The 114,294-nt window shown below is 74.7% G+C and carries 106 protein-coding genes (2 of these 106 cut by a window edge); 35 read left to right on the forward strand and 71 right to left on the reverse strand.

What is annotated here, in order from left to right; genetic code table 11:
* The 10 genes from FJK98_RS23650 to hisD form a co-directional block, all read right to left on the reverse strand.
* Positions 1 to 355 carry the 5' portion of an organic hydroperoxide resistance protein gene (locus FJK98_RS23650; protein WP_145922955.1) on the reverse strand. 77 nt of this gene lie to the left of the window's left edge, so 355 of the gene's 432 nt are visible here — the first part of the coding sequence; the start codon lies at positions 353 to 355; the stop codon falls past the left edge of the window.
* 5 nt (positions 356 to 360) lie between these two features.
* A complete protein-coding gene (locus FJK98_RS23655; RefSeq protein ID WP_145920962.1) occupies positions 361 to 807 on the reverse strand; it encodes a MarR family winged helix-turn-helix transcriptional regulator in 447 nt (148 codons plus the stop codon).
* A gap of 165 nt (positions 808 to 972) precedes the next feature.
* Positions 973 to 1,389: a RidA family protein gene (locus FJK98_RS23660; protein ID WP_145920963.1), complete on the reverse strand. Its 417-nt coding sequence runs from the start codon at positions 1,387 to 1,389 to the stop codon at positions 973 to 975.
* A complete protein-coding gene (gene priA, locus FJK98_RS23665) occupies positions 1,386 to 2,114 on the reverse strand; it encodes a bifunctional 1-(5-phosphoribosyl)-5-((5-phosphoribosylamino)methylideneamino)imidazole-4-carboxamide isomerase/phosphoribosylanthranilate isomerase PriA (RefSeq protein WP_145920964.1) in 729 nt (242 codons plus the stop codon). Before priA ends, FJK98_RS23660 begins: the two co-directional genes overlap by 4 nt.
* Before the next feature lie 16 nt (positions 2,115 to 2,130).
* Positions 2,131 to 2,454, reverse strand: coding sequence for a hypothetical protein (locus FJK98_RS23670; RefSeq protein WP_145920965.1), 324 nt, complete (start codon positions 2,452 to 2,454; stop codon positions 2,131 to 2,133).
* A gap of 42 nt (positions 2,455 to 2,496) precedes the next feature.
* The gene (gene hisH / locus FJK98_RS23675; RefSeq protein ID WP_145920966.1) at positions 2,497 to 3,144 is read right to left on the reverse strand and encodes an imidazole glycerol phosphate synthase subunit HisH; all 648 of its coding nucleotides are present in this window, start codon (positions 3,142 to 3,144) and stop codon (positions 2,497 to 2,499) included.
* The gene (locus tag FJK98_RS33350; protein ID WP_168222542.1) at positions 3,144 to 3,314 is read right to left on the reverse strand and encodes a hypothetical protein; all 171 of its coding nucleotides are present in this window, start codon (positions 3,312 to 3,314) and stop codon (positions 3,144 to 3,146) included. Before FJK98_RS33350 ends, hisH begins: the two co-directional genes overlap by 1 nt.
* A 31-nt stretch (positions 3,315 to 3,345) precedes the next feature.
* The gene (gene hisB, locus FJK98_RS23680) at positions 3,346 to 3,957 is read right to left on the reverse strand and encodes an imidazoleglycerol-phosphate dehydratase HisB (protein WP_145920967.1); all 612 of its coding nucleotides are present in this window, start codon (positions 3,955 to 3,957) and stop codon (positions 3,346 to 3,348) included.
* Positions 3,954 to 5,027 (reverse strand): histidinol-phosphate transaminase, encoded by a 1,074-nt coding sequence (locus tag FJK98_RS23685; RefSeq protein WP_145920968.1) that lies wholly within the window; start codon positions 5,025 to 5,027, stop codon positions 3,954 to 3,956. The genes hisB and FJK98_RS23685 overlap by 4 nt, the downstream gene beginning before the upstream one ends.
* Positions 5,024 to 6,346: a histidinol dehydrogenase gene (gene hisD / locus FJK98_RS23690; protein ID WP_145920969.1), complete on the reverse strand. Its 1,323-nt coding sequence runs from the start codon at positions 6,344 to 6,346 to the stop codon at positions 5,024 to 5,026. Before hisD ends, FJK98_RS23685 begins: the two co-directional genes overlap by 4 nt.
* A gap of 106 nt (positions 6,347 to 6,452) precedes the next feature.
* Here hisD and FJK98_RS23695 point away from each other — a divergent pair, with 106 nt between their 5' ends.
* Positions 6,453 to 7,151: an LON peptidase substrate-binding domain-containing protein gene (locus tag FJK98_RS23695; protein ID WP_145920970.1), complete on the forward strand. Its 699-nt coding sequence runs from the start codon at positions 6,453 to 6,455 to the stop codon at positions 7,149 to 7,151.
* Here the strand turns inward: FJK98_RS23695 and FJK98_RS23700 are convergent.
* The 24 genes from FJK98_RS23700 to mraZ form a co-directional block, all read right to left on the reverse strand.
* Entirely contained in the window at positions 7,066 to 7,947 is an 882-nt protein-coding gene (locus FJK98_RS23700; RefSeq protein ID WP_145920971.1) for a DUF2567 domain-containing protein, read from the reverse strand. The genes FJK98_RS23695 and FJK98_RS23700 overlap by 86 nt on opposite strands.
* A 56-nt stretch (positions 7,948 to 8,003) precedes the next feature.
* The gene (locus tag FJK98_RS23705) at positions 8,004 to 9,623 is read right to left on the reverse strand and encodes an AAA family ATPase (protein WP_145922956.1); all 1,620 of its coding nucleotides are present in this window, start codon (positions 9,621 to 9,623) and stop codon (positions 8,004 to 8,006) included.
* A 1,253-nt stretch (positions 9,624 to 10,876) separates the two neighbouring features.
* Positions 10,877 to 11,818, reverse strand: a complete 942-nt coding sequence (locus tag FJK98_RS23710; RefSeq protein ID WP_145920972.1) for an RluA family pseudouridine synthase — start codon at positions 11,816 to 11,818, stop codon at positions 10,877 to 10,879.
* Entirely contained in the window at positions 11,815 to 12,468 is a 654-nt protein-coding gene (gene lspA / locus FJK98_RS23715; protein WP_145920973.1) for a signal peptidase II, read from the reverse strand. The genes FJK98_RS23710 and lspA overlap by 4 nt, the downstream gene beginning before the upstream one ends.
* Positions 12,469 to 12,534: 66 nt before the next feature.
* On the reverse strand, positions 12,535 to 12,954 hold the full coding sequence (locus FJK98_RS23720) for a TraR/DksA C4-type zinc finger protein (protein WP_088643050.1): 420 nt from the start codon (positions 12,952 to 12,954) through the stop codon (positions 12,535 to 12,537).
* A gap of 223 nt (positions 12,955 to 13,177) precedes the next feature.
* Entirely contained in the window at positions 13,178 to 14,680 is a 1,503-nt protein-coding gene (locus tag FJK98_RS23725; protein WP_145920974.1) for a potassium/proton antiporter, read from the reverse strand.
* 22 nt (positions 14,681 to 14,702) lie between these two features.
* Positions 14,703 to 15,008, reverse strand: coding sequence for a DUF167 domain-containing protein (locus FJK98_RS23730; RefSeq protein ID WP_145922957.1), 306 nt, complete (start codon positions 15,006 to 15,008; stop codon positions 14,703 to 14,705).
* Between the two features lie 11 nt (positions 15,009 to 15,019).
* Positions 15,020 to 15,853 carry a hypothetical protein gene (locus FJK98_RS23735; RefSeq protein WP_145920975.1) on the reverse strand — a complete coding sequence of 278 codons (834 nt, stop codon included), beginning with the start codon at positions 15,851 to 15,853 and terminating at the stop codon, positions 15,020 to 15,022.
* Between the two features lie 70 nt (positions 15,854 to 15,923).
* On the reverse strand, positions 15,924 to 16,724 hold the full coding sequence (locus FJK98_RS23740; RefSeq protein WP_088643047.1) for a DivIVA domain-containing protein: 801 nt from the start codon (positions 16,722 to 16,724) through the stop codon (positions 15,924 to 15,926).
* A 43-nt stretch (positions 16,725 to 16,767) separates the two neighbouring features.
* Positions 16,768 to 17,073: a YggT family protein gene (locus FJK98_RS23745; RefSeq protein ID WP_088643046.1), complete on the reverse strand. Its 306-nt coding sequence runs from the start codon at positions 17,071 to 17,073 to the stop codon at positions 16,768 to 16,770.
* A gap of 28 nt (positions 17,074 to 17,101) precedes the next feature.
* Positions 17,102 to 17,809: a cell division protein SepF gene (locus tag FJK98_RS23750; protein ID WP_145920976.1), complete on the reverse strand. Its 708-nt coding sequence runs from the start codon at positions 17,807 to 17,809 to the stop codon at positions 17,102 to 17,104.
* Positions 17,810 to 17,999: 190 nt separating this feature from the next.
* Positions 18,000 to 18,746 carry a YggS family pyridoxal phosphate-dependent enzyme gene (locus FJK98_RS23755; RefSeq protein WP_145920977.1) on the reverse strand — a complete coding sequence of 249 codons (747 nt, stop codon included), beginning with the start codon at positions 18,744 to 18,746 and terminating at the stop codon, positions 18,000 to 18,002.
* A 106-nt stretch (positions 18,747 to 18,852) separates the two neighbouring features.
* A complete protein-coding gene (gene ftsZ, locus FJK98_RS23760; protein ID WP_145920978.1) occupies positions 18,853 to 19,968 on the reverse strand; it encodes a cell division protein FtsZ in 1,116 nt (371 codons plus the stop codon).
* Positions 19,969 to 20,208: 240 nt separating this feature from the next.
* Entirely contained in the window at positions 20,209 to 21,033 is an 825-nt protein-coding gene (locus FJK98_RS23765; RefSeq protein WP_145920979.1) for a cell division protein FtsQ/DivIB, read from the reverse strand.
* Positions 21,030 to 22,502: a UDP-N-acetylmuramate--L-alanine ligase gene (gene murC / locus FJK98_RS23770; RefSeq protein WP_145920980.1), complete on the reverse strand. Its 1,473-nt coding sequence runs from the start codon at positions 22,500 to 22,502 to the stop codon at positions 21,030 to 21,032. Before murC ends, FJK98_RS23765 begins: the two co-directional genes overlap by 4 nt.
* Before the next feature lie 31 nt (positions 22,503 to 22,533).
* Positions 22,534 to 23,640 carry an undecaprenyldiphospho-muramoylpentapeptide beta-N-acetylglucosaminyltransferase gene (murG, locus tag FJK98_RS23775; RefSeq protein ID WP_145920981.1) on the reverse strand — a complete coding sequence of 369 codons (1,107 nt, stop codon included), beginning with the start codon at positions 23,638 to 23,640 and terminating at the stop codon, positions 22,534 to 22,536.
* Positions 23,640 to 25,046, reverse strand: a complete 1,407-nt coding sequence (locus tag FJK98_RS23780; protein WP_145922958.1) for an FtsW/RodA/SpoVE family cell cycle protein — start codon at positions 25,044 to 25,046, stop codon at positions 23,640 to 23,642. The genes murG and FJK98_RS23780 overlap by 1 nt, the downstream gene beginning before the upstream one ends.
* Before the next feature lie 242 nt (positions 25,047 to 25,288).
* The gene (gene mraY / locus FJK98_RS23785) at positions 25,289 to 26,425 is read right to left on the reverse strand and encodes a phospho-N-acetylmuramoyl-pentapeptide-transferase (RefSeq protein WP_088643039.1); all 1,137 of its coding nucleotides are present in this window, start codon (positions 26,423 to 26,425) and stop codon (positions 25,289 to 25,291) included.
* Positions 26,422 to 27,834: a UDP-N-acetylmuramoyl-tripeptide--D-alanyl-D-alanine ligase gene (gene murF / locus FJK98_RS23790; RefSeq protein ID WP_145920982.1), complete on the reverse strand. Its 1,413-nt coding sequence runs from the start codon at positions 27,832 to 27,834 to the stop codon at positions 26,422 to 26,424. Before murF ends, mraY begins: the two co-directional genes overlap by 4 nt.
* Entirely contained in the window at positions 27,831 to 29,393 is a 1,563-nt protein-coding gene (locus FJK98_RS23795; protein ID WP_145920983.1) for a UDP-N-acetylmuramoyl-L-alanyl-D-glutamate--2,6-diaminopimelate ligase, read from the reverse strand. The genes murF and FJK98_RS23795 overlap by 4 nt, the downstream gene beginning before the upstream one ends.
* 52 nt (positions 29,394 to 29,445) lie before the next feature.
* On the reverse strand, positions 29,446 to 31,794 hold the full coding sequence (locus FJK98_RS23800; RefSeq protein WP_145920984.1) for a penicillin-binding protein 2: 2,349 nt from the start codon (positions 31,792 to 31,794) through the stop codon (positions 29,446 to 29,448).
* Between the two features lie 5 nt (positions 31,795 to 31,799).
* Positions 31,800 to 32,402 (reverse strand): hypothetical protein, encoded by a 603-nt coding sequence (locus FJK98_RS23805; protein WP_145920985.1) that lies wholly within the window; start codon positions 32,400 to 32,402, stop codon positions 31,800 to 31,802.
* On the reverse strand, positions 32,399 to 33,508 hold the full coding sequence (gene rsmH / locus FJK98_RS23810) for a 16S rRNA (cytosine(1402)-N(4))-methyltransferase RsmH (protein ID WP_145920986.1): 1,110 nt from the start codon (positions 33,506 to 33,508) through the stop codon (positions 32,399 to 32,401). The genes FJK98_RS23805 and rsmH overlap by 4 nt, the downstream gene beginning before the upstream one ends.
* A gap of 208 nt (positions 33,509 to 33,716) precedes the next feature.
* A complete protein-coding gene (gene mraZ / locus FJK98_RS23815) occupies positions 33,717 to 34,148 on the reverse strand; it encodes a division/cell wall cluster transcriptional repressor MraZ (protein ID WP_145920987.1) in 432 nt (143 codons plus the stop codon).
* Between the two features lie 354 nt (positions 34,149 to 34,502).
* Here mraZ and FJK98_RS23820 point away from each other — a divergent pair, with 354 nt between their 5' ends.
* The 3 genes from FJK98_RS23820 to FJK98_RS23830 are packed head-to-tail and all read left to right on the forward strand — an operon-like array spanning position 34,503 to position 37,174.
* On the forward strand, positions 34,503 to 35,750 hold the full coding sequence (locus FJK98_RS23820; RefSeq protein WP_145922959.1) for a MurT ligase domain-containing protein: 1,248 nt from the start codon (positions 34,503 to 34,505) through the stop codon (positions 35,748 to 35,750).
* Positions 35,740 to 36,462 (forward strand): type 1 glutamine amidotransferase, encoded by a 723-nt coding sequence (locus FJK98_RS23825; RefSeq protein ID WP_145920988.1) that lies wholly within the window; start codon positions 35,740 to 35,742, stop codon positions 36,460 to 36,462. Before FJK98_RS23820 ends, FJK98_RS23825 begins: the two co-directional genes overlap by 11 nt.
* 16 nt (positions 36,463 to 36,478) lie before the next feature.
* Entirely contained in the window at positions 36,479 to 37,174 is a 696-nt protein-coding gene (locus FJK98_RS23830; RefSeq protein WP_240762302.1) for a TVP38/TMEM64 family protein, read from the forward strand.
* Between the two features lie 202 nt (positions 37,175 to 37,376).
* Here the strand turns inward: FJK98_RS23830 and leuS are convergent, their stop codons facing one another.
* Positions 37,377 to 40,241: a leucine--tRNA ligase gene (leuS, locus tag FJK98_RS23835; RefSeq protein ID WP_145920989.1), complete on the reverse strand. Its 2,865-nt coding sequence runs from the start codon at positions 40,239 to 40,241 to the stop codon at positions 37,377 to 37,379.
* 486 nt (positions 40,242 to 40,727) lie between these two features.
* Between leuS and FJK98_RS23840 the strand changes: the two genes are divergently transcribed.
* From FJK98_RS23840 to FJK98_RS23850, 3 genes are all read left to right on the forward strand, one after another.
* A complete protein-coding gene (locus FJK98_RS23840; protein ID WP_088643029.1) occupies positions 40,728 to 41,786 on the forward strand; it encodes a MoxR family ATPase in 1,059 nt (352 codons plus the stop codon).
* A 1-nt stretch (position 41,787) separates the two neighbouring features.
* On the forward strand, positions 41,788 to 43,086 hold the full coding sequence (locus FJK98_RS23845; protein ID WP_145920990.1) for a DUF58 domain-containing protein: 1,299 nt from the start codon (positions 41,788 to 41,790) through the stop codon (positions 43,084 to 43,086).
* A gap of 126 nt (positions 43,087 to 43,212) precedes the next feature.
* Positions 43,213 to 45,681: a DUF3488 and transglutaminase-like domain-containing protein gene (locus FJK98_RS23850; protein ID WP_145920991.1), complete on the forward strand. Its 2,469-nt coding sequence runs from the start codon at positions 43,213 to 43,215 to the stop codon at positions 45,679 to 45,681.
* Between the two features lie 222 nt (positions 45,682 to 45,903).
* On the opposite strand, the gene FJK98_RS23855 is transcribed toward FJK98_RS23850, so the two are convergent.
* The 9 genes from FJK98_RS23855 to FJK98_RS23895 form a co-directional block, all read right to left on the reverse strand.
* Positions 45,904 to 46,299 (reverse strand): DUF3040 domain-containing protein, encoded by a 396-nt coding sequence (locus FJK98_RS23855; protein WP_088643026.1) that lies wholly within the window; start codon positions 46,297 to 46,299, stop codon positions 45,904 to 45,906.
* A 115-nt stretch (positions 46,300 to 46,414) separates the two neighbouring features.
* Positions 46,415 to 47,674: a DNA polymerase IV gene (locus tag FJK98_RS23860; RefSeq protein ID WP_145920992.1), complete on the reverse strand. Its 1,260-nt coding sequence runs from the start codon at positions 47,672 to 47,674 to the stop codon at positions 46,415 to 46,417.
* Between the two features lie 61 nt (positions 47,675 to 47,735).
* The gene (locus FJK98_RS23865) at positions 47,736 to 48,944 is read right to left on the reverse strand and encodes an alkaline phosphatase family protein (RefSeq protein ID WP_145920993.1); all 1,209 of its coding nucleotides are present in this window, start codon (positions 48,942 to 48,944) and stop codon (positions 47,736 to 47,738) included.
* Positions 48,941 to 49,711 (reverse strand): methyltransferase domain-containing protein, encoded by a 771-nt coding sequence (locus tag FJK98_RS23870; protein ID WP_145920994.1) that lies wholly within the window; start codon positions 49,709 to 49,711, stop codon positions 48,941 to 48,943. The genes FJK98_RS23865 and FJK98_RS23870 overlap by 4 nt, the downstream gene beginning before the upstream one ends.
* A gap of 40 nt (positions 49,712 to 49,751) precedes the next feature.
* The gene (locus FJK98_RS23875; protein WP_144081605.1) at positions 49,752 to 49,931 is read right to left on the reverse strand and encodes a hypothetical protein; all 180 of its coding nucleotides are present in this window, start codon (positions 49,929 to 49,931) and stop codon (positions 49,752 to 49,754) included.
* A gap of 92 nt (positions 49,932 to 50,023) precedes the next feature.
* A complete protein-coding gene (locus FJK98_RS23880) occupies positions 50,024 to 53,431 on the reverse strand; it encodes an error-prone DNA polymerase (RefSeq protein ID WP_145920995.1) in 3,408 nt (1,135 codons plus the stop codon).
* A gap of 232 nt (positions 53,432 to 53,663) precedes the next feature.
* Positions 53,664 to 55,400: a DNA polymerase Y family protein gene (locus tag FJK98_RS23885; RefSeq protein WP_145920996.1), complete on the reverse strand. Its 1,737-nt coding sequence runs from the start codon at positions 55,398 to 55,400 to the stop codon at positions 53,664 to 53,666.
* The gene (locus FJK98_RS23890) at positions 55,397 to 56,134 is read right to left on the reverse strand and encodes a hypothetical protein (protein WP_145920997.1); all 738 of its coding nucleotides are present in this window, start codon (positions 56,132 to 56,134) and stop codon (positions 55,397 to 55,399) included. The genes FJK98_RS23885 and FJK98_RS23890 overlap by 4 nt, the downstream gene beginning before the upstream one ends.
* Before the next feature lie 101 nt (positions 56,135 to 56,235).
* On the reverse strand, positions 56,236 to 56,685 hold the full coding sequence (locus FJK98_RS23895; RefSeq protein WP_145920998.1) for an SAV_6107 family HEPN domain-containing protein: 450 nt from the start codon (positions 56,683 to 56,685) through the stop codon (positions 56,236 to 56,238).
* Positions 56,686 to 57,187: 502 nt separating this feature from the next.
* On the opposite strand from FJK98_RS23895, the gene FJK98_RS23900 reads away from it, so the two are divergent.
* Genes FJK98_RS23900 through FJK98_RS23940 form a run of 9 tightly spaced genes read left to right on the forward strand, consistent with a single transcriptional unit; the run spans position 57,188 to position 65,268 of the window.
* Positions 57,188 to 58,585 carry a ferric reductase-like transmembrane domain-containing protein gene (locus tag FJK98_RS23900; protein WP_145920999.1) on the forward strand — a complete coding sequence of 466 codons (1,398 nt, stop codon included), beginning with the start codon at positions 57,188 to 57,190 and terminating at the stop codon, positions 58,583 to 58,585.
* A gap of 19 nt (positions 58,586 to 58,604) precedes the next feature.
* Positions 58,605 to 59,117, forward strand: coding sequence for an FMN-binding protein (locus tag FJK98_RS23905; RefSeq protein WP_145921000.1), 513 nt, complete (start codon positions 58,605 to 58,607; stop codon positions 59,115 to 59,117).
* Complete coding sequence (locus FJK98_RS23910) at positions 59,114 to 59,938, forward strand: FAD:protein FMN transferase (protein WP_145921001.1); 825 nt, start codon at positions 59,114 to 59,116, stop codon at positions 59,936 to 59,938. The genes FJK98_RS23905 and FJK98_RS23910 overlap by 4 nt, the downstream gene beginning before the upstream one ends.
* 59 nt (positions 59,939 to 59,997) lie before the next feature.
* On the forward strand, positions 59,998 to 60,486 hold the full coding sequence (locus tag FJK98_RS23915) for a YbaK/EbsC family protein (protein WP_145921002.1): 489 nt from the start codon (positions 59,998 to 60,000) through the stop codon (positions 60,484 to 60,486).
* Complete coding sequence (locus FJK98_RS23920) at positions 60,483 to 61,202, forward strand: monooxygenase (RefSeq protein ID WP_145921003.1); 720 nt, start codon at positions 60,483 to 60,485, stop codon at positions 61,200 to 61,202. The genes FJK98_RS23915 and FJK98_RS23920 overlap by 4 nt, the downstream gene beginning before the upstream one ends.
* A 10-nt stretch (positions 61,203 to 61,212) precedes the next feature.
* Entirely contained in the window at positions 61,213 to 61,782 is a 570-nt protein-coding gene (locus FJK98_RS23925) for a GNAT family N-acetyltransferase (protein WP_145921004.1), read from the forward strand.
* Complete coding sequence (locus FJK98_RS23930; RefSeq protein WP_145921005.1) at positions 61,779 to 62,624, forward strand: carotenoid biosynthesis protein; 846 nt, start codon at positions 61,779 to 61,781, stop codon at positions 62,622 to 62,624. The genes FJK98_RS23925 and FJK98_RS23930 overlap by 4 nt, the downstream gene beginning before the upstream one ends.
* On the forward strand, positions 62,621 to 63,769 hold the full coding sequence (locus tag FJK98_RS23935) for a glycosyltransferase family 2 protein (RefSeq protein WP_145921006.1): 1,149 nt from the start codon (positions 62,621 to 62,623) through the stop codon (positions 63,767 to 63,769). Before FJK98_RS23930 ends, FJK98_RS23935 begins: the two co-directional genes overlap by 4 nt.
* Before the next feature lie 11 nt (positions 63,770 to 63,780).
* Complete coding sequence (locus tag FJK98_RS23940) at positions 63,781 to 65,268, forward strand: NAD(P)/FAD-dependent oxidoreductase (RefSeq protein ID WP_145921007.1); 1,488 nt, start codon at positions 63,781 to 63,783, stop codon at positions 65,266 to 65,268.
* Positions 65,269 to 65,417: 149 nt separating this feature from the next.
* On the opposite strand, the gene FJK98_RS23945 is transcribed toward FJK98_RS23940, so the two are convergent.
* Both FJK98_RS23945 and metF read right to left on the reverse strand, forming a co-directional pair.
* A complete protein-coding gene (locus FJK98_RS23945) occupies positions 65,418 to 66,107 on the reverse strand; it encodes a CDP-alcohol phosphatidyltransferase family protein (protein ID WP_145921008.1) in 690 nt (229 codons plus the stop codon).
* Positions 66,108 to 66,151: 44 nt separating this feature from the next.
* Positions 66,152 to 67,069, reverse strand: a complete 918-nt coding sequence (metF, locus tag FJK98_RS23950) for a methylenetetrahydrofolate reductase [NAD(P)H] (RefSeq protein WP_145921009.1) — start codon at positions 67,067 to 67,069, stop codon at positions 66,152 to 66,154.
* 238 nt (positions 67,070 to 67,307) lie between these two features.
* Here metF and FJK98_RS34330 point away from each other — a divergent pair, with 238 nt between their 5' ends.
* A complete protein-coding gene (locus tag FJK98_RS34330; RefSeq protein WP_228544443.1) occupies positions 67,308 to 67,739 on the forward strand; it encodes a helix-turn-helix domain-containing protein in 432 nt (143 codons plus the stop codon).
* 9 nt (positions 67,740 to 67,748) lie between these two features.
* Positions 67,749 to 68,831 carry a polyprenyl synthetase family protein gene (locus FJK98_RS23960; RefSeq protein WP_145921010.1) on the forward strand — a complete coding sequence of 361 codons (1,083 nt, stop codon included), beginning with the start codon at positions 67,749 to 67,751 and terminating at the stop codon, positions 68,829 to 68,831.
* Positions 68,832 to 68,957: 126 nt separating this feature from the next.
* On the opposite strand, the gene FJK98_RS23965 is transcribed toward FJK98_RS23960, so the two are convergent.
* Positions 68,958 to 69,347 carry an Rv2175c family DNA-binding protein gene (locus tag FJK98_RS23965; RefSeq protein ID WP_145921011.1) on the reverse strand — a complete coding sequence of 130 codons (390 nt, stop codon included), beginning with the start codon at positions 69,345 to 69,347 and terminating at the stop codon, positions 68,958 to 68,960.
* Between the two features lie 144 nt (positions 69,348 to 69,491).
* On the opposite strand from FJK98_RS23965, the gene pknB reads away from it, so the two are divergent.
* Together pknB and FJK98_RS23975 are read left to right on the forward strand one after the other, a co-directional pair.
* Positions 69,492 to 71,477, forward strand: coding sequence for a Stk1 family PASTA domain-containing Ser/Thr kinase (gene pknB, locus FJK98_RS23970; protein ID WP_145921012.1), 1,986 nt, complete (start codon positions 69,492 to 69,494; stop codon positions 71,475 to 71,477).
* On the forward strand, positions 71,474 to 72,334 hold the full coding sequence (locus FJK98_RS23975; RefSeq protein WP_145921013.1) for a deoxyribonuclease IV: 861 nt from the start codon (positions 71,474 to 71,476) through the stop codon (positions 72,332 to 72,334). The genes pknB and FJK98_RS23975 overlap by 4 nt, the downstream gene beginning before the upstream one ends.
* Before the next feature lie 137 nt (positions 72,335 to 72,471).
* Here the strand turns inward: FJK98_RS23975 and FJK98_RS23980 are convergent, their stop codons facing one another.
* From FJK98_RS23980 to FJK98_RS23995, 4 genes are all read right to left on the reverse strand, one after another.
* A complete protein-coding gene (locus FJK98_RS23980; RefSeq protein WP_145922961.1) occupies positions 72,472 to 73,491 on the reverse strand; it encodes a low specificity L-threonine aldolase in 1,020 nt (339 codons plus the stop codon).
* Between the two features lie 22 nt (positions 73,492 to 73,513).
* Positions 73,514 to 74,920, reverse strand: coding sequence for a class II 3-deoxy-7-phosphoheptulonate synthase (locus FJK98_RS23985; protein WP_145921014.1), 1,407 nt, complete (start codon positions 74,918 to 74,920; stop codon positions 73,514 to 73,516).
* 67 nt (positions 74,921 to 74,987) lie between these two features.
* Positions 74,988 to 75,464, reverse strand: a complete 477-nt coding sequence (locus FJK98_RS23990; protein ID WP_145921015.1) for a hypothetical protein — start codon at positions 75,462 to 75,464, stop codon at positions 74,988 to 74,990.
* Between the two features lie 212 nt (positions 75,465 to 75,676).
* On the reverse strand, positions 75,677 to 77,299 hold the full coding sequence (locus FJK98_RS23995) for a glycosyl hydrolase family 18 protein (RefSeq protein WP_145921016.1): 1,623 nt from the start codon (positions 77,297 to 77,299) through the stop codon (positions 75,677 to 75,679).
* Between the two features lie 192 nt (positions 77,300 to 77,491).
* Between FJK98_RS23995 and FJK98_RS24000 the strand changes: the two genes are divergently transcribed.
* A complete protein-coding gene (locus FJK98_RS24000; RefSeq protein ID WP_145921017.1) occupies positions 77,492 to 77,980 on the forward strand; it encodes a glutathione peroxidase in 489 nt (162 codons plus the stop codon).
* A 1,148-nt stretch (positions 77,981 to 79,128) separates the two neighbouring features.
* Here the strand turns inward: FJK98_RS24000 and FJK98_RS24005 are convergent.
* Positions 79,129 to 79,932, reverse strand: a complete 804-nt coding sequence (locus tag FJK98_RS24005) for an SGNH/GDSL hydrolase family protein (protein WP_145921018.1) — start codon at positions 79,930 to 79,932, stop codon at positions 79,129 to 79,131.
* Between the two features lie 226 nt (positions 79,933 to 80,158).
* Between FJK98_RS24005 and FJK98_RS24010 the strand changes: the two genes are divergently transcribed.
* Entirely contained in the window at positions 80,159 to 80,851 is a 693-nt protein-coding gene (locus FJK98_RS24010) for an NADPH-dependent F420 reductase (protein WP_145921019.1), read from the forward strand.
* 75 nt (positions 80,852 to 80,926) lie between these two features.
* Here the strand turns inward: FJK98_RS24010 and FJK98_RS24015 are convergent, their stop codons facing one another.
* Both FJK98_RS24015 and FJK98_RS24020 read right to left on the reverse strand, forming a co-directional pair.
* Positions 80,927 to 81,475 carry a GNAT family N-acetyltransferase gene (locus FJK98_RS24015; protein WP_145921020.1) on the reverse strand — a complete coding sequence of 183 codons (549 nt, stop codon included), beginning with the start codon at positions 81,473 to 81,475 and terminating at the stop codon, positions 80,927 to 80,929.
* A 3-nt stretch (positions 81,476 to 81,478) separates the two neighbouring features.
* Complete coding sequence (locus FJK98_RS24020; protein ID WP_168222543.1) at positions 81,479 to 81,973, reverse strand: GNAT family N-acetyltransferase; 495 nt, start codon at positions 81,971 to 81,973, stop codon at positions 81,479 to 81,481.
* Between the two features lie 147 nt (positions 81,974 to 82,120).
* Here FJK98_RS24020 and FJK98_RS24025 point away from each other — a divergent pair, with 147 nt between their 5' ends.
* Genes FJK98_RS24025 through FJK98_RS24035 form a run of 3 tightly spaced genes read left to right on the forward strand, consistent with a single transcriptional unit; the run spans position 82,121 to position 84,684 of the window.
* Positions 82,121 to 82,984 carry a DUF4397 domain-containing protein gene (locus FJK98_RS24025; protein ID WP_145921021.1) on the forward strand — a complete coding sequence of 288 codons (864 nt, stop codon included), beginning with the start codon at positions 82,121 to 82,123 and terminating at the stop codon, positions 82,982 to 82,984.
* Positions 82,981 to 83,688 (forward strand): class F sortase, encoded by a 708-nt coding sequence (locus FJK98_RS24030; protein ID WP_240762304.1) that lies wholly within the window; start codon positions 82,981 to 82,983, stop codon positions 83,686 to 83,688. Before FJK98_RS24025 ends, FJK98_RS24030 begins: the two co-directional genes overlap by 4 nt.
* Positions 83,689 to 83,736: 48 nt before the next feature.
* Entirely contained in the window at positions 83,737 to 84,684 is a 948-nt protein-coding gene (locus FJK98_RS24035; RefSeq protein ID WP_145921022.1) for a threonine/serine dehydratase, read from the forward strand.
* Positions 84,685 to 84,816: 132 nt separating this feature from the next.
* Here the strand turns inward: FJK98_RS24035 and FJK98_RS24040 are convergent, their stop codons facing one another.
* Entirely contained in the window at positions 84,817 to 85,170 is a 354-nt protein-coding gene (locus FJK98_RS24040) for a DUF2203 domain-containing protein (RefSeq protein WP_145921023.1), read from the reverse strand.
* 350 nt (positions 85,171 to 85,520) lie between these two features.
* On the opposite strand from FJK98_RS24040, the gene FJK98_RS24045 reads away from it, so the two are divergent.
* Positions 85,521 to 86,384 carry an exonuclease domain-containing protein gene (locus tag FJK98_RS24045; RefSeq protein WP_168222544.1) on the forward strand — a complete coding sequence of 288 codons (864 nt, stop codon included), beginning with the start codon at positions 85,521 to 85,523 and terminating at the stop codon, positions 86,382 to 86,384.
* 91 nt (positions 86,385 to 86,475) lie between these two features.
* Here FJK98_RS24045 and FJK98_RS24050 read toward each other — a convergent pair whose 3' ends face one another.
* From FJK98_RS24050 to FJK98_RS24070, 5 genes are all read right to left on the reverse strand, one after another.
* Entirely contained in the window at positions 86,476 to 86,892 is a 417-nt protein-coding gene (locus tag FJK98_RS24050; protein ID WP_205789185.1) for a phosphotransferase, read from the reverse strand.
* A gap of 11 nt (positions 86,893 to 86,903) precedes the next feature.
* Positions 86,904 to 87,722, reverse strand: coding sequence for a pyrroline-5-carboxylate reductase (gene proC, locus FJK98_RS24055; protein WP_145921025.1), 819 nt, complete (start codon positions 87,720 to 87,722; stop codon positions 86,904 to 86,906).
* A gap of 76 nt (positions 87,723 to 87,798) precedes the next feature.
* Positions 87,799 to 88,827 carry a 6-phosphofructokinase gene (locus FJK98_RS24060; RefSeq protein WP_088644698.1) on the reverse strand — a complete coding sequence of 343 codons (1,029 nt, stop codon included), beginning with the start codon at positions 88,825 to 88,827 and terminating at the stop codon, positions 87,799 to 87,801.
* 178 nt (positions 88,828 to 89,005) lie between these two features.
* The gene (locus FJK98_RS24065; protein ID WP_145921026.1) at positions 89,006 to 89,509 is read right to left on the reverse strand and encodes a pyridoxamine 5'-phosphate oxidase family protein; all 504 of its coding nucleotides are present in this window, start codon (positions 89,507 to 89,509) and stop codon (positions 89,006 to 89,008) included.
* A 127-nt stretch (positions 89,510 to 89,636) separates the two neighbouring features.
* Positions 89,637 to 90,140, reverse strand: a complete 504-nt coding sequence (locus FJK98_RS24070; RefSeq protein WP_088644696.1) for a polyadenylate-specific 3'-exoribonuclease AS — start codon at positions 90,138 to 90,140, stop codon at positions 89,637 to 89,639.
* A gap of 282 nt (positions 90,141 to 90,422) precedes the next feature.
* Here FJK98_RS24070 and FJK98_RS24075 point away from each other — a divergent pair, with 282 nt between their 5' ends.
* A complete protein-coding gene (locus FJK98_RS24075) occupies positions 90,423 to 91,115 on the forward strand; it encodes a Crp/Fnr family transcriptional regulator (RefSeq protein ID WP_088644695.1) in 693 nt (230 codons plus the stop codon).
* 93 nt (positions 91,116 to 91,208) lie between these two features.
* Here FJK98_RS24075 and FJK98_RS34335 read toward each other — a convergent pair whose 3' ends face one another.
* The gene (locus tag FJK98_RS34335; RefSeq protein ID WP_228544595.1) at positions 91,209 to 91,379 is read right to left on the reverse strand and encodes a hypothetical protein; all 171 of its coding nucleotides are present in this window, start codon (positions 91,377 to 91,379) and stop codon (positions 91,209 to 91,211) included.
* Between the two features lie 234 nt (positions 91,380 to 91,613).
* Here FJK98_RS34335 and FJK98_RS24085 point away from each other — a divergent pair, with 234 nt between their 5' ends.
* From FJK98_RS24085 to FJK98_RS24095, 3 genes are all read left to right on the forward strand, one after another.
* Complete coding sequence (locus FJK98_RS24085) at positions 91,614 to 95,312, forward strand: adenylate/guanylate cyclase domain-containing protein (RefSeq protein ID WP_240763057.1); 3,699 nt, start codon at positions 91,614 to 91,616, stop codon at positions 95,310 to 95,312.
* A 628-nt stretch (positions 95,313 to 95,940) separates the two neighbouring features.
* Positions 95,941 to 96,783, forward strand: coding sequence for a DUF308 domain-containing protein (locus FJK98_RS24090; protein WP_145921028.1), 843 nt, complete (start codon positions 95,941 to 95,943; stop codon positions 96,781 to 96,783).
* Positions 96,784 to 96,971: 188 nt separating this feature from the next.
* Positions 96,972 to 98,390 carry a trehalose-6-phosphate synthase gene (locus FJK98_RS24095; protein WP_145921029.1) on the forward strand — a complete coding sequence of 473 codons (1,419 nt, stop codon included), beginning with the start codon at positions 96,972 to 96,974 and terminating at the stop codon, positions 98,388 to 98,390.
* 53 nt (positions 98,391 to 98,443) lie between these two features.
* Here the strand turns inward: FJK98_RS24095 and FJK98_RS24100 are convergent, their stop codons facing one another.
* The 6 genes from FJK98_RS24100 to FJK98_RS24125 form a co-directional block, all read right to left on the reverse strand.
* A complete protein-coding gene (locus tag FJK98_RS24100; protein WP_145922964.1) occupies positions 98,444 to 99,238 on the reverse strand; it encodes an alpha/beta hydrolase in 795 nt (264 codons plus the stop codon).
* 29 nt (positions 99,239 to 99,267) lie between these two features.
* Complete coding sequence (locus FJK98_RS24105) at positions 99,268 to 100,674, reverse strand: NAD(P)/FAD-dependent oxidoreductase (protein ID WP_145921030.1); 1,407 nt, start codon at positions 100,672 to 100,674, stop codon at positions 99,268 to 99,270.
* Positions 100,675 to 100,830: 156 nt separating this feature from the next.
* Positions 100,831 to 101,580: an endonuclease/exonuclease/phosphatase family protein gene (locus FJK98_RS24110; RefSeq protein ID WP_145921031.1), complete on the reverse strand. Its 750-nt coding sequence runs from the start codon at positions 101,578 to 101,580 to the stop codon at positions 100,831 to 100,833.
* Positions 101,577 to 102,524, reverse strand: a complete 948-nt coding sequence (locus FJK98_RS24115; protein ID WP_145921032.1) for an ROK family glucokinase — start codon at positions 102,522 to 102,524, stop codon at positions 101,577 to 101,579. Before FJK98_RS24115 ends, FJK98_RS24110 begins: the two co-directional genes overlap by 4 nt.
* A 72-nt stretch (positions 102,525 to 102,596) precedes the next feature.
* Positions 102,597 to 103,271 carry a hypothetical protein gene (locus tag FJK98_RS24120; RefSeq protein WP_145921033.1) on the reverse strand — a complete coding sequence of 225 codons (675 nt, stop codon included), beginning with the start codon at positions 103,269 to 103,271 and terminating at the stop codon, positions 102,597 to 102,599.
* Between the two features lie 37 nt (positions 103,272 to 103,308).
* Positions 103,309 to 103,761, reverse strand: a complete 453-nt coding sequence (locus FJK98_RS24125) for an SRPBCC family protein (RefSeq protein ID WP_145921034.1) — start codon at positions 103,759 to 103,761, stop codon at positions 103,309 to 103,311.
* A gap of 168 nt (positions 103,762 to 103,929) precedes the next feature.
* On the opposite strand from FJK98_RS24125, the gene FJK98_RS24130 reads away from it, so the two are divergent.
* From FJK98_RS24130 to FJK98_RS24150, 5 genes are all read left to right on the forward strand, one after another.
* Positions 103,930 to 105,729, forward strand: a complete 1,800-nt coding sequence (locus FJK98_RS24130) for a long-chain fatty acid--CoA ligase (RefSeq protein ID WP_145921035.1) — start codon at positions 103,930 to 103,932, stop codon at positions 105,727 to 105,729.
* Between the two features lie 14 nt (positions 105,730 to 105,743).
* Positions 105,744 to 107,435 carry a GAF domain-containing sensor histidine kinase gene (locus tag FJK98_RS24135; RefSeq protein WP_145921036.1) on the forward strand — a complete coding sequence of 564 codons (1,692 nt, stop codon included), beginning with the start codon at positions 105,744 to 105,746 and terminating at the stop codon, positions 107,433 to 107,435.
* A gap of 7 nt (positions 107,436 to 107,442) precedes the next feature.
* Complete coding sequence (locus FJK98_RS24140; protein WP_007072219.1) at positions 107,443 to 108,111, forward strand: response regulator transcription factor; 669 nt, start codon at positions 107,443 to 107,445, stop codon at positions 108,109 to 108,111.
* Positions 108,112 to 108,317: 206 nt separating this feature from the next.
* Positions 108,318 to 109,127 (forward strand): SAM-dependent methyltransferase, encoded by an 810-nt coding sequence (locus FJK98_RS24145; protein ID WP_145921037.1) that lies wholly within the window; start codon positions 108,318 to 108,320, stop codon positions 109,125 to 109,127.
* Positions 109,120 to 110,880 (forward strand): bifunctional diguanylate cyclase/phosphodiesterase, encoded by a 1,761-nt coding sequence (locus FJK98_RS24150; RefSeq protein ID WP_145921038.1) that lies wholly within the window; start codon positions 109,120 to 109,122, stop codon positions 110,878 to 110,880. Before FJK98_RS24145 ends, FJK98_RS24150 begins: the two co-directional genes overlap by 8 nt.
* 42 nt (positions 110,881 to 110,922) lie before the next feature.
* On the opposite strand, the gene FJK98_RS24155 is transcribed toward FJK98_RS24150, so the two are convergent.
* The 4 genes from FJK98_RS24155 to FJK98_RS24170 all read right to left on the reverse strand — a co-directional run.
* Positions 110,923 to 112,062, reverse strand: a complete 1,140-nt coding sequence (locus FJK98_RS24155; RefSeq protein WP_145921039.1) for a glycosyltransferase family 4 protein — start codon at positions 112,060 to 112,062, stop codon at positions 110,923 to 110,925.
* Entirely contained in the window at positions 112,059 to 113,318 is a 1,260-nt protein-coding gene (locus FJK98_RS24160) for a M48 family metallopeptidase (protein ID WP_145921040.1), read from the reverse strand. The genes FJK98_RS24155 and FJK98_RS24160 overlap by 4 nt, the downstream gene beginning before the upstream one ends.
* 144 nt (positions 113,319 to 113,462) lie before the next feature.
* Positions 113,463 to 113,672 carry a hypothetical protein gene (locus tag FJK98_RS24165; protein WP_091237684.1) on the reverse strand — a complete coding sequence of 70 codons (210 nt, stop codon included), beginning with the start codon at positions 113,670 to 113,672 and terminating at the stop codon, positions 113,463 to 113,465.
* A 120-nt stretch (positions 113,673 to 113,792) separates the two neighbouring features.
* A protein-coding gene (locus tag FJK98_RS24170; RefSeq protein WP_145921041.1) for an NYN domain-containing protein crosses the window boundary here: on the reverse strand, positions 113,793 to 114,294 show its 3' end. 1,085 nt of this gene lie beyond the right edge of the window; only the last 502 of its 1,587 coding nucleotides appear in the window; its start codon lies beyond the right edge, outside the window; the stop codon is at positions 113,793 to 113,795.

Raw genomic sequence — 114,294 nt, forward strand, 5'->3', positions numbered from 1 at the left:
GGTGGGCGGCCTCGACGAGCTGCCCGGCGGCGGCGCGCTCGACGGCCGGCAGGTCCACCACCAGGGTGACGGCCAGTCCGAAGCCGCCGCTGCCGTTCGCGCCGATGCCGACCTCGGCCTCGACGACCGAGCCGGTGACGTCGGCCTTGGCCCGGCGGGCGACCACGCGCAGCGCGGAGTGGAAGCAGGCCGCGTAGCCGGCGGCGAAGAGCTGCTCGGGGTTGGCCGCGCCACCGGCGCCGCCCATCTCCTTCGGCACGGCCAGGTCCAGGTCGACGGTGGAGTCGGAGGTGCGGACGTGGCCGTCGCGCCCGTCGCCGGTGGCCGTCGCGGAGGCGGTGTAGAGCACCTGCATGGGGATCACTGCTCCTTCTGTCGGTGGATCGTCTCGGTGACCCGGGTGAGGGTGTCGCGCAACGCGACCAGCTCGGCTTCGTCGAGGCCGGTGGAACAGGCCACCCGCAGCGGCACGTCGGTCATCCGCTGGCGCAGGGCCGCGCCCTCGGCGGTCAGCCCCACCTCCACCCGTCGCTCGTCGTGCGCCGAACGGGTGCGGACCACCAGGCCCGCCGCCGCCAGCCGCTTGAGCAGCGGGGAGAGGGTGCCGGAGTCGAGCCGGAGCGCGGCGCCCAGCTCGGAGACCGTGGGCGGGTCGTCGCCGCGCTCCCAGAGCACCAGCAGCACCAGGTACTGCGGATAGGTGAGCCCGAACTCGTCGAGGATGGGCCGGTACACGTCGGTGAGCGCCCGGGAGGCCGCGTAGAGCGCGAAGCAGACCTGGTCGCGCAACACCAGATGGTCACTCACCCGGCAAAGGTAGCCCGCAATTCAATTGTGCACAACTTATCTGGGCCGGGAGTGACAGCCGTCTCCCGACCCGACCGACCGGCCGGGACCGGGCCGGCGGGCCGGGACCGGGCCGGCGGGCCGGATTGGGCCGGCGGGCCGGATTGGGCCGACCCGGCGCGCCGGTCAGGACGGCGGAAGATGCGCCTCCAACTCGATCTCAACCAGATGGTCCGGATCGAGCAGGCCCGCCACGACGACCATCGTGGCGGCCGGCCGGACCGCGCCGAAGACCGCCTGGTGCGCCCGGCCCACCTCGTCGACGAAGAGCCGGTCGGTCACGTACATCCGGGTCCGCACCACGTCGGTGGGACCCGCACCCACCTCGGCCAGCGCGGACAGGCCGATCCGCAACGCCTGGGCGGTCTGCGCCGCCGCGTCACCCACGTGCGTCACCACCCCGTCGACCGTCGACGTGCAGCCCGACGTCCAGGCCGAGCGGCCGGCCCGGACCACCCGGGAGTAGCCGTACCGGGCCTCCCACGGGCCGCCCGAGCCGAGCCGGGTGACGGTGCCGTCGTCCGGCCCGGCCGCGTCGGTCACCCCGCGGCCCGCAGCGTCGCCAACGCCTCGGCCACCGTGAACGCGCCCGCGTACAGCGCCTTGCCGGCGATCACACCCTCCACGCCGGCCTCCTCCAAAGTCGCCAGGGCCCGCAGGTCGTCCAGGGTCGACACGCCGCCCGAGGCGATCACCGGGGCGTCGGTACGGGCACACACCTCCCGCAGCAGGTCCAGGTTCGGCCCGCGCATCGTGCCGTCCTTGGTGATGTCGGTCACCACGTACCGGGACGCGCCGGCGGCGTCCAGCCGGGCCAGCACCTCCCACAGGTCACCGCCGTCGCGGGTCCAGCCCCGCGCCGAGAGGGTACGACCCCGCACGTCCAGGCCGATCGCCACCCGGTCGCCGTACTCGGCGCAGATCCGGTCACACCACTGCGGGTCCTCCAACGCGGCGGTGCCGATGTTCACCCGCGCCGCCCCGGTGCCCAGCGCGGCGCGCAGCGACGCGTCGTCGCGGATGCCACCGGACAACTCCACCCGCACGTCCAGCTTGCCGACCACCTCGGCCAGCAGGGCGGCGTTGGAGCCCCGGCCGAACGCGGCGTCCAGGTCGACCAGGTGGATCCACTCCGCGCCGTCGTTCTGCCAGGCCAACGCCGCGTCGAGCGGGTCGCCGTAGGCGGTCTCGCTGCCGGCGGCGCCCTGCACCAGCCGGACGGCCTGGCCGTCGGCGACGTCCACGGCGGGCAACAGGGTCAGGCTCACGTTTCCTACTCCTCGTTCAGATCCGACGGTCCAGGGCGATCACCACGATCGCCGGCAGGACCAGAAGCAACAGCACGACCAGCGCCACCCGCAGCGCGAGATCGTCGACGAACACCCAGATCAGCGCCAGCGCCGCCGCGGTCAGCCCGACGATGGCGGCCCGCTCGCCCCGGGTACGCCGGGCCAGCCGGCCCGTCCGGCCGCGCCGCCACTGCGGGGTGACCCGGCGGACCAGGGCGCGGCGGCGCTGCCGACGGGCCAGCTTGCGCTGTCGTACGACCCGGTCGCGGGCGGCCTGCGCCTCCCGGACGGCCCGCCGACGGGCCCGCTCCTTGCTCACCGCGCACCCGACCCGGTCCGGCCGGACGCGCCGCCCCGGATCTCAGTCAACCGTGGCCAGCCAGTTGCGCAGCAGCACCGCACCCGTCTCGGCCGACTTCTCCGGGTGGAACTGGGCGGCCGACAGCGGACCCCACTCCACCGCCGCGACGAAGTCGCCGCCGTGGCGGGCGGTGGTCACCCGGGCGCCCACCTCGTCCAGCGCCGCCCGGTCGAGCACCCCGTAGGAGTGCACGAAATAGAACCGGCTCTCGGCGGGCAGCCCGGCGAACAGCACCGACCCGTCCGGCGGGGCGACGGTGTTCCAGCCCATGTGCGGCAGCCGGTCGGCGGGCAGCCGGGTCACCCCACCCGGCAGCAGACCCAGCCCCTTGGTCACCACGCCGTGCTCGTCGCCGTGCGCGAAGAGCACCTGCATGCCGACGCAGATGCCGAGCACCGGGCGACCGGCGGCGACCCGTTCGGCGATCACCGGGCCGGCGCCCAGCGCCTCGATCCCGGCCATGCAGGCCGCGTACGCGCCGACACCCGGCACCACCAGGCCGTCGGCCCCGGCGGCGGCGGTCAGGTCGGCGGTGACGGTCACGTCCGCCCCGGCGTGGGCCAGCGCCCGCTCGGCCGAACGCAGGTTGCCCGAGCCGTAGTCGAGCACCACGATCCGCTTGCCCGCGCCGGCGACGTGCCCGCCCATCAGCCCTCCCCGGGTAGCAGCCAGAGCACCCCGCCGACGGTGGCCAGCACGGCGAGCAGCCCGGTGACCACGATCGCACCGCGCGGCGCGTCCTGCCGGTACAACGACCAGGCCCCACCGACCAGGATGCCGGCGAGGATCAGCAGCAGGGTCGGCAGCACCGGGCCCATCAGCGCCGCCCTCCGCCCCGGGCCGGGCCGCTCACAGCGCGCCCTTGGTGCTGGGCACCACACCGGCGCTGCGCGGGTCGAGCGCGGTGGCCTCCCGCAGCGCCCGGGAGACCGCCTTGAACTGGGCCTCCACCACGTGGTGCGCGTCCGGGTGGCCGCCCGGCCGGGCCGAGCGCAGCACGTCCACGTGCAGGGTGACCCGGGCCGCCTGGCCGAAGGACTCCCAGATGTGCCGGGTCATGCTGGTCGGGTAGACCGGCCCGATGTACGGCGACAGCGCCGGCTCGTCGTGCACCACGTACGGGCGGCCGGACAGGTCGACGGCGGCCCGGACGAGCACCTCGTCCATCGGGACGGTGGCCGAGCCGTACCGCCGGATGCCGGCCTTGTCCCCCAGCGCCTGGTCGAACGCGGCGCCCAGGGCCAGCGCGGTGTCCTCCATCGTGTGGTGGGCGTCGATCTCCAGGTCACCGACGGTGCGCACGGTCAGGTCGAAGCCGCCGTGCCGGGCGATCTGGTGGAGCATGTGGTCGTAGAAACCGACCCCGGTGCTGATCTCGGCCCGGCCGGTGCCGTCGAGGTCGATCTCGACGAGGACCTTGGTCTCCTTGGTGATCCGCTCCACCCGGGCGGTGCGACTCATGACAGTTTCTCCATCGCGGTGAGGAAGGCGTCGGTCTCGGCGGGGGTGCCGGCGGTGACCCGCAGCCAGCCGGGCAGGCCCACGTCGCGCACCAGCACCCCGGCGTCGAGCAGGGTCCGCCAGGCCGCCGACTGGTCGTCGCCGACGGCGAACAGCACGAAGTTGGCGTCGCTGTCGGCCACCCGGTGCCCCCGGGCCCGCAGGGTCGTCACGATCCGGTCCCGCTGTTCCTTGATCGCGTCGACGGTGCCGAGCAGGACGTCGCGGTGGGCCAGCGCCGCGCGGGCGGCGGCCTGGGTGAGCGCCGAGAGGTGGTAGGGCAGCCGGACGAGCTGCACCGCCGCCACCACCGCCGGGTCGGCGGCCAGGTAGCCCAGCCGGCCGCCGGCGAAGCCGAACGCCTTGCTCATCGTCCGGGTCACCACCAGCCGCGGGTGCCCGGGGAGCAGGGTCAGGGCGCTGGCCGTGCCGGGCCGGGCGAACTCGGCGTACGCCTCGTCGAGGACCACCATGCCGGGGGCGACGTCGAGGACGGCGGCGACCACCGCCGGGTCGAGCGCGGTGCCGGTCGGGTTGTTCGGCGAGCAGAGGAAGACCACGTCGGGGCGGTGCGCCCGGACCTCGGCGACCGCCTCGTCGGCGGTCAGCCCGAAATCCACCCCCCGCTGCGCCGGCACCCACCGGGTGCCGGTGCCCAGGGCCAGCAACGGGTGCATCGAGTACGCCGGCACGAAGCCCAACGCGCTGCGTCCCGGCCCGCCGAACGCCTGGAGCAGCTGCTGCTGGATCTCGTTGGAGCCGTTGGCCGCCCACACCTGGTCGGCGGTGATCCCGTGCCCCAGGTAGCCGGCCAGGTCGGCGCGCAGCGCCAGCGCCTCGCGGTCCGGGTAGCGGTTGAGGTCGCGCAGCTCGGCGGCGAGCGCCTTGCCGATCGCCTCCACCACCGGCTCGGGCACGGGGTAGGAGTTCTCGTTGGTGTTCAACCGGACCGCCACGTCGAGCTGCGGCGCCCCGTACGGCGACCGGCCCCGCAGGTCGTCGCGGATCGGCAGGTCGTCCAGGGTGGTCACGACGCCTCCCCGGCGAACCGCACCGCGACCGCCTGCCCGTGCGCCGGCAGGTCCTCCACGGTGGCCAGGGTCACCACGTGCGGCGCGACGTCCCGCAGCGCCTCGCGGGTGTACTCCACCAGGTGCACCCCGCGCAGGAAGGACTGCACGGACAGCCCCGACGAGTGCCGGGCGCAGCCCCCGGTGGGCAGCACGTGGTTGGAGCCGGCGCAGTAGTCGCCGAGCGACACCGGCGCCCACGGCCCCACGAAGATCGCCCCGGCGTTGCGGACCCGCAGCGCCCAGTCGCGGGCGTCGCGGGTCTGGATCTCCAGGTGCTCGGCGGCGTACGCGTCGACCACCCGCAGCCCGTCGGCCAGGTCGTCGACCAGCACGACGCCGCTCTGCTCCCCGCCGAGCGCGGTGCCGACCCGCTCGGCGTGCTTGGTCGCCGGCACCTGCCGGGCCAGCTCCCGGTCGACCGCGTCGGCCAGCTCGACCGACGGGGTGACCAGCACGCTGGCCGCCAACGGGTCGTGCTCGGCCTGGCTGATCAGGTCGGCGGCGACGTGCGCCGGGTCGGCGGTGTCGTCGGCCAGGACGGCGATCTCGGTCGGGCCGGCCTCGGCGTCGATGCCGACCACGCCGCGCAGCAGCCGCTTGGCGGCGGTCACCCAGATGTTGCCCGGCCCGGTGATCATGTCGACCGGCGCGCAGCGCCGGGTGCCCGCGGCGTCGACGGTCGACCCGTACGCCAGCATGGCGACGGCCTGGGCGCCGCCGACGGCGTACACCTCGTCGACGCCGAGCAGCGCGCAGGCGGCCAGCACCCGGGCATCGGGAAGGCCGCCGTTGTCCTGCTGCGGCGGGCTGACCACCACCAGCGAACGGACCCCGGCCGCCTGGGCCGGCACCACGTTCATCACCACGGTCGACGGGTACATCGCCAGCCCGCCGGGGACGTAGAGGCCGACCCGGTCGACCGGCACCCAGCGCTCGGTGACCGTGCCGCCCGGCACGACCTGGGTGGTGTGGTCGGTGCGCCGCTGGTCGTCGTGCACCCGGCGGGCGCGGGCGATCGACTCCAGCAGCGCGGCCCGCACGTCGGGGTCGAGCACCCCCTCGGCCTCGGCGATCGCCTCGGTCGGGACCCGCAGCACCGGCGGGCAGACGCCGTCGAACCGCTCGCTGGCCTCCCGGATCGCCGGGTACCCGTGGTCCCGGACCGCCTCGACGAGCGGGCGGATCCGCTCGACCGCCACGGAGACGTCGAGCTGGGCACGGGGCAGCAGGCGACGCGGGTCGGAAACCCCGCCGCGCAGGTCGATCCGTTTCAACACGCCCCCGAGTCTAGGCGGCGGCCCGGAGGGCGACCCGCGCCGCCCGTACCGCGGGACGGTGAGCCGGGACACGCCGACCGCGCCGGATCGGGCTACGCTCGGACGCGTGACCGCACGGCTGCCGGTGTTTCCCCTCGCAACGGTGCTCTTCCCGGGTCTGGTGCTGCCGTTGCACATCTTCGAGGAGCGGTACCGCCACCTGGTGCGGGACCTGGTCGGGCGACCCGAGGGGGTGCCCCGCGAGTTCGGTGTGCTGGCCATCCGCTCCGGCTGGGAGGTCGCCCCGGGCGCGGGCCGGGCCACCCCGGGCGGCGGCGACGTGACCCTGCACGAGGTCGGCTGCACCGCCGAGCTGCGTCAGGTCACCGAGCTGGACGACGGTGGCTTCGACATCGTCACGGTGGGCCGGCGGCGGTTCCGGGTCGCCGGGGTCGACCGGGAGGCCGCCCCCTACCTGACCGCCGACGTCGAGTGGCTGCCCGAGCCGACCGGCCCGGACGAGGCCGCCGAGCTGCTGGCGGCCCGGGTGATCGCGGTGTTCCGGCAGTACCTGGGCCTGATCCGGGACGACCCGCAGGAGCTGTCCGAGCAGCTCCCGGAGGACCCGACGGTGCTGTCGCACCTGGTGGCGGCCACCGCCGTGCTGACCCTGGCCGACCGGCAACGGCTGCTCGCCATCGACGACACCGCCGCCCGGCTCCGCGCCGAGCTGCGGCTGCTCAACCGCGAGTCGGCCCTGCTGCGCCAGGTGCGGGCGGTTCCGGTGCCGCTGTCGGAGCTGGCGTCCCCGCCGACCCCCAACTGACCCCGCCGGCCCCGCCGACGGCACCGGGGGCGTCCGGCCAGCCGGGTCCGCCGGGCTCCGGCTCCGGGCGCAGCGACGGCCACCGCGACCAGCCGGCCAGCAGGGTGTACGTGACGGCGGCGGCGAACGCGGCCAGCAGCAGGTTGCCGTACGGCACGGGCAGCACGCCGAAGAGCCGGTCGATGCCCCCGGCCCGCAGGTCGGCCGGCTTGTCGAAGGACGTACCGGCGGGGGCTGTGTCGAGCAGCCGCTGGTAGCCGTCCAGCCCGATCCGGCGGCCCACCTGCCAGGCGACCAGGGCGGTGCCGAGCGCGCCGACGGTCACCGCGACCAGGTTCACCGGCCCGCGTCGGCGGCGCAGCAGCGTCCACACCGCGATCGCGGCGAGCACCCCGAAACCGAGCCCGAGCAGGCTGAACCAGCCGTCGGCGGCGATCGGCTGCTCCGGCTGGGGTTGGGCGTAGACGGCGCCCTCGGCGGTCTTGAGCACCGGGGTGTCCGGGGCCAGCGCGGCCCAGAGCAACCCCAGCGGCACCCCCAGCCCGGTCAGGCCCAGCACCAGGCCGGCCGCCACCGCCCGGGTGTGCCGGGGTCGCGGCTCCCCCGGCTGCGTCGGCCAGCCGGACGGCGGCGGCCACGGCAGGTACGACCCGCCCGGGTCGTACCCCTGCCCGGCCGGTGGCCCGTCGGCGGGCAACCCGTCGGCCGGCGCACCGGTGGGGGCGGCGTGCGGGGTGGGCGCGGCGCCCGCCGGGGTGTCGGCGGGGCGGTGCGGATCGGGGGTGTCCGGGCTCACCCGATGATCCTCTCAGGCGGAGCGGTACGGCGGGGCGGCGGAGCCCGTACCACCCCTCACCGGGCGAACGGTTCCAGCATCACCGACGCGGCCCGCAGCCACGCGGCCCGGGTCTCCGCCTGGAGCTGGTGGTACTCGATCGAAGAGCCGGTCTCCAGCACCGGGTCGTACGGCACCACGGCGACGGCCCGGGTACGGGTGGCGAAGTGCCGCTCCAGGTCGTCCTGGAGGGTCGACCGGCCGGGGGTCGGGCAGGAGATCAGGGTGACCGCGTTGTCGGCCAGCTCGCCCATGCCCTCCTCGTGCAGCAGGTCGAGCATCCAGTCGGCGCTGAACGCGGCGTCCTCGCGGGGCACGGTGGTCACCACGAGCTGGTCGGCGGCGTGCATGACGGTCCGCCAGTTGGGGCTCTCCACGTTGTTGCCGGTGTCCACGCAGACCACGTCGTGGGTGCGGCGCAGCAGCTCCAGCACCCGCTTGACGGTGAACTGGTCGAGCCGCTGGGCGAACCGGGGGCTCTCCTCCCCGGCCAGCACGTCGTACGAGCCGTCGGAGGCGTGCCGCAGGTAGTCGTCGAGGGACTCCAGCAGCTCCGCGCCGTCCCGGATCTCGATGTGCGCCAGGTCGCTGATCAGGTGCCGGATCGTCCGGGCGTGCCGGGCGCTGCCGGCGCGCAGGCCGAGGGTGCCGCGCAGCTCGTTGTCGTCCCAGGCGAGCACCCCCCGGCCCCGGACGCTGCCGACGGTGGCGGCGGCGAGCACCGTGGCGGTGGTCTTGTGCACCCCGCCCTTGGGGTTGGCGAACGCGAGCACCCGGGGGGTGCCCAGGTCGCGGCGGAGGATGCCGGCGGCCCGCTCCTGCTCGTCCTGGGGGCCCTGCTGCCGCCACTCGATGCGGGCCGGCTCGATCCGGGCCGGGTAGCCCCGGTCGGCGGTCACCGCCGGCGGGTACGCCGCCGGCTCCGGCTGGTACGTCGGCTCGGGTTGGTACGTCGGCTCCGGCTGGTAGGTCGGCTCGGGCTGGTAGACCGGCTCCGGCTGGTACGTCGGCGTCGCCGGGTATCCGGGCTCGGGATACGCCGCCGGCTCGGGATACGCGGGTTGCGGCGGCTGGTACGTCGGCTCCGGGGGCGCGTAGCCGGGCGAGCGGTAGCCGTTGTCGAGCAGCGCGTACCGGGACTCGGGGGGCGGCGGCTCGGCCCGGTAGCCGCTGTCGAGCAGCGCGTAGCGGGACGGGACGACCGGCGGCTCCGGCGGCCGGGCCGGCTCCGGCAGGTAGCCGGGATCGGCCGGGTAGCCGCCGGGCGCACGGTAGCCGGGATCGGCCGGATAGCCCGGCTCGGCCCGGTAACCCTGGTCGACGGGATAGCCCGGGTCGGCCCGGTGGCCCGGGTCCACCCGGTAGCTGGCGCCGGCGCGGTAGCCCGGATCGGGGCCGTGACCGGGATCGGGTCGGTAGCCCGGGTCGGGCGGTGGCGGCACGGCGGCCGACCCCCGGCCGGACCAGCCGCCACCGGGCACCCGGCCGGGCAGCGGCTCCCGGGGCGCGTCCTCGCCACGGCGGTCCGGCTCCGCCGGTTCGGCGGCGCGTCCACCGAGGCGGGCGCGCTCGAAGAGCGTCCGCCATCGCGGTGCCGGTTCGGCCGACCGGCCCCAGCCGGTCTCGGTGCCGTCCAAGGCTCGCCCTCCCGCGCCGTCGATCTCCGCCTGACAGGCTACGAACGAAACCCTATTCGGACCACACCGGTCTGCACACATCTCCCGGGGACAATACTTACCGCGATCGGACGGGCGACGCACCGCGACGGGAGTCCGGGGAGGTGGGAGCGGGGTCGGCAGCGGCCGGCCCGGCCCCGCCCCGGTCGGCGACCGTACCGGGGCGATCACACCGGGTGCTCCTTCCGACGAATCGCCCATCGCCGTACCCGCCGCCGGGACCCGCCACCGGACGTCCGGGCCGGTCGACGGGACGTCCACCCGCTCCGGCGGGACGTCCCGGGCGGGTCCGGCAGCCGTCCTGCCCGGGTCCGCAGCCGTCCCGACCGGGCCGGCCGGCGGCCCCGGGTGCAGGGGTGTACCGGACCGGCGGCCCGGCCGGAGCGGGTCAGGCGGGCGACCTGGGTCCGGGCGGCGGGAGCGGTCAGGCGGGTGGTGGGGCGGTGTCGGCGGGGGCCGGGCCACGTCCCGCTGCTCCGGCAGCGGCGGCAGGAAGACCGTCCGGTCCAGCCGGGTCACCTCCGGGGCCGGGTCGACCGCGCGGACCCCGTCCCGCCCGGCCGTGGCGCGCAGGGCGGGCGGCTCGGCCCGGACCACCGCCGCGTAGACGCAGGCGCACGCCGACCGATAGCCGGCCGCCTCCCGCGCGGCGACCTGCGCCCCGGTCTCGTACCCCCGGCGGGTGGTCGGGTCGGTGCTGGCGGCGGCCCGGGTGCGCTGGTCGGCGGCCTCCCGGTCCTTGCGGTCGGCGAGGCCGGCCATGCCGGCGGTGACGTCCTGCGGCAGCAGTTGCGCCGGCAGCCGGACCACCTCGGTCTGCCGGGCGGGCAGCGGCACCCGGACCACCACCGCCGTGACCTCGACGCCGGCCAGCAGCGCCGGCAGCCGGTCCGGCGGGACGTACCCGTCGAAGCTCACCAGCGCGTACGCCCCGGCGGTCAGCCCGGCGAGTTCGGCCCCGGCGGCGGTGACGTAGCCGGGCAGCGAATCCCCGGGCAGCACCCCGACCCGGGTCACCTGCCCGACCGTACGGTCACCGACGGGTGCCGGCCGGCGGGCCGACCAGCCGACGGCGAGCAGCACCGCGCCGACGGCGAACACCGCCGCGGTGACCAGCCACCGGGCCGGCCGGGACGCGACCGCAGCCGGGTCGCCGGTCGCCGGGGCGTCGTCGCCGTCCACCCCGGGGTCGCCCGACGGGTCGTGCCGCACGGTCAGTCGCGCAGGATCGTCAGCGCGCGGGCCAGGTCGTCCGGGTACTCGCTGACGAAGGTCACGTCGTCGCCGGTGCGCGGGTGGGCGAAGGTCAACGACCTGGCGTGCAGCCACTGCCGGCGCAGTTCGAGCCGGGCCGACAGGGTCGGGTCGGCGCCGTAGGTGAGGTCGCCGACGCAGGGGTGCCGCAGGGTCGAGAAGTGCACCCGGATCTGGTGGGTACGCCCCGTCTCCAGCCGGACGTCGAGCAGGCTGGCCGCCGGGAACGCCTCGATCGTGTCGTAGTGGGTGATGCTCGGCTTGCCGTCGGAGACCACCGCCCAGCGGTAGTCGTGGTGCGGGTGCCTGTCGATCGGGGCGTCGATGGTGCCGCGTGACGGGTCGGGGTGCCCCTGGACCACGGCGTGGTAGCGCTTCTCCACCTCGCGGTACTTGAACGCCCGCTTGAGCGCGGTGTACGCCTGCTCGCTCTTGGCCACCGCCATGATCCCGGTGGTGCCCACGTCGAGGCGGTGCACCACGCCCTGCCGCTCGGCGGCCCCGCTGGTGGAGATCCGGTGCCCGATCGCGGCCAGGCCGCCGATGACGGTCGGGCCGGTCCAGCCGGGGCTGGGGTGGGCGGCCACCCCGACCGGCTTGTCCACCACGACGATGTCGTCGTCGGCGTAGACCACGGTCAGCCCGGGGACGGCCTGCGGGACCACGGTCGGCGGCGCGACCGGGGCGGGCAGCGTCACCTCCAGCCAGGATCCGGCCCGTACCTTGTGCGAGTTCTGCCGGGCCGCGCCGTCGACGAGGGCGTCCCCGGCGTCGACGAGCGCGGCGGCGGCGGTGCGGGAGAGCCCGAACAGCCGGGACACCGCCTGGTCGAGCCGCATGCCGTCGAGGCCGTCCGGGACGGGCAGGGACCGGTGGTCGCCACCGGTGGCGGTGGAGGTCATGCCCGCTCCCGGGGTTCGGCGTCGGTCGGCGCGGTCTCGGCGGGCACCGGCCCGGCGGGCGGCCCGGTCGTCGCCGGGGCGGCGGCGTCGCCCTTGGCCCCGATCCGCCGCCCGTCGCGTTGCCGGCCGGTCAGCTCCAGCAGCACGGCCAGCAGCACCCCGGAGACCAGGCAGCTGTCGGCCAGGTTGAACACCGGCCAGACCTGGCCGTACGGGTCGAAGAGGCTGACCATGTCCACCACGTGCCCGACGAAGTGGCCGGGCGCGCGGAAGATCCGGTCGGTGAGGTTGCCCAGCGCCCCGCCCAGCACCAGCCCCAGCGAGACCGCCCAGGGCAGCGAGCGCAGCCGCAGCGCCATCCAGGTGATCCAGCCGACCACCCCGATGGTGATCAGCGGGAACACCCAGGTGTGGTCGGCGCCGATGCTCCACGCCGCGCCGCTGTTGCGGGTCAGGGTGAGGTAGACCGCCCCGCCGAGCAGGCGGACCGGCGGGCGGTCGTCGAGCAGTTGCAGGGCGAGGTGCTTGGTGAGCAGATCCGTCAGCAGCGCGAGCAGCGCGATGCCGACGAGGAGCACGACCGCCCTGCGGCGGGGCGTACGGCCGGCCGGCTCGGTGGTGCCGGGTCCGGCGGTCGGTGCTGTGGTCATCGACTCCCCATCGACTGTCCCGACGACGCAGGTCCGCCGTCTCGCGAGGTCACCGGGGAGCGGACGTCAGCGCCGCTCCTCCAGCTGCTTGCAGGTCACGCAGAGGGTCGCCGACGGGAAGGCGGCGAGCCGCTCCACCGGGATCGGGTTCCCGCACCGCTCGCACCATCCGTAGCCGCCCTCGTCGAGCCGCTCCAGGGCACGCTCGACCTGGGTGATCCGTTCCCGGATGCTGTTGGCGAGGGAGATCTCCTGCTCGCGCTCGAACGTCTTGGTGCCGGTGTCGGCCTGGTCGTCCCCGGCCGAGTCGGTCAACCGGTCGCGCTGCAGCTCGGTGATCTCGCTCAGCGTCTGATCGTACTCGGCACGCAGCTCGTCCCGTCGGGCCGCCAGGGCCGCCCGGATCTTCTCGGTCTCCGCCGTGCTGCGGGTGGCCTTCGCCGTCGGTTTGCGACCGGCGGTCCTGGTGTCGGCTGGCTTCGCCATCGTCAGCTCCCTCAGCCGCGGGACGCGGCGCTCGGCGGTGCCCGGACAGGGTCCGCCGACGTGGCGTCCCCGGGTAACAAAACGGGCGCACGGCAACGGTGGCCGCGCACTCCGGAGGTTGGCAAGAATACGGAACGTACAGGCGTCCGACAACGTGCCGCACTGTCGTACCGCTATTCAGCCCCTAATAACCGCTAATTGGGGCAAAACGAAGACTAGCAGATCAGCCGTCCCGATCCTCGCCGTACTCGCCGAACCACCTCGCCAGGCGACCCCGCCGGCTGACCGCCCGCAGCCGCCGCTCCGCCTCGTCCCGCACCCCGGCGGTCGCCACGATCAACATGCTGTCCCCGGTCTTGAGCCGGGTGTCCGCGCCCGGCACGAACCCCACCCCGTCGCGCAGCACCAGGGTCACCGACGCGCCCACCGGCAACCGCAACTCGTCCACGTGCACCCCGGCCAGCCGGGACCCCGCCGGCACCTCCAACTGGAGCAGGTCCGCCCGCATCCGCTCCAGCGGAGCGGTCTCCACCCGGATCTCGGCCGGCTCGGCGGGGGCGGTCACCCGCAACCGGCGGGCGGCCGGCGCGAGCGTGCCCGCCTGGAGCACCGTGAAGATCACCACCAGCACGAAGACCGCGTCGAACAGCCGGTCCGCCCCGGGCACCCGGGCCGACAACGGGATGGTGGCCAGCACGATCGGCACCGCGCCACGCAGCCCCGCCCAGGACAGGAAGAGCTGCTCGCGCAGGCCCACCCGGAACGGCAACGCCGACACCAGCACCGACAGCGGCCGGGCCAGCAGCAGCAGGGCCAGCCCGGTCACCACCGCCGGCACCAGCGCGGTGTGCAGCCGCTCCGGCGTGGCCAACAGCCCGAGCAGCACGAACAGCCCGATCTGGGCCAGCCAGGCCAGCCCGTCGGCGAACCCCAGGATGGCCTGCCGGTGCGGCAACCGGGCGTTGCCGAGCAGCACCCCCGCCACGTAGACGGCGAGGAACCCGGAGGCGTGCAGCACCGCCCCGGCCGCGTACGCCAGCACGGTGAACCCGACCGCGGCGATCGGGTACAACCCGGACGACGGCAGTGCCGCCCGGCGCAGCGCGAACCGGCCGGCCAGCCCGGCGGCCAACCCCACCGCCGCACCCACCCCCAGCTCGTAGCCGACCAGGAAGACCTCGAACCACCACGGGTGCTCCACCGGCCCGGTGCGCGACAGCAGCACCACCAGGATCACCACCGGGGCGTCGTTCATGCCCGACTCGGCCTCCAGGGCGGCCACCAGCCGGGGCGGCAGCCGCAGCCGGCGCAGCGTGGCGAAGACCGCCGCCGCGTCGGTGGAGGAGAGCACCGCGCCGTAGAGCAGCGCCAACCGCCAGTCCAGCCCGAGCAGCAGGTGCACCACGAGACCGACGACGACGATGCTGACCAGCACCCCGACGGTGGACAGCGCGCCGGCCAGCCCGAGCACCGGGCGCAGGGTGCTCCACCGGGCGGTGAGCCCACCCTCGGCGATGATCACGATCAGCGCGCAGAACCCCAGCATCCGGGTCAGCTCGGCGTCGTCGAACCGGATACCCAGCCCGGCCTCGCCGATCGCCACCCCGAGCGCGAGATAGACCAGCAGACTCGGCACGCCCAGCCGGGTGGAGAACCGCACCGCGCCGATCGCCACCAGCAGCACGGCCGCCCCGAGGAGCAGGGCGAGATCCAGTCCCGGCGTCACGGGCGCCCCACCCGGGGCCCCGTCACCCGGCCGATCCGTCGCGCAGCCGCCGCAGCAGCGCGGTGACCTCCGGCGTCGCCCCGTCCACCAGGAAGAGCTTGTCCCGGCTGGCCACGCCGGTGCGCAACGCCACCGCCGCCGGGCGGACCCCCAGCGCCCCGGCCAACGCCCGGCGGGCCGCCTCGGTGGCCCGGCCGTCCACGGCCGGTGCGGTCACGGCGATCACCAGGGCGGGCCCGTGCGGGCCGGTGAAGCAGCCGCCGACCCGGGGTCGGGACGCGCCGGGCTTGACCCGCACCGCGACGGTCACCGTGTCGTCCGTGGGCATCGACACCGGCCTCAGCGGGGGTAGGTGTCGGCGAGCAGGGCGGTATCCGGGTTGCACAGACCGCACGGGGTGAACCCGAGGGCGACCGCCTCGTGCACCGGCAGCGGCTCGTGGTCCCGTTCGATCAGGTGGGCGCAGGAGAGCAGATGGTAGCGGGGGTGCCCGTCGACCACCCGCACCTCGGCGTCGAGCTGGGCCACCCGGGCGGCGTCGGCGGGCGGGACCCGCTGGGCCGGCGGGTCCCACGGCGACTCGGCGTCGTCCGGGTGCTCCCAGGGTGGCGCGAGATCGTTTCCGGCCGCCCAGGCCGGGTCGTCCGCCGGGTCCCGCCGCGGGTCGTCCGGGTCGGGCCGGTCGGGACCGGTGGTCGGGTCGGGGGCGCGGTCGGTCGCCGGGTCGGCGCGGCCGGAGGTCGTCCGGTCCGGCGCGGCGGACACGAGGACGGGCTCCCAGGGGGCCTCCGCGTCGGGCTCCCAGGCACCGGCGTCGGGCCGGGTGGACAGGTCGACGGGGTCGCCGGACACCGGCGCGCCGGGTGGTTGCCGCCACCCGGCGTCACCGGTGCCGAACGTCGTCGCAGGGTACGTCGTCGGTTCGTCCGACGGCGTGGTCGCGGCCGGCGGGGTGGTCGGGCGGGACTCCGTCGCGCCCCGACCCCGCGCCTGCGCCTGGTCCGCCGCCCTCGCCCGGGTGACGGCTGCCTGGCGGGCACCGGCCACCAACGCGACGGCGGCCAGCAGACTGGCCGCGATGGAACTGATCAACAACGTGCTGGAGCCGTCGACGAGACCGAACGCCAGCAGGACGACCGCGACGAGGATGAGCAGCAGACTGGCGACTAGCACGGCTCACCCCCGCCGCGTCGTGGGTCGTGGCTGGGTCGGCGACCGTCGGGGGACGGCCGCCGACCGTGGATCAGCGACCTGCTTCGAGGGCGCCGGAGCGACCGCCGCCGTACGAGCCGGCGAGGCCGGCCGCGGCGAGGCCGTTGCCGCCGACGGCACGGGTGCCCTCGGCGCGGGTCATCTCGGCCTCAAGGCCCTGACCCCGACCGTCGAGGTCCCGCAGCTGGCTCTCCAGGTACGCCTTGAGCCGGGTGCGGTACTCGCGCTCGAACTGCTTGAGCTCCTCGATGTGCTTCTGCAACGCGGTCCGCTTGGCGTCCAGGCCGCCCATGGCCTCCTGGTGCCGCTGACGGGCGTCGCGCTCCAGCGCGTCGGCCTTGGCCCGCGCCTCGCGGGTGACCTCCTCGGCCTTGGAGCGCGCCTCGGAGAGCAGCTGGTCGGCCTCCCGACGGGCGTCGGAGACGTGGTCGTCGGCGGTGCGCTGGGCCATCATCAGCACCCGCAGCGCCTGCTGCTCGCCGTCGCCGCCGACGGCCGGGCCACCGGTGGTGCGGACCTGCTCCAGCTCGGCCTGCATGGCGCGGGCGGCCTGCTCGGCGGCGGCCTTGTCGCGCTGCACCCGGTCGAGCTGGGCCTTGACGTCGTTGAGCTCCGCCGCCAGCCGGGCATCGCCACCGGGGCCGGCAGGGGCCCCACCACGACCGCCGCGCTCCACCTGGGCGCGCAGCTCGTTGTTCTCCTCGATCAGACGGGCAAGCTCACGCTCGACCTCGTCCAGGAAGGCGTCGACCTCCTCCTCGTCGTACCCCCGCTTGCCGATCGGCGGCTTTTTGAAGGCGACGTTGTGCACGTCGGCCGGTGTCAGCGGCATCGAAACTCCTCGGGTCAGTTGCGGCCGCGAAAGCGCGCGCTGGTCAGGAGAAGTTCCTGATCAGCGGATCTAACACAAACCTCATCAGCACGAACAGGATAACCAGGAGCACAAGGGAGGCCAGGTCGATGCTCACGGTACCAATTCGCAGTGGGGGGATCACCCGCCTCAACGCCTTGAGAGGCGGATCAGTGACGCTCCACACGGACTCGAGTCCGGCGGACGCGCCACGCCCCGGTTGCCACCGACGACCGTACTGGAGGACGGCACCGAGAACGAATCGGGCCAACAGCACGATAAGGAAGACGTACAAGATCAGGTAGAGCAGCTGGAACATGATCGACAACACGGCAGCGACGTCCCTCGGTCGGGTGGACTTAGCTCAGGGAGAAAAAGCCGCCCTCAGCGATCTTGGCTTTGTCCTCCGCGGTGACCTGGACGTTGGCCGGTGAGAGCAGGAACACCCGGTTGGTCACGCGCTCGATCGTACCGCGCAGCCCGAACGCCAGCCCGGCGGCGAAGTCCACCAGCCGGCGGGCGTCGGCCTCGTCCATCTCGGTGAGGTTGATGATCACCGGGACGCCGTCGCGGAAGTGCTCGCCGATGGTCCGCGCCTCGCGGTAGGTGGTCGGGTGCAGGGTGGTGATCTGGTAGCGCTGTTCCTCCTCGGCCACCACCGGCCGCTCCCGGGGCGACGCCTGCGGCGCCAGCGCGAGGTTGTCCCGGGTGTGGTAGCTCAGCGCGCCCGAGGTGTCCGCGCCACCGGACCGGGTGATCGACCGGACGCTGGCCCGCTCCGGGCGCTCCGGCCGCTCGGCGCGTTCCGGACGCTCGTCGTCGGCCCGGTCGGCCTCGGCGAGCCGGCTCGACCGCTCGGTCAGCCGGCCCCGGTCACCGAGGCGCGGACGCGGCGCCGGCGGCTCCTCCGCGTCGTCCTCGTCGTCGTCGGCGAACTCCTCGGCGTACCGGCTCGACCGGTACCGCGACTCGCGGTAGCCGGGCTTGTCGTAGCCCTCGTCGTAGCCCCGCTCGTCGTCCTCCTCGACGAGACCGAGCCAGACCCCCGCCTTGCGCAGTGCACCCATCCCGCGCCCTTCCGTCCGCCGTGCGGCACGCACCCCCGTGCCGTGTCGCCATGATCGCGAGTGGACTCCATGCCCACCGGATCAGAGCGGCAATCCCCGACGTGCGATTCGCGGCTCGCCCGTCGTGGCCCCCGACCGGGGGCGCCACCCCTGAACAACACTGATGTAATTTGCTTCTATCGCGGTCAGGCTACCGCAGCGTGGAACGCATTCCGAGCAACGCGCTGCCGACGCGGACATGTGTCGCGCCGTACCCGATGGCCGCCTCCAGGTCGCCGCTCATCCCGGCGGAGAGCACGGTGGCCGTCGGATACCCGACCCGGAACGCCGCCGCCACCTCGGCCAGCCGGGCGAACGCCCGTTCCGGTTCCCAGCCCAGCGGCGCCACCGCCATCAGCCCGGCCAACCGCAGCGCCCCCGCGCCGGCCAGCGTCTCGGCCACCGGGCCGAGCCCCCGGTCGGGGTCGACCGCGTCCGGCAGGGCACCGCCACGCGCCGGGTCACCGTCCAGGCTGACCTGCACCAACGTCTCCAGCGGACGGTCCCGGCCGGCGTCGGCCGCCGACGCCAGCGCGCGGGCCAGCCGGACGCTGTCCACGGAGTGCACCACGTCGGCGTAGCGCACCACCGAGCGGGCCTTGTTGCGTTGCAGCTGACCGATGAAGTGCCAGCGGACGTCCGCGCCGGCCGCCGCCACCTCCTCCGCCTTCGGCGCGGCCTCCTGGTCCCGGTTCTCCCCCAGGTCGGTGACCCCGAGCCCGGCCAGCGCGACCGCGTCGCCGGCCGGGTACGTCTTGGTCACCGCGATCATCGTCACCCCGGACGGGTCCCGGCCGGCGGCGGCGCAGGCGTCGGCGATCCGGGCCCGCACCGCGGTCAGCCCGGCCGCGAGCGCGGCGCGGCGGTCCGCACCCACCGGATCGGGCGCAGCGGTCATCGGCCGGCCCGCCCGGTCGGCGACGCGGTGGCGCGACCAGCCGGGGACCCGCCCGACGGGGGCGGGGCGGCGTGGTCGCCCGCGTGGTTGTCCGTCATCGGCGGGATCAGGAGCCGTTCTTGAGGAAGTCGGGCACGTCGACGTCGTCGAAGAGCACCCGGCGCGGCGACTGCTGCGGCGGCGGCATGGACGCCGGCGCGGTGACCGCCGGGGCCTGCGGCGTCGGCTGGTTCTGGTTGCTCTTGCGCGGTGACTCGGACGCCTTGTACGCGGGCGTGCCCCCGTCGAAGCCGGCGGCGATCACGGTGACCCGCACCTCGTCGCCGAGCGCGTCGTCGATGACCGCGCCGAAGATGATGTTGGCGTCCGGGTGGGCCGCGTCGGTGACCAGCTGCGCGGCGTCGTTGATCTCGAACAGGCCCAGGTCGGAGCCGCCGGCGATGGACAGCAGCACCCCCCGCGCGCCGTCCATGCTCTGCTCCAGCAGCGGGCTGGAGATGGCCGCCTCGGCCGCCTCGACCGCCCGGTTCTCACCCCGGGCGCTGCCGATGCCCATCAGCGCGCTGCCCGCCCCGCTCATCACGCTCTTGACGTCGGCGAAGTCCAGGTTGATCAGACCGGGCGTGGTGATCAGGTCGGTGATGCCCTGGACACCGGAGAGCAGCACCTGGTCGGCGGTGCGGAAGGCGTCCATCATGCTGATCCCCCGGTCGCCCAGGGCCAGCAGCCGGTCGTTCGGGATGACGATCAGCGTGTCGCACTGGTTGCGCAGCTCGTCTATCCCCGCCTCGGCCTGCACCTGGCGGCGCTTGCCCTCGAAGGAGAACGGCCGGGTCACCACGCCGATGGTCAGCGCGCCGAGCTTGCGGGCGATGTTGGCGACCACCGGCGCGCCGCCGGTGCCCGTGCCGCCGCCCTCGCCGCAGGTGACGAAGACCATGTCGGCGCCCTTGAGCACCTCCTCGATCTCGTCGCGGTGGTCCTCGGCGGCGTTCTTGCCGACGTCGGGGTTGGCGCCCGCGCCGAGCCCCCGGGTCAGTTCCCGGCCGACGTCGAGCTTGACGTCGGCGTCACTCATCAACAGCGCCTGCGCGTCGGTGTTGATCGCGATGAACTCGACGCCCTTGAGCCCAACCTCGATCATCCGGTTGACGGCGTTGACGCCGCCGCCGCCGATGCCGACGACCTTGATGACCGCCAGGTAGTTGTGCGGAGGTGTCATCTCCGGTCCTTTCCCTTCGAGATTGGCTCGCACCGCCCCGGTACGGCGTGGCCCAGACCGGTGGTCGACGAGCTGTCACCAGCGAGGATCAGAGGTGAACCCTAACCCTCTACTAGAGGCTTACAGTTATGTCAACCACTGGTCCTCTTCGGGGCAACGTAAGCGCCCCCACGCCGAGAGCCAAGGACCCCACCGGCGTGTCGCCGCCGGGAGCGTAACGACTCACGTTCGCTGCGGACCTCACCGGAAGGTCACCACGTCCGGCGCGCTCACGTCGATCGTGTCGGCCTTCCGACCGAGCAACGCCGTCGCCACCCGCGCCTTGTCCTCGCCCCGGGTCGCGTCGCCCCACACCACCGTCCGCCCGTCGCGCAGCGTCAGCCCGATCCGGGCCAGCCCCTCGACGCCCACCTCGACCAGCACGGCCCGCAGCTGCGGGGTGAGGACGGCCAGCACCTGCAACGCCGCCCGGGTGCCCGGATCGTCCGGCCCCGGCGTGGCCAACCGCACCACCGGCAGTCCCTGCGGGGCGCGGGGCAGCTCGCGGAACACCACCCCGCTGCGGTCGAGCACCACGAACCGGTCGTCGCGCGGCACCGCCGCCACCCCCGTACGCTCCACCACCGTCACCACCAGCGTGTCCGGCCAGTCACGGCGGACCGTGGCCCGCTCCACCGGGGGCAGCCCGCCGATCCGCCGGGCCGTCGCCGCCAGGTCCACCCGGGCCAGCGGCACCCCGTCCGGCACCGCCGCCGCGTCACGCACCTCGACCGGGGTGACCAGCCGGGCCCCCTCCACCCGGACCTCGCGCACCCCGAACAGGCCGGAGCCGAGCACCGTCCAAGCCACCAGGGCGGCGAGGACCAGTACCCCGGCCAGCACCGCCCAGGGCAGGGCGGCCCGCATCCGCCGCTGCCGGGCCCGCGCCATGAACCGCCGGGTGGACGGCGGAACGGCGTCGCTGCCGGCCCGCACGAGCTGCCAGCGCCGCGCCGGGCCACGTCGGGGGCCGCCGTCCGCGCCCGCGGCACGACCGGTACGGCCCCGGGCCGGGCCCGGACTCATCCGGTGGTGAAGGCCGTGCCGTCCCGACCCGACCCGGTCGCCGGCCCGGTCACCCGGGCGGTCAGCGCGTCGAGCAGCTGGTCGCCCAGCAGCGAGATCGGCGGAGCCCCCATGGTCACCACCACGTCGCCGGGACGGGCCCGGCGGGCCACCTCCACCGGCGCGTCGTCCCAGGAGTCCACGAAGACCTTGTGCGCCGCGTCCAGCGGCACCGCCGCCAGCAACGCCACCGACCCCTCACCCGGCTGGCGCAGCTCACCGGGGCCGAAGACCTCCAGCAGCACCAGCTCGTCGGCGATGCCCAGGGCGGCGGCGATCTCCGCCTGGAGATCGCGGGTGCGGTAGAGCCGGTACGGCTGGAAGACCACGATCAGCCGGCCGTCGCCGGCCACCTCCCGCAGCGTCTGCAGGGCCAGCGTCATCGAGGTCGGGTGGTAGGCGTACTCGTCGTAGACCAGCACCCCGTCGGCGACGCCCTTGCGCTCGAAGCGCCGGCGGACCCCGGGGAACGCGGCCAGCGCCGCCTCCGCCGCCGCCACCGGCAGGCCTAGCAGGTGGGCGGCGAGCACCGCCGAGGCGCTGTTGAGCCCCATGTGCCGCCCCGGCACCGGCAGCCGGATCTCGCCCAGCGAACGGCCGTCGAGCGCCGCCAGGTACCGCACCCCCTGGGCGGACGAGGCCATCTCGGACAGCCGCAGGTCGGCGTCGGCCGCCTCGCCGTACGTCCAGACCCGCCGGCCCTCGGCGCGCAGCGTCTCGGCCAGCCGCCGGCCGCCCGGGTCGTCGGCGCAGGTGATGACGTACCCGGCCGGGTCGGTGAGCCGGGCGAACTCGGCGAAGGTCGCCTCCAGGGTCGCCAGGTCGCCGTAGGTGTTCAGGTGGTCGGCCTCGATGTTGGTGATGATCGAGACGAACGGGCGGTAGATCAGGAACGACCTGTCGCTCTCGTCCGCCTCGACCACGAAGTGCTCGCCGGTGCCGTGGTGCGCCCCGGAGCCCACCTCGGAGATCTCCCCGCCGATGACGAAGGACGGGTCGACCCCGGCCTGCTGGAGCACCATGGTCACCATCGAGGTGGTGGTGGTCTTGCCGTGGGTGCCGGCCACCGCCACCGTCCGCCGGCCGGTCATCGCCGCGGCCAGCGCCTCGGAGCGGTGCAGCACCCGCAGCCCGCGCCGCCGCGCCTCCACCATCTCCAGGTGGTCCTGCGGGATGGCCGAGGAGTAGACGACGGTGTCCACCCCGTCGAGGTTGGCCGCCTCGTGGCTCATGTGGATGGTGCCGCCCAGCGCCCGCATCCCGGCCAGCGACGGCCACTCGCGCAGCTCGCTGCCGGAGACCGGCAGGCCCCGGGTGAGGAAGAGCCGGGCCAGGCCGCTCATGCCGACCCCGCCCACCCCGATCAGGTGGATCCGGCCCAGGTCCTCCGCGGTGAGCGTGCCGGCCGGGGTGAACTGCGCGGTGTTCATGCCAGGTACCTTCCCGTCGCGCTGGACCGGCTCACCGGGCCACCGCCTCGTAGACGAAGTTGAGCAGGGCCACGTCGCCGTCGCGTCGCCCGTACGCGGCGGCGGCGGCACCCATCGCGTACAGCCGCTGCGGGTCGCGCAGCAGGGGCAGCACGGTGCGCTCCAGCCAGGCCGGGGTCAGCTCGGCGTCGTCGACGAGCAGCCCGCCGCCGGCCTCCACCACGGGCAGCGCGTTGCGCTTCTGCTCCTGGTTGGAGTGCGGGTACGGCACGTAGATGGTGGGCAGCCCGATGGCGGCCACCTCGGCGCAGGTCATCGCCCCGCCCCGGGCCAGCATCAGGTCGGCGGCGGCGTAGCCCAGCTCCATCTCGGACAGGTAGGGCAGCGCCACGTACGGCACCGGCAGGTCGGTGGGGATCGGCACCGGCTCGTTGCGGGCGCCCATCACGTGCAGCACCTGCACGCCGTTGCGGGCTAGTTCCTTGGCCGCGCCGGAGACCGCCAGGTTGATCGACCGGGCACCCTGCGAGCCACCGGCGACGAAGAGCACCGGCAGGTCGGGCCGGAGTCCGAAGTGGGCGCGGGCGGCGGCCCGCATCGCGTTGCGGTCCAGCCCGGCGATGCCCCGGCGCAGCGGCACCCCGACCACCCGGGCGTCGCGCAGCGCCTCGGCCTGGGCCGGCTGGTGCGGGAAGCCGACGGCGATGTTCTTGGTGAACTTCATCCCGAGCCGGTTGGCCACCCCCGGCGGGACGTTCACCTCGTGGATGACGATCGGCATCTCGCGCCGCCAGGCGGCCAGGTAGCCGGGGACGGAGACGTACCCGCCGAAGCCGACGACCACGTCGGCGGCGACCTCGTCGATCACCTTGCCGGCGGCGCGGGCCGCCTTCCACATCCGGTCCGGGGTGCGGACCAGGCCCATGTTGACCGAGCGGGGCAGCTGGTAGGCGGGGATCTGCCGCAGGTCGTAGCCGGCCGACGGGATCAGCTCGTTCTCCAGGCCCTTGGGGGTGCCGAGGCAGGTGATCCGGACGCCCGGGTCGTGTCGGCGCAGGCAGTCGGCGAAGGCGAGCAGCGGGTAGATGTGCCCACCGGTGCCCCCTCCACAGAGCACCACCGAACGCAGCGGACCCATCAGCGTCTCCTCTCGCTCGCCGGCCCGCCCCGGGTCCGGTCCTGCCGGACGCCGCGCGGTACGGCCTGATCGTCGGGTCGCCGCCCGCGCGCCCGGGGTACGGACCCCGGGGCAGCCGGTGGCGACGCCGGTCGGCTCCGCGCACCGGGAAGCGGCGGCAACGGGGCCCAGACTAGTCGGACCCATCGGGCGGGCGGACGGGCGTGCAGGGCCCGGGCCGCGTCGGGCTCGGCGCGGGCGAAGGAGGCGAGCATGCCCACCGCGGCCAGGGTGACGACCAGGGCGCTGCCGCCGTCGGAGATGAACGGCAGCGGCACGCCGGTCAGCGGCAGCAGCTTGGTCACCCCACCGATGTTGATCACGGCCTGGCCGACCAGCCAGGCGGTGACCGCGGTGGCGGCGAGCCGGCGGAACGGGTCGGCGACCCGGCGGGCGATCCGCAGCCCGGTGTAGGCCAGCACGGCGAACAGCACCAGGATGACGGTGCAGCCGACCACGCCCAGCTCCTCGGCGATGACGGCGAAGATGAAGTCGTTGTGGGCGGCCGGCAGCCAGCCGAACTTGACGCTGCTCTTGCCGAGGCCGACGCCGAACCAGCCGCCGTGCTCGATGGCGTTGCGCGCCTGGACCATCTGCCAGCAGGCGTCCTCGACGCACTTGGCCGGGTCGGGCGTGTCGAGGAACGAGGTGAGCCGGGCCAGCCGGTAGTTCTCCTGGCCGCGCGCCCCGGAGCCGGCCCCGAGCGAGGCGACGGCGACCAGCAGGCCGATGCCGGCCAGGCCGACCGCGGACAGGGCGGCGAAGACCCGCAGCCGCACCCCGGCCGCCCAGAGCAGCCCGACCACGATGGCCAGCAGGCAGAGCATGCTGCCCAGGTCGTTGTAGCCGACCAGCACGAACAGCAGGCCGACCACCGGGAACAGCGGGGTGGCCAGCTCCCGCCACCAGCCCAGCGCGGCGCCCTTGCGGGCGATCACGTGCGCGCCCCACAGCACCAGCGCCAGCTTGGCCAGCTCGGCGGGCTGCACCTGGATCGGCCCGAGATAGAGCCAGAGCAGGTTGGCCCGCAGCGGCCCGAGGGACTCCAGCCCGAACAGGGCGTCCAGGGCCACCAGCAGGTTGAGCACCAGCAGCAGCACCACGGCGCCGCCGAGCAGCGGCCGGCCCAGCGAGCGGAAGGTGGTGGCCGGCAGCCGCTGGCAGGCCCAGAACGCGACGATGCCGATCACCGCGAAGATGGCCTGCTTGGTCACCGAGGCGGCGGCGTCGCCGGCCTCGGCGTAGTCGCGCACGCTGGTGGCCGAGAAGACCATGGTCAGGCCGATCAGCAGCAGCAGGCCGGCGCTGGACAGCAGCAGGTAGTAGGAGGCCAACGGGCGGGCCAGCAGGCCGCGCAGCGCCGCCAGGCCGCCGGCCGGGCCCAGCCCGGACAGCCCGCCGGGCGGGTCGGCGGTACGCCCCGTGCCCGCGGCCCGCCGCGGCTGGGTCTCCGTCGTCGTCCCGGTGCTCGTGCCTCGGTCCTCCCCCACCCGCCCATCATCGCCGCTGCGGGCGGCCCGTTCCGGCCGTTCCCCCCGGTCGGCGTGTCGAAATACGAAACGGGGGCCCCTCCGGTAGGAGGAACCCCCGTCCGTGGCCGTCCGGCCGGTCAGCCCATGCTGGCCAGGAAGTCGCTGTAGAACAGGCCCAGCGCGATGGCCACCCCGATGCCCGCGATGATCCAGAACCGGACCACGATGTTGACCTCGCTCCAGCCGGCCAACTCGAAGTGGTGCTGGAGCGGGGACATCCGGAACACCCGCTTGCCGGTGGTCCGGAACGAGATGATCTGGATCACCACGGACATCGTGATGATCACGAAGAGGCCGCCGAGGATCGGCAGCAGCAGCACCGTCCGGGTGGACATCGCCATCCCGGCGATCAGCCCGCCCAGGCCCAGCGCGCCGGTGTCGCCCATGAAGATCCGGGCCGGGGAGGTGTTCCACCACAGGAAGCCCACGCAGGCCCCGGCCGCCGCCCCGGCGATCAGCGCGATCTCCAGCGGGTCCCGGACGGCGTAGCAGTAGTTGTTCGGATTGGCGGTGTACGTCGGGTCGGCGCACCAGTGCCGGTACTGCCAGAACGCGATCAGCGCGTACGCGGCCAGCACCATCACCGAGGCGCCGGTGGCCAGCCCGTCCAGCCCGTCGGTGAGGTTGACCCCGTTGGTCGCCGCCATCACCACCATGATGATCACGATGACCGAGGCGACCTTGCCGATCTCCAGGGCCGGGATGTCCCGGATGAAGCTCAGCGTGGTGCTGCCCACGGTCTCGGTGTTGGTCGTCGCGCCGCTGGCGTCGGTCATGCTGCTCGGGAAGTACAGCGCGACCACCCCGAAGACCGCGCCCACCAGGATCTGCCCGAACAGCTTGCCGCGCTTGTTGAGCCCGCCGCTGTGCCGCTTGCGCACCTTGAGGAAGTCGTCGATGAAGCCGACCGCGCCGGAGAAGACCATCAGCCCCAGCAGCACCAGGGCGGTGATGGTCGGCTCGACCTGGGCGATCTGCGCGTCCGGCAGGGTGGTCAGGGCGAGGTGGCCGGCGACGTACGCGATCACCGTGGCCAGGATGAACACCACGCCGCCCATCGTCGGCGTGCCCTTCTTGCCCTCGTTGCTGGCCAGCCCGAGGTTCGATCGGATCGGCTGACCGGCCTTGAGCCGGGCGAACACCCTGATCGCCAGCGGGGTCGCCAGCAGCGACACCAGGAACGCCACCCCGATGGCGACGATGACCGCCCTCACGCGGCACCCCCCGCGCCGGTCCCGTCACCGGAGGCGTCGACCCGAAGCGCGTCGGCGACCTCCCAGGTCCGGTACCGGGAGCCCTTCACCAGGACGACGTCGCCCGGTCGTAGCTCGCTGCGCAGCACCTCGACGGCCGCCGCCTGATCGGTGAGCAGCACCGACTCTCCTCCCCAGTCACTTACCGCTGTCGCGCCCTCGTGGATCGGCGCGGCCGGCTCACCCACCACGAGCAGCCGGTCGACACCGAGTTCGGCCGCCAGCCGGCCGACCTCCCGGTGCCCCTCGTCCTCGTACGCGCCCAGCTCGGCCATGTAGCCCAGCGCGGCGAACGTCCGCCCGCCCCGGTGCATCCCGGCCAGCGCGCGCAGCGCCACCGCCGTCGAGGCCGGGTTGGCGTTGTACGAGTCGTCGATCACGGTCACCCCGTCGGGACGGGTGAAGACGTCCATCCGGCGGGTGGAGACCAGCCCCAGGTCACCCAGGGCCGCCGCCAGCTCGGCCAGCGGCATGCCCAGCTCGCGGGCGACCGCCGCCGCGGCGAGCGAATTGGAGACCTGGTGCCGGCCGGTCAGGCCGAGCCGCACCGGGGCGCTCCCCTCCGGGGTCACCAGGGTGTACGCCGGTCGCCCCTGCCCGTCCAGGGTGACGTCCACCGCGCGGACGTCGGCGTCGGCCGACTCCCCGTAGCGGACGACCCGGGCCACGGTGCGGGACGCCATCGCGGCGACCAGCGGGTCGTCGGCGTTCAGCACCGCCAGCCCGTCGGCCGGCAGCGCCTCCACCAGCTCCCCCTTGGCCAGCGCGATGTTCTCCACCGAGCCGAACTCGCCCAGGTGCGCCACCCCGACGTTGAGCACCACCGAGATCCGCGGCGGCACCACGTCGCAGAGGTAGCGGACGTGCCCGACGCCCCGCGCCCCCTTCTCCATCACCAGGTACCGGGTCTGCCCGGTGGCCTGCAACGCCGTGTACGGGTGCCCCAGCTCGTTGTTGAACGACCCGGGCGGGGCGACCGTCGGGCCGAGCCGGACGGCGAGCTGGGCGATCAGGTCCTTGGTGGTGGTCTTGCCCGACGAGCCGGTCAGCCCGATCACGGTGAGACCGGGCAGCCGGTCCACCACGGCGCGGGCCAGCCGGCCCAGCGCGGCCAGCGCGTCGTCCACCAGCACCATCGGCACCCCGGGCAGCTCCCGGGTGCCGAGCACCGCCACCGCGCCGGCGGTGACCGCACCGGCGGCGTAGTCGTGCCCGTCGACCCGCTCGCCGGGGAAGGCGACGAAGAGCGCCCCGGCGGTGACCTTGCGGGAGTCGAACTCGACCGGGCCGGTGACCCGGGTGTCCGGGTCGACGGCGTACAGCCGACCGCCGACCGCCGTGGCCACCTCGGCCAGGGTCAGCGGGATCACCGCTGACCCGCCAGGTCGCCGAAGCGGACGCGCAACGCCTCCGCCAGCTCGGTGCGGTCGTCGAACGGGTACACCTCGCCGGCGATCTCCTGACCGCGTTCGTGTCCCTTGCCGAGCAGCGCCACCATGTCACCCGGCTCGGCCAGCCGGACCGCCTCGGCGATCGCCGCCCGCCGGCCGGGCACCTCGATGATCCGGGCCGCCGCGGCGGCGTCGTACGCCCCGGCCAGCACCTCGGCCCGGATCGTCGCCGGGTCCTCGGTACGCGGGTTGTCGTCGGTCACCAGCACCACGTCCGCGCCCCGGGCGGCGGCGGCGCCCATCACCGGGCGCTTGCCCCGGTCCCGGTCGCCACCGGCACCGATGACGCAGATCAGCCGGCCGGTGCCGGTGTCGCGCAGGGCGGCCAGCGCGGCCACCACGGCGTCGGTCTTGTGCGCGTAGTCGACCACGCCGCGCACCGGGGCGTCCCCGCTGACCAGCTCCAGCCGGCCGGGCACCCCGCCGCAGGCGGCCACCCCGGCGGCGGCGGTCACCGGGTCGACCCCGGCGGCGACCAGGCAGGCGACGGCGAGCAGCGCGTTGGCCACGTTGTGCCGGCCGGGCAGGGCCACCCCGGCGGGCAGGACCAGGTCGTCGGGGCCGTGCGCGGTGAACCGCTGGGCGTAGCCCTCGCCGCCGACCCGGTCGGCCCACCAGGTGGCGGTCGGGTCGCCGGCCGCCGAGTAGCTGACCGTGGCCGGCCGGAACAGCGGACGCAACGCCGGGTCGTCGTGGTTGAGCACCTCGACCCGGCAGCGCCCGTCGAACAGCTTCGCCTTGGCCGCGAAGTAGTCCGCCGAGTCGGCGTGGAAGTCGAGGTGGTCGGAGCCGAAGTTGGTGTAGCCGCCGACGGTGAACCGGACCCCGCCGACCCGCCCCATCGCCAGGGCGTGACTGGACACCTCCATCACCACCGCGGTCACCCCGCGCTCCCGGGCGGCGGCGAGCAGGGCGTGCAGGTCGGTGGCCTCCGGGGTGGTCCGGACGCTGTCGGTCACCAGGTCGCCCAGCCGGGTCTCCACGGTGCCGATCAGGCCGGTGACGTGGCCGGCGGCCCGCAACCCGGACTCGATCAGGTAGGCGGTGGAGGTCTTGCCGGCGGTGCCGGTCACCCCGATCACGGTGAGCCCGTCGGTCGGGTCGCCGTAGACGGCGGCGGCCAGCTCGCCCAGGACCGCCCGGGGGTCGGGCGTCACCAGGACGGGCAGCCCCGTCGCGCCGGCCGCGACGGCACCGGCCGGGTCGGTCAGCACGGCCACCGCACCGGCCGTGGCCGCGGCGGCGGCGAACTCCGCGCCGTGCCGACGGGCCCCGGGCAACGCGGCGTACAGGTCGCCGGGGCGGACCTCCTGGCTGGCGTGGGTCACCCCGGTCACGACCAGCGCGGCGGCGTCGGCCGGCGGCGTCACGGCGAGCCGGTCGGCGAGGTCGCCGAGCCGGACTCCGGGCACGGTACGGGGGCGTGGATTGCCGGGCACGGCGTCAGACCCTACCCGGTCGTCCGGTTCCGGCCGCACAGCCGCCCCGATGGTTCGTCGGCACTCACCGATGATGTCCCGCCGTTCCCGGTCAGCGCGGAAAGACCTCGAAGTTGGGGGATTTCCCGCGCGACGGCGGGACCCGGTAGTGACGCAGGGTGAAGCCCATCATCTCGCGGAACGCCGGGGCGACGACCGCGCCGCCACCGCCCTCGGGGTTCCACACGAAGACCGCCACCACGTACCGGGGCGCCTCGGCGGGCGCCATCCCGATGAACGAGCCGACCTCGCCGGGTTGCTGCTTGCCGTCGACGTAGCGCAGCCCGGTGCCGGTCTTGCCGGCGATCCGGTAGCCGGGCACCGCGGCGGCCAGGCCGGTCGCGCCGTCGACCGTGGTCACCGCCTCCAGCAGGGTACGCAGCGCGGCCGCGTTGCCCGGGCTGAGCACCGAGCGGGTGACCGGGGCGGCGGAGGGGGTGCGTTTGCCGTCCGCCCCGACCACCTCCTTGATCAGGTGCGGCTGGACGTAGGTGCCGTCGTTGGCGATGGTGGCGTACGCGGCGGCCATCTGCAGCGGGGTGGCGTCGACGCTGTGCCCGATCGGCACCGACCCGTACGACGATCCGCTCCACTGGTCGGCCGGGAGCAGCCGCCCGGACGCCTCACCGGGCATCCCCTCGCCGGTGGGCTGCCCCAGCCCGAACCGCTTCTGGTAGTCGATCAGCCGGTCGGGGCCGAGCCGGTCGCCGATCTCGATGGTGCCGACGTTGGACGAGTAGGCCAGCATCCCGGCCACGCTGAGCTTCTTGCCGTCGGCGGGGTGGGTGTCGCGGAAGGTCACCCCGCCCCGGGTGACGGTGTTCGCGACCGGCCAGGCGCTGTCCGGCGTGATGATGCCCTCCTGCAGGGCCGCGCCGTAGGTGATCGCCTTGTGCACCGAGCCGGGGTCGACCACGAAGCTGGTGGCCGCGTCCTCCCGGTCGGTGGGCCGGCTCTGCTCCGGCGACGCCGCGTTGTAGGTCGGGTTGCTGGCCTGGGCCAGCACGTCGCCGGTCTTGGCGTCGAGCACCACCGCCGCGCCGATCGCGCCCCGGGTCTGCGCCATCTGCCGGCTGAGGATCTGCTGCACCTGGAACTGGAGGTCCCGGTCGATGGTGAGCACCAGCGAGCTGCCCGGTTTGGGGTCGGTGGTCTGGCTGTAGCCGCCGGGGATCGGCGCGTTGAGGTCACCGAGGCCGGCCTCGTAGACCCGTCGGCCGTCCTGCCCGCGCAGCACGTCGTCGTAGCGGGCCTCCAGGCCCTCCAGGCCGTCCATGTCCTGGCTGGTGAAGCCGACCAGGTTGGCGGCCAGGTCGCCGCCGGGCACCTCGCGGCGCTCGTCGCGGTGGGTGCCGATGCCGGCGAGGTCGAGGGCCTCGATCTGCTTGGCCCGCGCGATGTCGACGCCCCGGGCCAGGTAGCGGAACTGCAGGCCGCCCTGCCGCTTCATCTTCTCGGCCAGTTCGGAGACGGGGACGCCGAGCAGCGGGGAGAGCAGCTTCGCGGTCTCCGTGCGGTCCTTGACCATGGTGGGGTCGGCGAAGACGTACCGGGCCTCGACGCTGCGGGCCAACGGTGCGCCGGTGCGGTCCTGGATCGAGCCGCGCGGGGCCGGCAGGTCGATCCGGGTGAGCCGGTTGTCGACGCCGCCACCGGCGTACGCCGGGGTGTCCACGGCCTGCAGGACGACCAGCCGGATGCCGATCACGGCGAAGACCGCGAGCACCAGCATGGTGCCCAGCCGCAGCCGGCGTCGCGGCTCGGCGAGCTTCGGCGGGCGGCGCGGCTTGCGTACCGGTCGTCGCCCGGCGGGCCGGTCGGTGCGCCGGGGCGCCTCGGTCCGGCGCGGGGCGCCCCGGCCGGGGGTGTCGGTACGGCGGCCGGGACGGCGGCGGGGCGCGGGCGGCTCGGCGAACTCGTCGTCGTCGGGAGCGGCCCGGGGTGGCACGGTCCGGATGACGCCGGTGCGCCCGGTCGGGGCGGCCTCCCGCCGGCCGGCCCGGTTGGCGGCGGCCCGCCCGGCGGCGGCCCGGCCGCCGTCGAGCACCTGGAGCGCGGGGCGGAACGGGTCCCCGGACCGGCCGGCCCGGGGGGTACGTCGCTGTCCGCCCCGGTCCTCGCTGCTCTCCCGGATGGTCCGGCCCCGGGGGGTGTACGCCCGCGCGTCGGAGATCCCCCCGACGTCCCCGGCCCGGGGCTGCCCGGTGCGGGGTTCCCCGGCGCGGCCCTGTCCCCGGGCTTCGCCGGCGCGGGGTCCGGCGGCCGGGGGTTCCCCGCCGCGCTGCTCCGGGCTGCGTGGTTCCGGCGTCCGTGGCCCGCCGCCCCGGGTGGCCCCGCCACGAACCGATCCGCGCCGGGAGCCCGTGGGGTCCCGGCGCGGATCGTCGGATCTCGGTGGCACGGGCGTTACCCCCCGTTGCCCTGCTGGCTGGTGATCGCCGGCCGCCCGTCGGCCGGCTGCGGCACGCCGATCAGCCGACCGTCCGGCAGCCGGATGTACGCCGGCTCGCCCGCCTCGACCAGGCCCAGCTTGCGGGCCTCCGCGGTCAGGTTGCCCGGTTCCTTGGCCTCCTCGATCTCCTTCTCCAGCTGCTGCTGGTCGACGTCGAGGCGGGCCTGCTGCTGCTGGAGCTGCTGGAGCTTGAACGCGTTCTCGTTGATCTTGGTGTTGACCGCGAGGATGCCCAGCACCCCGCCGACCACCAGCACCACGATCAGCGCCGCGAACGGCGCCCGGGGCACCCGGACCGGCGGCGGCGGCGCCACCCGCAGCCGGGGCGACCCGGCGGCGGTGGTGGCGGTACGGGTGGCCGGCTGCTCCGCCGGCCGCAACGCGGCGCTGCCCTGGGTGGGGAACTCGCGCGCCCCCCGGCGCGCCTCCCCCGCTCGACCGGCGAGGTCCGCCGGCGTCGTGGTACGGGTCGAGCGCTGCGCCGTGGTCCGGCCCCCCGACCGCGGTGCGCGCTGCCCGACGACCGCGTCGCGGCCGTCACGCTTGTTGACGTTCATGTCCCCTCCCCCTGTTCGTCCGTCCTGCCGTCCCCCGGGGTCGACTCCAGGTCCACTGTGGAACCCCGCGTCGACCCCGTGCCCGGTTGGTGCATCGCCCTGACCCGTCGGCCGGACCGTTCGCGGTCGGTCCGCCCCTGCTGCCCGGTGGCCGGGTCGAGTCGCTCCGCCGCCCGCAGCCGCACGGATGCGGCCCGCGGGTTCGCGGCGACCTCGGCCTCCCCGGCGAGTTCGGCACCCCGGCTAAGCAGCCGGAACGTCGGACCCGACCCGGGGAGTTCCACCGGAAGGTCGACCGGGCCCTTACTGCGGACCCGGTCGGCGAGCGCCTGCTTGGTGAGCCGGTCCTCCAGCGAGTGGTAGGACAGGACCACCAGGCGACCGCCCACGTGGAGCTTGTCGAGGGCAGCCGGCAGCGCCGTCTCCAGCACCGCCAGTTCCCTGTTTACCTCGATGCGTAAAGCCTGAAACGTTCTCTTGGCCGGGTGTCCCCCGGTTCGTCGCGCTGGTGCCGGAATGCTCTCCCTGACCAGCTCCGCCAGCCGGGCCGAGGAGGTGATCCGACCCCGCTCCCGCTCCCGCAGGATCGCCGAGGCGATCCGGCCGGCGAACTTCTCCTCGCCGTAGACCCGCAGCACCCGGGCCAGCTCCGGGTGGGAGTAGCTGTTGACCACCTCTTCGGCGGTCACCCCCCGGGTCTGGTCCATCCGCATGTCCAGCGGCGCGTCCTGGGCGTAGGCGAACCCGCGGTCGGGCGCGTCGAGTTGCAGCGACGAGACACCCAGGTCGAACAGCACCGAGTCGACGCCCGGATAGCCCAGCCGGGCCACCACCTCGGGCAGCTCGTCGTAGACGGCGTGCTCCAGGTGGACCCGGTCGGCGAACCGGGCCAGCCGGACCCGGGCGTGCGCCAGGGCCTCGGTGTCCCGGTCCAGGCCGATCAGCACCGTGTGCGGATACCGTCGCAGCACCGCCTCGGCGTGGCCGGCCAACCCCAGCGTGGCATCGACGTGGACCGTACGGTCGCCCCGGTCCAGCGCGGGGGCCAGCAGCTCGAGACACCGCTCAAGCAGCACCGGCACGTGCGTGCCGCGTAGCTCCCCCATGTCGACCCCCACTGTGGAATACGTCTCGTCGTGTCGCGCTCTGCTCGTCGGACGACGCCGTGCCGTCGTACCGCCAGATCCCCATCCGCTCCCGCCCCGGCCCCGGGCCGGCGCCCGGGGTGGAGATCGTGCCCCTGGCACCGGGGAAGGGACGCCAGGAACTCGAAAGCGGCTGGAGATCTCGCAGTACGTCGGGCGTCGCCGCGCCCTACAGACCGCCGGGCAGCACCCCCTCCTCGATGTCGGCGAAGTCGTCTTCGCTGTCGGCGAGGTAGCTCTCCCAGGCCGTCCGGTCCCAGATCTCCACCCGGGTGGACGCCCCGATCACCACCAGGTCCCGGTCGAGCGCGGCGTAGGACCGCAGGTGGGGCGGGATGGTGACCCGGCCCTGCTTGTCGGGGACCTCGTCGTGCGCGCTGGCGAAGAAGACCCGGCTGTAGGCCCGGGCCGCCTTGTTCGTCATCGGCTGCGCGCGCAACTGGTCGGCGATCCGTTGGAACTCGGGCGTGGGGAAGACGTAGAGGCAGCGATCCTGCCCTTTGGTGATCACGACACCCCCCGCCAGCTCGTCCCGGAATTTGGCCGGAAGGATCAAACGGCCCTTTTCGTCCAGGCGCGGAGTGTGGGTGCCGAGAAACATCGGCCCAACCCCCTTGCCCTGAGCGGCGTTCGCGGCGCCGCTGACCCCCTGGGCCGGTGGGCCCTCCCGGCCTCACCATTGCGCCCCACTCTACTCCACTTCCCTCCACCTGCAACCAGAATCGCCGCCCCGGCGCGTCGTCGTCGCGGCTAAAACCGCACGTCAGAGCCGGTGGAGCGGAGTGGAGGGCCGCGCCGGGCCGGGGCCGCGTCCGCTACCCGACATAGATCGACTCCATCCGGTGGAGCGTCCGCCGACCGGACGCCCGGCCCGCCCCGACCGAACGGTTCGCCGTCGGCGGCGATCTGGCGGGCGCGGAGGTCCGGTAACCTCGCTCGCGTGACGGACGCGAAGATGCCCCTGCGGGCGAAGGTGGCCAGCTCCGTGTCGAGGACCGCCGCGGCGCTGTCGCGCGCCGCCGGCCGGGGCGACGGCTCGGTGATCGGCGGATGGATCGGGCTGAAGATCGACCCGGACCTGCTGGCCCACCTCTCGGCCGGACGCGCCATCGCGCTGATCTCCGGCACCAACGGCAAGACCACCACCACCCGGCTCAGCGCCGCCGCCGTCGGCGTGCTCGGCCGGGTCGCCACCAACTCGTTCGGCGCCAACATGCCCACCGGGCACACCTCGGCGCTGGCCAAGGCCGGCAGCACCCCGTACGCGGTGCTGGAGGTCGACGAGCACTACCTCGCGCAGGTGCTGGAGGCCACCGAGCCGCACGTGGTGGCCCTGCTCAACCTCTCCCGCGACCAGCTCGACCGGGCCAAGGAGGTCGCCATGATGGCGCAGCTCTGGCGCGCGGCGCTGGTCCGGCACACCGACGTGCGGGTGGTGGCCAACGCCGACGACCCGATGGTGGTCTGGGCGGCCACCCCGCCGGCCGACCCCGCGCAGGGCGTCCGCCCGCCGCACGTCACCTGGTTCAGCGCCGGCCAGCGCTGGCACGACGACTCCTGGGTCTGCCCGGAGTGCGGCTCCACCATCCAGCGTTCCGGCGAGCAGTGGTGGTGCACCGGCTGCCCGCTGCGCCGCCCCGACGCCCAGTGGACGGTGGAGGACGACGGCGTGCTCGACCCCACCGGGGCCTGGCACAAGGTGACCCTCCAGCTCCCCGGCAAGGTCAACCTCGGCAACGCGGCCACCGCGCTGGCCGTCGCCGCCGAGTTCGGGGTACGCCCCGTCGACGCGGTCTCCCGGCTGCACACGGTCACCTCGGTCGCCGGCCGGTACGCCCAGGTCGACCGGGACGGGCGCAACATCCGGCTGCTGCTGGCCAAGAACCCGGCCAGCTGGCTGGAGGCGTTCGACATGGCCGACGAGGCGCCCACCCTGCTCTCCATCAACGCCCGTGACCCCGACGGGCTGGACACCTCCTGGCTGTTCGACGTCGACTTCGCCCCGCTACGCGGCCGGCAGGTGCTGATCACCGGCGACCGCGCGTACGACCTGGCGGTCCGGCTCGACGTCAACGGGGTGCCGTTCCAGCACGTCCGGGCGTTCGGCGAGGCGGTCCGGGCGGTCCCGCCGGGCCGGCTGGAGGTCATCGCGAACTACACCGCCTTCCAGGACATCCGAGCGGAGTTGGACCGTGTCAACTGAGAGCCTGCGTATCGTCTGGATCTACCCCGACCTGCTCTCCACCTACGGCGACCGGGGCAACCTGCTGATCCTGGCCCGCCGGGCGCAGCAGCGCGGGATGCCGGTCGAGGTGCTGGAGGTCCGCTCCGACCAGCGGCTGCCCGCCACCGCCGACATCTACCTGCTCGGCGGCGGCGAGGACGGCCCGCAGGCGCTCGGCGCGCAGCGGCTGCTCGCCGACGGCGGCCTGCACCGGGCCGTCGCCCAGGGCTCGGTGGTCTTCGGCGTCTGCGCCGGCTACCAGCTCCTCGGCACCTCCTTCTTCGCCAAGGGCACCCGGTGCGCCGGGCTGGAGCTGCTCGACCTGTCCTCCGACCGGGGTCCGACCCGGGCGGTCGGCGAGCTGGCCGGCGAGATCGACCCGAGGCTGGGGGTGCCGCCGCTGTCCGGGTTCGAGAACCACGGCGGCCGGACCCACCTCGGCCCCGGCGTGTCGCCGCTGGCCCGGGTCAGTGCCGGGGTCGGCAACGACGGCGTCACCGAGGGCGCGTGGCGGGGCAAGCTGCTGGGCACGTATTCGCACGGGCCGGCGCTGGCCCGCAACCCCGCCCTGGCCGACCTGCTGCTGCGCTGGGCCACCGGCGCGCACCAGCTCCCGCCGCTGGACGACACCTGGGCCGAGCGGCTGCGCACCGAACGCCGTGCCGCCGTGGCCGCCGCCGCCCGCCCGTGATGTCCGCCGCCCGCCCGTGATCCCCGCCGTCCGGCGGCTGCTGCGCCAGCCGTCGGCACGTCGGTTCGCTCTGCTGCTGGTCATGCTGGCGGGGTTCGCGGCGCTGCTGCTGGTGACGCCCCAACCGGACGTCGCCGAGCTGCCCCGGCTGGCCGACCCGCTCGGCGGGTACGCCCCGGTCGCCGGGATCGTCGTCGGGGCCCTGCTGCTGGTGGCGCTGGTCCCGCGTACGTTCGTCACGCTGGTGGCGGGGGCGGTCTTCGGCCCGCTGGAGGGGGCGGCGTACGCGCTCGGCGCGGCGCTGCTGGCCGCCGCGCTCGGCTTCGCCGTCGGCCGGGTGCTGGGCCGGGAGTTCGTCGCCGAGCGGGTACGCGGCCGGCTGGCCCGGCTCGACGGCTGGTTCGCCCGGCAGAGCGTGCTCGGCGTGATCACCGTACGGATGCTGCCGATCGCCGGGTTCGGCCTGGTCAGCTACGGCTACGGCACCACCGGGGCGCGGGTGCTGCCGTTCCTGGTCGGCAGCGTGCTGGCCTCCGCCCCGACCGCCTTCGGCTATGCCGCGATCGGCGCGGCGGCCAGCTCCCCCGGCAGCATCAACTGGTACGCCGCCGCCCCGGCCAGCCTGGGGCTGATCGCCAGCGCGGTGCTGGCGTACCAGTGGTGGCGGGCGGAGCGCGCCCGCCGGGCCGTGGTCGCCGACCCACGCCCCTGACCGGGCGGAACCGGCCTGCCGATGCGCGGCGGCCCGGGACGGTCCCGCCGGAATGGTCGGGTCGGGTGAGCGGTATGCCTGAGAGTCATGAGTATGACGCTCAGGCATACCGCTCCACGTCGACAGTTGTCCCGGCCGCCGTCACCGTGCGCTACCGCGGCCCCCGGCCGCACGAGCCGCCCCGCACGGGCGGGTGGCACCGTCAGGCGACCACCGAGACCAGCCGGCCCGGCACCACGATGACCTTGCGCGGCTCCCTGCCGGCCAGCGCGGACGCGACCGCCTCCAGGGCCGCCGCCCGGACGGCCTCCTGCGCCGCGTCGGCGGGCACCTCGATCCGGCCCCGGACCTTGCCGTTGACCTGAACCGGGTAGGTGACCGTGTCGGCGACCAGCAGGGCCGGGTCGGCGGCCGGGAAGTCGGCGTACGCCAGCGAGGTGGCGTGGCCCAGCATCCGCCACAGCTCCTCGGCCACGTGCGGGGCGAACGGGGCCAGCATCAGCACCAGCGGCTCGGCCACCTCGCGCGGGGTCCGCTCCAGCCGGGTCACCGCGTTGGTCAGCTCGATCAGCTTGGCGATCGCGGTGTTGAACCGGATGCCCTCCATGTCGGCCCGGACCCCGTCGATCACCTTGTGCAGCAGCCGTCGGGTGGCCTCGTCGGCCGGCGCGTCGGTGACCCGGGGCGCGCCGGTCTGCTCGTCGACCACGGCCCGCCAGACCCGTTGCAGGAACCGGTACGACCCGACCACGGCGCGGGTCTCCCAGGGGCGGGACACCTCCAGCGGGCCCATCGACATCTCGTACACCCGGAAGGTGTCCGCGCCGTAGGCCGCGCACATGTCGTCGGGGGTGACCACGTTGCGCAGCGACTTGCCCATCTTGCCGTACTCGCGGGTCACCTCGTGCTCGCCGTGGAACCAGCGGCCGTCGACCTCGACGACCTCCTCGGCCGGCACCGGCGTGCCCCGGGAGTCGCGGAACGCGTACGCCTGGATCATGCCCTGGTTGAACAGCTTGCGGAACGGCTCGAACGACGACACGTGGCCCAGGTCGTACAGCACCTTGTGCCAGAACCGGGCGTACAGCAGGTGCAGCACGGCGTGCTCGGCGCCGCCGACGTACAGGTCGGTGCCCCCGCAGTCGCCGTCGGCGCGCGGGCCCATCCAGTACGCCTCGTTCTCCGGGTCGACGAACCGCCCGGAGTTGGTCGGGTCCAGGTAGCGCAGCTCGTACCAGCAGGAGCCCGCCCACTGGGGCATCACGTTGGTCTCCCGGGTGTACCGCTTGGGCCCGTCACCCAGGTCCAGCTCCACCTCCACCCAGTCGCGCCGCCGCGACAGCGGGGTCTCCGGGTTGCTCGCGGCGTCGTCCGGGTCGAACGTCTTGGGCGAGAAGTCGTCCACCTCGGGCAGTTCGACCGGCAGCATCTCCTCGGGCAGCGCGACCGCCGCGCCGGTGGAGTCGTAGACGATCGGGAACGGCTCGCCCCAGTAGCGCTGCCGGGAGAACAGCCAGTCCCGCAACCGCCAGGTGACCGCGCCGACGCCGTGGCCGTTGGCCTCCAGCCAGGCGATGATCGCCGCCTTGGCGTCGGCCACCCCCAGCCCGTTCAGGTCCAGGCCGCGCTCGGGCGCGGCGCTGTTGATCGCCGGCCCGTCCCCGGTGTACGCCTGACCGTCGAACCCGTCGGCCGGCTGCACGGTACGCACGATCGGCAGGTCGAAGACCTCGGCGAAGGCCCAGTCCCGCTCGTCCTGGGCGGGCACCGCCATGATCGCGCCGGTGCCGTAGCCGGCCAGCACGTAGTCGGCGATGAAGATCGGGATCTGCCCGCCGGTGACCGGATGGGTGGCGTACGCGCCGACGAAGACGCCGGTCTTCTCCTTCGTGTCGGCCTGCCGCTCCACGTCGGTCTTGGCCGCCGCCGCCTTCCGGTACGCCTCGACGGCCTCCCGGGGGCCGGTGTGCCCACCGGTCCAGGCGTCCCGCGTCCCGGCCGGCCAGGTGGCCGGGGTCAGCGCGTCGACCAGCTCGTGCTCGGGGGCCAGCACCAGGTAGGTGGCCCCGAAGATGGTGTCCGGCCGGGTGGTGAACACCCTGATGCGGGCTTCGCCCGCGACACCGGAACCGGTGGGCCCGGTCGCGAAGTCGATGTGCGCGCCGGTGGACCGGCCGATCCAGTTGCGCTGTTGCAGCTTGATCGACTCGGGCCAGTCCAGGGTGTCCAGATCGTCCAGCAGCCGGTCACCGTACGCGGTGATCCGCATCATCCACTGCTTCAGGTTGCGCTTGAACACCGGGAAGTTGCCCCGGTCGGAGCGGCCGTCCGGGGTGACCTCCTCGTTGGCCAGCACGGTGCCCAGCCCCGGGCACCAGTTGACCGGCGCCTCCGAGACGTACGCCAGCCGGTGGTCGTCGACGATCCGCCGCTGCTCGGCCGGGCTCAGCTCGGCCCAGGCCCGGCCGTCGGGGGTGGGCCGGTCACCGGCGGCGAACTCGGCGGTCAGCTCGGCGACCGGCCGGGCCCTACGGGCGTCGGCGTCGTACCAGGAGTTGTAGACCTGCAGGAAGATCCACTGGGTCCACCGGTAGAAGTCGGTGTCGATGGTGGCCACCGAGCGCCGCTCGTCGTGGGCCAGCCCCAGCCGGCGCAGCTGCGCCTTGTACCGCTCGATGTTGGCCACCGTGGTCGTCCGGGGGTGGGTGCCGGTCTGCACCGCGTACTGCTCGGCGGGCAGGCCGAACGCGTCGAAGCCCATCGCGTGCAGCACGTTGCGCCCGGCCATCCGCTGGTAGCGGGCGAAGCAGTCGGTGCCGATGTAGCCCAGCGGGTGCCCGACGTGCAGCCCCGCCCCGGACGGGTACGGGAACATGTCCAGCACGTACAGCTTCTCCGCGCCCGCCCGGGGGTGACCCGGGTCGGCCAGCGGGCCGGTCGGGTTCGGCGCGTGGAAGGTGCCCTCCCGCTCCCAGGTGTCCTGCCACCGACGCTCGATCTCGTCGGCCATGGCCGCGGTGTACCGGTACGGGGGGATGTCGCCCGCCGGTGCGGCTGCCTCACTCATGCCTTCTCCTTGGCGGTCGTCGCGGTCATGTCGCACTGACGCGATCGTCGGGGACCGGTGCCCTCGGGCGGGACCGGCGCGGTCGGGTCGGGTCGGGTCGGGGAGACCCTGCCGCGGGCACGAAAAAGCCCCTCGCACAGGAGGGGCCGCCGTGCTGTCGCGCGTCAGCGCATCAGCACGGCCCGGTAAGAAGCAGGAAGACTCCGGCCATGTCCGGGAGTGTACCCCGTGGCGTCGGTCGACCGCCCGGCACATCCACCGCGTGACCGTCACCTTCCGTGGTCGCCCGGCCGCGTCCGGTCCCCCGACCTGACGAATATCCGCTGCGTGACCGGCCGACTTCCGGCAGGGTTCGGCGTTCACCGTAAACATGGTTAGCCTGAGAGACCAGTGCGATTCCTGCGGCAGACGAGGCTTCCCGTTGCGAACCGAACGACGGGTCCAGGTGCTCTTTACCGAGCTGCCGTCGCGACGAGGAGAAGGCCCGTGACACAACAGACCTGGGACGAGGTGGGCGGCGTGCTGCCGCACGACGAGTTCCGCGCCGCCAGCGAGGCCATCGTGGCCAACATCGAGCAGGTCATCGAGGGCAAGACAGCGACCGTCCGGCTCGCCCTGGCCGTCCTGCTGGCCGAGGGGCACCTGCTGATCGAGGACGTCCCGGGAGTCGGCAAGACCAAGCTGGCCAAGGCGCTCGCCCGGTCCATCGACTGTTCGGTGCGGCGCATCCAGTTCACCCCCGACCTGCTGCCCAGCGACGTCACCGGGGTCAGCGTCTACAACCAGGAGACGCACGACTTCGAGTTCCGCCCCGGTGCGGTCTTCGCCAACCTGGTGGTCGGCGACGAGATCAACCGGGCCTCCCCGAAGACCCAGTCCGCGCTGCTGGAGTGCATGGAGGAACGGCAGGTCACCGTCGACGGCGTCACCTACCAGCTCCAGACCCCGTTCATGGTGATCGCCACCCAGAACCCGATCGAGATGGAGGGGACGTACCCCCTGCCGGAGGCGCAGCGCGACCGGTTCACCGCCCGGATCGCGATGGGCTACCCCGGCCCGGACGCCGAGCTGGCCATGCTGGACGGGCACGGCGCCGCCGACCCGCTCCAGGAGCTGCGCCCGGTCTCCGACGCCGACACGGTACGCCGCCTGATCGCCACCGTCCGCAACGTGCACGTCGCCGACGCCGTCAAGCAGTACGCCGTCGACCTGGTCACCGCCACCCGGGAGGCCCCCGACCTGCGGTTGGGCGCGTCCCCCCGGGCCACCCTCCAGCTGCTGCGCACCGCCCGCGCGGTGGCCGCCCTGGAGGGCCGCGACTACGTGCTCCCCGACGACCTCCAGGCGCTCGCGGTGCCGGTGCTGGCCCACCGGATCATCCCCACGGCCGACGCCCAGCTGGCCCGCCGCACCACCGACGCGATCGTCGCCGAGCTGGTGCACCGGCTGGCCCTGCCGCCGGACCGCAAGCGCCCCACCGGGTACGACACGCCCCGCCCCGCCGCCGGCAACGGCCGCCCGCCGTTCGAGCCGCGGAGGCCGTGACGTGCGGGACGGGCTGCGCGGCCTGACCACCCGGGGCCGTTCGTTCCTGGCGGCAGCCATCGCCGCCGCGATCTCGGCCGGCATCCTCGGCGAACGGGACCTGCTCCGGGTGGCGGTGCTGCTCGCCGTCCTGCCGCTGCTCGCCGCGCTCTACGTCGGCCGGACCCGGTACAAGCTGGCCTGCAACCGCTCGCTGGACCCGCACCGGGTGCCGGTCGGGGCCAGCTCCCGGGTGGTGCTGCGGTTGCAGAACATGTCCCGGCTGCCCACCGGCACCCTGCTGCTGGAGGACCGGCTGCCGTACGCGCTGGGCAGCCGGCCCCGGGTGGTGCTGGAACGGCTCGGCGCGCACCAGGCCAGCTCGGTGGCGTACACGGTCCGCGCCGACGTGCGCGGCCGGTACGAGGTGGGTCCGCTGGTGATCCGGATGACCGACCCGTTCGGGTTGTGCGAGCTGAGCCGGGCGTTCCCCAGCACCGAACAGCTCACCGTGATCCCGCAGGTCACCCCGCTGCCCTCGGTACGGCTGCCCGGCGAGTACGCCGGCAGCGGCGACAGCCGGGCCCGGTCGGTGGCGGTGCACGGCGAGGACGACGCCGCCACCCGGGAGTACCGGATGGGCGACGACCTGCGCCGGGTGCACTGGAAGTCGACCGCCCGCACCGGTGAGCTGATGGTGCGCCGCGAGGAGCAGCCTTGGGAGAGCCGGGCCACGGTGCTGCTGGACACCCGGGCGCACGGGCACCGGGGCGAAGGCCCGACGGCCAGTTTCGAGTGGGCGGTCTCCGCCGCCGCCAGCATCGCCGTGCACCTGCGCCAGGCCGGCTACAAGCTGCGCCTGGTCACCGGGGACGGGGTCGACGTCGACGCCAGCGAGGCCACCGGGGACGGCCTGCTCCTCGACCACCTCGCCGACGTCCGGCTCGACCAGCGTGGCGACGTGGCGACGCTGGTGCAGCGGGTCCGGCAGCGCGCCGACGGGGGCCTGATCATCGCGCTGTTCGGGTCGCTGACCACCAGCGAGGCGGAACTGCTCGGCGGGCTGCGCGGCAACGGGGCGACCTGTGTCGGTTTCGTGCTGCACAGCTCCACCTGGCTCAGCCTGCCCGAGCGGGCCCGGTTCGAGTCCGAACAGGCCCACGCCGCCGCCGCGCTGTCCCTGTTGCAGGGCGGCTGGCGGGTCATCGGGGTCGACCACGACGGCCAACTGCCGGCGCTCTGGCCGCAGGCCGGGCGCGGGTCGCAGGGTTTCGCGCTGCGTGCGGCGCTCGCCGAGACGGTCGCCGGGGCCGTCCGGTGAGCCGTCGGCCGGCGGCGCACCGGCACCGTCCCCCCGGCCGCCGCACCGCCGACAGGCGTACCGCCGTCGCCGGCCGCCGTGCGGCCGGCCCCGCCACCGACGCCCGACGACAGAGAGGGTGACGTCGTGATCGCGTCCCGGAACATCGGCTTCGTGGCCGCCACGGCGACCCTGCTCGCCGCGGCCCCGCTGTCGTCGATCTTCCAACAGTGGACCTGGCTGATCCAGTCGGCCATCGCGGTCGCCGTGGTGGCCGGCGCGGCGGCGCTCACCCGGCTGGTCCGGGCCCCGCTGTGGGGTCAGGTGCTGGGCATGCTCGCCGGTCTGCTGCTCGCCCTGACCTGGCTCTTCCCGGGCGGTGGCGAGCTGGTCGCCTTCCTGCCCACCCCGGGGACGCTGGCCCACTTCGGTGAGCTGGCGCAGGGCTCGTTGCAGGACATGCGCTCCTACGGGGTGAAGGTGCCGGACACCACCCCGCTGCTGTTCATCAGCGTGCTCGGGGTGGGCTCGGTGGCGATCGTGGTCGACGTGCTCGCCGTCGGGCTGCGCCGTCCGGCCCTGGCCGGGCTGCCCATGCTGGCCATCTACTCGGTGCCGGTCGCGGTCTACGTGGACAGCGTCCCCGCGCTGCCGTTCGTGGTCGGCGCCGCCGGCTACCTCTGGCTGCTGGTGACCGACAACGTCGACCGGGTTCGCCGGTTCGGTCGCCGGTTCACCGGCGAGGGCCGCGACGTGGACGTCTGGGAGTCCTCCCCGCTGGCCGCCGCCGGTCGCCGGCTGGCGGTGGTCGGGGTGGTGCTGGCCGTGGTGCTGCCGCTGGCCGTGCCCGGGATGAGCGGCGGGCTGCTGGACCAGTTCAACACCGCCGGCAACGGCACCGGCAACGGACGCCTCGGGCAGGGCGGCGGGCCCGGCCGGATCGACCTCTTCGCAGCACTCAGCGGGCAGCTCAACCAGTCCGAGGTGGCCGACATGGTCACCGTCACCACCACCGAGCAGAACCCGTTCTACCTGCGCTTCGGTGTCGCCGACGAGCTGCGCCCGGACGGCTTCCGGGTGCGCCCGCCCAACGGCCGGCCGGTGAACCGGGAACTGCCCGACCCGGCCGACCGGGCCCAGGCGGGGGTGGAGCAGCAGACCTACCGGGCGACCGTGGAGGTGAACCGGTCACTGAACATGCCCTTCGTGCCGGTCTACACCGACCCGGTGAGCTTCGACGGGCTCAACGGCAACTGGTCGTACGACCAGAACCTCGGGGTGGTCTTCTCCAACCGGGACAACTCCCGGGGCAAGCGCTACTCCTTCGAGTACGTACGCTCGACGTACACCCCGGCGGCGCTGCGGCGGGCCCGCCCGCTGCCGGCCGAGCACCCGATCCGGCTGCAACAGACCCGCACCCCGGAGGTCCGCGAGGTCAGCCTGCTGGTCAACCGGCTGGTGGAGGGGAAGTCCACCGACTACGACCGGGTCCGGGCGCTCTACGACTACTTCTCCCGGGAGAACGGCTTCAGCTACTCGCTGAGCACCAAGGGCGGCACCAGCGGCCAGGAGATCGTCGACTTCCTCACCAACAAGGTCGGCTACTGCCAGCAGTACGCGGCGGCGCTGGCCTGGCTGGTGCGGGAGGCGGGCATCCCGGCCCGGGTGGCGTTCGGCTTCACCAACGGCAGCAGCGTCGACGGGGACACCGCCGTCCTGACCAACCGCAACCTGCACGCCTGGACGGAGGTCTACTTCGACCGGTTCGGCTGGGTGCCGTTCGACGCCACCCCGGCGTACGGCGTCCAGGGGTCGACCCGGTCGGCGTGGGCGCCGGACTCCGACGCCCCGGACCCGGAACCGTCGGACACGGCCGCGCCCGCCGCGCCGGAGGACCCGGGCGCCACGACCGGGCCGCAGCGCGACGAGGCCGCCGACAAGGACACCGACGCCGGGTTCGACCCGACCACCGGCGCCCCCGTCGAGCAGGCCCCGAGCTGGCCCTGGTGGACGGTGGGGGCGCTGCTCGCGTTGTCGGTGCTGCTGGCGCTGCCGGCGCTGCGGCGGCGCGCGCTGCGCCGGCAGCGGCACCGTCGGCCCGCCCCGGTGGCGGCCGGCGTGGCCCCCGACGACGGGGCGGGCGCGAGCATCCCGATGACGGTGCTGGGAGCGGACGCCGAGCGGGCCCGCGCGGACGCCCACGCCGCCTGGGACGAGCTGCTGGACACCCTGGTCGACTACCGGATCAGCATCGACCGGACGGAGACGCCCCGGGCAACCGCCGAGCGGCTGGCCCGGGAGGCGGTCGGCGAGGATGCCGGCCCCGCCACGGCGGTACGGCTGCTCGGCCGGGCCGAGGAACGCGCCCGGTACGCCCGGGACCCGCTCACCGGCGAGCCCCTGCACCCGGCGCTGCGGACGGTACGCGACACCCTCGCCGCGCGGGCGGACCGGCGTACCCGGCTGCTCGCCGCCGTGCTGCCGCCGTCGGTGCTGCTGCGCTGGCGTACCTCGCTCGGCGACAGCTCGGCGCGGCTGGTGACGGCCTCCGGGCGGCTGCGTCGCCTGCTGCTGCGCTGGAACCCCCGCCGCCTGCTGGCCACCCGCCGCGTCTGAGTGCTCGGCCCGCCCGCCGGGGGTGCTCGTGGGGCGAGGTGGCGGTATCAGCCCGTCCTGGATACCGCCACCTCGCCCCACAGCAGTGGGATCAAGGGCGGCGGACGAGTCGGTCGGGCTGGTGGGCAGGGCGCGGGCATGGTGATGCGACGGAGGTGGCCGGACTACGTCCGGCACCTACCGTCGTCGGTGTCGCCCGCCCACCTCAGGGGTGGACGGGGTTCAACGATGTCCCTCCGGGCGCTGCCGCCACCGGTCCTCCATGCGGTCCAGCAACGACGGCCGTCGGCCGCCGCGGCCACGCGGGCGACGACGACTCGTCGTGCCGCCCACCACGTGCAGGTCAGGTGACTGCCCCCGCCGGTGCGACTGCACCGCATAGCCCAGCGCGGCCAGCATGACGACGAACCCCGCCACTGCCAGTGGCGGCGTCTTGATCACCGCGCCGTAGACCAACAGGGCCAGGCCGACGACCACCACGCCGGCAGCGACGAGCAGGCGACGCCGCGTGTGGAAACGCGGGTCGCTGGCGCGCACGGCCGAGGCGAATTTGGGGTCCTCGGCAAGCGACCGCTCGATCTGCTCGAACAGCCGCTGCTCGTGCTCCGAGAGCGGCACGGCACTCCTCCCCGGTCACGTTGGTCGGCCCGGTCGGGCCGACAGACCGTGGCAGCCAACCGGCTGCTTGCCGCCAAGTCTACGAGGGGGGTCGCGCGTCGGAAAGCGGGACGACCTATGGCCGACTGCTATTTTCGCCGGGGCGGGGATCACGTTTGCCGAGCAGACTGGCCGGACCTATGACGGACCGCCCGAAACGGGCAGCCGCGGCGTCGGCGGCGGTTTCCGCCTCCCGCCAACCCCGCTCGGGTGCGCCGAGGGCGAGCTGCCGCGGCGTGTCGACCGCACCCGCCAGACCCTCCACCCGCACACCCACCAGCCGGACCGGCTCACCCGGGTCGAGAGCCGTCCAGAGGCCCCAGGACGTGTCGAAGATCTCCCGGGCCACGTCGGTGGCCACGCCGAGCGTCCGGGACCGGTTGACGGTGCGGAAATCCGACAGTCGTACCTTGAGCGAGACCGTCCGGCCCACCTGACCGGCCCCGCGCAGCCGGCTGCCCACCTTCTCGCTGAGCGCCAGCAACGACCGCCGGATCTGCTGCGGGTCGACCACGTCGACGTCGAAGGTCACCTCGGCCCCGATCGACTTCTCCACGTGCTCCGGGCTGACCGGGCGTGGGTCCCGCCCCCGGGCCAGCTCGTGCAGGTGGGTCGCGGACGCCGCACCGAGCGCCTTGCGCAGCATCCCGACCGGCGCCTCGGCCAGGTCGCCGATGGTCCGCAGGCCGAGCCGGCGCAGCGTCTCGGCGGACCGCTCCCCCACCCCCCACAACGCGTCGACGGGCAGCGGGTGGAGGAACTCCAGCACCCGGCCGGCCGGCACCACGAGCAGGCCGTCCGGCTTGGCCCGGGTGGAGCCGAGCTTGGCCACGAACTTGCTCGGGCCCACCCCGACCGAACAGGTCAGCCCCTGCTCGGCCGTCACCCGGGCCCGGATGCGCCGGGCGATGGCGGCGGGCGGGCCGAACAGCCGGCGGGCGCCCGCCACGTCGAGGAACGCCTCGTCGAGGGAGAGCGGCTCGACCAGCGGGGTGACGTCCCGGAAGATCCGCATCACCGCGTCGGAGGCCGCCCGGTAGCGGGCGAAGTCGGGAGGCAGGTAGACCGCGCCGGGGCAGAGCGCGCGGGCCCGCGCGGTGGGCATGGCGCTGCGCACGCCGTAGCGGCGGGCCTCGTAGCTGGCGGAGCTGACCACGCCGCGCGGCCCGACCCCGCCGACCACCACCGGCCGGCCGCGCAGCTCGGGCCGGTGGCGCACCTCGACCGAGGCGAAGAAGGCGTCCATGTCGACGTGCAGGATCGGGCTGGCCGAGTCGTCGGCGTCAGGCCCGAAGCGCGGGTCGCCACCGCGCGGCAACGACTGGCTCCGACCCATTACGGCAGGCTAACCGCCCGGTACGACAACCGTCCCGCCCGCCCACGGGCGACGGCCACGGTCAGCCGCGGACCACCAGCAGCGGCACGGTCATCTCCGCCGCGGTGTCCGCCCCGTGGTACGCCACCAGCCGGGACACCGCCGGCGGCTCCGACCGGGTGGCCAGCACCGCGTACGTGTCGCGGCAGGTCACCACCACGTCACCGACCCGGGACAGGTGCTCCTCGGCGACCGGGCCGAACCACCCCTCGGCCACCATCTCCTCCCTGGTGCACACCCGGGCGGCCGGCCCGAGCACCGCCGACCAGGCGGCCACCACGTCGTCCACCGCCCCCGGGGCGACGTGCAGGTAGCGCACCCGGGGCTCACCGGCGACCACCCGGATGCCGGCCCGCAGCCGTGGGTCGGCGTCCAGGTCGAACCGGTGCCCCGCCGGCACGTCGAGCTGACCGTGGTCGGCGGTGACCAGCAGCGCCGCGTCGGCCGGCAGCCCGTCGACGAGACGGGCGAGCAGGGCGTCCACCTCGGCGGCGGCGATCCGCCACGGGGCCGAGTCGACCCCGCTGAGGTGACCGTGCCGGTCCAGGTCGGGGTGGTAACCGGAGACCAGGGTGGGTCCGGCCCCGGCGGACAGCGCCGCCAGCATCGTCCGGGCCAGCGCGTCCACCCCGCCGGCGCCCCGGTAGTCGCCGCCCCGGTTCGCGGCCAGGGTGAGCCCGCTGCCGGCGTACTCGGGGCGGCTCACCACGCTCACCGCGACCCCGGCGGCACGGGCCCGCTGCCACTGGGTGCGCACCGGCTGCCAGTGCAGCGGGTCCGGGTCGCCGTGCCAGTCGATGTGGTTGAGCACCCGGTCGGTGCCGGGCACCCGGACGGTGAAGCCGAGCACGCCGTGCGCGCCGGGGGCCGCCCCCGCCCCGAGCGTCACCAGACTGGTCGGGGTGGTGGACGGGAAGCCGGAGGTCAACGGGCGGCCCACCGTCGCGGCCAGCCCGGTCAGGGTCGGGGCGTACCGGGCGGCGGTGGGCAGCTGGTACCAGCCGAGGCCGTCGACGAGCAGCACGGCGACCCGGCGTACCCCGGCCAGGCCGGGGGTGAGCCCGAGCAGGTCGACCGCGCCCGGCACGCCGAGCACGGCCAGCGCGCTGGGCAGCACGTCGGCCAGGCTGCCCCCGCCGTAGCGCGGCGGCACCACCGCGAGCGGGTCCGCCGGAGGCGTCGGCCCGGCCGCCCGGGTCGCACCGGGCGGGGGCACCGGCACGGCGGTCATGCCGGGCGGCGGGCGAACAGGTGCAGTTGGGCCGCGAGGTCCCGGTAGGGCGGCCGCCCGGCCAGCGCCTTCTCCAGCTCGACCAGGGCGCCCGGCTGGCCGTCGGCGACGGTGGCGGGCAGCAGGTCGGCGAGGACGCGTACCCCGTGGATCTCCTCGACGGTGAGGCCGGCGGCACGCAACAGGGCGGTGGCCTCCTCGGCGTCGAAGCGGCGGCGCAGGGTGTCCCGGGGCCCGGCGGCGCCGTCGGGGGCGGCGGCCAGCGCGGCGGCGACGTCCAGGTGGCCGTTCATGGCCCGCCCCAGCACGGCGGCGGCCCGGCCGGCGACCAGCACACTCGCCGCGCCACCGGGACGCAGCGCGGCGGCCAGCGCGGCCACCACCGGCGTCGGATCGTCGACCACCTCCAGCACCGCGTGGCACAGCACCAGGTCGACGGTGGCCGGTTCGACCAGCCCGGTCAGCGCGTCGCCGTCGCCCTGCACGGCACGGACCCGGTCGGCGACCCCGGCCTCGGCGGCCCGGCGGGTGAGCGCGGCGAGCGCGTCGGGGCTGGCGTCGACCACGGTCACCCGGTGGCCGGCCTGGGCGAGCGGCACGGCGAAGCCGCCGGTGCCGCCGCCCACGTCGAGCACGGTCAGCGTGTCGTCGGCCCGCCGCTGCAACTCGGCGGCGAGCACCGACCAGATGACGGCGGTACGGGGGGTCAACGGCGGCTCGGCGAACCGGCTGCGGGTGCTCTGTTCCACCCGGTCGAGCCTAGTCACCCACGCCACCCGACCCCCCGTCGGCGGTGCCGTCGCCGGCTCAGATCTCCCCGCCGCCGGCCGGGTCCTCCTCGGCACGGGACCGGCGGATGTTCGCCACCGGCCCCTCGGTCACCTGGTACTCGCGCGGCTCGGCGTCCTGGGCGGGCGTCCAGCCGGCACCCAGCCGGGTGCGCCGGGCGTTCGCCAGTCCACCGGTGTACGTACTGTCCATCGTCACTGGTCTTCCCCCTTGCCGCGCGCGGGCCGCTCTGCCCGCGCGTGCCGGAATTCTCCTGCCTCCCGGCCCGGAAAACCGTAATGTGGATCACTTCACCGGAAGTCGCGGGAGGCGGGTGCCACCGGCGGCGTGATCGGGTCCAGCCGGTCGGCGGTGAGGTTGGTTACCCCCTCGTGCCGCTGCAACCGACCACGGACCACGAGGGCGCTGCTGGTGCGGGCGATTCGACGGTAGCGCTGCCACAGCCCCGGCGAACACGTGACATTCAGCATCCCGGTCTCGTCCTCCAGGTTGAGGAAGGTGACCCCACCGGCCGTCGCCGGCCGTTGCCGGTGGGTGACGATCCCGCCGACCCTGATCCGCCGGCCCGGCTCCACCTGACCGAGCCGGGCGATCGGCACCGCACCCAGCGCGTCGAGCCGGTCCCGGACGAACCGGGCCGGGTGGCTCTCCGGGGACAGCCCGGTGGCCCAGACGTCGGCGACGAGCCGGTCCACCGCCTCCATCCCGGGCAGGGTGGGGGCCGCCGCGCCGGTCACCGTGCCGGGCAGCCGGCCCGGCCGGTCCTGGGCCGCCGCCCCGGCCGCCCAGAGCGCCTCCCGCCGGGTCAGCCCGAAACAGGCGAAGGCGTCCGCGGTGGCCAGCGCCTCCAGCTGACCCGCGGTGAGACCGACCCGCCGGGCCAGATCCGGCATGTCCCGGTACGCCCCGTGCGCCGTCCGCTCCGCCACGATCCGCCTCGCCACGTCGTCGCCGAGGGTACGGACACCGCCCAGCCCGAGCCGGACCGCCGGACCACCCAGCCCCCAGGCGTGCGGCGGTTCCCCCGGCACGCTCCCCCAGCGGGTTTCCGGGGTGGACTCCAGCACCGCCCCGGCCCCGCTGGCGTTGACGTCCGGCCGGCGGACCTCGACCCCGTGCCGCCGGGCGTCGTCGACCAGGGTCTGCGGCGCGTAGAACCCCATCGGTTGGGCGTTGAGCAGGGCCGCCAGGAACGCCGCCGGATGGTGCCGTTTGAGCCAGGAGCTGGCGTACACCAGGTAGGCGAAGCTCATCGCGTGGCTCTCCGGGAAGCCGTAGCTGGCGAACGCGGTGAGCTTGCGGTAGACGTCGTCGGCCAGTTCGCCGGTGATGCCCCGCTCGGCCATCCCGGCGTAGAGCCGGTCGGCGAGCTGCGCCATCCGCTGCACCGACCGTTTCGCCCCCATCGCCCGGCGCAGCTCGTCGGCCCCGGCCGCGTCGAAGCCGGCCAGGTCGATGGCGAGCTGCATGAGCTGCTCCTGGAACAGCGGCACGCCGAGGGTCTTCTCCAGCGCGTTGCGCATCAGCGGGTGCGGGTACGTCACCGGCTCCTGGCCGTTCTTGCGCCGGATGTACGGGTGCACCGAGCCGCCCTGGATCGGGCCGGGCCGGATCAGCGCCACCTCCACCACCAGGTCGTAGAACACGCGCGGTTTCAGCCGGGGCAGGGTGGCCATCTGGGCGCGGCTCTCCACCTGGAACACCCCGACCGAGTCGGCCCGGCAGAGCATGTCGTAGACCTCGGGGTCGTCCAACGTCATGTCACCCAGGTCCAGGCTCATCCCGATCAGGTCGTAGCCGTAGTGCAGGGCCGAGAGCATGCCCAGGCCGAGCAGGTCGAACTTGACCAGCCCGACGGCCGCGCAGTCGTCCTTGTCCCACTGGAGCACGCTGCGGCCGGGCATCCGCCCCCACTCCACCGGGCACACCTCGATCACCGGCCGGTCGCAGATCACCATCCCCCCGGAGTGGATGCCCAGGTGCCGGGGGAACGTCTGCAACTCGTTGGCGTACGCCACCACCTGCTCGGGAATGCCCTCGACGTCGACCGCCGCGACCGGGCCCCAGCGGTCGATCTGCTTGCTCCAGGCGTCCTGCTGGCCGGGCGAGTAGCCGAACGCCTTCGCCACGTCCCGCACCGCCGACCGGGGCCGGTAGGAGATGACGTTGGCGACCTGGGCGGTGTGCTCCCGGCCGTAGCGGGCGTAGACGTGCTGGATCACCTCCTCCCGCCGGTCGGACTCGATGTCCACGTCGATGTCGGGTGGGCCGTCGCGTTCCGGGGCGAGGAACCGTTCGAACAGCAGCCGGTGCCGCACCGCGTCCACGTTGGTGATCCGCAGCGCGTAGCAGACCGCCGAGTTGGCCGCCGAACCCCGGCCCTGGCAGTAGATGTCCTGCGCGCGGCAGAACGCCACGATGTCGTAGACCACCAGGAAGTAGCCGGGGAAGCCCAGCTCGTCGATCATCCGCAGCTCGTGTTCCAGCTGCGCGTACGCCTCCGGGTGCGCCCCGGGAGGCCCGTAGCGCTCGTGCGCCCCGGCCAGCGTCAGGTGACGCAGCCAGCTCATCTCGGTGTGCCCCGCCGGCACCGGGTACGCCGGCAGCCGGGGCGCGACCAGGTGCAGGTCGAAGGCGAGTTCCGTGCCGAACCCGGCGGCCCGCGCCACCGCACCCGGGTACGCGGCGAACCGGGCCGCCATCTCCGCGCCGCTGCGCAGGTGGGCGGTGGCGGCGGCGGGCAGCCAGCCGTCGATCTCGTCCAGGCTGCGCCGGGCCCGGACGGCGGCCAGGGTGGTCGCCAACCGCCGTCGCCCCGGGCTGGCGTAGTGCACGTTGTTGCTGGCCACGGTGGGCAACCCGGCGGTGGCGGCCAGCTCGGCGAGGGCGTCGTTGCGGTCGGCGTCGACCGGGTGCCCGTGGTCGGTCAGCTCCACGGCCACCGTCTCCGCGCCGAACAGCGCGGTGAGCCGGTCCAGCTCCCGGGCCGCCGCGTCGACCCCCTCGGTGAGCAGCGCCGCCGGCACGTGCCCCTTGCGGCAGCCGGTCAGCACCAGCACGTGGTCGCGCAGCTCGGCGGCGACCTCCGCCAGCTCGCCGTAGACCGGTCGGCCCTTCTCCCCGCCGCGCAGCTGGGCCCGGGAGATGACCGACGCGAGCCGGGCGTACCCCTCGTGGCCGTGGGCGAGCACCAGCAGGTGCCGGCCCAGCGGGTCGGGCTCGCCCTGCTGCGGACCGGGCAGCCCCAACGACAGCTCCGCACCGAAGACCGTGGGCAGGTGCAGCGTACGGGCCGCCTCGGCGAACCGGACCACCCCGTAGAACCCGTCGTGGTCGGTCACGGCGAGCGCGGTCAACCCCAGCCGGGCGGCCTCCTCGGCCAGTTCCTCCGGGTGGCTCGCCCCGTCGAGGAAACTGAAGTTGGTGTGCGCGTGCAGCTCGGCGTAGGGCACCGGGTCGTCCGGGCGGGTCAGCTCCGGCGGTGCGTACCGCTCGCGGTGCCGGGTCCAGGCCGGCGAGTCACCGCCGTCGGCCTCGGCGAGCGGGTCCACCACGTGCAGGTGCCGTTCCCCGCGCCGCCGCCCGCCCCGCCCCCCGTCACCCCGGGGTCCGCCGGGGCCTGCGCCGCCGGTGGTGGGCCGGCCGGACAGCACCCGCTCCAGTTCCGACCAGGGCAGCTTCGGATTGTGGAAGCTCATCCGGCCACCTCCACGGTGCCGGCCGCTTTCCTACGGCCGGCTGCGGGGTGGGGCAGGGTCGTCGCGGACGGGGATGGTTCTCCCGGTGAGCGGTATGCCGCTGAGTCGTAGTCATGCCGCAGCGGCATACCGCTCACCCGGAAACATCGTCGGGACGCGGGATGTCCCCGGACGGAACGCCGCACCGACCGGCAGCGGAAGCGCCACCGACCGGACCAGCACAGACCACCGGTCAGTCATAGATCGCCTCCACCAGCCACCGGCCCGCCTCGACGGCCAGCAGCAGGGCGGCACCGTCGGCCAGGCAGACCTGGAACCGGGCCCGGCGGCGGGCCTCGGCAGAGGCCCACCACCGCTCGTCCACCGGCCACGGGCCGGTCCAGCCGACGATCTCCGTCGGGGCGGTGCCGCCGACGGCCAGCCGGGCGGGGGCGGCGCTGACCGCCAGCCGGGCGCTGACCAGCACCGGTTCGCCGGTGGCGTCGTGCACCGTCGCGGTGAGCGGGACGGGCAGCACCACCGCCGGCGCGGGGGGCGGCAGCCGCCCCGGCCAGGGCGGTACGGGACTCCCCCGCCGCCCGGCCCGCGCGGCACCGCCCCGACCCGTCACCGCAGCACCACCCCGACCCGCCCCCGCCGACGGCGGCGGCACGACACCCGACGACCCGTCCACCGACGGCGTGACGGATGCGCCCAGCAGCGGCGGCTTGGCCGGTGCGCCCGGCAGCGGCGGCGGGCCGGGGCGGGCCGGGAGGCGCTCGTCCCCCCAGGGGACCAGGCGGGTCTGGTCGGCCGGGGACCGACCGCCGCCCAGCACGGCGGTGACCACCGCCTCCGGGCCGAGGATGCCCTGCACCCGGCTCAGCGCCCGGTGCGCCCGGTCCCGTTCCTCGCCGGCCTCCCCCCACAGGCCGGGTTGCAGCCCGCCCCGGGCCAGCAGCCCGTCGGGCACCAGCCGCAGCCGGACGATCCCGGCGGTCGGTCGGGCCGGCCGGGCACCGGGCCGACCGGTGCTGCCGGAGAGCCAGCCGTCGAGCTGCCAACGCACCCGGTCGGCGATGGCGGCGGCGGTGAGCAACCCGTCGTGCCGCCACACCCGGTGCAGTTCCTGGCCGTGTGCGGTGACCGCCTCGATGCCGAGCCGGGTGCAGGCCAGTCCGTGCCCGGCCAACCGGTCGTGCAGGCGTTCGGCGAGCATCCGGGCGGCGAAGGCCGCCGCGTCGACCCGGTCGAGGGGCTCGTCGTGGTGGGCGGTGACGGTCAGGTCCACCGGGGGCTGCCGGACGGCGAGCGGCCGGTGGTCGCGCCCGGCGGCGAGCCGGTGGGCGAGGGCCCCGTCGAAGCCGAACCGGGCCAGCACGTCACCGGCGGGCAGCGCCGCGAACTCGCCGAGCGTGCGTACGCCGAGCCGGCGCAGCAGGTCGGCCAGGGCCGGCCGGCCGATCGCCTCGACGGGCAGCCCGGCCAGGAACCCCGGTGTCCCGCCGGGCGGCACCACCTGCCCGGTACGCGCGGCGAGACCGGCGGCGAAGACGCCGTCGGCGATCCCGACCTGGCTCTCCACCGCGCAGGACTCGGCGACCTGTTCGATGATCCGCTCGGCGGCGGCCTCCTCACCGCCGAGGTAGCGGGCGGGCCCCCGGGCGGCGAGCGCGCAGACGCCGGGGCGGAGCACCTCGACCCCGGCGGCGACCTCCTCCACGGCGGCGACGACCGGTTCGAAGGCGCGGGCGTCCCGGCCGGGGTCGTGGTCGACGACGGTCAGCGCGGGGCAGCGCCCCTGTGCCTCCCGGCGGCGCAGGCCCCGGCGTACCCCGGCGGCGCGGGCCGGTGCGGAGCAGGCCACCACCCGGTTGGCGTGCAGCACGGCCACCGGACCGGTGGCGGGCACCCCGTCGACGATCTCGGCGGCGAGCACCGGCCAGTCCGGACACCAGAGCAGCAGGGTACGCACGGGCGCGCCGGTCACCCGGACCCGACCACGGTGAATCCGCCCGGCCGGGGCCCGACGGATGCGGCGGGGACGGCCGGCGCGGCACGGGGCACGACCCGGGTGAGCCCGTCGCCGGGCAGCCACATCGTGATCTCCTTCGGACGGGCCGCCGCTCCGCGCCCGCGGGCCGACACGGTGACCTCGCGTCGACGCAGCCGTCCCCGTCCCGGCCCGAGCCCCTCCCAGGCTCCCCGGACCACCTGGAGCGTGACGTCCGCACCGGTCCACCGGCCGTACGGGACGAGCACGCAGCCGCGTTGCCGGGCCCGGGCGGCCAACCGGTCGGCCACCGGGGCGGAGACGGTGTGCGGTACTGCGGTCACCACCACGTCGACCCCGTCGATCAGGGCGGCGACCACGGTCGGCCACTCCGGACCGGGATGCGGGACGAGGGCCAGCCGGTCCAGGGCGATGCCGACCTCGGCGGCGGCGCCGGCCCCGAAGGTGGGCACCCCGACCACCGCGCACCACGACCCGGCCCGGGACGCCTCGGCGAGCAACGCCAGCACCAGGGAGGTGCCGCCGCTGCGCCGGGGTTGGCCGACGGTGACGGCGACCGTGCTGCCCCGGCGCAGCCCCCGGTGCGGCAGCAGACCGGTCAACTCGGGTGCCACCGGGAGCACCCGGTGGCTGCCGGCCGGGTCCGGGGCGCTCGCCGGGCGGACCAGATCGGCCAGTGCGGCGGAACCGACCACCATGCGGCCCGCCATCGGACCAACCCCCCGTCGTGTCGTTGCGTGGATCAGGTGCTCAGCGGGGGCCCGGGGCCGGCCGGATCAGGTGCCCGGCGGGGACCCCGGGCACGGCCGGGTCAGGCCGCGAGACCGTCGAGGGCGGGTTGGTGGGTCACTCCGAGCGCCTGCTCCACCACCGTCACGAACTGTTCGGCGGCCCGGAGCAGGTCGTCGGCCTCCCGGGCGCTCACCACCCGGGGTATGCCGGCCTCGGCGGCGGCCCGCTTGCCGGCGGCGGCGGCGAAGTAGCGGGACCACTCGTCCAGTTCGGGGGCGACACCGGCGAGCAGCACCCAGACACTGGTGATCCGGCGGCGGCGGGCGGGCGCGGGCCGGGCCCGGGCGGCCAGCAGGGCGGCGGCGGCGCGGAGCGCGGCCAGGTGGGCGGCGGCGTAGCGCAGCCCGTCGGGGCGGGTCTGGGCGGCCTCGGCCAGCCCGTGCCGGGCCACCGTGAGGAGTTGGGTCGGGGTGCGGTGCGGCAGCACGTGCGCGGGCACCGTCGGCGCCTGGGCCGGGTTGGTCGGCATGACTGTCTCCTCCGCGTGACCGGTTCGGGCGGGACGCCCGGTGGAGGAGGTCCACCGGCGCGACGCCCGGGGCGGGTGGTGCGGAGGAAGACGCACCGCTGGGGGCCGGCCGGGTGTGGATGCTTCCCCACACCACACCCGGCCGGCGAACCGGCGGGTTCGTCGCCCGCCGCCCGGGGGTCGAGGGCGGCGGGCGACGACCTGCCTTGACGGGACCGGGCTCGCGACTGCCCGGAACCCGGTGCGGTCCGCGAAACCGCACCTGCCCGGGTCGACGCCGCGAAACACCGCCCCGGGGGCGTTGGAACGGGTGTGCGAGTGAATCGAACACTCGTTCTAACTGCTCTGACAGTACACCCTGCCCACGACGAAAACGCAACGTGTGGCGTACGGCGTGCCAGCGACGATTCCCAGCCCGCGCACAGCGACGGCAAAGCCCGGCCCGAGGTCGCCGCCACAGAGTGGAACGCATGGGAAGAGGACCCGCCGGAACGACCCACGGATGAGCGCCACCGTCCTGGACCGAGGTACCCCGCGCCGGCCGCCGCCCACCGCCCCCGGCTGGTGGGCCGACCTGGCCGGCAGCGCGGCGGTGCTCAGCCTGCTGGTCGTCACCGCGCTCTGGACCGCCGACCGGGGGGTGCAGGAACTGCTCTCCGGGGTGGCCACCGGCCTCACCTCCGCCGGCCGGCTCACCGGCCTGCTCAGCGCCGACCTGATGCTCGTCCAGGTGGTGCTGATGGCCCGGGTGCCGCTGATCGAACGGCGCTTCGGCCAGGACCGGATCGCCCGCTGGCACCGGCTGGCCGGCTTCACCTCGTTCCACCTGCTGCTGGCCCACGTGCTGCTGACCACCCTCGGGTACGCCGGCACCGCCCGGGAGAACCCCGTGACACAGCTCTGGCTGCTGGTCACCGGGTACCCGGGGATGCTGCTGGCCACCGCCGCGCTGGCACTGCTGGTGCTGGTGGTGGTCACCTCGGTCCGGGCGGCCCGCCGTCGGCTGCGCTACGAGTCCTGGCACCTGCTGCACCTGTACGCGTACCTGGGGATCGGGTTGGCGCTACCGCACCAGTTGTGGACCGGCGCGGACTTCGTCTCCTCGGCCGCCGCGCGGGCGTACTGGTGGACGGCGTACCTGGGGGCGCTGGGCAGTGTGCTGGTGTTCCGGCTCGGGCTGCCGGCGTACCGCTCGCTGCGGCACCGGGTCGAGGTGGCCGCGGTGGTCCCCGAGGCGCCCGGCGTCACCTCGGTCTGGTTGCGCGGGCGGGACCTGGACCGGCTGCCGGTCCGGGCCGGGCAGTTCTTCGGCTGGCGCTTCCTGACCGGCCCCGGCTGGTCCCGGGCGCACCCGTACTCGCTGTCCGCCCCGCCGACGGGCGACCTGATACGGATCACCGTCAAGGACCTCGGCGACGACAGCTCCCGGGTGGCCACCCTGCGACCGGGCACCCGGGTGCTGCTGGAGGGCCCGTACGGGCGACTGACCGGGCAGCACTGGCGCGGCGGCGGGATCACCCTGCTCGCCTGCGGGATCGGCGTCACCCCGCTGCTGGCCCTGCTCTGGGAGCTGCCGTACGCACCCGGACAGGCGGTGCTGCTCTACCGCGTGCGTACCCCGCAGGAGCTGGCCTTCCGGGCGGAGCTGGAGCGGCTCGCGGTCGAACGCGGGGTGTCGGTCCACTACCTGGTCGGTCCGCGCGGCCGGCAGCCCGCCTGGCTGCCCGGCTACGCGGCCGGGCTGCCGGACGCCGAGGCGCTGCGCCGGCTCTCCCCCGACATCGCCGACCACGACGTCTACCTGTGCGGCCCGGACGGCTGGGTCGCCGCGGCGCAGGCCGCGACCCGGGCCGCCGGGGTGCCCGAGCGGCACGTCCATCACGAACGCTTCGCCTGGTAACGGGCGGGAAGGGGGACCCGTGCGACGGATCACCATCTGGCTGCTCTCCACGGTGACCGCCCTGGTGCTGCTGTTCAGCTACCGGACCAGCACCATGGGCGTCGGCGGGGGAACCAGCGCCGTCGCCGTCGACCGCGGCGGCACCACCCCCGGCTCCGGCGACACGTCCACCGAACCGCCCACCGGCACCGACCCGGGCTCGGGCCTGCCGGGCGGGGAAACCGGCGACAGCGCAAGCACCGGCGACAGCGGCGGCGGAAAATACGACGGGTCGGTGGCGCAGACCCGGTGGGGGCCGGTGCAGGTCCGGATCACCGTGGCGGGCGGGCGGATCACCGACGTCACGACACTCCAGGTGCCCGACGGCAACTTCCGGGACCAGCAGATCAACGACTACGCGGTGCCGATCCTGCGGCAGGCGGCGCTCACCGCGCAGAGCGCCCGGATCGACACCGTGTCCGGGGCGACCGTCACCAGCGACGGTTACCGCGAGTCCCTCCAGGCCGCCATCGACGCGGCGCACCTGAGATGAGCACGCCGATGGGCCTGATGGCGGAGCTGGACCGGCGGGCCTGGGTGGTGCAGGTGATGGGGCTGCCGGTGAGCGTGCACCTGCGCGGCCGGGAGGTGCACGACGACGCGGTCGCCGCCCGGGTGGAGCGGTTCTTCGCCTGGCTGAGCACGATCGACGCGACGTTGAGCGCCTACCGGCCGGAGAGCGAGATCGGACGGCTGGCCGGGCGGGAACCCGATCCGGCCACCGCGAGCCCGCTGGTGCGGGAGGTGGCGGAGCTGTGCGAGCTGGCCCGGACGCGCACCGGCGGCCGGTTCGACGCCCGGCGGCTGCCGCTGCCCACCGGCGGTGCCGGCTACGACCCGTCCGGGCTGGTCAAGGGGTGGGCGGTGCAGCGCGCGGCCGGATGGCTGGCCGATCTGGCCGGGCACGACCTCTGTCTCAACGCCGGTGGGGACGTGTTGCTGCGCGCCGGGGCGGACCGGCCGGCCTGGCGGGTCGGCATCGAGGACCCGGACCGCCCCGGCCACCTGCTGGACGTGCTGGACCGGCGCGACGGCGCGGTCGCCACCTCGGGCACCGCCCGGCGCGGCGCGCACATCGTGGACCCGCGTACCGGCCGACCGGCGACCGCGCTGCGGTCGGTCACCGTGGTCGGGCCGGAGCTGCTCTGGGCCGACGTGTACGCCACCGCGGCGATGACCCGGGACGCCGACGACGCGCTGACCTGGCTGACCGGCCTGGCCGACCACGAGGCGCTGCTGGTGACCGCCGACGGCCGGATCCGGGTCACCCCGCACTGGCCCGGCAGCCGTCCCGGGTCGCCGCCCGCCCGCTGACCCGCCACGGCGGACGGCCGGATGCGGGGCGTCGGGGCGTACCGGGGAGAATGGGCCGCATGCAGTCACACCCGAACGTGCAGGCGGTGCAGCGGGCGCTCGACGACGCGGGCGCGCGGGACGGTTCCGGCGCGGCCAGCCGGGTCCGTCTGCTGCCCGAGGCGGCGCACACCGCCGCCGCGGCGGCCGAGGCACTCGGCGTCGCCGTCGGCGCCATCGCCAACTCGCTGGTCTTCGACGCCGACGGCACGCCGCTGCTGGTGCTCACCTCCGGCGCGCACCGGGTGGACACCGCCGGCCTGGCCGCCCGTCTCGGGGTGACCCACCTGCGCCGGGCCACCCCCGACTTCGTCCGGGCGCACACCGGCCAGGTGATCGGCGGGGTCGCCCCGGTCGGCCACCCCGGGCCGCTGCGCACCCTGGTCGACACCGCCCTGAGCGGGCACCCGCAGGTGTGGGCCGCCGGGGGCGTACCGCAGGCGGTCTTCCCCACCACCTACCCGGAGCTGCTGCGGATCACCGACGGCACCCCCGCCGAGGTGGCGTGAACACCACCCCGGAGCTGGTCACCCTGCACGTGTGGCGGGTGCACCGGGCCGCCGTCGGGCGGGCGTTGGCCCGGATGGCCCGGCATCCGTGGCAGCTGCGGCGCACCCCCGGCGTACGGTTCGGCAAGCTGCTCGGCACCGGGACCGGCACCGGCTTCGGCCCCGGGGACGCCGACCTCACCCGGTGGGCCGCGCTGGTGGTGTGGGACTCCCCCGCCGCGGCGGCCGGCTTCGACGCCTCACCGGTGGGCCGCTCCTGGGCCCGGATCGCCCACGCGTCGGCCCGGCTGGAGCTGCGCCCGGTGACCAGCCGGGGCGAGTGGTCGGGCCGACGGCCGTTCGGCGAGCCGGCGGGCGGCCGGGTCGACGGGCCGGTGCTGGCGCTGACCCGGGCCCGGTTGCGGCCCCGCCGCGCGCTCACCTTCTGGCGGGCCGTCCCGCCGGTCGCCGCCGCGCTGCACGCCGCGCCGGGGCTGCTCGCCCGCTTCGGTGTCGGTGAGGCGCCGCTGGGTTGGCAGGGCACGGTCAGCGTGTGGCGCGACCCGACGGACCTCGTGGCGTTCGCGTACCGTCACCCGGAGCACCGTGCGGCGATCACCCGCACCCCCACCGAGGGGTGGTACGCGGAGGAGTTGTTCGCGCGCTTCGAGGTGCGCGCAGTGGTCGGTGACCGGTCGGTGCTGGGATGGGTCGCCGACGGTGATCCGCAACCGTGAGAGGACGCGCATGAGGTTGGTGCGGTGGACGCCGGAGGATCTCGTCCGGCGGCTCGACGACGTGGTCGCGGTGTACGGGGAGGCGATGGGCTACCGCAGCGACCTGCTGGAGGCCCGACGCGGCTACATCGCCACCCACGCCCGCCGGCCCGGGTTCCGCGCCGTCGCCAGCCTCACCAGCGAGGGCCACCTGGCCGGCTTCGGGTACGGCTATCTCGGCGCGGGTGGACAGTGGTGGCACGACCAGGTCTACCGGGCGCTGGACCCGGACGCCCGACGGCGCTGGCTGACCCACTGCTTCGAGGTGGTCGAGCTGCACGTCCGGCCGCCCGCGCAGGGGCACGGCCTGGGCGCCCGGCAGCTCACCGCCCTGCTCAGCCTCGCCGAGGGCGGCACCACCCTGCTGTCCACCCCGGAGGCCGACGAGCGGACGTCGCGGGCCTGGCGGCTGTACCGGCGGTTCGGCTTCGTCGACGTGCTGCGGCACTTCCGCTTCCCCGGCGACGAACGACCGTTCGGGGTGCTCGGCCGGGACCTGCCGCTACCCCGTCCCGACACGTCCGGCCCGGCCGCGTCGTGACCCGCCGGCACGTCCCCTGGCTGCTGCTGGCCCTGCTGGTGCTGATCCAGATCTGCTACCCGCTCACCACCGGGGTCACCCGGGCCCGGCTCACCGTCGCCACGGTCGTGCTGGGTTACCTGCTCGCGGTGGGGCACGCGCTGCTCACCCGGGGTCCCCGCACGGCGGCGGCGCTGGTCGCGGTGGCCACCGGCGGCGGGTTCGCCATCGAGGCGCTGGGGGTGGCGACGGGCTTCCCGTTCGGCAGCTACGACTACTCGGGCGAGCTGGGGCCGAAGCTGGCCGGGGTGCCGTTGATCATACCGCTGGCCTGGACCTGGATGGCCTGGCCCGCCTGGCTGGCCGCCGTCCGGCTGACCACGCCCGCCGGCCGGACCCCCGGCGCCCCCACTGCGGCGGGGCACGTCGGGCGGGTGGCGTTGGCCACCGTGGGGCTGGCCGGCTGGGATCTCTTCCTCGACCCGCAGATGGTGGCCGAGGGCTACTGGGTGTGGCGCGACGCCACCCCGGCGCTGCCCGGACTGCCCGGCATCCCGGTCAGCAACTACCTGGGCTGGCTGCTGTTCGCGGTGCTACTGATGAGCGCGCTGCGCCCGCTGGCCGGGCCGGCCGTCGCGGTCGCCGACTCCCGCGACGACCCGATGTTCGCGCTCTACCTGTGGACGTACTTCTCCAGCGTGCTGGCGCACGCGGTCTTCCTGCGGCTGCCCGCCTCGGCGCTCTGGGGCGCGGCCGGCATGGCGGTGGTGGCGGTGCCGCTGGCGGTGACCCTGCTGCGGGCCCGCCGACGGCCCGCCGACCGGCCGGCACCGGCCCGCACCGGCGTCGACACCCCGGCATGAGCCCCTCCGGGTCGGTGACCGTCGTCGCGGTCGTGCTGGCCGTCGCGGTGACCGCGCTGACCGCGCACACCTGGGTCAACGCCCGGTACTTCCTGCGCCGGCCCGCCGACGGGCCGGTCGGGGTCGACGAGACGGTGGCGGTGCTGCTGCCGCTGCGTGACGAGGCCGACCGGGTCACCCCGTGCCTGCGCGCGCTGCTCGCCCAGCAGGGGGTGCCGGGGCTGCGGATCGTGGTGCTCGACGACGGTTCGACCGACGGCACCGCCGACGTGGTCCGCTCGGTCGCCGGCGACGACCCCCGGGTCACCCTGCGCACCGGGGTCACCCCGCCGCCGGGCTGGCTGGGCAAGCCGTACGCCTGCCACCAGCTCGCCGGGCACGCCGACCCGGCCGCCACCGTGTACGCCTTCGTCGACGCGGACGTGGTGCTCACCCCGTACGCGGTGGCGGCGGCGGTGACCGGGCTGCGGGCGGCGCGGGCGACGCTGCTGTCGGCGTACCCGAGGATTCTGGTGCGGACGGCGGGTGACCGGCTGGTGCAGCCGCTGTTGCAGTGGTTGTGGCTCACCTTCCTGCCGCTGCGCGCGATGGAACGCTCGGCGCGGCCGTCGCTGGCCGCCGCCGGTGGGCAGTTCCTGGTGGTGGACCGGGCCGGCTACGAGCGGGCCGGCGGGCACGCCGCCGTCGCCGACCGGGTGCTGGAGGACATCGAGCTGGCCCGCGCGGTGAAACGCTCCGGCGGGCGGATCGCCCTGGCCGACGGCTCCCGGCTGGCCGCCTGCCGGATGTACGAGACCTGGCCGCAACTGCGCGACGGCTACACCAAGTCGCTCTGGGCCACCTTCGGCCACCCGACCGCCGCCGCGGCCGTGGTCGCCGCGCTGCTCCTGCTCTACACCGCGCCGCCGCTGCTGGCGGTGGCGGCGCTGGCGGCCGGCGCGCCGGTGGCCGCCGGGCTGGCCCTGCTCGGGTACGCGGCCGGCGTCGCCGGGCGGGTCGTCAGCGCCCACGCCACCGGCGGCCCGGCCTGGCCCGACGCGCTGGCCCACCCCGGCTCGGTCGTGGTGCTCGGCTGGCTGACCCTGCGGTCGTACCATCTGCGGAAGCGGCGTCGCCTGTCCTGGCGTGGCCGCCCGGTCAGCTAGGAGGACGCGGCATGGCGCGGATCGTGGTCATCGGCGCCGGCGTGGGCGGGCTGGCCACCGCCGCCCGGCTGGCCGTCAGCGGGCACGACGTGACCGTCTTCGAACGGTCCGACACCGTCGGCGGCAAGCTCGGCCGGTACGTCCACGACACCCCGGCGGGCAGCTTCCACTTCGACACCGGGCCGAGCCTGCTCACCCTGCCGCAGGTCTTCCACGACCTGTTCGAGGCCACCGGCGCGAAACTCGACGAGTACCTCGACCTGGCCCCGCTGGACCCGATCGTGCGGCACGTCTTCCCCGGCGGCGGGCCGGCCCTCGACTCGTGCGCCGACCCGGACGAGTTCGCCGCCCGGATCGGCGTCGCCCTCGGCGGCCGGGCCGCCGCCGACTGGCAACGGCTGTGGCGGCGGGCCGCCCGGGTGTGGACCGCGTCGCACCGGGACATCCTGCGGCGGACCGTCGACTCGCCGCGCGACCTGGCGGCGCTGGCCTGGCGGCTGGGTGACCTGGCCGCGATCGGGCCCGGCCGCACCCTGCGCGGGCTGGGCCGCAGCCACCTGTCCGACCCCCGGCTGCGGATGCTGCTCGACCGGTACGCCACCTACACCGGCGCGGACCCGCGCCGCGCCCCGGCCGCGCTGGTCGCCGTCCCCTACGCCGAGCTGACCTTCGGCGGCTGGTACCTGCGCGGCGGGCTGGGCACCCTGGCCGACGCGCTGCTCTCCCGCTGCCTGGACCTGGGCGTCACGGTCCGCACCGGGGAGACCGTCACCCGGATCGACGCCGCCGGGGGCCGGGTGCACGGGGTACGCCTCGCCGGGGTCGCCGCGCCCGTTCCCGCCGACGTGGTCGTCGCCAACGCCGACGCGCTCACCGTCTACCGGGACCTGCTGCCGCACCCGGGACGGCTGGCCGCGCTCACCGACCGCAGCCTCGCCGGTTTCGTGCTGCTGCTCGGGGTACGCGGCGACTCCGGGCTGGCCCACCACAACGTCTTCTTCCCCACCGACTACGACGCCGAGTTCGACGCCGTCTTCGGCGCACCCGGGCGGGGGGTGCGGGCCCGGCCGGCGACCGACCCGACGGTCTTCGTCACCGTGGCCGACGACCCGATGGTCCGCCCGGCCGGGCACGAGGCGTGGTTCGTGCTGGTCAACGCCGCCCGCCACGGCACCGCCCCGGACGCCGTGGACTGGCGCCGGCCGGGGCTCGCCGACGCGTACGCCGACCGGATCCTCGACGTGCTCGCCGCACGCGGGGTCGACGTCCGGGACCGGCTGGTGTTCCGCGAGATCCGTACCCCCGCCGACCTGGATGCGGCGACCGCCGCGCCCGGCGGGTCGATCTACGGCACGGCCGGGGGGCTGCTCCGCCCGGCCAACCGGGGCCCGGCGCACGGGTTGTGGCTGGTCGGCGGCTCCGCCCACCCCGGCGGCGGCCTCCCCATGGTCACCCTGTCGGCGCAGATCGTCGCCGACGAGATCGGCCCCGCCTGGTAGCCCCCCCCTGCGGGCCGCGCCACGGGTGGGCCGCGTCGTCTTGGGGCCGCGTCGCCGTTGGGGCGAGAGAGCGGTATCCGGCGCTGGGGATACCGCTACCTCGCCGCCGTTGAGTCGATCATCGCCGGCCGGCCCGGGGAGCGGGCGGGTCAGCCGGCGTCGATCAGGGCGCGGCGGACGGTGGACAGCAGCTGTCCCAGGCCGAAGCCGGCCAGCAGCACCCAGACCGCGGTGGCCATGGTGATGGTGCCGGCGGCCAGGTCGAGGTCGATCAGCCCGGTCAGCCCGGCCAGCAGCAGCCCGACCAGGGCGACGCAGACCCGGGTGGGTCGCTCCCCCACGGTGACCGCGCCGATCTCCCGCATCCCGGCGGCGACCGCGCGGGCCCGCACGTACTCGTGCAGCCAGGACAGCGCGCCGGCCGCGACCACCAGCGCACCCGGCGCCCCGACCAGCCAGAACGCCGCCAGCCAGGCGATCTCCCCGAGCCGGTCGGCGACCGAGTCGTAGACGTAGCCGAGCCGGGTGGTCCGACCGGTGGCGACCGCGACCGCCCCGTCGACGCTGTCGGCGACCGAGGCGAGCAGCACGAACAACGCGCCGACGACCGGCCCCTGCCCCGACCGGGCGCTGAACAGCGGCACGCACAGGCAGAGCAGCACCCCGCCGACGGTCACCGCGGTCGGGGTCACCCGCAGCCGACCCAGCACGTAACCGACGTGGTACGCGAAGCGCAGCCAGGCACGGACCACCGGCGCGGCGACCCGGGGGTCGAAGCCGCCGTGCAACCGCGCCCACGCGGTCGCGTACTCGTCCCACTTCAGCTGTGTGCCCACCATCGGTCAACCGTCGCGGCGCGGTCGAGGTGTCGGTGCCGGCGCGTTCACACCCGGGCGTCGGCCCGCAGGCTGCGCCACACCTCCCGGGTCGCGGGCGAACGGTTGAGGGTGATGAAGTGGATGCCGGGCACCCCCTCGTCGAGCAGCCGGGCGCACATCTCGCTGGCCTGCTCGATGCCGAGCCGGCGGACCGCCTCCGGGTCGTCGGCGACCCGCTCGAACCGCGCGGCCAGCGCGGGCGGGAAGGGCGCGCCGGACAGCTGCACCGAGCGTTCGATGGTGCCGAGCTGGGTCACCGGCATCACCCCGGCCAGGATCGGGGTGTCGCAGCCGGCCGCCGCCACCCGGTCACGCAGCCGCAGGTAGTCGTCGGCGTCGAAGAACATCTGGGTGATGGCGAACGCCGCGCCCGCCCGGCACTTGCGGACGAAGTGCGCGGTGTCGCTGGCCACGTCGGCCGAGCGGGGGTGCTTGTAGGGGAAGGCGGCCACCCCGACGCTGAAGTCACCGGCCTCGCGGACCAGCCGGACCAGGTCCTCGGCGTAGTCGACGCCCTCGGGGTGGCGGATCCACTCGCCGCCCGGGTCGCCGGGCGGGTCGCCCCGGACGGCGAGCACGTTGCGCACCCCCACGCCGGCCAGCCGCCCGATCACGTTGCGCAGCTCGGCGACGGAGTGGTTGACGGCGGTCAGGTGGGCCATCGGCAGCAGCGTGGTCTCGGTGGCGATCCGTTCGGTCACCGCGACCGTGGTGTCCCGGGTCGAGCCGCCGGCCCCGTAGGTGATCGACACGAACGACGGGCGCAGCGGCTCCAGCTCCCGGATCGCCTGCCAGAGCAGCCGCTCCCCCTGCGCCGTCTTGGGCGGGAAGAACTCGAAGGAGAACGTCGGCTGGCGGTCGCGGATCAGCTCCCCGATCGCCGGCTGGGGATTGGGAAGGACGGAGGGAAGACCGAGCGCCACGTGACGACTCTAGCGGGCGTCGCCGCCCGCCCTCACGCACTTCCCACGGGAGCATCGAAACCCACCGAAACCCGGTGTCGGTCGCCCGTCGTACCCCGGGGGTAGAACGAGAGGGCGCGGGTGGCGTCGGTGGGGGCCGACGCCCGGGGTCACGCGCGGGGGTCGGCAGCACCCGACCGTGGCACGTCGGCCGCCCTGCGGGGGCGGGCGGGCCGCGCCGACATCCGCCGGAGGACCGATGACCCCGTCCGACCCCCGCCCGCTCGGGCGGCTGATCACGCAGCTCCGGCTGGCCCGGGGCTGGAGCCAGCGGCGGCTCGCCGACGAGCTCTGCGCCGCCGCCGGCACGGCCACCCTGACCCGGCACGAGGTGTCCCGCTGGGAACGCTCGGTCCGCGTCCCGGGCGACCGCTGGCGGCGGCAGCTCGCCGTCGTGCTCGACGCCCCGATCGGGCCGCCGGCCGCCGGGCCGCCCCGGGCCCACCGGCCCATCCGCACCCGGCGGGCCGACCTGCGGACGCCGGGTCGCCCCGGGCCGGCCGCCGGGCGGGCCCGGTGCGGGCAACGGCCGGCGTCGGGGTGCCGCGCCGCCCGGGCGTACGGGGGCGGGGAGCAGACCGGGATGACGCGCCGAGGCGCTGGTGAGGCGGGGACGGCGGGGACCGGCTAGCGTCGTGGCGTGACCCACGCTGCTCCCGTCTCCCCCGTCGACCGTGCCGGCCTGCGGCAGCGTGTCGACAAGGCGCTGACCGAGTTCCTGGCCGGCCGGCGTAGCTGGATGGCCGGCATCGACGACGCCCTGACGCCGATCGCCGAGACCGTCGAGGGGTTCGTGCTCGGTGGCGGCAAGCGGCTGCGGCCGGCGTTCGCGTACTGGGGGTTCCGGGGGGCCGGCGGGGTGGACGCCGACCAGGTGGTGACGGCCCTGGCGGCGCTGGAGTTCTTCCAGGCCAGCGCCCTGATCCACGACGACCTGATGGACCGCTCCGACACCCGGCGCGGCGAGCCCGCGGTGCACCGGCGGTTCGCCACCCGGCACCGCGCCCACGGGTGGGGCGGCGACCCGGACGCCTTCGGCGACGCGGCGGCGATCCTGCTCGGGGACCTCTGCCTGGTCTGGTCCGACGAGCTGCTGCACTCCGCCGGGCTGGACCCGCACACGGTGGCCCGGGCCCGGCCGGTCTTCGACGAGATGCGCGGCGAGGTCACCGTCGGGCAGTACCTGGACGTGCTGACCCAGGCCACCGGGGAGGTCTCGCTGGACCGGGCGGGCAAGGTGGCCCGGTACAAGTCGGCCAAGTACACCGTCGAGCGGCCGTTGCTGCTCGGTGGCGCGCTCGCCGCCGCGTCCGCCGACGTGTGCACCGCCTACTCGGCGTACGGGTTGCCGCTCGGTGAGGCGTTCCAGCTCCGCGACGACGTGCTCGGGGTGTTCGGCGACCCGGCGCAGACCGGCAAGCCGGCCGGGGACGACCTGCGCGAGGGCAAGCGCACCTACCTGGTCGCGGCGGCGGTGGAGGCCGCCGACGAGGCCGGTCGGGAGCTGCTGCTCGGTCGGCTCGGCGATCCGGAGTTGGACGAGGACGGGGTGGCCCGGCTCCGTGAGCTGATCACCGCCACCGGCGCGCTGGCCCGTACCGAACAGCGCATCGTCACCCTGACCGACGCCGCGCTGGCCGCCCTGGCCGGCGTCGACCTCGACACCGAGGCCCGGCAGGCCCTGGTTGACCTCGCCATCGCCGCCACCCGCCGCGCCGACTGATCCCCCTCCCACTGCTCCACCCCCGCCTGAGCGTGTTGATCAAGAGGTTTGCGTCACGGATGTCTCCGAGGATGACCGAAACCTCTTGATCAACACGGTTCGGCGGGCGGCCGGAGGGAGCAGGGGTCAGAAGCCGAGGGCCTGGGCGCGGCGTTTGACCTCGCGGGCGTGGTCGCCGCCGAGGGTGACCGCGCCCGTGCCACCGGAGAGGGTGTCGTCGGGCTCGTAGAGCCAGCGCAGGGCGGCCTCGTCGTCGTAGCCGGCGTCGGCGAGCAGGGTGAGCACGCCGGGCAGGTGCTTGAGCACCGTCTTGTTGGCTACCAGGTCGGCGGGGACCCGGCGCACGCCGTCGCGGCGGACGGCGAGCAGCTCGCGGTCCCGGATCATCTGGTGGACCTTGCTGATCGACAGGTCGAGCCGCTCGGCGACGTCCGGGAGGGTGAGCCATGCGGCCGGGTCGACGGGGCCGCCGAGGTCGCTGCCGGCGGACTGGTCGGCGGGTACGGGTTCGGTCACCGGACCACCCTGCCACGTCGCCCGGCCACCCGTGCAGCGGCACCCCGTCGGGCCGGGGGTGAGCGCGGCGGGACCGGGCGGTGCCGGCCCCGGCTGTAGCATCCTGTTCAACCTTCACCCTCAGGACACATAGACTCCCTGCCGATGGACATACAGGTCGCCGACACGTTGCTGGGCTCGCTGCTCGACGGGCGCTACCGCATTCGCGGTCGCGTGGCCCGTGGCGGCATGGCGACCGTGTACACCGCCACCGACGAGCGCCTGGAGCGCACCGTCGCGGTGAAGATCATCCACCCGTCCCAGGCCACCGAGGCGCGGTCCCGGCTGGCGGGCTTCCCGGGCCGGTTCACCGACGAGGCCAAGGCCATCGCCCGGCTGACCCACCCCAACGTGGTCGCCGTCTACGACCAGGGCACCCACCAGGGGCTGCCCTACCTGGTGATGGAGTACGTGCGGGGCCGCACCCTGCGCGAGGTGCTGGCCGAACGCCGCCGGCTCAACCCCGACGAGGCGTTGGCGATCATGGAGCAGATGCTCGCCGCGATCGCCGCCGCGCACCGGGCCGGGCTGGTCCACCGCGACGTCAAGCCGGAGAACGTGCTGGTGGCCGAGGCGCCCACCGGCGGGGTGGCCAACCTGGTCGACAGCGTGGTCAAGGTCGCCGACTTCGGCCTGGCCCGCGCGGTGGAGGCCAGCGCCGAGGAGGGCGACGGCAACCAGCTGATGGCGACCGTCGCGTACGTGGCGCCGGAGCTGGTCACCGACGGACGCGCCGACCCGCGAACCGACGTCTACTCGGCCGGCATCGTGCTGTTCGAGATGCTCACCGGCCGGGTGCCGTACGACGGGGACCGCCCGGTCGACGTGGCCTGGCAGCACGTCGACAAGGACGTCCCGGCCCCGTCGGTCCTGGTGCCCGGCCTGCCCCGGGTGCTCGACGAGTTGGTCGCGCGGTCGACCCGGCGGGACCCGGGCGCCCGGCCGGCCGACGCGGGCGCCCTGCTGGCCGAGGTGCAGGTGGCCCGGGACGACCTGGGCAACCCGAACGCGCACACCGCCGTGCTGGGCCGGGTGGCCGGGGAGCTGCCGGCGGTGGCCGAGCCGACGATGGTGGTCGCGGCGGTCAGCCCGGTGGCCCGGCCGACCTGGGCCCGGTTGCCCGAGCCGGCCGCCCCGCAGCGCCCGCACCGGCGGCGGGCCACCGAGGACACCGGCCTGGGGTCCCGGCTGGCGGAGCTGCGTACCCGGGTGATGGGCACCCCGCGCGGCCGGCTGTCGGTCGCGGCGGCCGTGGTGGTGATCGGCCTGCTCGCCGCAATGGGCGGCTGGTGGGTGGGGGTGGGCCGGTACACGGTCGCGCCGCAACTGGTGAACCTGAGCCGGGCCGACGCGCAGGCGCAGGCGGACCGGGCGGGCTTCCAGATCGCCTTCGCCACGCCGCGCTACGACGAGAAGATCCCCCGCGACGGGGTGATCTCCCAGGACCCGGGCTCGGCTGCCAAGATCCTCAAGGGTGGCACCATCACGCTGACCCTCTCCCTGGGCCCGGAGCGGTTCCCGCTGCCGGACGTCGTCGGCAAGGAGTTCGACCTGGCCGAGGCCGACCTGACCAGCGCGAAGCTGGTGGTCGCCAAGGGCACCCCCCGCTACGACGACAACCTGCCGGCCGGGGTGGTGGTGGACACCAACCCGAAGGTGGGCACCGAGGTGAAGCCGGGCACCAAGGTGACCGTCATCCTCAGCCGGGGCCGCGCCCCGATCACGGTGCCCGACCTGGTCGGCAAGAGCCTCACCGACGCCCGCACCACCCTGTCCCGGCTCGGCCTGGAACCGGTCGAGACGTACAAGGAATCCGACAAGCCGCGCGACGAGGTCCTCGGGCAGAGCCCGGCCGACGGAGCGGGCGTGGAGAAGGGCACCAAGGTCAAGCTGGACGTCAGCAAGGGCCCGCCGCAGGTGGTCGTCCCCCGGGTGGTCGACCTGCCCTGCCAGCAGGCCAAGCAGCAGTTGGAGGGGGCCGGCTTCCCGGTGACCGTGCAGTTCAACCCCAACGGCATCGTCCGGTTCCAGAACCCGGGCGAGAACTCGCAGGTGCCCCCGGGCACCCCGGTCACCCTGGGCTGCCTGTGAGCGCCCACCGGCCGGTCGGCTCGCACACCCCCACCTCGGGTGGGCTGGCCAGGGCGGCCCTGCCGTACGTGGACGCGACCGGCTCCCGGGTGGTGCAGGTCTACGTCTCCAACTCGCGGGGCTGGGCGCTGCCGCCCGGCGACCCGGCCCAGGACGCGCTGTTCGCCGAGGGCTGCGCCGCCCGGGGCGTGCCGGTCTACATTCACGCGTCGCTGCTGGTCAACCTCGGTTCGCCCACGGCCGCGACGGTGGAGAAGTCGGTGCAGACGCTGGCGCACGCGCTACGCCGGGGGCGGGCGATCGGGGCCCGGGGCGTGGTGTTCCACGCCGGCAGCGCGGTCGACGCCGACTACGCCGAGACCGCCCTGCGGCAGGTACGCGAGTCGCTGCTGCCGCTGCTCGACGAGACCACGGCCGGCGGCGGTCCACTGCTGCTGGTGGAGCCGAGCGCCGGTGGCGGCCGGTCGCTGGCCTCCCGGGTGGAGCACCTCGGCCCCTACCTGGACGCGGTGGACCGGCATCCGGGGTTGGGCGTCTGTTTCGACACCTGCCACGCCTGGGCGGCCGGGCACGACCTGGCCGTGGCGGGCGGCATGACGGCAACCCTGGACACCCTGGTCGCCACGGTCGGGGCGGACCGGCTCAAGCTGATCCACGCCAACGACTCCAAGGACCTGTGCGGCTCGACCCGGGACCGGCACGAGAACATCGGCAAGGGCAACATCGGCGAACCGGCGTTCGCCGAGTTGATGACCCACCCGGCAACCGCCGGCATCCCCGTCGTCGTGGAAACCCCCACCGACAAGCACGAGGGCCACGCCACCGACATAGCCACCCTCACCCGCCTCCACCCCTAGCCCCCGCACCCTCCCCTTCCCCTTTTCCGGGTGTTGATCAAGAGGTTTGCGTCATTCCGAAGATCGAACTTGACGCAAACCTCTTGATCGACGCGGACCGAACGCGGACAGGCGGGGTGGGGGCGACGGCGGGCAGGTCAGGGGGTGAGCAGGTCAGGGAGGATCTTGACGGCGTGGTCGATGGCGGCGTCGTCGACGTCGAGGTGGGTGACCAGGCGGGCGGTACGGGGGCCGAGCACCGACAGCAGCACCCCCTCGGCGCGGGCGGCGGTGGCCAGGGCCCGCGCGTCGAGCCGGTGCCCGGTCAGGTCCAGCGGCACGATGTTCGTGCGTACCGGGCCGGCGAGCACCCCGCACGGGGCGAGCGCCTCGGCGAGCCGGGCGGCACGGGCGTGGTCGTCGGCGAGCCGGTCGAGGTGGTGGGCCAGGGCGTACCGGCCGGCGGCGGCGAGCACCCCGACCTGCCGCATCCCGCCCCCCATCCGCTTGCGCAGGAACCGGGCCCGGGTGATCTGTTCGGCACTGCCCACGACCAGCGAGCCGACCGGCGCGCCGAGCCCCTTGGAGAGGCAGACCGACAGGGTGTCGAAGAGCGCGCCGTACTCGTGCAGCGGCACCCCGTCGGCGACGTGCGCGTGCCAGATCCGGGCACCGTCACAGTGCAGGGCGAGACCGGCGGTGTCGGCGACCCGGCGCAGCTCCCGCAGGGTCGCCAGCGGGATCACCCCGCCACCGCCCCGGTTGTGGGTCTGCTCCACGGCGATCGCCCGGGTCGGCACCGCGAAGTAGCCGTCCGGCCGGATCATCGCCTCCACCACGCCCGGGTCCAGGCCCGCGCCGAGGGCCGGCCAGGTCCGCGTGGAGATCGCACCGTACGCCGCCGCCGCGCCGACCTCGTACGTCACCACGTGCGCGTCGGCGTCGCAGAGCAGCTCGTCACCGGGCGGGACGACCAGTTGCAGGGCGATCTGGTTGGCCATCGTCCCGGTCGGGGCGAAGAGCGCCGCCTCGTGCCCGAAGAGCGCGGCGACCTCGGCCTCCAGCGCGTTGACCGTCGGGTCCTCGGCGTAGACGTCGTCGCCGACCTCGGCGGCTGCCATCGCCGCCCGCATCCCGGCGGTCGGTCGGGTCACCGTGTCGGAACGCAGGTCCGCCACCGGGCCGACGCCCCCCGTCGGGTCAGCCACGGAGCATCTCCGCCACCAGGAAGGCCAGCTCCAGCGACTGCTGGGTGTTCAGCCGGGGGTCGCAGGCCGTCTCGTACCGGCCGGGCAGGTCGAGGTCCTCGATGCCCTGGGCGCCGCCGAGGCACTCGGTGACGTCCTCGCCGGTCAGCTCGACGTGGATGCCGCCCGGATGGGTGTCCAGCCCGCGGTGCACCTCGAAGTAGCCGAGCACCTCGTCGACGATCCGGTCGAAGTGCCGGGTCTTGTAGCCGTTGGAGGACTCGTGGGTGTTGCCGTGCATCGGGTCGCACTGCCACACCACCTTCGCCCCGGCGGCGGTGACCTTGGCCACGATCGGCGGCAACGCGTCGCGGACCTTGTGGTTGCCCATCCGGCTGATCAGGGTGAGCCGACCGGGGATGTTGTCCGGGTTGAGCTTCTCGCACAGCTCGATCGCCTCGTCCGGCCGGGTGGTCGGGCCGAGCTTCACGCCGATCGGGTTGGCGATGCGGGAGATGAAGTCGATGTGCGCGCCGTCGAGCTGCCGGGTCCGCTCGCCGACCCAGAGGAAGTGCCCGGACAGCCCGTACGCCCGGCGGTCGGAGACCCGGGTGAGCGCCCGGTCGTACTCCAGGGCCAGCGCCTCGTGCGAGCAGTAGAGGGTGACGGTACGCAGCGCCTCGTCCTCGGTCATCCCGCAGGCCCGGATGAACGCGATGGCCCGGTCGATCTCCCGGGCGATCGCCTCGTAACGCTCCCCCGCCGGGGAGTTCTTGACGAAACCCTTGTTCCAGTCGTGCACCGCGTGCAGGTCGGCCAGGCCGCCGGCCAGGTAGGCGCGCAGCATGTTCATCGCGGCGGCCGAGTTCGCGTACGCCCGGATCATGCGCTGCGGGTCGGCGACCCGGGCGGCCGGGTCGGCCTCCAGCGAGTTGATCATGTCGCCGCGGTAGGCGGGCAGCCCCCGGGCGTCGGTCGGCAACGACCGGGGCTTGGTGTACTGGCCGGCGACCCGGGCCACCTTCACCACCGGCAGGGACGCGCCGTAGGTGAGCACGATCGCCATCTGGAGCAGGGTGCGGGCGTTGGCCAGCAGGTGGCTCTCGGTGTTGTCGGCGAAGGTCTCGGCGCAGTCGCCGCCCTGGAGCAGGAACGCCTTGCCCTCGCAGACCAGCGCCAGCTTGCGGCGGAGCTGGTCGACCTCGTAGGGGGCGACCACCGACGGCACGGTGTCGAGCACCTTGCACACCTCGGCGACCTGGGCCGGGTCGGACCACGGCGGGATCTGCTGACGGGGCAGGTCACGCCACCGGTCGAGGCCGAGCGCGGCGTCCTCGGCCGAGTCGACGGTGGGGCGGCTGGTCTGCAGCCCGGGGCTGCTCACGGCGGGGTAGCTCAGCTGATGCCACTCATGGCGCATGGGAGAAAGCGTACGGCGACGGTCCGGACGCTGCGCCCCCGAGGGGCGTGGTTCCGGCAGTTGGGAGTCAGGGGGTCGGGGACGGCGCGGGGCTGTGCCCGCCGGGTTCCTCACCTGCGATGCACCAGTCCGCGCCGTCGCGGGTGACCGTGAACAGCAGCGGCCGGGTGGTCTTCTTCGACCCCACCGAAACGGTCACCGTGGTGCTGACCTCCTGCCCCCGGTCACCGGTGCGGATGTCGGTGATGGTCGCCCCGGGCACCTGGAAATGGTCGGCGAAATCACCGTTCGGCCCGGTCGCGGCGGCGTCGAAACCCGCCTGCATCGTCGCGCAGAGCTGGTTGCGGCCGGCGGCCGGGTCCTTGGCGGCCATCGCGTCGAGGTACGCCTGGACCCGCTCGCGGGCCTTGGCCGACGCCTCCTGGACGGGCACCCTGGTGGGCCCGCCGTCGGCCTCGTCGTCCCCGCCGAGGCCGCAGCTGAGCAGGGCGAACGGCAGCAGGGCCAGCGGTACGACGCCGGCGGTGCGGAGCCTGCGGCCCATGCGTCCTCCCCGGGTACGGATGTCGACGGTGCGGATGTCGAGCGGCGAGTCTGCCACACCGCACCCGTCCGGTGGCAACCCGTCACGGCCGCGCCGGCCCGGCCCGTCGGCGTTTCGCCCGGCGGGACCGCCGCCGACCGGGCCGGACAGCCGGGCGGGGAGGGACCGGTGACCGGTCCCTCCCCGCGCGGGTGGTGCGTCGGGCGCTCGGCTCAGCCGAGGCCGCCCTTGATGGCGCCGATCAGCTCACCGTTGCCGGTGTCGCCGGAGAGTTCCCAGAAGAACGCGCCACCGAGGCCCTGGTTCTTCGCGTAGGTCATCTTGCCGCCGATGGTGGCCGGCGTGTCGTAGCTCCACCAGTTGCTGCCGCACTTGGCGTACGCCGTACCGGCGATCGTGCCGGTGGCCGGGCAGGTGTTCTTGAGGACCTTGTAGTCCTCGATGCCCGCCTCGTAGGTGCCGGGGGCCGCGCCGGTGGCGGTGCCCCCCGGGGCGGCCTGGGTCACCCCGGTCCAGCCGCGACCGTAGAAGCCGATGCCGAGCAGCAGCTTGCTGGCCGGCACGCCCTTGGACTTGAGCTTCTGGATCGCCGCGTCGGAGTTGAAGCCCTGCTGCGGAATCCCGGTGTACGAGGTGAGCGGCGAATGCGGGGCGGTGGGACCCTGGGCGTTGAACGCGCCGAAGTAGTCGTACGTCATCGGCATCAGCCAGTTGAGGTTGCCCACCGCACCGGCGTAGTCGGTGGCGTCGATCTTGCCGCCGTTGCTGCCGTCGGCGGTGATCGCGGCGGTGACCAGGGCCGACGAGCCGAACTTGGACCGCAGTGCGGAGATCACGTTCTTGAACGCGTTCGGGCCGCTGCTGTCACAGCTCAGACCGCAGGCGTTGGGGTACTCCCAGTCGACGTCGATGCCGTCGAAGACGTCCGCCCAGCGCGGGTCCTCGACCAGGTTGTAGCAGCTCTCGGCGAACGCGGCCGGGTTCTGCGCGGCCTGGGTGAAGCCACCCGACCAGGTCCAGCCGCCGAAGGACCAGATCACCTTGAGGTGCGGGTACATCTTCTTGAGCTTGCGCAGCTGGTTGAAGCTGCCGCGCAGCGGCTGGTCCCAGGTGTCGGCGACGCCGTCCACGCTGTCGGCCGCGGTGTACGCCTTGTCGTAGTCGGCGTAGCTGTCCCCGATCGTGCAGCGGCCGCCGGTGGTGTTGCCGAAGGCGTACAGGATGTGGGTCAGTTTGGCGGCGGAGCCGCTGGTGGCGATGTTCTTGACGTGGTAGTTGCGCCCGTAGACGCCCCACTCGGCGAAGTAGCCGACGACCTTCTTGTCCCCGCTGGGCGGGGTGGTGGTGGGCGGCGGGGTCGTCGGGGGCGCGGTCGTCGGCGGGGCGGTGGTGGGCGGGGCGGTCGTCGGCGGCTTCGTGGTGGTCGGCGGGGTGCCCCCGCCGCACGACGCGCCGTTGATCGTGCAGTTCAGCGGCGCCTTGTACGGCCCGGTGCCGTTGTAGCCCCAGCTGAAGCTGGCCCCCGGGGCGAGCGGCCCGGCCCAGCTCTTCTTCACCGCCACGTAGTGGTTGCCGCTGCTGGTGACGTCGGCGTCCCAGAAGCTGCTGATGGTGGTGCCGGACGGCAGGTCGAACTCGATACGCCAGGTGCTGACGCTGGCGCTGGAGCCGTTGGCGACGGTGACCCGCCCTTCGTGGCCGGTCCCCCAGTCCTGCGCCGAGGCGAAAGTCGCGGTGACGCTTCCGGCGCCGAACGCCGAGGTCACCGGTACCGCCGCCACGGTCAGCGCCACGACGGCGCCGGCCCAGAGGGCGCGGCGGAGCGATCTCTTCATGAGGCGCCTCCTCAAACAGTTAGGAAACTTTCCAAATCGATGGGGAGACGCTACTCACACCGTCATCACTTCGTCAAGATGCGCATCCGTCGATTCATTACACCGACCACGGCCAGGTGGCGGCGCGACCCGGCCTGGTGGTGGCGCGGCGGCGGCGAACCGGGCGGCGGGGCTGGGCGCTAACCTCGCGGCATGACCGTCTTCGACATCGAGATCGACGCCCTGGCCGGCGGCCCGGCCGAGCTGGCCGGCTACCGGGGCCGGGCGCTGCTGGTCGTGAACGTGGCCTCCCGCTGCGGCCTCACCCCGCAGTACGCCGGCCTCCAGGCGCTGGCCACCGAGTACGCCGACCGGGGCCTGGTGGTGCTCGGCGTGCCGTGCAACCAGTTCGCCGGGCAGGAACCCGGCACGGCCGCCGAGATCGGCGAGTTCTGCCAGGTCAACTACGGGGTCACCTTTCCGCTGACCGAGAAGGTCGACGTCAACGGCCCGGCCCGCCACCCGCTCTACGCGGCGCTTGTCGACACCCCCGACGCCGAGGGACACACCGGCGACGTCCGGTGGAACTTCGAGAAGTTCCTGGTCGCCCCGGACGGTGCGGTCGCCGCCCGGTTCGCGCCGACGGTCACCCCTGACTCGGCCGAACTGCGCGCCGCCATAGAGAAGGTCCTCCCCGCCTGAAAGATCCTCCCCGCCCGCAAAAACCCTCCCGCCTGACCGGGCGTTCCGGCGGCCCTCCCCGGAATGCCCCTGCCACCCTCGGAGCCGGGTGCCGTCCGGACCCGTACCGGTCGGGCCCGGCTCCGTCCGGTTCCCACCCTCCGGGTCGGGGCCCCACCCGTGCCGTCCACCGGTCCGGCCCGGGACACTTCGGGCCGACGGTCGGCTGGCCGCCGTCGGCCGGCACACCCCTGCCCACCGAGCACCGTCCGTGACGCGAACCACCCGACACCACTGTCTCTCCGCGCCCTTTCGAGCTGACGACACCAACGGATCGCCCCTGCGGGCCGGCCGGGCGGTCCACGTCACCCCCTCCGACAAGTGCAGGCGGTCCACGTCACCCCCTCCGACAAGTGCAGGCGGTCCACGTCACCCCCTCCGACAAGTGCAGGCGGTCCACGTCACCCCCTCCGACAAGTGCAGGCGGTCCACGTCACCCCCTCCGACAAGTGCAGGCGGTCCACGTCACCCCCTCCGACAAGGCGGTCGCAGGCGGTCCACGTCACCCCCTCCGACAAGTGCAGGCGGTCCACGTCACCCCCTCCGACAAGTGCAGGCGGTCCACGTCACTGCCACGCACCGGAACCGGGGACCGGACCGGCTGCGACTCCCGCCCCATGCCGGGCAGCACCGTCCGGCCCCGGGGCGACAACACGCCACGTGATCCCCTACCGATCACGACACCCGGGCCGGGGGTCCCGCCCCGAAGTGCGGCGCCGATGACCAGCCACGTGCCGCAGGCAGCCGAATCCGCGTCCTCGACGCCCGACCGGGCCCTTCACGGCCCTGAAGGAGCCGCTCAGGGCCGCACCGGGCATCGAGTCGTCAACGTCATCAGCTCGAAAGCGTCCGCGACGGCATCGGTAGGTGGGGCGATGCCGGCACTCGACACCCGCCGGTCGTCCCGTTCGACGCCCCATCACCGGGGCAGCCCGCCCGCTTCCCGGCCCGCCCGGAAGCGGCCGTGACCGCGCCGACCCCGGGCGGGGCGACGCGGTCACGGCGTTGCCGACGGGACGCGGATCAGGTCGGCGCGCGATACGGGGCGAGCCAGCCGACACGGCAGGCCACGACACAGCCCCGCAGGCCAGCCGACACCGGGCGGCGGGTCAGCCGGCGGCGGACCGGAAGACCGGGTAGTAGCCGCCGGACTGGCCGGCCGCCGTCGGGTGGTAGGAGACGCCGAGGTTGACGAAGTTCAGCGCGTGCAGCCACTTCTCGCCGTAGCTGCACAGCTGGTGACCGACGAAGATGGACCGTACGTCGGCGAACGTGAAGCCGGCCGAGGTCGCGGCGGTACGGGTGATGTCGTCGATCAGGTTGATGCCTTCGTTGATCTTCGCGCGGGAGTTCGCGCTGAGCCCCACGCAGACCGTGCCGAGCTGGTAGAAGACCGGGTAGCCGACCACCACCACGCGGGCCGACGGGGCGCGGGACCTGATGCCGTTGTAGACGGTGGCGAGCTTGGCGGGCAGTTCCGCGCGGGCCTTGTTCTCGGCGGCCTGCACCGCCGCGACACACTGGGTCTCCCCCTGGAGCACGCAGGTCGACATGATCGAGGTGAAGCCGACGTCGTTGCCGCCGATGGTGACGCTGACCAGGGTGGTGGTGGAGCTGAGCGCGGAGAGCTGGCTGTTGACCACGTCGGTAGTGGTCGCGCCGGAGCAGGCCACCGACTTGTACGAGGCGGGCTTGATGTTGGCGTTGTACAGCGCCGGGTACGCGTTGGTGCTGCGCTGGCAGGAACCGCTCTCGGAGGTGTAGCTGTCGGCGCCGACGCCCGAGGCGTACGAGTCGCCGAGGGCCACGTACCGGTCGCTGGGGGCGGCCTGGACGGGCACCGCCGCGCCGAGGGTCACGCCGATTGATGCCGCGAGACTCACGGCGAGGGTCACGAGTCGGGGTCTCCGCACGTCGCACTCCTGGGGGTGGGGAAGTGGTGGTGGGAGATAGATATCACTCGATCAGGTGTTTGGGGAAGATTATCGATGGGCAACAGGGGTAACTAGGGGTTCACCGGCGCGCGACGTCCCCGACGCGCGGCCGGCCCGTCCGGCCGACGTGGACGGTCGCCATCCACCGCATGACCCGTCGATCCGGTCGGGAATACGCACCCGAGCGACCCGGTTGGTCACCGGCATGACAACTGTGGGACTCATCGGCAGCGGCAACATCGGCAGCACCCTGGCCCGGCTGGCGGTCACCGCCGGCCACGACGTGGTGCTCAGCAACTCGCGCGGTCCGGAGACGCTCAAGGACCTGGTCGACGAGCTGGGCATACGGGCCCGGGCGGCCACCCCGGACGAGGCTGCGGCAGCGGGTGACCTGGTGGTGGTCACCATCCCCCTGCGGGCCTACCGGGACGTGCCGGCCGCGCCGCTCGCCGGCAAGACCGTCATCGACACCAACAACTACTACCCGGAGCGCGACGGCAGCATCCCGGAGCTGGACGACGAGTCGACCACCACCAGCGAGCTGCTCCAGCGGCACCTGCCGGAGTCGCGGGTGGTCAAGGCGTTCAACAACATCTACTTCAAGCACCTGCTCGCCCTGGCCCGTCCGGCGGGGGCCGCCGACCGTACCTCACTGCCCGTCGCCGGGAACGACGACGCGGCCAAGGCCGAGGCCACCACGTTCATCGACTCCGTCGGGTACGACACGGTCGACGTGGGGCCGCTCGCCGAGGGCTGGCGGTTCCAGCGGGACACCGCCGCGTACGGCGTCTTCTACACGGCCGACCCGGCGGCGGGCTACGAGCAGCCGGGCCTGCCCACCGACGCGCAGCGGCTGCGGGACGCCCTGGCCGCCGCCCGCCGCTACGCCGACGCCTGACCGACGCCCCACCACGCCGGCGGGACGGCAGCCGCGAGGCCCGTCCCGCACGGCGCGGCCGGCGGGCGGCCGTGGTCAGCGGGCGGCCCGCCACTCGTCGGCCAGCACCGCCCACACCTCCATGTCGACCCGGCCCGCCGGCCCCGGGGCGACCTGACGCAGGGTGCCCTCGTGCCGCATGCCGAGCCGCCGGGCCACCGCGATGCTGCGGACGTTGCCGACGCTGGTCCGCCACTCGACCCGGTGGATGCCACGTTCCCGGATCGCCCAGTCCACGATCCGGGTCGCCGCCCGGGTGACCAGCCCCCGACCCTCGGCGGCCGGTTCCAGCCAGCAGCCGGCCTCGGCCACCCCGGTCGCGGTGCTGAACGACACGAACAGCACCCCGCCGACCAGGACGCCGTCGAGCCAGATCCCCCAGATGCCCCCGGCGTCGGCGGCCCACTTGTCGGCGGAACGACGCAGCACCCGGCGGGCCGACTCCAGGTCGGTGGCCACGAAGGACGCCCCCACCCACGGGGCGATGTGTTCCCGGGCCCGGTCCAGGTGGGCCAGGAACTCCTCGGCCTGCCACGGCGAGAGCGGACGCAACTCGGCGGTGTCGGTCAACGGCAGCGCGAACATCGTTCAGTTCCTCCGGTGTGCGACGGGCAGGCTCAGCCGCAGCGTCGGCCCGACGGTGGGCACGAACCCCAGCGACCGGTAGAGCGGTTCCCCCTGGGGCGAGGCCCGCAGGTCGATCTTGCCGACCCCGCGCTGCCGGTACCAGTCGAGCAGCGCCTCCAGGCAGGACCGGGAGTAGCCGAGCCGACGGTGCACCGGATCGGTGACCACGTTGAACACGTACCCGGTCAGGCCGTCGGGGTTGCCGGGGCCGCCGAGCCGCTGCTCGATGGTCCCGGTCGCGCAGGCCGCCAGGACGCCCGGCCGGTCCGGGTCGTCGACGACGAAGACCGCCATCAGGTCGGCCGGCTCGGCCAGCCGCCGGTGCAGCACCTCCCGGGCCGCCTGCTGCCAGGGCCCCGGCGCGGGGGCCATCTGGTCGATGTCGGCCAGCATCACCCCACGCAGGCGAACGATCTCACCGGCGTCGGCGACCACGGCCCGTCGAACGTTGATCACGAACGGACGGTACCGGATGGCGGGGACGGGCCACCGGACCGCACCACGCTGATCGGAAACGACAGGACACGACGGCCGGCCAACTTGAGATCGGGTCCCGTCCACGGGACGCTGAGGGTCGGCACCGACACCACCCCCGGAGGCGAGATGCCCCAGCTCCGTACCGCGCCGCACCGGCTGCTCGCCGCCGCCGGCACCCTCCTGCTCGGCACCGCACTGGCCACCGTCGGCGGCACGCCGGCCGGGGCGGCGGCCGGTGACGTCGGCTACGTCCGGCTCGCCCACCTCTCCCCCGACACCCCGGCCGTGGACGTCTACCTCTCCGCCCCGGGCGCGGCGACGCCGCAGGTCTTCCCCGCCGTCGGATACGGCGTCGTCTCCCGCTACCTACCGCTGGCCGTCGGCCGGTACGCGGTGGCGATGCGGCAGGCCGGCGCACCGGCCAGCGAGCCGCCGGTGCTCACCACCGAGGTGGCACTGCGCGCGGGCGAGGCGTACACGGTGGCCGGGGTGGGCCGCTACGCCGACCTCGGCCTACGGGTGCTCGCCGACGACCTCAGCGCCCCGACGGCCGGCCGGGCGAAGGTGCGGGTCGTCCAGGCGTCCGTACGGGCCCCGGTGGTCGACGTGACCGCCGACGACGGGCCGGCCATCGCCGACGCCGTCCGGTTCGCCACCACCACCGACTACCGGCAGGTCGACCCGGGACGCTGGCGGCTGCGCCTCGGTGGCGGCAGCGGGCCGAGCACCGACGCCGAGGTGACCCTCACCGGGGGACGGGTCTATTCGCTGCTGGTGCTCGACGGCAAGCGGGGCGGGTTGACCGTCGAGCTGCGCGAGGACGCCCGGGGTGGCGGGACCGCACCGGCGGGCGGGGTGCCGGCGGGGGCCGGCGGGCTGGCCGGGGGCGGGCTCGGGGCGTACCCGATGATGGCCGGCGGGGTGCTCGCGGGGGCCGTGGTGGTGGGCACGACGGTGCTGGTGCGGCGTCGGCGGCGACCGGTCTGGTGAGCCGGCCCGGCTTCGCGATCCGCCGGCACCGGGCCCGGCCCGCGCCGGCCACCGTCCTGGTCGCGGCGGGCGCGGCGTGCTGCCTCGCCGCCGGTGCCGGCGTCGTGCTGGCCGCCGCCACCGGCCTCGGCGGGCCGGGCGGAGCACCCCGGCCGGTCGCGGCGGCCGGGGGCTGGCAGCCCGGCTGCGGGACCGGTTGCGCCACCGGGGCCGGCGCCGCCCTCGCCACCCCGGCCTCCCCCACCCGGGTACGCGTGGCGCGGGTCGGCGTCGACTCCCCGCTCACCGCACTCGGGCTGGACCGGGCCGGCACCCTGGTGCCACCGGCGGACTTCACCCGGGCCGGCTGGTACGGCGGCGGCCCGGCACCGGGCGACCCGGGGCCGGCGGTGATCGCCGGGCACCTGGACTCGCGGCGCGGCCCGGCCGTCTTCGCCCGTCTCGGCGAGGTGCGCCCCGGCGACCGGATCGAGGTGTGGCGGGGCCAGCACCTGGTGACGTTCCGGGTCACCGGTACGCTGCGCACGCCCAAGGACGCCTTCCCCACCGCCACCGTGTACGGCCCGACGCCCGGCCCGGAGCTGCGGCTGATCACCTGCGGGGGCGACTTCGACAGGCGCGTCGGCCACTACCGGGACAACGTGGTGGTCTTCGCGGTCGCCGACCCGCCGGTCGACCCCCTCCCCCGCTCCGCCGCCGACTGACCCGCCCACCGGCGCCGCCCCGGACACCCCGCCCGCTAGGCTCCGGCGGTGCGACTGACCAGCGTGGACGACGTCCTGGCCGCCGAACGCAGGCTCGCCGGTCGGATCGTCCGGACCCCGCTCCTGCCCTGCCCGCAGCTCGGCGACGAGTTCGCGCTCGACGTCGCGGTGAAGGCGGAGAACCTCCAGCACACCGGCAGCTTCAAGGTCCGGGGAGCGCTGAACGCGCTGCTCGCCCTGGCGGAACGGCAGGCGACGCCCGCCGGGCTGACCGCCTTCTCCGCCGGGAACCACGCCATGGCGGTGGCCTTCGCCGGGCGCGCCTTCGGCCTGCCCACCGTCGTCTGCATGCCCCCGCACGCGGTAACCACCAAGATCGAAGCGGTCCGCCGGTGGGGTGGGGAGGTCGTGCTCACCGACGACCTGCTCGCCACCTGTGAGGAGATCACCGCCGAGCGCGGCTACCACCTGCTGCCGCCGTTCGACGACCCGGACGTCATCGCCGGCCAGGCCACCCTGGGGCGGGAACTGCTGGCCGACGGCCCACCGCCGGGCCTGGTGCTGGTCCCGGTCGGCGGCGGTGGGCTGATCAGCGGGGTGGCCGCCGCCGTCCGCGCGGCCGTCCCCACCGCCCGGATCGTCGGCGTCGAGCCGGCCACCGCCAACGTCGTCGGTCACGCGCTGCGTACCGGCGGTGGGACCCCGGCGACCCGGCCGGTCTCGATGGCCGACGGACTGGCCGCCCCGTTCGCCGGCCGGCTCACCCTGGCCCACGTCCGGGACCTGGTGGACGACCTGGTGGAGGTCACCGAGGCGGACATCCGGGCCGCCTGGTGGGACCTGATGGCGGCCACCCGGCTACTGCTCGAACCGGCGGCGGCGGTCACCCTCGCCGCGCTGCGCACCGGTCGGGTGACCGCCGCCCCCGGCACCCGGACGATCCTGGTCCTCAGCGGCGGCAACGTCTCCCCCACCCTGCTGACCACCCTGCCCTGACCCCCGCCCCGCCCCGCCCCATCTCCGAGCCTCGCGCGATCTTGGAGTTCTGGTGCCAGCTTCGTGGGGATACATCCTCTTTTGCGCCCACCACAACTCCATGATCGACGCGGTGGGGTGGGGTGGGGTGGGTTAGCGGATGGGGCGGCGGCCGGCGAAGCCGCACTCGACGCGGTGGTACCAGCGCACGTCGGGGTCGCCCTCCAACCAGCACCAGAGCACCGCCCGGCCCTCGTGCTCGCCGGGGAAGTCGAGCAGCACCGGGGCGATCCCCTTGACCTGGATGTCGTGCGAGTTCAGCTCCTCCAGCACGCCGTGCAGCCGGGCCTCCAGGGCCTTGACCTCGGCCCGGCCGCCCAGCGCCGACATCCCCGGGCCGGCCAGGTCGGCCCGCAGCTCGGCCAGGTCGGCCCGGATGCCGATCAACTCGTCGATGCGGGGGTGCAGGGTGGCGACCAGGTACCGCGCCTGGGCGAGAGTGAACACGGGGCCAGTATGGGGCACCCGCGTGATCCGTACCGACCCGTCCGCCGGCTCCGGTCGGGCCGCGATGCCGGGCCGGGCCGCAACCCTGCCGGGTGACCCGTCGGGCAGGGGCCCGAGGCGGGCGGACGGCGACCGAGGGGCGGGCGGTGGGGCCGAGCGCCGACGTCGACCCGGTCCCGGTGGATGAAGGGTCACCATCGACCGTCCACATAGGTCACAGGGTGGCCCGGCCGGCGGGTGCCGACGACGCGGCCGATGGATCAAGATCTTCAGGCGCGCGGTCCGTCGCCTCTCCGTCCCGTCGCCGCACGCGCCAGTACATCCGCGAGACCGAACCAGGAGTCCCCATCGTGATCAACAAGTACCCCGGCACCTGTGGCACCTGCCGAGGCCGGGTGGAGGCCGGGGCCGGGCAGGCGCTCAAGCTCGGCGCCGGCTGGACCACGTACCACGACGACTGCGCGCCGGTGGAGGCGGCGCCGCCGCCGGGCACCCACCGAGGGTGGCACGACCTGCCGGTGGTGGGCTTCGACATCGAGACCACCGGCAACGAGCCGTTGGACGCCCGCATCGTCTCCGCCGCGCTGGTGTACTCCGACGGCACGACCAGGCGGTGGCTGGTCAACCCGGGAGTGCCGATCCCGCCCCGCACCACCGAGATCCACGGGATCACCGACGAGCTGGTCCGCAGCGCCGGAACGCCGGCCGGGACGGCGCTGGCCGAGCTGGGCACGGCCGTCGGGAAGGTGATCGCCGACGGTACGCCGCTCGTCGCCTTCTGCGCCCACTTCGACGTCACGACGTTGCACGCCGAGCTGGCCCGGCACGCCCTGCCGTCGCTGGACTGGGACCGCGCCGTCATCATCGACCCCTCGATCCTGCACCAGGAGGTCGAACCGTACCGGTTCGTCGGCCGGCAGCTCGGTGAGCTGTGCAGATACTACGAGGTGACCCTCGGCTCCGCCCACGACGCCACGAGCGACGCCCGCGCCGCCGTCGCGATGGCGGTGTCGATCGCGGCCCGGCACGAACGCATCGCCCGGATGCTCCCCGACGACCTCCACCGGGCGCAGATCACCTGGTACGCCGCGCAGAAGCGGAAGCTCCAGGAGTACTTCGACCGGCGGGGCATCGCCGAGACGGTCAGCCTGGAATGGCCGCTGGAGACCAGGCGACGCCGACAGGCCGACAATCCTCACCCCGATCAGGGCTGATGTCCCTCGGCCGGCTGTCGGGCGATCCGGTGCGCGAACCGGGTCGCCCGACAGCCGACCAACCCGCTCGCCATCCCCGGTTCCCAAGGCATCACCGGCGTCGTTCGCGTCCTCGCCCACGCGGCGTGGGCCCCGCCGACTGTCCGCCGTCGGGGTACTCGCCGAAGATCTCGTCGAGGATCCTCCGTGAGTTCACCGCGGCCTCGCTGTCGGCCGGCGCGGCGGCGTAGGTGACAAGCGTCTTCCAGAGCGGCCAGCCACGCCCGCGCGCCCAGGTCGCGTCGTCGACGGACAGCCGCTCCCGGAATACCCGCCGGCCGTCGACGGTCAGCAGTGTCCAGGCGACAGCCAGGTCGCAGGAGGGATCGCCGACGCCGCAGGTGCCGAAGTCGATGACCCCCGCGAGGTGTCCACCGTCGAGCAGGAGGTTGCCCTGCGCCACGTCGACGACGACGCGTTCGGGCGGCGGGCCGAGATCCGCAATGTCGTCGGCCCCCGCCACTGACATCGCCGGCCGGGTCAGTCGGCCTGGGCGGCGAGTTCGCGGGCGCGGTCGCGGGCGGCTTCCAGCGCCGCCAGCAGCGCGGCGCGTACCCCGTGCTTCTCCAGCTCGCGGACGGCGGAGATGGTGGTGCCGGCCGGGGAGGTGACGGCCTCGCGGAGCTTGACCGGGTGTTCGCCGGAGTCGCGCAGCATCATGGCCGAGCCGATCGCGGTCTGCACGATCAGCTCGTGCGCCACCTGCCGGGGCAGGCCGAGCAGGATGCCGGCGTCGATCATGGCCTCGACCAGCAGGTAGAAGTAGGCCGGGCCGGAGCCGGAGAGGGCGGTCACCGCGTCCTGCTGCGACTCGGGCACCCGCAGGGTCGCCCCGAGCGGGGCGAACATCTCCTCGGCCAGGGCCAGGTGCTCGCCGGTGGCGTGCGCGCCGGCCGAGATCGCGCTCATCGCCTGGTCGACCAGGGCGGGGGTGTTGGTCATCACCCGGACCACCGGGGTGCCCTCGGGCAGCCGGCGGCTGAAGAAGCTGGTGGGCAGCCCGGCGCAGAGCGAGACGACCAGCTTGTCGGCCGGCACCTTGGGGCCGATCTCGTCCAGCAGGACGCCCGCGTCCTGCGGCTTCACCGCGATCGCCAGCACGGCCGCCTCGTCGACGGCGGTCAGGTTGTCGACCACCCGTACGCCGTACCGGGTGGCCAGCTCCTCGGCCCGCACGGGTCGGCGGGCGGTCGCCAGCAGCCGCTGCGCCGGCCAGCCGGACCGCAACAGCCCGGAGAGCATCAGCTCGCCGATCTTTCCCGCCCCGATCACCGCGACGGTGTGCCTCGCCGACCCCATGTCACCCTTCCGTCCCGTTCGTCCGGTCCCGTGCCCTTCCCCTCCGGCAGGGCGGAGGGGAAGGGGTGGGGCGCGATCAGCTGCCGAAGAAGACCTCGGCCTCGTCGTAGCGCTCGATCGGGACGGTCTTCAGCTCGCGGGTGGCCTCGGCCAGCGGGACCCGGACGATGTCCGTGCTCTGCATCGCGACCATCTTGCCCCAGTCGCCCTCGTGGGCGGCGTCGATGGCCTGGAGGCCGAGGCGGGTGGCGAGCACCCGGTCGAACGCGGTCGGGGTGCCGCCGCGCTGGATGTGCCCGAGCACGACGGTGCGGGCCTCCTTGCCGGTCTTCGCCTCCAGCTGCTCGGCCAGCCACTGGCCGATGCCGCCGAGCCGGACGTGCCCGAAGGCGTCCAGCTCCTGGTTGTGCAGGACCATCTGGCCGTCCAGCGGCTGGGCGCCCTCGGCGACCACGACGATCGGGGCGTACTGGTGCTGGAAGCGCTTCTCGACGTAGCCGGCGACCTGGTCGACGTCGAACTTGCGCTCGGGCAGCAGGATCACGTTGGCGCCACCGGCGAGGCCGGCGTGCAGGGCGATCCAGCCGGCGTGCCGGCCCATCACCTCGACGACCAGGGTGCGGTGGTGGCTCTCCGCGGTGGTGTGCAGCCGGTCGATCGCCTCCATGGCGATGTTGACGGCGGTGTCGAAGCCGAACGTGTAGTCGGTGGCGCCCAGGTCGTTGTCGATCGTCTTCGGCACGCCGACCACGTTGACGCCCAGCTCGTGCAGCTTGGTGGCGACGCCCAGGGTGTCCTCGCCGCCGATCGCGATCAGCGCGTCCACGCCCTGCGCGGCGAGGTTCTCCTTGATCCGCTCCACGCCGTTCTCGATCTTGAACGGGTTGGTGCGGGACGAGCCGAGGATGGTGCCGCCGCGCGGGAGGATGCCCCGCACCTCGGGGATGCCGAGCGGCTTGGACAGGCCCTCCAGCGGACCCTTCCAGCCGTCCCGGAAACCCACGAACTCGTGACCGTAAGTAGCGACGCCCTTACGGACCACCGCCCGAATGACCGCGTTGAGACCTGGGCAGTCGCCGCCGCCGGTGAGCACGCCGATACGCATGATCTGCTCATCCTCCTGGAACGTCAGGTGAAGCCCGGATAAGCCCCAGGATATGTGTCCGCTCAGACCATCGGCGTCGTTGCCGGCCCGGGGCGGGCCGTCAGTGCGCACTGTAGTCGGCTCAGGTGTACGCCGACACCGCGCCCCGGCCGGTCCCGCCCACCCGGGCGGCTACCGGTCAGTAGCTGACCTCGTGGTTCTCCCCCAGCTTCGGCGGCGTCCCGGTCACCGCCGCCTTGGCGAACCCGAGCAGGTTGACCACCGTGCCGCCCGGGGAGTCCCAGTACTCGGCCGAGCTGGCGTGCACCTTGAGCAGGGTCAGCCCGGGGGTGTCCAACCCGTCCGGGAACCACGCCTTCAGCACCGGGTTCCACAGCTGCTCGGCCCGCGCCCGGTCGTACGCCTCCTGGGCGGTGCCGGAGATCGACACCCAGGCGTGGTGACGCTGGTCGGAGAAGGCGACGTTGACCTCCGGGTTGACCCGGACCTGGCGCATCTTGGCCGAGTCGGCGTAGGCGAAGAACCACAGGTCCCCGTCGAACTCGGCCGCCTGCAGCCCCATCGGCCGGCTGAGCATCCGGCCGTCCACCCCGATGGTGGTCAACATGCAGATCCGGGCGTCCCGGATCAGCTCGGTCACCCGCCGCCGGGCGTCGGTGATGGTGGTCGCGTCGTCGGCCATGGCGCACTCCCTCGGATCGGCTCGCCCGGATCCGGTGCCCCCGACGGGACCGGTCAAACCTGCCGATCGTCACGGGCTGTCAACACCGACGGCCGGACCCACCGGCACCGGGCCGCCGACGCCGGGATCACCCGGGACGGGCCGTCATCGCCTGCCAGCGGGCCAGGTTGTGCCGGGCGTCGACCAGCGCGTCGTGCCGGTCGGCCGCCGCCTCGGGCAGCCGGGGCCTGCCGAGGTCGTCCCAGAGCTGCCGCAGCTCCTTGGTGAACCGGGGGATCTCCCGGGGCAGCGCCGGCATCGCCCCCCAGAGCTGGGCCAGCACCACGTGGTCGTACGCGGCGTACCAGGCCCACAGCTCCAGCTGCTCGCCCGGCCGGTCCCGGATCGGCTCCAGCAGGAACTCGTGCAGGTCGTCCCGGATCCGGGCCCGGGAACGCCAGGCCCGGTCGGCCGGCGAGGGGAGCTTGTCCAGCACGTTGCGGCGGACCCAGGGCACGGCGCGGGAGTCGTCGAACTCGGTGGAGACCGCGTAGAACTCGCGGCCGTACTCGTCGACGACACCGATCGACACGAGGTCGACCAGCCGGCCGTCCTCGATGAATTCGCAGTCGTAGAAGTAGCGGTAGACCATCACCGCCCATCCTCGCCCACCGCCGGTGACCGCCGACGGGCGGGGCGGGCACCGGCGGCACCGCCCGCCCGCGACCCCGCCGGCCCCCGACCCGGTGGTCCGCCGCAGCTTGCGCAGGGTCACGGAAAGGTTTACAGGGGTGTACAGCAAGCGACTGGGCCGTCATGATCTGATGTGTACCGCTACCGGACGCCGAAGCGGTGTCAGTTCACCTCTTCAGGGGCCGTCAGGGTTCACCCGGTGAGCGAAAATTGTGGTCCGTGACCGGGGAGGGGTGGGGCCGTGGACATGCGCCTGCCGGAGCCGGGTGACGCCCTCACGGGGGTGGAGATGTTCGCCGGGCTGGAGCCGGAGGTGCGCCAGCGGGTGATCGCCGCGGCCGTGCCGCGCACCTATCGCAAAGGTCAGTTGCTTTTCGTCGAGAACGATCCCGGCGAGTCGCTGATCGTGCTCCGCCGGGGGGCGGTGGCGGTGTTCCGCACCGCACCGACCGGGGAACGCGCGGTGCTGTCGGTCATCCGACCACCGGACGTGCTGGGCGAGGTGTCCCTGCTGGACGCCTCCACCCGTTCCGCGTCGGCCGAGGCGATCGAGGACTGCGCGGCGCTCGCCCTGTCCCGCCCGGCCTTCATGGAGCTGGTGCACTCCAACCCGCGCATCCTGGACGCGGTGATGCGCTCGCTGGGTGGCCTGATCCGGCGGCTCACCGAGCAGAACGCCGACCACGTCTTCCTCGACCTGCCCGGTCGGGTGGCCAAGACGCTGGTCCGGCTGGCCGGGGAGAGCCAGGCCCCGATGATCACCATCGAGCTCAACCAGAGCCAGCTGGCCGAGATGGCCGGCGGTTCCCGGCAGAGCGTCAACCAGGCCATCGGCTCCTTCGCCAGCCGCGGCTGGCTGCGTACCGAAGGTCGTCGGATCGTGGTCACCGACGTGGCGGCGCTGCGCCGACGCGCCGGCATGAGCGACCGCTGAGGGGTTTCCCCGGGCGGCGACGCCCCGGCGGGTGAGCGGGAACGCCACACCGGCGCGGCCGGCGGACCGAGGTCCGCCGGCCGCGCCGGTCGTTCACTTGCCGCTGTCGTCCGCCGGCGGTGCGCCCGGCCCCGGTCCGATCTGGTCGGGCGGTGTACCCGGCCCGGGCCCGATCTTCTGTGGCTTCGACGTCGTGGTCGTGGTCGTGCCGGCGTCCGAAGTCGTCTTGCTGTCGGGATTCTCCACCATGCCCTGCTCCTCCATTCTGGCGAGAGTGACCGCGTCGACGTCGACCGTCTCCCCGGGGGACCGGACGGTACCGTCCGGATCGGTCCAGTAGGCGGACAATCGCACCTGCACGGCACTCTCCTGACAGTGAGTTTTCCTCGTGAGGAACACTAGTGGCGGCCGACCAGCCGCAGGGTCCGCCCGCACGTCGGGTACCCGACTGGCCCTCCGCGGCGGGATAATGGGATCTCCTCACGTACGGAGTTCGTCATCGACCTCAAGTGTGGACACTGCTCACGGGCGGCGGGCCCGGACGACCGCTTCTGCGGCGGCTGCGGACAGGCGCTGACGCTCAACTGTGCCTCCTGCGGGCACGGCAACAGTCCCGAGGCCAACTTCTGCACCAGCTGCGGGCAGCCGCTGCGCGACCACGCGGTCACCGTGCAGGAGGACCGCCGCCAGGTCAGCGTGCTGTTCATCGACATCGTCGACTTCACCACGTACGCCGAACGGGCCGACCCGGAGCAGGCGCGCAGCCTCCAGCAGGCGTACTTCGCCACCGTCCGCAAGCTGGTCCACCAGTACGGCGGGGTGGTGGAGAAGTACATCGGCGACGCGGTGATGGCGCTGTTCGGCGCCCCGGTCGCCACCGACAACGACGCGCTGCGCTGCGTACGGGCCGGGTTGGAGCTGCAACGGAACCTGGCCCGGCAGGCCGCCGGCCCGCACCCGCCGCTGGGTTTCCGGGTCGGCGTGGCCACCGGCGAGGCGCTGGTCGACCTCTCCGCCACCCGCGACGGCGGCCAGGCGTTCGTCACCGGCGACGTGGTGAACACCGCCTCCCGGTTGCAGGCGCTGGCCCCCACCGGCGGGGTGGTCGTCGACGAGAGCACCTGGTCGGCCACCCGACACGAACTGGAGTACGTCGACCGGCCGCCGGTCACCCTGCGGGGGCGTTCCACGGTGAGCCGGATCTGGCTCGCCGTGCGGGCCCGGCCCCGGACCGACCCGCAGGCCGCCGAGCTGACCCCGATGGTCGACCGGGAACACGAACGTGGCCTGCTGGTCAACGCCCTGCACCGGACGGTCACCGAACGCACCTCCCAGCTGGTGACCGTCTTCGGGCCGGCCGGGGTGGGCAAGAGCCGGCTGCTGCGGGAGCTGTCCCGGCACGCCGCCAACCTGCCCGGTCACCGGGTCACCTGGCTGGTCGGGCAGTGCCCTCCGTTCGGCGAGAACGTCACCTACGCCGCGCTGGCCGACATCGTCAAGGGTTGGCTGGGCGCGCCGGACACCGACGACCCGGAACCGCTGCGCGACCGGCTCCGCGACCGGCTGCGTCAGCTCGACGACCCGCACGCCATGCGGCTGGCCGGCGCGCTCGGGCCGCTGCTGGGGATGACCGGGGAACGGCTCAACCCGGGCGAGACCGAGGCGGCCTGGCGACGGTTCCTGCTCACCCTCGCCGGGCGGGGCCCGACGGTGCTGGTCTTCGAGGACATGCACTGGGCCGACCAGGCGATGCTCACCTTCGTCGAGCAGCTCGGTGCGGCGGCCCGGGGCGTACCGCTGCTGGTGGTGGCGACCGCGCGGCCCGAGCTGCGGGAGCGGCAGCCGGCGTGGACCGGCACGATCAGCGGCGCGATGTCCATCTCGGTGCCGCCGATGCACGACGCGGACATCGACACCCTCTACTCCCTGCTGCTCGGTCAGGCCACCCTGCCGGCGGCGTCGCGGGCACCGCTCATCGAGTTCGCCGACGGCAACCCGCTCTACGCCCAGGAGTACGCCCGGATGCTGATGGACGGCGGGCTGCTGGAGCCGAGCGCCGCCTTCGATCCGGCCGGCACCACCGACATGCCGCGTACCGTCCAGGCGGTCATCGCCAACCGGCTCGACCTGCTCGACCCGGCCGACCGGGCGGTGCTCCAGGCCGCCGCCGTGGTCGGGGTCCAGTTCTGGCCGGCGCCCGTGGCCGCCGCCCTCGGCCGGACGGTCGAGTGGGTGGAGCGGGCACTGGACCGGTTGCAGCGCCGGGACATGGTCTTCGAGCTGCCCACCTCCACCATGGCCGGTCAGCCGGAGTACCGCTTCCGGCACATCCTGGTCCGCGACGTGTGCTACCAGCGGCTGCCCCGGGCGGAACGGGTGCTGCGCCACCAGCGCACCGCCGACTGGCTGGCCCAGCTCACCCAGGCCGGCCAGCAGGACCTGGCCGAGGTGCTGGCCAACCACCGCTGGACCGCCCACGAGATCGCCCGGACGGTCGGACTCGACCCCATGCCGTACGCGGTGGCGGCCCGCACCGCGCTGCACCGGGCCGCCCGCCGGGCGTACGAGCTGCACGCGCTGGAGAACGCGGCCACGCTTGTCGGCCGGGCGCTGGAGGTCGGCGGGGCGCCCGATCCGGGGCTGGAGCTGTTCGCCGCCCAACTGGCCCTCTTCCGGGACGGGGACGCGTTCCTGGTCGACGGGGGGACCGAGGCGTTGACCGGGCTCACCGAACGGTTGGCCGCCGTCGGGGACCGTTCCGGCGCGGCCCGCGCCTGGACCCTGCTCGCCACCGCCGCCTGGAGCCGGGCCGACCGGTCCGAGACGCTGCGCTGCCTGGACCGGGCCAACGCGATCTACGCCGAGCTGCCGGAGTCCGAGGAGAAGGCGGAGGCGTTGCTGGAACTGGCCCGGGTGCGGATGCTCAACGCCGAGACCGATCCGGCCTGCGTGGCGGCCTCCGCGGCGGCGGAACTGGCCGAGCGGCTGCGGCTGCCCGAGGTACGGGCCAACGCCCGGATCACCCTGGCGGTGGCCCGCTTCATGGCCGGCGAGAAGCAGGCGTACGCGGAACTGGCCGAGGTGGCCGAACAGTGCCGGGTGGACCGGCTGGTCAGCCGACGCCGGGCGGTGCACAACCTCGCCTGGGCGGCGCAGGAGGAGGGTGACCTGGCCCGGTCGGCCCGTCTGGTCGACGAGCAGCGTTCGCTCGACCCGGGTGGCGGGCACAGCCTGGCGACCAGCTTCGCCGACAAGTGGGCGCGGGCGTACTACGCCGGCGACTGGGTGGCGGCGCTGGAGCTGGGCACCGAGTCGACCCGGCTGCCGACGGCCGAGTGGGACCTGCACATCGTGGCGGTTTCCGGCTGGATGCGGGCGCTGCGGGCCGACTCCGCACCGACGACGGACGAGCCGGCCGCAGGCGCGGCGGACCCGGGCACGACGGACCCGGGCACGACGGACCCGGGCACGACGGACCCGGGCGCCACGGGTCCCGGGCCGGCGGGCCCGGGGGCGGCGGCCGCAGGCGCGACGGGCCGGGGTGCGGGCGGCACGCAGGCGGGCGGCGCGGGGGCGGCGGGTGGCGCGGGGGCGGGAGAGGCCGGCGGGACGGGTGCCGCCGGCCGGGCCGAGGGCCACGATCTGGTGGCCCAGGCGCTGGTCGCCGCGCGGCGCAGTGGTTTCCACCGGGTGTTGCAGTCGACGCTGGCGCACGCGGCGCTCTGCCGGGCGGTCCGGGGCCGCCGGGAGGAGGCGATGCGGCTGCTGGTGGAGCTGGACGAGGACTGGAGCCGGACCCGGATGATCCCGTTCGCCGAGTGGGTGCCGGCGGTGGGTCACGTCGCCGCGGTGCTCGGCCCGGACGCCGCCCGGCTGGTGCACGACATGCTCGCCCGGTCGCCCCGGACGACCCCCTGGGTGGAGGCGGCGGGCCAGGCAGCCGACGCCACCCTGGCCCTCGGCGACGGGGACGCCCGGCGGGCCGCCCGGTTGTTCGCGGCGGCGGCGCAGCGCTACGCCCGGATGCCCGACACCACCGACCACGTGCTGACCACCGCGCTGTCGGTGCCGGCCCTGACCGTGGCCGAGCCCGCGCGGGCGGCGGCCACCCTCGACCGGGTACGCGACTTCGCCGACCGTAACGGCATGCCCGGTCTGCTCCGGCTGGCCACCCGGGCGACGCCCGTCCGGAGCTGACCGGGACCCGTGATCGACTCACCTGGGCCGACGGTGCGGTTTCCCCCCGGGTTCGACAGCGCTGTTTCGGCCCACGAGAGTCGATCACCAGCGGGCGACGTGACCGGTGGCGCGGGGCCGACCGGCGACGGCGCGGGGGGCGGTCACCGGGCGGGGCCGGTCGCCCGACCGTGGGTGCCAGGTGAGGTATTCCACTTTCGCGTGGAATGTGACTTCTTGCGGGCGAGCGGGCGGGGGCGCGACGGGCACAGGCGACCGGACCCACCGCCGACCGGGGGCACCGGCCCGTCGGCGGGCAGCTCGGATACCCCGCGCGCCGGAGCCGGTGCGCCCGTCCCGCGCGCCGGACCGCCGATCAACGGTGCTACCAGCCGGTACGGCACCGGAATTCCATCCCGCCCGGGTCCGGCGGCCTCGGGTCGGGGCCGTCCGGGCAGGTCGTGCGGTGGTGGGCGGGGTCACCCGGGGGGCCACCGTCGGGCCCGCCCGCCGACGGCGAAGCCGACGAACCACGAGCGGCACGCCACAACGCACTCCCGGAACCGGGTGCCGACGTGTCACGATTCAGAGCACGGCGTACGGGGCGCCGACACGACCGCACCGGCAGGTGCGCGGAGGAGGATGTCCGGTGTCAGCGGGTGGCGCCCGCCGGGGACGGCGGGACAACGGGCTCGACGCGAGCGAGTACGCCGTCGCGGGCGACGTCGACCCGCGGGTCGGCGAGCACCTGCTCGACGTGCTCGCCGCGGGCGGGATCGCCGCCTACCTCCAGCCCTCCGCCGACCTGAACCCGATCACCCGCACCACCACCGTGCCGTCCCGGCCGGTCGACCGGCTCTACGTGGACCGTTCGCACCTGACCACCGCCCGGGACTATCTCACCCAGCTCGCCGACGAGGCGACGCCGGAGCCGGCCCGTGCCGAGCCGGACGTGGACGCCGAGTGGGAACGCCTCGTCGCCGCCTTCCACACCGCGCCGGCCGCCGGCAGTCATCCCTGGCCGGCGTCCGAGGACATCGACGACGGGGCCGATCCGGCCGCCCGCGCGGGTGGCCCGACGACCAGGGCGGACGAGCCGACGGGGCCGACCGCCACCGACGTACGCCGGTTGCCGTACGCGGCCGACATCTCCGGCATCTCGGTGAGCCCCCGGGGCCGGCAGCAGGACGAGCCGTCGCTGCTGGACGGCCTGGACACCTTCGGGGCCGACCTGCCGGACGACCCGGAGGAGGGCTACACCCCGCCGCCGCCTCCGCCGCTGCCCCGGATCTCGAAGTACGCGGTGGTCGGGGTGCTGGGGATCGTGCTCGGTTTCGTGCTCTTCCTCAACCCGTCGTTGCTGCCGGTGGACGCCTCGGTGGTCACCCTGCTCGGTTTCACCGGCATCCTCGCCGGGTTCGTCACGTTGATCTGGCGGCTGCGCCCCGGCGACGAGGACGATCACGACCCCGACGACGGCGCGGTCGTCTGACCCTGCGGCACGCCGCCGGGGCCACCGGTCACCCCGCCCGAATCCCGGGACACCACAGCCCTCACGCCGGGCGTAACAGTGGTGTAACTTACGGTCAGTAGGAATACCGCTGTAGGTCACTTCCCCCACCGACTGCCCGGTTGTTCCTTGCTCGCGTGGTCGGTCCCCTGCCGATCGGAATGCCCGAGATGCGACAGAGTTCACTGGTGGTGGTGGCCAACCGGCTCCCCATCGACGACAGCGTGGCGCCCGACGGCGCCTGTGAGTGGCGGCGCAGCCCCGGCGGGCTGGTCAGCGCCCTGCACCCCCTGCTCCGGCAGACCCCGGCCACCTGGGTCGGCTGGGCCGGCGGCACCGGGCCCGCGCCCGTGCTGCCCGACGTGGACGGTGTGCACATGCGCACCGTCCCGCTCAGCGCCGACGACCTGCGCGACCACTACGAGGGCTTCGCCAACGCGACGCTCTGGCCGCTCTACCACGACGCGGTGGAGCAACCCGAGTACCACCGCCGCTGGTGGGAGGCGTACCAGCGGGTCAACCAGCGGTTCGCCGAGGCGACCGCCGAGGTGGCCGACCCCGGCGCGGTGGTCTGGGTGCAGGACTACCACCTGCAACTGGTCCCCGGCCTGCTCCGCGAGCTGCGGCCCGACCTGCGGATCGGCTTCTTCCTGCACGTGCCCTTCCCGCCGCCGGAGCTGTTCATGCAGCTCCCCCGCCGGGCGGAGCTGCTGCGCGGGATGCTCGGCGCCGACCTGATCGGGTTCCAGCGGGCCCAGGCGGCGCACAACTTCGCCCAGCTCGCCACCAAGGTCCTCGGCCTGCCGGCCACCGACCGGCGGATCGGCGTACAGGACCGGGTGGTGCGGATCGGGGCGTACCCCGTCTCGATCGACACCGCCGAGATGGCGGCGCTGGCCGCCCGGCCGGACGTCACCGCGCGGGCCCGCCGCCTCCGGCACGACCTGGGCGACCCCGAGCGGGTCATCCTCAGCCTGGACCGGATGGACTACACCAAGGGCATCGAGCAGCGGCTGAAGGCCTACAGCGAGCTGCTCGCCAGCGGTGACGTCAAGGTCCGGGACACGGTGCTGGTGCAGGTCGCCATGCCGAGCCGGGAACGCGTCGGCCAGTACCAGATCCTGCGGGACCGGATCGAACGCGAGGTCGGCCGGATCAACGGCGAGTTCGGCCGGGTCGGCGAGCCGGCCATCCACTACCTCACCCAGCCCTTCGACCGGGCCGAGCTGGCGGCGCTCTACCGGGTCGCCGACGTCATGGCGGTCACCCCGCTGCGCGACGGGATGAACCTGGTCGCCAAGGAGTACGTGGCCGCCCGGGTCGACGACACCGGCGCGTTGCTGCTCAGCGAGTTCGCCGGGGCGGCGGCCGAGCTGGACCGGGCGTACCTGGTGAACCCGCACGACCTGGAGGGGCTCAAGCAGGGGCTGTTGTCGGCGCTGCGGGCCGGGCCCACCGACCTCGGCGACCGGATGCGGGCGATGCGCCACCACCTGCACCGGCACGACATCCGGGCCTGGGCCCGCTCCTACCTCAGCGCCCTGGACGACACCGGCTCGCTGCTCACCCGGCTCAGCAGCAGCGGCTGAGGACGTCGGCACCGCACCGGGCGGCGGGTCGCCGCCCGGTGCGGTGCCGACGGTCAGCTCTTTGCCGGCTCCTTGACCAGCCAGTCCAGGAGCGCGTCCAGCGGCTCCTGCCAGCGGGTGTCGAGCATCAGGTCGTGTCCCATGCCGGGGAAGAGCAGCGGGGCCGCGCCGTACCGGCGGGCCGCCCGGGTCAGTGCGGCCGGCGGGACGACCCGGTCGTCCGGGCTGCCCAACACCAGCACCGGCGGGCGACCCACCGCCGGCTCAGCCGCCCGGCCGGCGAGCAACTGCCACTGCGCCCGCCGGCCGGCCCGACCCAGCCGGGCCAGGTGCCGGCGGGCGTCCGCCTCGGGCAACTCCCGGCCGAACAGTTGCCGGCGGTGCAGCCGCAGCGCGCCACCGAACAGGGCGGGCAGCGTGCCGAGCGGGTTGGCCCGCAACGCCGCGCCGGCCGTGGCCGCGCCGCCGAGCACCGGCGCGACCAGCACCGCCGCCCGGGCCGGGTACCGCGCCAACGCGTGCGACACCACCAGGGCACCCGCGCCGTGCCCCACCAGCACCGCCTGCCGGGGCAGCCCCGCCGCCACCTGGACCACGTCATGGGTGTACGCCCGCAGCGTCGCCCCCGGCGCCGGTTCGCTGCCGCCGTGCCCGCGCAGGCTCATCGCGTACGCGGGGAAACCGCGCGACGCGGCGTGCTCCAGCCAGTGCTCGGCGAACGCCCACGCCCCGTGCCCGAACCCGGGGACGAACAGCAGCGGCGGACGCCCCTCGTCCAGCTCCGGGTCGACGCCGAGCACCTCGCGGCGGGCCGGACGGACCGGGTGGGCCCACTCCCGCCCCCGCATGATCCGGACCCGCTGATCGGTCGTGCCGGTCACTTGCCCTCCAGCTCGTCGAGGGCGCGCTGCACCGCGCGCAGGTAGTCGACGTGGCCCACCTCGAACCAGTGCCGGCTGCTGTCCTTGACCTTCCCCGCGTACCGCTCCCCCGCGCCGGCCGCCGCCCGGGAGGCGAACGCGGCGGCCCGCTGCGGCTGCTCCCGGCGCAGCCGCAGGGACCTGGCGAAGAGCACGGTCTGCCAGTGCGCCAGGGTGAACAGCCCCGAGTCGGGCTGCAACAGCCCGGCCACCGCCAGCGTCGGGTGGCCCGGCGGGAACGCGTGCAGCCACAGCCGGGGGCGGCCCGAGCCGTCGGCGTCGCCGAGGACACCCGGGTCGAGGAACTCGAAGCGGGGCAGGTAGCCGGTGGCGAAGACGACCAGCTCGGGGTCGATCTCCCGGCCGTCGGTGAGGGTCACCCCGCCGGGATGGAACCGGGCCAGCTCCGGCACGGGGGTGATCTCGCCGTGGCCGACGTAGTAGACCAGTTGGCTGTTGGCGATCGGATGCGTCTCGTAGACCCGGTGGTCCGGCTTCGGCAGCCCGAACCGGGTCAGGTCGCCGACGGTCAGCCGCAGCGTCCAGTGGTAGAGCCACTGCCGCAGCCGCAGCGGCACCCGCAGCGACAGCAGCGCGTCGTTGACCTGGTCGGCGGGGCGGCCGAGGACGTACTTCGGGGCGTACCAGTAGCCGCGGCGGGTGGAGTGCCAGCAGCGGGACGCCTGCTGGGCCGCCTCGACCGCCAGGTCGCAGCCGGTGTTGCCGGCCCCGACCACCAGCACCCGCTTGCCGCGCAGCTGGGCGGGGTCCTTGTAGGACGAGGCGTGCATGACCTCGCCCCGGAACTCCTCCAGCCCCTCGTAGCGGGGCAGCTTCGGCGACCAGTTGTGCCCGTTGGCGACCAGCACGGCGGCGTACCGGGAGGTGCGTTCCGGGCCGTACCCGCCGGTGCTGCGGGTGGTGACGTCCCACCGGTCGCCGTCGACCGGTTCCACCCGCACCACCTCGGTGCCGAACCAGATGTGCCGGCGCAGGTCGAAGTGGTCGGCGTACCGCTCGAAGTAGGACAGCAGCTGGCTGTGGTGCGGGTAGTCCGGCCAGGAGTCCGGCATCGGGAAGTCGGGGAACTGGGTGAACGGCCGCGACGAGATCAGGTGGGTGCTGGCGTACACCGGGCTGCGGTCGTGCCGCCAGTTCCAGCCGCCGCCGACGCCGGTCTCGCGTTCGTAGCAGTCGACGCCGAAGCCGTGTTCGGTGAGGTTCTTGACGGCGGTGAGGCCGCTGGCCCCGGCCCCGATCACGCAGACCGTGTCGCCCCGGTCGGAGACCGGGCGGCCGTCCCGGTTCGGGGCGAGCGTAGTGGGCTCCGGATCGGGCCGGCCGTGCTCGGTGGAGGGGGACACCGGGAATCTCCTTATGTGCGGCCAGGTACGCCGGTTCGACCGGCATCCTTCCGGGCCCCCGACCCGTTGTCCAGCCCGGCTCGCGCGGGTGTCGGGACGCGACGCGGATCGGCCCCCGGGCCGCCGCGACGGCCGACCCGGGGACGCTGCCGCCGGTCAGCCGGTGACCGGCAGCAGCAGGTCGACCAGGACCGGGAAGTGGTCGCTGGCCCGGCGGGTCGTCGGGGTGTCCACCACGTCGTAGCCGACCACCTCGACCCGGGGGTCGACGAAGAGGGCGTCGATGCGGCGACGCGGGTCGGCGCACGAGTAGGTGTGCCGGTCGGCGGCGTCGGCGGCGATCGCGGCGTCGGTCAGGCCGGCCGCCACGGTGCCCCAGGCCGGGCCGTCCGGCCCCTCGTTGAGGTCGGCCCCGAAGACCACCGGCAGGTCGCTTGCGGACAGTTCCCGCCGCAGCAGCGCCGCCTGGCCGGGCCGCTCCGCCGGGTCGGTGGACAGGTGCGAGCCGGCCAGCAGGAACCGGGCCCCGCCGACCTGGCAGCGGGCGTACGCCGCGCCGCGCAGGTGCCGGCCCGGGGTCAGCGGGAACCGTTGGCAGTGCGTCCCGGTCACCCGGACCCGCAGGCTGGTCAGCAGCAGGTTGCCCAGCGACGGCAGCCCACCGGCGGCCACCACCAGGCCGAACGAGTCGGCCAGCGCGGCGGACTTCTGCCGCCACCGGAACCGGCGCGGCGCCTCCTGCACGATCACCACGTCCGGGGCGGCCTCGCGGACCACGCTCGCCAGCGCCGCCGTGTCGTCGCGCTGGCTGTGGATGTTGTACGACACCACCCGCAGCGGCACCCGGCCGGCCGCCGGCTCGGGGACGGCGGCGGTGGGCCCCGGCCCGGTCGGCGCGGCGCTCATCGGCGGCGGGCCAGGTCGGCAGCGCCGATGACGCCGGCGCTGTTGCCCAGCTCGGCGGGGCGTACCTCGGCCACCGGGAGCCGGCTGCGCTGGGCCAGCGCGTCGGTGAAGGACCGCCGGGTCGGGCCGAGCAGCAGGTCACCGGCGTCGACCACGCCGCCGCCGACCACCAGCACCTGCGGGTCGAGGATCTGCGCCATGTCGGCGAGGCTGGTGCCGAGCCAGCGGCCGATCTGGGCGAACGCCTCGGCCGAGATCGGGTCGCCGGCCTGGGCGGCGGTGGTGACCATCGGGCCGGTGATCGCCTCGGCCTCGCCGCCGGCCAACTCCAGCAGGGCGGTGGCGCGCTGCGGCTCCTGGCGGGCGCCGGCGCGGGCGAACCGGACCAGGGCGCTGCCGCTGGCGTACTGCTCGATGCAGCCGAGCCGGCCGCAGCCGCACTGGTGGCCGTCGGGGACGGTGAGCATGTGCCCCAGCTCGGCGGCGATGCCGTGGGCACCGCGGACCAGTTCGCCGCCGAGGACGATGCCGCCGCCGACGCCGGTGCCGATGGTGAACATGACCATGGAGTCGTCGGCGTCGCGGGCCGCGCCGTGCCGGAACTCGGCCCAGGCCGCCACGTTGCCGTCGTTCTCGACGATCACCGGGAGGCCGGTGGCGGCGCTGACGTAGTCGCGCAGCGGTTCGTCGCGCCAGGCCAGGTTGGGGGCGAACAGCACGGTGGAGCGGGACGCGTCGATCCAGCCGGCCGCGCCGATCCCGACCGCGTCGACCTGGTGGCCGGTGGCCAGCTCGGTGACCAGCTCGATGATGACGTCGCGGGTCTTGCCGACGTCGTCCGCGGGGGTGTCCCGCCGGGCCTGCACGAGCACCCTGCCGGTGTCGTCCACGACACCGCCGGCCACCTTCGTGCCACCGACGTCGACTCCGATGGTCAGCGTCACCGCGGCCACTCCCCTCTGCTGTGCTGCCCGACATCGGCCTTACCGGCCGTACGCTGCCGGGATGTCCGGTGGTCAGGCCCCGTCGCCTGGTGCGTCCCCGTCCGCGCCGGCCGGCGCGCGCGAGGTGGGCACCACGGGACCGTCGGCCGTGGGCCGGACCTGCTGGGCCGGCGCGGCCGGCCCGGCGTCGTCGACGGGCGGTGCGGCGGCGGCGGGTTCGACCGCGTCCTCCGCCCGGGTGGCGGCGGACCAGACGTCCCGCTCCGGCGCCGACGCAGAATCATGCCCGGTGCGGGTGGCCTCGCGCCACACATGATCGGCTCCGGAATCGGAAGGGCTGGTCGGCGCGGCGGCGTCACCGGACGTCCCGGGGGTTGCTTCCCCTCCTGCGGGCGGGCCGAACGCGCGCATCAGGCTGGCGACGCCGGCCGCCAGATCCCCCGCGCCGGTGGCGAGCCGCTCGGCGAATTCGGGACTGGGATCACGCAGGGCGGCGACAGCCCGGCAGATCGGACAGATGCAGCACTCGGCCGATCCGGTGGCGAAACCCTCCGCCCGGTGGCTGCCGCCGGCCGACCGGGACGCGCCGGCACTGTGACCGAGGACACCCGAGACGATCCCACCGAGCGGACCCCACGGTCCCGCCCCCGGGCCGCCGCCGGCGGACGCCAGCCGGGCCGTCGCGAGCAGCGTGGCGACCAGCCGTTCCGCTTCCTCCCGGGCCGAGCCCGGTTCCGTTGCGCCCATGGTCGGCTCCTCCGTCGTGTCGCCGGCCGTCGCGTCGCTACGCCGCACCGGTTGCTTCTACCCGGCGCTTGAGCTGCTTCAACGCCGTATCCATGATCATTTTCTCGGCCTTGCGGCGAAACATGCCGAGCATGCCCACCGACAACTCGACCTCCAGCGTGTAGGTCACCGTGCAGGTGCCGTCCGGGTTGCCGACCAGGTCGTACGAGCCACGCTGGGACTTCTGCATCGTCGAGGGCGTCACCAGGTGCCACTCGATGCGGGACAGGTCCTCGGCGTACTCGTAGGCCAGCACGTACTCGTCGGCCATCACCCCGGCGTCGATGGTGAACCGGACCTGGCTGGCGTAGCCGTCCTCGTACTCCTCGACGACCTCGGTCCGGCGCACCGCCTCGGTCCACTCGGGGTAACGCGCGAAGTCGCAGACGACCGCCGCGACCCGGTCCGGTGACGCGCCGATGACGATCGACTGGGTGGAGGAGTCCGCCATGGGGGGAGGCTACCCGGCGCGTCCGGCGGATGCCCCGCTCCACCCCCCGGGCCGGGGTCGGGCCGGTGGACGGGCAACCTGGCTGGCGCATCCGCCCGGCCGGCCGGGTAGGTTTCGACCATGCCGGCCCGTGGTCGGCCCGGCCAGTGCGAGCACGAGGGAGTGCAGGTGCGCGAGTTCTCCGTCCCGCCGATCGTCACCATCGGCGACGCGGCAAACCTGACCGACCCGGTCTGGGACAACGCCGAGGCCGCGCCGGACGCGGTGCAGTTCGTCCGGCCCGCCGTCGAGGGTCGCGCCCGGGTCGACGTCACCTGCCGGCAGTTCCGCGACGAGGTGGTCGCGGTGGCCCGGGGGCTGGCCGGCGCGGGGATCTCCCCCGGCGACCGGGTCGCCCTGATGAGCCGCACCCGCTACGAGTGGACCCTGCTCGACTACGCCATCTGGGCCGCCGGGGCGGTCACCGTCCCGATCTACGAGACGTCCAGCGCCGAACAGGCCGCCTGGATCCTCGCCGACTCCGGCGCGGTCGCGGTGGTGGTGGAGACCAACAGCCACGCCACCCTGGTCGCCGGGGTCCGCGACCGGCTGCCCGAGCTGCGCGAGGTCTGGCAGATCGAGCTGGGCGGGGTCGACGAGATCGTCGCCGCCGGCACGTCGGTCGACCCGGACGAGATCGAGCGCCGCCGCACCTCGGTCCGCGCCGCCGACGTCGCCACGATCATCTACACCAGCGGCACCACCGGCCGCCCCAAGGGCTGCGTGCTGACCCACCGCAACATGTACGCCGACATCGCCAACGCGGTGCCGGTGCTGCCGAACCTGTTCCGGCCGGGGGCCTCGACCCTGCTCTTCCTGCCGCTGGCGCACGCCTTCGCCCGGCTCATCCAGATCGGCGTGGTGCAGGCCCGGGCCACGATGGCGCACTGCGCCGACACCCGCAACCTGGTCGCCGAACTCCAGGAGTTCCGGCCGACGTTCGTACTCTCGGTGCCCCGGGTCTTCGAGAAGGTCTACAACGGCGCCCGGCAGAAGGCCGAGGCCGACGGCAAGGGCGCGATCTTCGACCGGGCGGAGAAGGTCGCCATCGCCTGGAGCGAGGCGCAGGAGACCCCGGGCGGTCCCGGCTTCGCGCTGCGCGCCCAGCACGCGGTCTTCGACCGGCTGGTCTACCGCAAGCTGCGGGCCGCCCTCGGTGGCCGCTGCCGGGACGCGATCTCCGGCGGCGCCCCGCTCGGCGCCCGGCTCGGGCACTTCTTCCGGGGCATCGGGGTGACCATCTGCGAGGGGTACGGCCTCACCGAGACCTCCCCCGCCGCCGCGGCCAACCTGCCCACCGGCACGAAGATCGGCACGGTCGGCCGGCCGCTGCCCGGCGTGACGATCCGGATCGCCGACGACGGCGAGATCCTGATCGCCGGTGACCTGATCTTCCAGGGCTACTGGAAGAACGAGGCGGCCACCGCCGAGGCGCTCGCCGACGGCTGGTTCCGCACCGGCGACCTGGGGCACCTCGACGACGACGGCTTCCTCAGCATCACCGGCCGGAAGAAGGAGATCATCGTGACGGCCGCCGGCAAGAACGTCGCCCCGGCGGTGCTGGAGGACCAGGTACGGGCGCATCCGCTGGTCAGCCAGTGCCTGGTGGTCGGCGACCGGCAGCCGTTCATCGCCGCCCTGGTCACCGTCGACGAGGAGGCGCTGCCGAAGTGGCTGGCCGCGCACGGCCTGCCCGAGGACACCCCGGTCGGGCAGCTCGTGGCGCACGACGCGCTGCGGGCCGAGATCCAGGGCGCGGTGGACACCGCCAACCTGGCCGTCTCCAAGGCCGAGGCGATCAAGGTGTTCCGCATCCTGCCCCGTGACTTCACCGAGGCGACCGGCGAGTTGACCCCCTCGCTCAAGGTCAAGCGGCAGGTCGTCCACAAGACGTACGCGGCCGAGATCGCGGAGATCTACCAAGGCTGACTACGATCCGTCACGTGCCCGCCTCCACAGCCGTCCGCCCCCAGACGCGTCCCGTCGCCGCCGCCGCGCGTGCGGTGATGCTCGCGCTGGTCGGCGCACTGACCCTGATCGCCACCCGCGACCCCGCCCAGCTCTGGTGGATCGCCCTGCTGGCGGTCGCCGGAGCGCCCGCCCTGCTCGCCCCCGAGCACCGGCTGCTCGGCCCGCTGAGCCGGCTCGCCGAGGCGGTGGTGATCGGGCTGGCCGCCAGCCAGGTCGCCGTCTCCTCCGCCCTCGGCTCGTCGGTCGGCGGGCTGGGCGCCTCGGCGGTGCTGCCCTACCTGGCGGTGCCGGTGACCGTCACCGCGCTGCGCCGGCAGTTCCGCGAGGGCGCGGTGCTGCTCGGGGTCACCGCGGCCACCCTGCTGGTGGCGGGCGCCTTCACCGAGGTCGACGGTGGGCGGCAGCTCGGCCAGCCCGGTTACCTGGCGGTCTGCGCGCAGTGGCTGATCCTCGCCGGGCTCGGCCTCTACGCCGCCGGCACGCTGCACCAGGTGATGCGGGTCCGGGCCGAGGGCAAGCCCCAGCCGTACGCCGAGGCGACCCGGCTGCTGACCCAGTTGCGCACGGTCGCCCGGCAGCTGCCCGGGGCCACCCTCGACCCGGGCGGCATCTCCGAACACCTGCTGGAGGAACTGCGTACCGTCGCCCCCGGCAACCGGGGGGCGGTGCTGTCGGCCAGCGGCGGCGGGCGGCTGGTGGTGCTCGCCCAGGTCGGGGTGGACCGGGTCGACTGGGAGACGACGCTGGACGCCGACTCGGCGATCGCCGACGCCTGGGCCAGCCAGCAGCCGCAGACCTCGGCCCGGTCGCAGGCCCGCTCGCACACCGGCGGGGACGTCTCGGCGCTGATCGTGCCGCTGGTCGCCGGGGTCCGTACGGTCGGCCTGGTGGTGCTGGAGGCGGACGCGGCGCACGCCTACCCGCCGCCGGTGGTGTCCCGGGTGACCGCGCTGACCGGCCCGGCGGCGCTGCGCCTGGAGGCGGCGCTGCTCTTCGACGAGGTGCGGTCGCTGGCCACCAACGAGGAGCGGCAGCGGCTGGCCCGGGAGATCCACGACGGGGTGGCGCAGGAGCTGGTGATGGTCGGCTACGGCATCGACAACGCGCTGGCCTACGTCGACGAGGACCCGAAGGAGACCGCCGAGGCGCTGCGCACCCTGCGGGGCGAGGTGACCCGGGTGATCACCGAGCTGCGGCTGAGCCTGTTCGAGCTGCGCAGCGAGGTGGACCGGCACGGTGGCCTGGCGGCGGCGATCGCCGAGTACGCCCGGACCGTCGGCGCGTCGGGGGGCTTGCGGGTGCACCTGTCGCTGGACGAGTCGACCGCCCGGCTGCCGGCCGCCACCGAGGCCGAGTTGCTGCGCATCGCCCAGGAGGCGGTGACCAACGCCCGCAAGCACGCCGGGGCGGCTAATCTCTGGGTCACCTGTGAGGTGGACCCCCCGTACGCGCAAATTGAAGTGTCGGATGACGGTCACGGCATCGGTGACCAGCGCACCGACGGTCACTACGGCCTTGCGATCATGGCGGAGAGGGCGGAACGTATCCGGGGCCGGTTGGAGATCAGTCCCCGGCAACCCAGTGGTACGACCGTGGCGGTGGTGGTGGGTTCGTCGCCCCGGCGCGATAACGTGCGTGGCAGCGCAGCAGCAGAAGTGGAGTAATTCGAGGATGACCACAAGCCCGACACCGGCCACCCGTACCAAGGTCCTCCTTGTCGACGATCACGATCTGATCCGCAAGGGGCTGCGGCACGCCTTCGAGCGGGACCGTCAGTTCGAGGTCGTCGGCGAGGCCGCCACGGCGGCGGAGGGCGTGCGCCAGGCCGGCGCGCTGCAACCGGACGTCGTGATCATGGATCTGCGGCTGCCCGACGGCAGCGGCCTGGAGGCCACCCGGGCGCTGCGCAAGTCCAGCGCGTCGATGGGCATCGTGGTGCTCACCATGTACGCCGGTGACGACCAGCTCTTCGGCGCGTTGGAGGCGGGGGCGAGCGCCTTCGTGCCGAAGACCGCGCCGGCCGACGAGGTGGTGGCCGCCGCCCGGCACGCCGCCTCCTCGCCCAGCGCGTTCACCGCCGCCGACCTGGCCGAGGCGATGAAGCGCCGGCTGGCCCCGTCCGGCCCGCAGCTCTCCCCCCGCGAGGGGCAGGTGCTGCGGCTGCTCGCCGACGGCATGAGCGTGGCCGGCATCGCCAAGCAGCTCTTCGTCAGCGAGTCCACCGCCAAGACCCACATCTCGAAGCTCTACGAGAAGCTGGGCGCGGCCAACCGGGCGCAGGCGCTGATGACCGCCCTGCGGCTGGGCCTGCTCGAGGCGCCGGACGCCCCGAAGTTCTGAGGCGGGGCCACCCCGCCGGGACGGCAGGCCCGGGTCCACCCCGGACCTGGGCCTGCCGTCGGCACACCACCGGTTCGACTGCGCCCGGTGAGGGACCCGTCGCGCACTGATCACGGTCTTTGCACCCGGGCGGTGGGCGGGCAGAATACCCGGGTGAACCGTACGGTCGACCTTGCTCGCGGTGGTACTCGACAAAGGGGTTGGGGATGCAGCGACCGAACTGGGCACCCGACGACATCGACATCGAACGCCCCAGTGTCGCCCGCATGTACGACTACTACCTCGGCGGCTCGCACAACTTCGCCGCCGACCGGGTGGCCGCCCGGGCGATGGTGGAGGCGGTGCCCGACGCGCCGTTGATGGCCCAGGCCAACCGGGCCTTCCTGCGCCGGGTGGTGCAGCATCTGGTCGACTCCGGCATCCGCCAGTTCCTCGACATCGGCTCCGGCATCCCCACCGTCGGCAACGTGCACGAGATCGCCCAGCGGGCCGACCCGCGGGCCCGGGTGGTCTACGTCGATGTCGACCCGGTCGCCGTCGCGCACAGCCAGGAGATCCTCGCCGGCAACCCCAACGCCGCCGTCGTGCAGGAGGACCTGCGCCGGCCGGAGGCGATCCTGGCGCACCCCGAGGTGACCCGGCTGATCGACTTCTCCCAGCCGGTGGCCGTGATGATCGTGGCGGTGCTGCACTTCATCCCGCACTCCGACCATCCCGAGGACACCCTGCGGACGTTGCGCGCGGCGCTGGCCCCGGGCAGCTACCTGGTCCTCTCCCAGGCCAGCGACGACACCCGCAGCGGGGCCGAACGGGCCGAGGCGGAACGGGTCTACCGGCGTACCGACAACCCGCTGTGCATCCGCAGCCGGGCCGAGCTGACCGCGTTCTTCGACGGCTTCACGCTTGTCGATCCCGGGGTGGTCTGGGTGCCGCAGTGGCGACCCGAGACGCCGGAGAGCGCCGAGAACGCCGAGCAGGCCGTCTTCCTCGGCGGCGTCGGGCGTCTCGATGGGTGAGCCGGCGAGCCCCCGGGCGTCCTGCCCGGGCACGTTCGCCCGCGCCTGGGCCAAGGCCGTCTCCGGCACCAGCTACCTGCCGATGACCCAGGCCCAGCTGGAGGAGCTGCTGCAACGGCTCACCGTACGACTGGCCGCCGCGCTGCGGGCCGAGCCGTTCGACCCGCGCATCGGTCACCAGGTGGGTGCGGAGCTGGTGGCCGCGCACATCGCCTCGGCGGAGGGGCTGGGGCGTACCGTCGAGGTCGTCCAGCTCCGCCTGCTGCGCGACCTGGGCCTGGTCGGCGACGACATCTCCGACCGGCTGGCCCGGTTGCTCGCCACCATCACCACCGGGTACGCCCGCGCGCTGCGCGACCGGACCCTCGACGAGCAGGAGTCCATCCGGCGGGCGGCGATGGTGGCCCGCGCCCAGGCCGAACGGGCGCTGCGCGACAGCGAGTCCCGCTTCCGCCACCAGGCCACCCACGACCCGCTCACCGACCTGCCCAACCGCACCCTGTTCACCGAGCGGCTCGCCACCGCCATCGCCGCCCCGGGGCGGGGTTCCGCCCGGGTGGGGGTGTGTTTCCTCGACCTCGACCGGTTCAAGGTGGTCAACGACTCCCTCGGCCACCAGCTCGGCGACGCCCTGCTGGTGCAGGTGGCGCAGCGGCTGAGCCGGGCGCTCGGCGAGCACCTGGTGGCCCGCCTCGGCGGCGACGAGTTCGTCATCCTCGTCGAGCACACCGACGGCACCGACGACGTGGTGAAGGTGGCGGAGGCGGCGCTCGCCGCGGTCGCCGAGCCGGCCCTGGTCGAGGGGCACGAGCTGACCGTCACCGCCAGCGCGGGCATCGTCGAACGGCCGGTGGCCGGCACCACCCCGGGTGAGCTGATGCGGGCCGCCGACAGCACCCTGCACTGGGCCAAGGCGGCCGGCGGCGCCCGCTGGGCGCTGTTCGACCCGGCCCGGCACCGCACCGAGCTGGCCCGGTACGCCCTGTCGGCGGCCATCCCCGCCGCCCTCGACCGGGGCGAGTTCTTCCTCGACTACCAGCCGCTGACGTCACTGCGGGACGGCACCGTGGTCGGGGTGGAGGCGCTGGTCCGCTGGCGGCACCCCGAGCTGGGGGTGCTCGGCCCGGACAGCTTCATCGGCCTGGCCGAGGAGACCGGGCTGATCGTCCGGCTCGGCGGTTGGGTGCTCGCCGAGGCGTGCCGGGAGGCGGAGAGCTGGGCGGCCGGCGGCGGGCCGGCCCCGTTCGTCAGCGTCAACCTGGCCGTCCGGCAGGTCCACCGCCCCGACCTGGTGCAGGAGGTGCGCGGGCTGCTGGCGCAGACCGGGCTGCCGCCGCAACGGCTCCAGTTGGAGATCACCGAGAGCACCATGATGAGCACCGGCGGGGAGGACCCGGTCCGGGCCCTGCGGATGCTCAACGACCTGGGTGTCCGGATCGCCATCGACGACTTCGGCACCGGCTACAGCAACCTGGTCTACCTGCGGGACCTGCCGGTGACCGAGCTGAAGGTGGCCGGCGAGTTCGTGACCAGGCTGCGCCGCCCGCAGGTCGACCCGGCCAGCCGCAACGACGAGCAGATCCTGGCCTCGCTGGTGTCGCTGGCCCACGCGCTGGACCTGACCGTCACCGCCGAGGGGGTGGAGACCGCCGACCAGGCCGACCTGCTGCGCGCCATCGGCTGCGACGCCGGCCAGGGCTGGCACTTCGGCAAGCCCGCCCCCGCCGCCCGCATCCTCGAACAGATCCGCTGACCCACAACTTGAGGCCCGTTCCGGGGCTGGTCGACCGGCGGCTCAGCCAGGGGCGGCGGTGCCGGTGAGCAGGTCCGTCAGGCGGCGGGCCTGGGTCTCCCAGCGCCACTCCTTCTCCACCCAGGCCCGCCCGGCCGCGCCGAGCTGCCGGGCCAGGTCCCGGTCGGCGAGCAGGGTGGCCACCCGGTCGGCGAGCACGGCGACGTCCCGCCCCGGGACGACGTACCCGGTCTCGCCCTCGCGGACCGCGTCCGGTGCGCCGCCGGAGTCACCGGCCACCACCGGCAGCCCGGTCGCCGACGCCTCCAGGTAGACGATGCCGAGCCCCTCGACGTCCAGCCCCCGGTTGCGGGTACGGCAGGGCATCGCGTAGACGTCACCGGCCGCGTAGTGGGCGGGCAGCGCCTCCCACGGCACCGAGCCGGTGAACACCACGTCACGTTCCACACCGGTGGACCGGGCCAGCTTCTCCAGCGTCGCCCGGTACGGCCCACCCCCGACCACCAGCAGCGCCGCGTCGGGCACCCGGCGGCGGATCGCCGGCAGGGCCCGGATCAGCATGTCCTGGCCCTTGCGTGCGACCAGCCGGGAGACACAGACCACCACCGGCCGGTCGGCCAGCCCGAGCCGGGCCCGCACCGGAGCGCCGTCCACCCCGGGGTGGTAGGTGTCCACGTCGACCCCGGGGGCGAGCCGGTGCAGCTCGGTGACGCCGCGCAGGGCGCGTTCCAGCCGTACCCGGGTGTAGTCGCCGAGGTAGGTGACCACGTCGGTGTCCCGGCCGATCCGGCGCAGCGCGGCGCGGGCCCCCGGCAGCGTCGCCCAGCCGGCCTCGTGGCCGTGGGTCAGCGCCACGGCGCGGCGGATGCCGGCCCGGCGACGCAACCCCCCGGCGAGCAGACCCAGCGGGGCGGCGGCGCCGAACCACACCGTGTCGCAGCCGTGCTCCCGGGCCAGCCGGGCGGCCCGGCGGGCGACCCGCAGGGTCGGCAGCAGCACCCGGGTCGCGTCCCGGACCACCGGGAACGGCTGCGCGGCGTCGAACCCGGCGGTGTCGCGCCAACTGGAGGCGTAGACCACCACCGAGCCGGGCGGCTGGCGGACCGCCAGGTGGTGCACGAACGACTGGATGCCGCCGGGACGGGGCGGGAAGTCGTTGGTGATCAGCAGGGTCCGGGTCACCGGCCGGCCTCCCGGGCGTACGCGCGGGCGGCGGCCATCCGCTCCACGGTGGACGGGTGCGAGGCGAACCAGAGGTACTCCGCCCGGGGCGGGTCGGGATCGGCCAGGTTGACCCCGGCGAGCCGGCGTTGCATCGCCTCGAAGGTGGTCGGGTCGCCGGTGAGCGCCAGGGCGTGCGCGTCGGCCCGTGCCTCGACCCGGCGCGACACCAGCGCCTGCACCGGGCCGGCGACCAGCCCGACGACCGTCACCAGGGCGATCAGCAGCGCGAACGCCCGGGGTTCGGCGATCGAGTCGACGCCCGCCCGGCGCAGCAGCGGCGTCCAGGAGCCGACCAGGTAGAGCGCGACGACCGCGGCGGCGGCCCCGAGCGCGCCGGTCAGCGTGCCGGTCCAGACGTCGCGGTCCCTGGCGTGGCCCAGCTCGTGCGCGACCACGCTGGTCACCTCGGCCGGGGTGGCCTCGCGCAGCAGGGTGTCGTAGACCACCACCCGCCGGGTCGGCCCCAGACCGGAGACGTACGCGTTGACCGCCCGGGTGCGGCGGGAGGCGTCGGCGACCAGCACGTCCCGCACCGGTACGCCGTCGCGCTCGGCGAGCGCGGTCAGCTCGGTACGCAGCGGCCCCTGCTCCATCGGGGTGAACCGGTTGAACACCGGTTCGACCAGCACCGGCAGCACGAAGGACAGCAGCACCACCAGCCCGGCCGCGCCGGCCGCCCCGAACGCCCACCACCAGCGCGGGGCGAGCCGGGTGACGGTGTAGAAGCCGAGCAGCACGGTCGCGGCGAGCACCGCGCTGAGCGCGTACGACTTGAGCAGGTCGACCGTCCAGCCGCCCCAGCCCTGGGTGCTCAGCCCGTACCGGGTCAGCACCGACTGCCGCCAGGCGGCGAACGGGAGGGTGAGCAGGTCGGCGACGAGCACCACGGCGATCCCGCCGAGCACGGCGCGGGCGATCCAGTGGTCGCCGAAGGGTCGCCCGGCCAGCTCGACCAGCCGGGCGCCGAGCGGGGTCAGCCCGAGCAGCAGGGCGACCAGCAGGCCGACGGCCAGCCCGGTGTAGCGGCCGGGGCGCAGGGCCGCCTGCAACGCGCGCCCCCGGGCCACCTGGTCGGCGGGCAGGTCACGCAGCGCGGCGAGCTGGTCGGCGCGGGGGGCCGGGGGCCGGCTCCACGGGACCAGCAGGGCACCGACCACGACCAGGGCCAGCACCAACGCCGCCAGGGTGAGCACCGCCCAGCCGCGCGGGGTCACCGGGGCGCCCCGGGGCCGGATCTGCGGGCATGGCGTCGTACCCGTGTCATGCCGCCGCTCCTCCCGCCGTGAGCGCCCATCCTATGGCCCGCCGGCGCGGCCCCGCCGTGGTGTCCACCAGCCGCCGCTCCGGCGGGGCGGCGGTCAGGCGACCCGGCGGCGGGTCGACCGGGCCCGGCGGGTCTCGTGGGCCAGCACCTCCACCTCGAAGCCGGAGCGGGTGAGCACCTCGATCGCCCGGTGCTCGGCGGCACCCAGGCCGGCCGCCGGGGAGTCGGTGTCGAGCAGGGCCGTCACCAGGCAGCCGGCGCAGCCCGCACCCCGGACCCGGCAGCCGTCGCAGTCGATGAGCATCGTGCCTCCTGACGCAGTGCGGCGTCGGGCGGCAGACCCTCGTCACCGCCCGAGCACCGTCGGTCAGGTCGGACACTAGCCATCGGGTACGACACAACCGGACAACCGGTGATCAACACGTCAGGAGCGGGCCAGCCGGCGCAGCAGCGAGTCGGCCCCCAACGGGTACGCCCCGTGCCGGCGTACCCCGTCGGCGACCTCCCGGTCGGAGGAGACCACCACCACCGGGCGGCCGGGCGGCTCGGCCCGGACCAGCCGGCGGATCAGCTCGTCGGCGGTCTCCCCCTTGCGGGAGAAGAGCACCCGCACCCCGCGCGGGGTGGGCGGCAGGCCGTGCATCCGCTCCGCCCCGTCGAAGACCACCGTCACCTCGTCGCCGGTCTGCGCGGCGATCCCGCCCAGCCCGGTGATCAGCCGTTTGCGCTGCTGCTCCAGGGACATCTCGCCGAACCCGCGTTTGGTGACGTTGTAGCCGTCCACCACCAGGTGCGCCCGGGGCAGGGCGAGCAACTGGTCCAGCCGGGCCGGGTCGTCGGTGTCCCGGGCGCGGGCGGCCGGCCCGCCCTGGGCGGCGGCCGGGGCGTCGGTGAAGGCGTCGGCCACGAAGTCGGCGGGGAGCTTG

Origin of the sequence: Micromonospora sp. HM134, from assembly GCF_007833915.1 — a bacterium.
In the GTDB taxonomy this organism is placed as follows: Bacteria; Actinomycetota; Actinomycetes; order Mycobacteriales; family Micromonosporaceae; genus Micromonospora; species Micromonospora wenchangensis.

Bases quoted from the DNA above. Each gene is read 5' to 3' on its own strand.
- hisH (WP_145920966.1), bottom strand. From the start codon at position 3,144: ATGGGCGGGCACGTCGCCGGCGCGGGCAAGCGGATCGTGGTGCTCGAC.
- FJK98_RS33350 (WP_168222542.1), bottom strand. From the start codon at position 3,314: ATGGGCCCGGTGCTGCCGACCCTGCTGCTGATCCTCGCCGGCATCCTG.
- hisB (WP_145920967.1), bottom strand. From the start codon at position 3,957: ATGAGTCGCACCGCCCGGGTGGAGCGGATCACCAAGGAGACCAAGGTC.
- FJK98_RS23710 (WP_145920972.1), bottom strand. From the start codon at position 11,818: ATGACCTCCACCGCCACCGGTGGCGACCACCGGTCCCTGCCCGTCCCG.
- lspA (WP_145920973.1), bottom strand. From the start codon at position 12,468: ATGACCACAGCACCGACCGCCGGACCCGGCACCACCGAGCCGGCCGGC.
- FJK98_RS23720 (WP_088643050.1), bottom strand. From the start codon at position 12,954: ATGGCGAAGCCAGCCGACACCAGGACCGCCGGTCGCAAACCGACGGCG.
- FJK98_RS23730 (WP_145922957.1), bottom strand. From the start codon at position 15,008: ATGCCCACGGACGACACGGTGACCGTCGCGGTGCGGGTCAAGCCCGGC.
- FJK98_RS23740 (WP_088643047.1), bottom strand. From the start codon at position 16,724: ATGCCGCTGACACCGGCCGACGTGCACAACGTCGCCTTCAAAAAGCCG.
- FJK98_RS23750 (WP_145920976.1), bottom strand. From the start codon at position 17,809: ATGGGTGCACTGCGCAAGGCGGGGGTCTGGCTCGGTCTCGTCGAGGAG.
- FJK98_RS23755 (WP_145920977.1), bottom strand. From the start codon at position 18,746: ATGACCGCTGCGCCCGATCCGGTGGGTGCGGACCGCCGCGCCGCGCTC.
- ftsZ (WP_145920978.1), bottom strand. From the start codon at position 19,968: ATGACACCTCCGCACAACTACCTGGCGGTCATCAAGGTCGTCGGCATC.
- FJK98_RS23765 (WP_145920979.1), bottom strand. From the start codon at position 21,033: ATGAGTCCGGGCCCGGCCCGGGGCCGTACCGGTCGTGCCGCGGGCGCG.
- murC (WP_145920980.1), bottom strand. From the start codon at position 22,502: ATGAACACCGCGCAGTTCACCCCGGCCGGCACGCTCACCGCGGAGGAC.
- murG (WP_145920981.1), bottom strand. From the start codon at position 23,640: ATGGGTCCGCTGCGTTCGGTGGTGCTCTGTGGAGGGGGCACCGGTGGG.
- FJK98_RS23805 (WP_145920985.1), bottom strand. From the start codon at position 32,402: ATGAACGTCAACAAGCGTGACGGCCGCGACGCGGTCGTCGGGCAGCGC.
- rsmH (WP_145920986.1), bottom strand. From the start codon at position 33,508: ATGGGGGAGCTACGCGGCACGCACGTGCCGGTGCTGCTTGAGCGGTGT.
- mraZ (WP_145920987.1), bottom strand. From the start codon at position 34,148: ATGTTTCTCGGCACCCACACTCCGCGCCTGGACGAAAAGGGCCGTTTG.
- FJK98_RS23820 (WP_145922959.1), top strand. From the start codon at position 34,503: ATGCCCCTGCGGGCGAAGGTGGCCAGCTCCGTGTCGAGGACCGCCGCG.
- leuS (WP_145920989.1), bottom strand. From the start codon at position 40,241: ATGAGTGAGGCAGCCGCACCGGCGGGCGACATCCCCCCGTACCGGTAC.
- FJK98_RS23860 (WP_145920992.1), bottom strand. From the start codon at position 47,674: ATGGGTCGGAGCCAGTCGTTGCCGCGCGGTGGCGACCCGCGCTTCGGG.
- FJK98_RS23865 (WP_145920993.1), bottom strand. From the start codon at position 48,944: ATGACCGCCGTGCCGGTGCCCCCGCCCGGTGCGACCCGGGCGGCCGGG.
- FJK98_RS23880 (WP_145920995.1), bottom strand. From the start codon at position 53,431: ATGAGCTTCCACAATCCGAAGCTGCCCTGGTCGGAACTGGAGCGGGTG.
- FJK98_RS23890 (WP_145920997.1), bottom strand. From the start codon at position 56,134: ATGGCGGGCCGCATGGTGGTCGGTTCCGCCGCACTGGCCGATCTGGTC.
- FJK98_RS23895 (WP_145920998.1), bottom strand. From the start codon at position 56,685: ATGCCGACCAACCCGGCCCAGGCGCCGACGGTGCCCGCGCACGTGCTG.
- FJK98_RS23900 (WP_145920999.1), top strand. From the start codon at position 57,188: ATGAGCGCCACCGTCCTGGACCGAGGTACCCCGCGCCGGCCGCCGCCC.
- FJK98_RS23910 (WP_145921001.1), top strand. From the start codon at position 59,114: ATGAGCACGCCGATGGGCCTGATGGCGGAGCTGGACCGGCGGGCCTGG.
- FJK98_RS23915 (WP_145921002.1), top strand. From the start codon at position 59,998: ATGCAGTCACACCCGAACGTGCAGGCGGTGCAGCGGGCGCTCGACGAC.
- FJK98_RS23925 (WP_145921004.1), top strand. From the start codon at position 61,213: ATGAGGTTGGTGCGGTGGACGCCGGAGGATCTCGTCCGGCGGCTCGAC.
- FJK98_RS23935 (WP_145921006.1), top strand. From the start codon at position 62,621: ATGAGCCCCTCCGGGTCGGTGACCGTCGTCGCGGTCGTGCTGGCCGTC.
- FJK98_RS23940 (WP_145921007.1), top strand. From the start codon at position 63,781: ATGGCGCGGATCGTGGTCATCGGCGCCGGCGTGGGCGGGCTGGCCACC.
- FJK98_RS23945 (WP_145921008.1), bottom strand. From the start codon at position 66,107: ATGGTGGGCACACAGCTGAAGTGGGACGAGTACGCGACCGCGTGGGCG.
- FJK98_RS34330 (WP_228544443.1), top strand. From the start codon at position 67,308: ATGACCCCGTCCGACCCCCGCCCGCTCGGGCGGCTGATCACGCAGCTC.
- pknB (WP_145921012.1), top strand. From the start codon at position 69,492: ATGGACATACAGGTCGCCGACACGTTGCTGGGCTCGCTGCTCGACGGG.
- FJK98_RS23985 (WP_145921014.1), bottom strand. From the start codon at position 74,920: ATGCGCCATGAGTGGCATCAGCTGAGCTACCCCGCCGTGAGCAGCCCC.
- FJK98_RS23990 (WP_145921015.1), bottom strand. From the start codon at position 75,464: ATGGGCCGCAGGCTCCGCACCGCCGGCGTCGTACCGCTGGCCCTGCTG.
- FJK98_RS23995 (WP_145921016.1), bottom strand. From the start codon at position 77,299: ATGAAGAGATCGCTCCGCCGCGCCCTCTGGGCCGGCGCCGTCGTGGCG.
- FJK98_RS24000 (WP_145921017.1), top strand. From the start codon at position 77,492: ATGACCGTCTTCGACATCGAGATCGACGCCCTGGCCGGCGGCCCGGCC.
- FJK98_RS24010 (WP_145921019.1), top strand. From the start codon at position 80,159: ATGACAACTGTGGGACTCATCGGCAGCGGCAACATCGGCAGCACCCTG.
- FJK98_RS24015 (WP_145921020.1), bottom strand. From the start codon at position 81,475: ATGTTCGCGCTGCCGTTGACCGACACCGCCGAGTTGCGTCCGCTCTCG.
- FJK98_RS24025 (WP_145921021.1), top strand. From the start codon at position 82,121: ATGCCCCAGCTCCGTACCGCGCCGCACCGGCTGCTCGCCGCCGCCGGC.
- FJK98_RS24050 (WP_205789185.1), bottom strand. From the start codon at position 86,892: ATGTCAGTGGCGGGGGCCGACGACATTGCGGATCTCGGCCCGCCGCCC.
- proC (WP_145921025.1), bottom strand. From the start codon at position 87,722: ATGGGGTCGGCGAGGCACACCGTCGCGGTGATCGGGGCGGGAAAGATC.
- FJK98_RS24060 (WP_088644698.1), bottom strand. From the start codon at position 88,827: ATGCGTATCGGCGTGCTCACCGGCGGCGGCGACTGCCCAGGTCTCAAC.
- FJK98_RS24065 (WP_145921026.1), bottom strand. From the start codon at position 89,509: ATGGCCGACGACGCGACCACCATCACCGACGCCCGGCGGCGGGTGACC.
- FJK98_RS24070 (WP_088644696.1), bottom strand. From the start codon at position 90,140: ATGGTCTACCGCTACTTCTACGACTGCGAATTCATCGAGGACGGCCGG.
- FJK98_RS34335 (WP_228544595.1), bottom strand. From the start codon at position 91,379: ATGGAGGAGCAGGGCATGGTGGAGAATCCCGACAGCAAGACGACTTCG.
- FJK98_RS24095 (WP_145921029.1), top strand. From the start codon at position 96,972: ATGCGACAGAGTTCACTGGTGGTGGTGGCCAACCGGCTCCCCATCGAC.
- FJK98_RS24100 (WP_145922964.1), bottom strand. From the start codon at position 99,238: ATGCGGGGGCGGGAGTGGGCCCACCCGGTCCGTCCGGCCCGCCGCGAG.
- FJK98_RS24110 (WP_145921031.1), bottom strand. From the start codon at position 101,580: ATGAGCGCCGCGCCGACCGGGCCGGGGCCCACCGCCGCCGTCCCCGAG.
- FJK98_RS24120 (WP_145921033.1), bottom strand. From the start codon at position 103,271: ATGGGCGCAACGGAACCGGGCTCGGCCCGGGAGGAAGCGGAACGGCTG.
- FJK98_RS24125 (WP_145921034.1), bottom strand. From the start codon at position 103,761: ATGGCGGACTCCTCCACCCAGTCGATCGTCATCGGCGCGTCACCGGAC.
- FJK98_RS24140 (WP_007072219.1), top strand. From the start codon at position 107,443: ATGACCACAAGCCCGACACCGGCCACCCGTACCAAGGTCCTCCTTGTC.
- FJK98_RS24145 (WP_145921037.1), top strand. From the start codon at position 108,318: ATGCAGCGACCGAACTGGGCACCCGACGACATCGACATCGAACGCCCC.
- FJK98_RS24150 (WP_145921038.1), top strand. From the start codon at position 109,120: ATGGGTGAGCCGGCGAGCCCCCGGGCGTCCTGCCCGGGCACGTTCGCC.
- FJK98_RS24165 (WP_091237684.1), bottom strand. From the start codon at position 113,672: ATGCTCATCGACTGCGACGGCTGCCGGGTCCGGGGTGCGGGCTGCGCC.